This window comes from Streptomyces sp. NPDC037288 (genome assembly GCF_055603265.1).
Window position 1 is genome coordinate 214,873 of the sequence record NZ_JBVJVY010000004.1, and the last position, 109,214, is coordinate 324,086.

The 109,214-nt window shown below is 72.1% G+C and carries 101 protein-coding genes and 4 pseudogenes; 48 read left to right on the forward strand and 57 right to left on the reverse strand.

The genetic code is table 11. The features are described from left to right. Window positions 1–344: 344 nt before the first annotated feature. On the reverse strand, window positions 345–1,025 hold the full coding sequence (locus ACZ7GZ_RS06905) for a TetR/AcrR family transcriptional regulator (RefSeq protein WP_471021586.1): 681 nt from the start codon (window positions 1,023–1,025) through the stop codon (window positions 345–347). 101 nt (window positions 1,026–1,126) lie between these two features. On the opposite strand from ACZ7GZ_RS06905, the gene ACZ7GZ_RS06910 reads away from it, so the two are divergent. Continuing rightward, entirely contained in the window at window positions 1,127–1,690 is a 564-nt protein-coding gene (locus tag ACZ7GZ_RS06910) for an NAD(P)H-dependent oxidoreductase (protein WP_471021587.1), read from the forward strand. Between the two features lie 130 nt (window positions 1,691–1,820). Here ACZ7GZ_RS06910 and ACZ7GZ_RS06915 read toward each other — a convergent pair whose 3' ends face one another. After that, window positions 1,821–2,798, reverse strand: a complete 978-nt coding sequence (locus ACZ7GZ_RS06915; protein ID WP_471021589.1) for an ArsR/SmtB family transcription factor — start codon at window positions 2,796–2,798, stop codon at window positions 1,821–1,823. A 56-nt stretch (window positions 2,799–2,854) separates the two neighbouring features. Here ACZ7GZ_RS06915 and ACZ7GZ_RS06920 point away from each other — a divergent pair, with 56 nt between their 5' ends. Both ACZ7GZ_RS06920 and ACZ7GZ_RS06925 read left to right on the forward strand, forming a co-directional pair. Beyond that, the gene (locus ACZ7GZ_RS06920) at window positions 2,855–4,096 is read left to right on the forward strand and encodes an MFS transporter (RefSeq protein WP_471021591.1); all 1,242 of its coding nucleotides are present in this window, start codon (window positions 2,855–2,857) and stop codon (window positions 4,094–4,096) included. A gap of 139 nt (window positions 4,097–4,235) precedes the next feature. Beyond that, window positions 4,236–5,210: an alpha/beta hydrolase gene (locus ACZ7GZ_RS06925; RefSeq protein ID WP_471021592.1), complete on the forward strand. Its 975-nt coding sequence runs from the start codon at window positions 4,236–4,238 to the stop codon at window positions 5,208–5,210. A 37-nt stretch (window positions 5,211–5,247) separates the two neighbouring features. Here ACZ7GZ_RS06925 and ACZ7GZ_RS06930 read toward each other — a convergent pair whose 3' ends face one another. Further along, window positions 5,248–5,475, reverse strand: coding sequence for an Lrp/AsnC family transcriptional regulator (locus tag ACZ7GZ_RS06930; protein ID WP_471021593.1), 228 nt, complete (start codon window positions 5,473–5,475; stop codon window positions 5,248–5,250). Window positions 5,476–5,496: 21 nt separating this feature from the next. Here ACZ7GZ_RS06930 and ACZ7GZ_RS06935 point away from each other — a divergent pair, with 21 nt between their 5' ends. Then, complete coding sequence (locus ACZ7GZ_RS06935) at window positions 5,497–5,706, forward strand: hypothetical protein (RefSeq protein ID WP_471021594.1); 210 nt, start codon at window positions 5,497–5,499, stop codon at window positions 5,704–5,706. Between the two features lie 139 nt (window positions 5,707–5,845). Next, window positions 5,846–7,270: an amidase gene (locus ACZ7GZ_RS06940; protein WP_471021595.1), complete on the forward strand. Its 1,425-nt coding sequence runs from the start codon at window positions 5,846–5,848 to the stop codon at window positions 7,268–7,270. Window positions 7,271–7,358: 88 nt separating this feature from the next. On the opposite strand, the gene ACZ7GZ_RS06945 is transcribed toward ACZ7GZ_RS06940, so the two are convergent. Further along, window positions 7,359–7,787, reverse strand: coding sequence for a hypothetical protein (locus tag ACZ7GZ_RS06945; protein WP_471021597.1), 429 nt, complete (start codon window positions 7,785–7,787; stop codon window positions 7,359–7,361). After that, window positions 7,784–8,587 (reverse strand): helix-turn-helix transcriptional regulator, encoded by an 804-nt coding sequence (locus tag ACZ7GZ_RS06950; RefSeq protein ID WP_471021598.1) that lies wholly within the window; start codon window positions 8,585–8,587, stop codon window positions 7,784–7,786. Before ACZ7GZ_RS06950 ends, ACZ7GZ_RS06945 begins: the two co-directional genes overlap by 4 nt. 148 nt (window positions 8,588–8,735) lie before the next feature. On the opposite strand from ACZ7GZ_RS06950, the gene ACZ7GZ_RS06955 reads away from it, so the two are divergent. Continuing rightward, window positions 8,736–9,149, forward strand: coding sequence for a cupin domain-containing protein (locus tag ACZ7GZ_RS06955; RefSeq protein ID WP_471021600.1), 414 nt, complete (start codon window positions 8,736–8,738; stop codon window positions 9,147–9,149). 340 nt (window positions 9,150–9,489) lie between these two features. After that, the gene (locus ACZ7GZ_RS06960; RefSeq protein ID WP_471021601.1) at window positions 9,490–9,936 is read left to right on the forward strand and encodes a type II toxin-antitoxin system PemK/MazF family toxin; all 447 of its coding nucleotides are present in this window, start codon (window positions 9,490–9,492) and stop codon (window positions 9,934–9,936) included. A 27-nt stretch (window positions 9,937–9,963) separates the two neighbouring features. Here the strand turns inward: ACZ7GZ_RS06960 and ACZ7GZ_RS06965 are convergent, their stop codons facing one another. Further along, a complete protein-coding gene (locus ACZ7GZ_RS06965) occupies window positions 9,964–10,803 on the reverse strand; it encodes a TIGR02452 family protein (RefSeq protein ID WP_471021604.1) in 840 nt (279 codons plus the stop codon). A 289-nt stretch (window positions 10,804–11,092) separates the two neighbouring features. Here ACZ7GZ_RS06965 and egtA point away from each other — a divergent pair, with 289 nt between their 5' ends. From egtA to egtD, 4 genes are read left to right on the forward strand one after another with little or no spacing between them, the layout of a single operon-like run. Continuing rightward, complete coding sequence (gene egtA, locus ACZ7GZ_RS06970; RefSeq protein ID WP_471021605.1) at window positions 11,093–12,442, forward strand: ergothioneine biosynthesis glutamate--cysteine ligase EgtA; 1,350 nt, start codon at window positions 11,093–11,095, stop codon at window positions 12,440–12,442. Continuing rightward, window positions 12,439–13,785 carry an ergothioneine biosynthesis protein EgtB gene (gene egtB, locus ACZ7GZ_RS06975; RefSeq protein WP_471021606.1) on the forward strand — a complete coding sequence of 449 codons (1,347 nt, stop codon included), beginning with the start codon at window positions 12,439–12,441 and terminating at the stop codon, window positions 13,783–13,785. The genes egtA and egtB overlap by 4 nt, the downstream gene beginning before the upstream one ends. Continuing rightward, on the forward strand, window positions 13,785–14,564 hold the full coding sequence (gene egtC / locus ACZ7GZ_RS06980; protein WP_471021608.1) for an ergothioneine biosynthesis protein EgtC: 780 nt from the start codon (window positions 13,785–13,787) through the stop codon (window positions 14,562–14,564). Before egtB ends, egtC begins: the two co-directional genes overlap by 1 nt. Next, on the forward strand, window positions 14,561–15,520 hold the full coding sequence (egtD, locus tag ACZ7GZ_RS06985; RefSeq protein WP_471021609.1) for an L-histidine N(alpha)-methyltransferase: 960 nt from the start codon (window positions 14,561–14,563) through the stop codon (window positions 15,518–15,520). The genes egtC and egtD overlap by 4 nt, the downstream gene beginning before the upstream one ends. 1 nt (window position 15,521) lies before the next feature. Here the strand turns inward: egtD and ACZ7GZ_RS06990 are convergent, their stop codons facing one another. Further along, on the reverse strand, window positions 15,522–16,775 hold the full coding sequence (locus tag ACZ7GZ_RS06990; protein ID WP_471021611.1) for an extracellular solute-binding protein: 1,254 nt from the start codon (window positions 16,773–16,775) through the stop codon (window positions 15,522–15,524). 212 nt (window positions 16,776–16,987) lie between these two features. Here ACZ7GZ_RS06990 and ACZ7GZ_RS06995 point away from each other — a divergent pair, with 212 nt between their 5' ends. After that, a complete protein-coding gene (locus tag ACZ7GZ_RS06995; protein WP_470988597.1) occupies window positions 16,988–17,203 on the forward strand; it encodes a dodecin in 216 nt (71 codons plus the stop codon). Window positions 17,204–17,207: 4 nt separating this feature from the next. Here ACZ7GZ_RS06995 and ACZ7GZ_RS07000 read toward each other — a convergent pair whose 3' ends face one another. Next, window positions 17,208–17,699, reverse strand: coding sequence for a phosphatase domain-containing protein (locus tag ACZ7GZ_RS07000; RefSeq protein WP_471021612.1), 492 nt, complete (start codon window positions 17,697–17,699; stop codon window positions 17,208–17,210). Window positions 17,700–17,778: 79 nt separating this feature from the next. Between ACZ7GZ_RS07000 and ACZ7GZ_RS07005 the strand changes: the two genes are divergently transcribed. Genes ACZ7GZ_RS07005 through ACZ7GZ_RS07015 form a run of 3 tightly spaced genes read left to right on the forward strand, consistent with a single transcriptional unit; the run spans window position 17,779 to window position 21,440 of the window. Continuing rightward, window positions 17,779–18,828 carry an LLM class flavin-dependent oxidoreductase gene (locus tag ACZ7GZ_RS07005; protein ID WP_471021613.1) on the forward strand — a complete coding sequence of 350 codons (1,050 nt, stop codon included), beginning with the start codon at window positions 17,779–17,781 and terminating at the stop codon, window positions 18,826–18,828. 39 nt (window positions 18,829–18,867) lie between these two features. After that, entirely contained in the window at window positions 18,868–19,062 is a 195-nt protein-coding gene (locus ACZ7GZ_RS07010; RefSeq protein WP_471021615.1) for an antitoxin, read from the forward strand. A gap of 26 nt (window positions 19,063–19,088) precedes the next feature. Further along, window positions 19,089–21,440, forward strand: coding sequence for an ATP-binding cassette domain-containing protein (locus ACZ7GZ_RS07015; protein ID WP_471021617.1), 2,352 nt, complete (start codon window positions 19,089–19,091; stop codon window positions 21,438–21,440). Here ACZ7GZ_RS07015 and ACZ7GZ_RS07020 read toward each other — a convergent pair. From ACZ7GZ_RS07020 to ACZ7GZ_RS07040, 5 genes are all read right to left on the reverse strand, one after another. After that, window positions 21,416–22,342 (reverse strand): lysophospholipid acyltransferase family protein, encoded by a 927-nt coding sequence (locus ACZ7GZ_RS07020; protein WP_471021619.1) that lies wholly within the window; start codon window positions 22,340–22,342, stop codon window positions 21,416–21,418. The two genes, ACZ7GZ_RS07015 and ACZ7GZ_RS07020, sit on opposite strands and share 25 nt — an antisense overlap. Further along, window positions 22,342–23,112 (reverse strand): GNAT family N-acetyltransferase, encoded by a 771-nt coding sequence (locus ACZ7GZ_RS07025; protein ID WP_471021621.1) that lies wholly within the window; start codon window positions 23,110–23,112, stop codon window positions 22,342–22,344. Before ACZ7GZ_RS07025 ends, ACZ7GZ_RS07020 begins: the two co-directional genes overlap by 1 nt. Window positions 23,113–23,276: 164 nt before the next feature. After that, window positions 23,277–24,026, reverse strand: coding sequence for a succinate dehydrogenase/fumarate reductase iron-sulfur subunit (locus ACZ7GZ_RS07030; protein ID WP_471021622.1), 750 nt, complete (start codon window positions 24,024–24,026; stop codon window positions 23,277–23,279). Beyond that, window positions 24,023–25,972 carry a fumarate reductase/succinate dehydrogenase flavoprotein subunit gene (locus tag ACZ7GZ_RS07035; RefSeq protein WP_471021623.1) on the reverse strand — a complete coding sequence of 650 codons (1,950 nt, stop codon included), beginning with the start codon at window positions 25,970–25,972 and terminating at the stop codon, window positions 24,023–24,025. Before ACZ7GZ_RS07035 ends, ACZ7GZ_RS07030 begins: the two co-directional genes overlap by 4 nt. A 1-nt stretch (window position 25,973) precedes the next feature. Continuing rightward, window positions 25,974–26,645, reverse strand: a complete 672-nt coding sequence (locus ACZ7GZ_RS07040; protein ID WP_471021750.1) for a succinate dehydrogenase — start codon at window positions 26,643–26,645, stop codon at window positions 25,974–25,976. A gap of 120 nt (window positions 26,646–26,765) precedes the next feature. Here ACZ7GZ_RS07040 and ACZ7GZ_RS07045 point away from each other — a divergent pair, with 120 nt between their 5' ends. Continuing rightward, a complete protein-coding gene (locus ACZ7GZ_RS07045) occupies window positions 26,766–27,650 on the forward strand; it encodes a LysR family transcriptional regulator (RefSeq protein ID WP_471021626.1) in 885 nt (294 codons plus the stop codon). Between the two features lie 842 nt (window positions 27,651–28,492). Here ACZ7GZ_RS07045 and ACZ7GZ_RS07050 read toward each other — a convergent pair. The 3 genes from ACZ7GZ_RS07050 to ACZ7GZ_RS07060 all read right to left on the reverse strand — a co-directional run bounded on the left by ACZ7GZ_RS07050 (window position 28,493) and on the right by ACZ7GZ_RS07060 (window position 32,740). Next, window positions 28,493–30,637 carry a putative bifunctional diguanylate cyclase/phosphodiesterase gene (locus ACZ7GZ_RS07050; protein ID WP_471021627.1) on the reverse strand — a complete coding sequence of 715 codons (2,145 nt, stop codon included), beginning with the start codon at window positions 30,635–30,637 and terminating at the stop codon, window positions 28,493–28,495. After that, entirely contained in the window at window positions 30,634–31,446 is an 813-nt protein-coding gene (locus tag ACZ7GZ_RS07055) for an SAM-dependent methyltransferase (protein ID WP_471021628.1), read from the reverse strand. Before ACZ7GZ_RS07055 ends, ACZ7GZ_RS07050 begins: the two co-directional genes overlap by 4 nt. A gap of 331 nt (window positions 31,447–31,777) precedes the next feature. Then, entirely contained in the window at window positions 31,778–32,740 is a 963-nt protein-coding gene (locus ACZ7GZ_RS07060; protein WP_471021630.1) for an SCO0930 family lipoprotein, read from the reverse strand. A 745-nt stretch (window positions 32,741–33,485) separates the two neighbouring features. Between ACZ7GZ_RS07060 and ACZ7GZ_RS07065 the strand changes: the two genes are divergently transcribed. After that, window positions 33,486–33,614: a hypothetical protein gene (locus ACZ7GZ_RS07065; protein ID WP_399765073.1), complete on the forward strand. Its 129-nt coding sequence runs from the start codon at window positions 33,486–33,488 to the stop codon at window positions 33,612–33,614. 32 nt (window positions 33,615–33,646) lie between these two features. Continuing rightward, window positions 33,647–34,411 (forward strand): bestrophin-like domain, encoded by a 765-nt coding sequence (locus tag ACZ7GZ_RS07070; RefSeq protein ID WP_471021631.1) that lies wholly within the window; start codon window positions 33,647–33,649, stop codon window positions 34,409–34,411. Window positions 34,412–34,530: 119 nt separating this feature from the next. Here ACZ7GZ_RS07070 and ACZ7GZ_RS07075 read toward each other — a convergent pair whose 3' ends face one another. Continuing rightward, window positions 34,531–35,328, reverse strand: coding sequence for a hypothetical protein (locus ACZ7GZ_RS07075; RefSeq protein WP_471021633.1), 798 nt, complete (start codon window positions 35,326–35,328; stop codon window positions 34,531–34,533). Window positions 35,329–35,662: 334 nt separating this feature from the next. On the opposite strand from ACZ7GZ_RS07075, the gene ACZ7GZ_RS07080 reads away from it, so the two are divergent. After that, window positions 35,663–36,343 carry a class F sortase gene (locus tag ACZ7GZ_RS07080; protein WP_471021634.1) on the forward strand — a complete coding sequence of 227 codons (681 nt, stop codon included), beginning with the start codon at window positions 35,663–35,665 and terminating at the stop codon, window positions 36,341–36,343. Between the two features lie 32 nt (window positions 36,344–36,375). On the opposite strand, the gene ACZ7GZ_RS07085 is transcribed toward ACZ7GZ_RS07080, so the two are convergent. Further along, a complete protein-coding gene (locus ACZ7GZ_RS07085) occupies window positions 36,376–37,212 on the reverse strand; it encodes a polysaccharide deacetylase family protein (RefSeq protein WP_471021636.1) in 837 nt (278 codons plus the stop codon). Window positions 37,213–37,442: 230 nt separating this feature from the next. Here ACZ7GZ_RS07085 and ACZ7GZ_RS07090 point away from each other — a divergent pair, with 230 nt between their 5' ends. The 3 genes from ACZ7GZ_RS07090 to ACZ7GZ_RS07100 all read left to right on the forward strand — a co-directional run bounded on the left by ACZ7GZ_RS07090 (window position 37,443) and on the right by ACZ7GZ_RS07100 (window position 38,871). Beyond that, window positions 37,443–37,778 (forward strand): MFS transporter, encoded by a 336-nt coding sequence (locus ACZ7GZ_RS07090; RefSeq protein WP_471021637.1) that lies wholly within the window; start codon window positions 37,443–37,445, stop codon window positions 37,776–37,778. Window positions 37,779–37,921: 143 nt separating this feature from the next. Continuing rightward, window positions 37,922–38,506: a hypothetical protein gene (locus ACZ7GZ_RS07095; protein ID WP_471021638.1), complete on the forward strand. Its 585-nt coding sequence runs from the start codon at window positions 37,922–37,924 to the stop codon at window positions 38,504–38,506. Then, a complete protein-coding gene (locus ACZ7GZ_RS07100; RefSeq protein ID WP_471021641.1) occupies window positions 38,485–38,871 on the forward strand; it encodes a hypothetical protein in 387 nt (128 codons plus the stop codon). The genes ACZ7GZ_RS07095 and ACZ7GZ_RS07100 overlap by 22 nt, the downstream gene beginning before the upstream one ends. On the opposite strand, the gene lysX is transcribed toward ACZ7GZ_RS07100, so the two are convergent. Continuing rightward, entirely contained in the window at window positions 38,825–42,103 is a 3,279-nt protein-coding gene (gene lysX, locus ACZ7GZ_RS07105) for a bifunctional lysylphosphatidylglycerol synthetase/lysine--tRNA ligase LysX (RefSeq protein ID WP_471021643.1), read from the reverse strand. The genes ACZ7GZ_RS07100 and lysX overlap by 47 nt on opposite strands. Before the next feature lie 245 nt (window positions 42,104–42,348). On the opposite strand from lysX, the gene ACZ7GZ_RS07110 reads away from it, so the two are divergent. Both ACZ7GZ_RS07110 and ACZ7GZ_RS07115 read left to right on the forward strand, forming a co-directional pair. Next, window positions 42,349–42,825: a universal stress protein gene (locus tag ACZ7GZ_RS07110; protein ID WP_471021645.1), complete on the forward strand. Its 477-nt coding sequence runs from the start codon at window positions 42,349–42,351 to the stop codon at window positions 42,823–42,825. Window positions 42,826–43,460: 635 nt separating this feature from the next. Continuing rightward, window positions 43,461–44,885: an amino acid permease gene (locus ACZ7GZ_RS07115; RefSeq protein ID WP_471021751.1), complete on the forward strand. Its 1,425-nt coding sequence runs from the start codon at window positions 43,461–43,463 to the stop codon at window positions 44,883–44,885. Window positions 44,886–44,896: 11 nt separating this feature from the next. Here the strand turns inward: ACZ7GZ_RS07115 and ACZ7GZ_RS07120 are convergent, their stop codons facing one another. Continuing rightward, window positions 44,897–46,042, reverse strand: a complete 1,146-nt coding sequence (locus ACZ7GZ_RS07120) for a CapA family protein (RefSeq protein WP_471021646.1) — start codon at window positions 46,040–46,042, stop codon at window positions 44,897–44,899. A gap of 216 nt (window positions 46,043–46,258) precedes the next feature. Here ACZ7GZ_RS07120 and ACZ7GZ_RS07125 point away from each other — a divergent pair, with 216 nt between their 5' ends. From ACZ7GZ_RS07125 to ACZ7GZ_RS07135, 3 genes are all read left to right on the forward strand, one after another. Then, the gene (locus ACZ7GZ_RS07125; RefSeq protein ID WP_471021647.1) at window positions 46,259–46,828 is read left to right on the forward strand and encodes a sigma-70 family RNA polymerase sigma factor; all 570 of its coding nucleotides are present in this window, start codon (window positions 46,259–46,261) and stop codon (window positions 46,826–46,828) included. 147 nt (window positions 46,829–46,975) lie between these two features. After that, window positions 46,976–47,491 (forward strand): hypothetical protein, encoded by a 516-nt coding sequence (locus ACZ7GZ_RS07130; RefSeq protein WP_471021649.1) that lies wholly within the window; start codon window positions 46,976–46,978, stop codon window positions 47,489–47,491. Between the two features lie 188 nt (window positions 47,492–47,679). After that, window positions 47,680–48,333: a zf-HC2 domain-containing protein gene (locus ACZ7GZ_RS07135; RefSeq protein ID WP_471021651.1), complete on the forward strand. Its 654-nt coding sequence runs from the start codon at window positions 47,680–47,682 to the stop codon at window positions 48,331–48,333. Window positions 48,334–48,372: 39 nt separating this feature from the next. Here ACZ7GZ_RS07135 and ACZ7GZ_RS07140 read toward each other — a convergent pair whose 3' ends face one another. After that, window positions 48,373–49,236: an Fpg/Nei family DNA glycosylase gene (locus ACZ7GZ_RS07140; protein WP_471021652.1), complete on the reverse strand. Its 864-nt coding sequence runs from the start codon at window positions 49,234–49,236 to the stop codon at window positions 48,373–48,375. Window positions 49,237–49,271: 35 nt separating this feature from the next. Next, window positions 49,272–51,353 (reverse strand): SpoIIE family protein phosphatase, encoded by a 2,082-nt coding sequence (locus tag ACZ7GZ_RS07145; protein ID WP_471021653.1) that lies wholly within the window; start codon window positions 51,351–51,353, stop codon window positions 49,272–49,274. A gap of 669 nt (window positions 51,354–52,022) precedes the next feature. Here ACZ7GZ_RS07145 and ACZ7GZ_RS07150 point away from each other — a divergent pair. After that, window positions 52,023–53,444: a lipase maturation factor family protein gene (locus tag ACZ7GZ_RS07150; RefSeq protein ID WP_471021654.1), complete on the forward strand. Its 1,422-nt coding sequence runs from the start codon at window positions 52,023–52,025 to the stop codon at window positions 53,442–53,444. Window positions 53,445–53,447: 3 nt separating this feature from the next. Here ACZ7GZ_RS07150 and ACZ7GZ_RS07155 read toward each other — a convergent pair whose 3' ends face one another. The 9 genes from ACZ7GZ_RS07155 to ACZ7GZ_RS07195 are packed head-to-tail and all read right to left on the reverse strand — an operon-like array spanning window position 53,448 to window position 61,764. After that, the gene (locus ACZ7GZ_RS07155) at window positions 53,448–53,918 is read right to left on the reverse strand and encodes a cupin domain-containing protein (RefSeq protein ID WP_471021655.1); all 471 of its coding nucleotides are present in this window, start codon (window positions 53,916–53,918) and stop codon (window positions 53,448–53,450) included. A 15-nt stretch (window positions 53,919–53,933) separates the two neighbouring features. Further along, complete coding sequence (locus ACZ7GZ_RS07160; protein WP_471021656.1) at window positions 53,934–54,767, reverse strand: amidohydrolase family protein; 834 nt, start codon at window positions 54,765–54,767, stop codon at window positions 53,934–53,936. Then, window positions 54,764–55,078, reverse strand: coding sequence for an L-rhamnose mutarotase (locus ACZ7GZ_RS07165; RefSeq protein WP_471021657.1), 315 nt, complete (start codon window positions 55,076–55,078; stop codon window positions 54,764–54,766). Before ACZ7GZ_RS07165 ends, ACZ7GZ_RS07160 begins: the two co-directional genes overlap by 4 nt. Further along, window positions 55,075–56,046 carry an aldo/keto reductase gene (locus ACZ7GZ_RS07170; protein WP_471021658.1) on the reverse strand — a complete coding sequence of 324 codons (972 nt, stop codon included), beginning with the start codon at window positions 56,044–56,046 and terminating at the stop codon, window positions 55,075–55,077. Before ACZ7GZ_RS07170 ends, ACZ7GZ_RS07165 begins: the two co-directional genes overlap by 4 nt. Further along, entirely contained in the window at window positions 56,043–56,798 is a 756-nt protein-coding gene (locus ACZ7GZ_RS07175; protein ID WP_471021659.1) for an SDR family NAD(P)-dependent oxidoreductase, read from the reverse strand. The genes ACZ7GZ_RS07170 and ACZ7GZ_RS07175 overlap by 4 nt, the downstream gene beginning before the upstream one ends. Continuing rightward, on the reverse strand, window positions 56,795–58,135 hold the full coding sequence (locus tag ACZ7GZ_RS07180; protein ID WP_471021661.1) for an L-fuconate dehydratase: 1,341 nt from the start codon (window positions 58,133–58,135) through the stop codon (window positions 56,795–56,797). Before ACZ7GZ_RS07180 ends, ACZ7GZ_RS07175 begins: the two co-directional genes overlap by 4 nt. 35 nt (window positions 58,136–58,170) lie before the next feature. After that, entirely contained in the window at window positions 58,171–59,199 is a 1,029-nt protein-coding gene (locus ACZ7GZ_RS07185) for an ABC transporter permease (protein WP_471021662.1), read from the reverse strand. Continuing rightward, a complete protein-coding gene (locus tag ACZ7GZ_RS07190) occupies window positions 59,192–60,706 on the reverse strand; it encodes a sugar ABC transporter ATP-binding protein (protein WP_471021664.1) in 1,515 nt (504 codons plus the stop codon). The genes ACZ7GZ_RS07185 and ACZ7GZ_RS07190 overlap by 8 nt, the downstream gene beginning before the upstream one ends. Further along, on the reverse strand, window positions 60,703–61,764 hold the full coding sequence (locus ACZ7GZ_RS07195) for a sugar ABC transporter substrate-binding protein (RefSeq protein WP_471021665.1): 1,062 nt from the start codon (window positions 61,762–61,764) through the stop codon (window positions 60,703–60,705). Before ACZ7GZ_RS07195 ends, ACZ7GZ_RS07190 begins: the two co-directional genes overlap by 4 nt. A gap of 162 nt (window positions 61,765–61,926) precedes the next feature. On the opposite strand from ACZ7GZ_RS07195, the gene ACZ7GZ_RS07200 reads away from it, so the two are divergent. Next, on the forward strand, window positions 61,927–62,631 hold the full coding sequence (locus ACZ7GZ_RS07200; RefSeq protein WP_471021666.1) for a FadR/GntR family transcriptional regulator: 705 nt from the start codon (window positions 61,927–61,929) through the stop codon (window positions 62,629–62,631). Between the two features lie 12 nt (window positions 62,632–62,643). Here ACZ7GZ_RS07200 and ACZ7GZ_RS07205 read toward each other — a convergent pair whose 3' ends face one another. The 7 genes from ACZ7GZ_RS07205 to ACZ7GZ_RS07235 form a co-directional block, all read right to left on the reverse strand. After that, window positions 62,644–63,111, reverse strand: a complete 468-nt coding sequence (locus tag ACZ7GZ_RS07205) for a DUF4231 domain-containing protein (protein WP_471021668.1) — start codon at window positions 63,109–63,111, stop codon at window positions 62,644–62,646. An 88-nt stretch (window positions 63,112–63,199) separates the two neighbouring features. Further along, window positions 63,200–66,220: an alpha-mannosidase gene (locus ACZ7GZ_RS07210; protein WP_471021669.1), complete on the reverse strand. Its 3,021-nt coding sequence runs from the start codon at window positions 66,218–66,220 to the stop codon at window positions 63,200–63,202. A 29-nt stretch (window positions 66,221–66,249) separates the two neighbouring features. Then, window positions 66,250–68,274: an endo-beta-N-acetylglucosaminidase gene (locus ACZ7GZ_RS07215; protein ID WP_471021670.1), complete on the reverse strand. Its 2,025-nt coding sequence runs from the start codon at window positions 68,272–68,274 to the stop codon at window positions 66,250–66,252. Next, window positions 68,271–69,527 carry a glycoside hydrolase 5 family protein gene (locus ACZ7GZ_RS07220; RefSeq protein ID WP_471021672.1) on the reverse strand — a complete coding sequence of 419 codons (1,257 nt, stop codon included), beginning with the start codon at window positions 69,525–69,527 and terminating at the stop codon, window positions 68,271–68,273. Before ACZ7GZ_RS07220 ends, ACZ7GZ_RS07215 begins: the two co-directional genes overlap by 4 nt. A 25-nt stretch (window positions 69,528–69,552) precedes the next feature. Then, entirely contained in the window at window positions 69,553–70,458 is a 906-nt protein-coding gene (locus ACZ7GZ_RS07225; protein WP_471021673.1) for a carbohydrate ABC transporter permease, read from the reverse strand. Next, complete coding sequence (locus ACZ7GZ_RS07230; protein ID WP_471021754.1) at window positions 70,455–71,384, reverse strand: carbohydrate ABC transporter permease; 930 nt, start codon at window positions 71,382–71,384, stop codon at window positions 70,455–70,457. The genes ACZ7GZ_RS07225 and ACZ7GZ_RS07230 overlap by 4 nt, the downstream gene beginning before the upstream one ends. Next, a complete protein-coding gene (locus ACZ7GZ_RS07235) occupies window positions 71,347–72,636 on the reverse strand; it encodes an ABC transporter substrate-binding protein (protein WP_471021675.1) in 1,290 nt (429 codons plus the stop codon). Before ACZ7GZ_RS07235 ends, ACZ7GZ_RS07230 begins: the two co-directional genes overlap by 38 nt. Before the next feature lie 215 nt (window positions 72,637–72,851). Here ACZ7GZ_RS07235 and ACZ7GZ_RS07240 point away from each other — a divergent pair, with 215 nt between their 5' ends. Further along, window positions 72,852–73,898 carry a LacI family DNA-binding transcriptional regulator gene (locus tag ACZ7GZ_RS07240; protein WP_471021676.1) on the forward strand — a complete coding sequence of 349 codons (1,047 nt, stop codon included), beginning with the start codon at window positions 72,852–72,854 and terminating at the stop codon, window positions 73,896–73,898. A 691-nt stretch (window positions 73,899–74,589) separates the two neighbouring features. After that, on the forward strand, window positions 74,590–75,960 hold the full coding sequence (locus tag ACZ7GZ_RS07245; RefSeq protein WP_471021677.1) for an amidase: 1,371 nt from the start codon (window positions 74,590–74,592) through the stop codon (window positions 75,958–75,960). Here ACZ7GZ_RS07245 and ACZ7GZ_RS07250 read toward each other — a convergent pair. Together ACZ7GZ_RS07250 and ACZ7GZ_RS07255 are read right to left on the reverse strand one after the other, a co-directional pair. Then, window positions 75,949–76,434 carry a GNAT family N-acetyltransferase gene (locus tag ACZ7GZ_RS07250; RefSeq protein ID WP_471021678.1) on the reverse strand — a complete coding sequence of 162 codons (486 nt, stop codon included), beginning with the start codon at window positions 76,432–76,434 and terminating at the stop codon, window positions 75,949–75,951. The two genes, ACZ7GZ_RS07245 and ACZ7GZ_RS07250, sit on opposite strands and share 12 nt — an antisense overlap. 64 nt (window positions 76,435–76,498) lie before the next feature. Further along, on the reverse strand, window positions 76,499–76,672 hold the full coding sequence (locus tag ACZ7GZ_RS07255) for a hypothetical protein (protein WP_106980896.1): 174 nt from the start codon (window positions 76,670–76,672) through the stop codon (window positions 76,499–76,501). A 493-nt stretch (window positions 76,673–77,165) separates the two neighbouring features. On the opposite strand from ACZ7GZ_RS07255, the gene ACZ7GZ_RS07260 reads away from it, so the two are divergent. After that, entirely contained in the window at window positions 77,166–77,528 is a 363-nt protein-coding gene (locus ACZ7GZ_RS07260) for a hypothetical protein (RefSeq protein ID WP_471021679.1), read from the forward strand. A gap of 26 nt (window positions 77,529–77,554) precedes the next feature. Here the strand turns inward: ACZ7GZ_RS07260 and ACZ7GZ_RS07265 are convergent, their stop codons facing one another. From ACZ7GZ_RS07265 to ACZ7GZ_RS07290, 6 genes are all read right to left on the reverse strand, one after another. Continuing rightward, entirely contained in the window at window positions 77,555–79,057 is a 1,503-nt protein-coding gene (locus ACZ7GZ_RS07265; protein ID WP_471021680.1) for an SDR family NAD(P)-dependent oxidoreductase, read from the reverse strand. A 219-nt stretch (window positions 79,058–79,276) separates the two neighbouring features. Then, the gene (locus ACZ7GZ_RS07270; protein WP_471021681.1) at window positions 79,277–80,608 is read right to left on the reverse strand and encodes a wax ester/triacylglycerol synthase family O-acyltransferase; all 1,332 of its coding nucleotides are present in this window, start codon (window positions 80,606–80,608) and stop codon (window positions 79,277–79,279) included. 155 nt (window positions 80,609–80,763) lie between these two features. Next, window positions 80,764–83,094 carry a GH92 family glycosyl hydrolase gene (locus ACZ7GZ_RS07275; protein ID WP_471021682.1) on the reverse strand — a complete coding sequence of 777 codons (2,331 nt, stop codon included), beginning with the start codon at window positions 83,092–83,094 and terminating at the stop codon, window positions 80,764–80,766. A gap of 125 nt (window positions 83,095–83,219) precedes the next feature. Beyond that, the gene (gene glgC / locus ACZ7GZ_RS07280) at window positions 83,220–84,440 is read right to left on the reverse strand and encodes a glucose-1-phosphate adenylyltransferase (RefSeq protein WP_471021683.1); all 1,221 of its coding nucleotides are present in this window, start codon (window positions 84,438–84,440) and stop codon (window positions 83,220–83,222) included. Between the two features lie 50 nt (window positions 84,441–84,490). Beyond that, window positions 84,491–85,642, reverse strand: coding sequence for a glycogen synthase (glgA, locus tag ACZ7GZ_RS07285; RefSeq protein WP_471021684.1), 1,152 nt, complete (start codon window positions 85,640–85,642; stop codon window positions 84,491–84,493). 41 nt (window positions 85,643–85,683) lie between these two features. Then, complete coding sequence (locus tag ACZ7GZ_RS07290) at window positions 85,684–86,445, reverse strand: (2Fe-2S)-binding protein (protein ID WP_471021755.1); 762 nt, start codon at window positions 86,443–86,445, stop codon at window positions 85,684–85,686. Window positions 86,446–86,672: 227 nt separating this feature from the next. Here ACZ7GZ_RS07290 and ACZ7GZ_RS07295 point away from each other — a divergent pair, with 227 nt between their 5' ends. Then, window positions 86,673–87,848, forward strand: a complete 1,176-nt coding sequence (locus tag ACZ7GZ_RS07295; protein ID WP_471021685.1) for a DMT family transporter — start codon at window positions 86,673–86,675, stop codon at window positions 87,846–87,848. On the opposite strand, the gene ACZ7GZ_RS07300 is transcribed toward ACZ7GZ_RS07295, so the two are convergent. Beyond that, window positions 87,838–89,016 carry a transglycosylase family protein gene (locus tag ACZ7GZ_RS07300; RefSeq protein WP_471021686.1) on the reverse strand — a complete coding sequence of 393 codons (1,179 nt, stop codon included), beginning with the start codon at window positions 89,014–89,016 and terminating at the stop codon, window positions 87,838–87,840. The genes ACZ7GZ_RS07295 and ACZ7GZ_RS07300 overlap by 11 nt on opposite strands. Before the next feature lie 294 nt (window positions 89,017–89,310). Here ACZ7GZ_RS07300 and gndA point away from each other — a divergent pair, with 294 nt between their 5' ends. Then, window positions 89,311–90,750, forward strand: coding sequence for an NADP-dependent phosphogluconate dehydrogenase (gndA, locus tag ACZ7GZ_RS07305; protein WP_471021687.1), 1,440 nt, complete (start codon window positions 89,311–89,313; stop codon window positions 90,748–90,750). A gap of 446 nt (window positions 90,751–91,196) precedes the next feature. On the opposite strand, the gene ACZ7GZ_RS07310 is transcribed toward gndA, so the two are convergent. From ACZ7GZ_RS07310 to ACZ7GZ_RS07320, 3 genes are all read right to left on the reverse strand, one after another. Continuing rightward, on the reverse strand, window positions 91,197–91,541 hold the full coding sequence (locus ACZ7GZ_RS07310) for a GNAT family N-acetyltransferase (RefSeq protein WP_471021689.1): 345 nt from the start codon (window positions 91,539–91,541) through the stop codon (window positions 91,197–91,199). A gap of 42 nt (window positions 91,542–91,583) precedes the next feature. After that, entirely contained in the window at window positions 91,584–92,003 is a 420-nt protein-coding gene (gene panD / locus ACZ7GZ_RS07315) for an aspartate 1-decarboxylase (RefSeq protein ID WP_471021690.1), read from the reverse strand. A gap of 363 nt (window positions 92,004–92,366) precedes the next feature. Next, the gene (locus tag ACZ7GZ_RS07320; RefSeq protein ID WP_471021691.1) at window positions 92,367–92,597 is read right to left on the reverse strand and encodes a hypothetical protein; all 231 of its coding nucleotides are present in this window, start codon (window positions 92,595–92,597) and stop codon (window positions 92,367–92,369) included. Between the two features lie 443 nt (window positions 92,598–93,040). On the opposite strand from ACZ7GZ_RS07320, the gene ACZ7GZ_RS07325 reads away from it, so the two are divergent. Continuing rightward, entirely contained in the window at window positions 93,041–93,586 is a 546-nt protein-coding gene (locus ACZ7GZ_RS07325) for a TerD family protein (protein ID WP_471021694.1), read from the forward strand. A 272-nt stretch (window positions 93,587–93,858) separates the two neighbouring features. Next, window positions 93,859–94,185, forward strand: a complete 327-nt coding sequence (locus ACZ7GZ_RS07330) for an Rv1733c family protein (protein WP_471021695.1) — start codon at window positions 93,859–93,861, stop codon at window positions 94,183–94,185. A 33-nt stretch (window positions 94,186–94,218) separates the two neighbouring features. Here the strand turns inward: ACZ7GZ_RS07330 and ACZ7GZ_RS07335 are convergent, their stop codons facing one another. Then, window positions 94,219–95,616 carry an APC family permease gene (locus ACZ7GZ_RS07335; protein WP_471021697.1) on the reverse strand — a complete coding sequence of 466 codons (1,398 nt, stop codon included), beginning with the start codon at window positions 95,614–95,616 and terminating at the stop codon, window positions 94,219–94,221. A gap of 365 nt (window positions 95,617–95,981) precedes the next feature. On the opposite strand from ACZ7GZ_RS07335, the pseudogene ACZ7GZ_RS07340 reads away from it, so the two are divergent. After that, window positions 95,982–96,851 (forward strand): annotated as a pseudogene (locus tag ACZ7GZ_RS07340) (sensor histidine kinase); the annotation flags it as partial. 21 nt (window positions 96,852–96,872) lie between these two features. On the opposite strand, the gene ACZ7GZ_RS07345 reads toward ACZ7GZ_RS07340, so the two are convergent. After that, window positions 96,873–97,439: a universal stress protein gene (locus ACZ7GZ_RS07345; protein ID WP_471021699.1), complete on the reverse strand. Its 567-nt coding sequence runs from the start codon at window positions 97,437–97,439 to the stop codon at window positions 96,873–96,875. A 407-nt stretch (window positions 97,440–97,846) separates the two neighbouring features. Between ACZ7GZ_RS07345 and ACZ7GZ_RS07350 the strand changes: the two genes are divergently transcribed. Beyond that, the gene (locus tag ACZ7GZ_RS07350; RefSeq protein WP_471021701.1) at window positions 97,847–98,113 is read left to right on the forward strand and encodes a hypothetical protein; all 267 of its coding nucleotides are present in this window, start codon (window positions 97,847–97,849) and stop codon (window positions 98,111–98,113) included. Between the two features lie 126 nt (window positions 98,114–98,239). After that, window positions 98,240–98,497 (forward strand): hypothetical protein, encoded by a 258-nt coding sequence (locus ACZ7GZ_RS07355; protein WP_471021704.1) that lies wholly within the window; start codon window positions 98,240–98,242, stop codon window positions 98,495–98,497. Between the two features lie 11 nt (window positions 98,498–98,508). On the opposite strand, the gene ACZ7GZ_RS07360 is transcribed toward ACZ7GZ_RS07355, so the two are convergent. After that, a complete protein-coding gene (locus ACZ7GZ_RS07360) occupies window positions 98,509–98,718 on the reverse strand; it encodes a hypothetical protein (protein ID WP_471021705.1) in 210 nt (69 codons plus the stop codon). A 323-nt stretch (window positions 98,719–99,041) separates the two neighbouring features. Next, window positions 99,042–100,208 (reverse strand): FAD-dependent monooxygenase, encoded by a 1,167-nt coding sequence (locus tag ACZ7GZ_RS07365; protein ID WP_471021706.1) that lies wholly within the window; start codon window positions 100,206–100,208, stop codon window positions 99,042–99,044. A 383-nt stretch (window positions 100,209–100,591) separates the two neighbouring features. Between ACZ7GZ_RS07365 and ACZ7GZ_RS07370 the strand changes: the two genes are divergently transcribed. Next, complete coding sequence (locus ACZ7GZ_RS07370; protein WP_471021708.1) at window positions 100,592–102,271, forward strand: chloride channel protein; 1,680 nt, start codon at window positions 100,592–100,594, stop codon at window positions 102,269–102,271. Between the two features lie 220 nt (window positions 102,272–102,491). Here ACZ7GZ_RS07370 and ACZ7GZ_RS07375 read toward each other — a convergent pair whose 3' ends face one another. Beyond that, window positions 102,492–103,028: a MarR family winged helix-turn-helix transcriptional regulator gene (locus tag ACZ7GZ_RS07375; protein WP_471021710.1), complete on the reverse strand. Its 537-nt coding sequence runs from the start codon at window positions 103,026–103,028 to the stop codon at window positions 102,492–102,494. Window positions 103,029–103,082: 54 nt separating this feature from the next. Next, window positions 103,083–104,074, reverse strand: a pseudogene (locus ACZ7GZ_RS07380) (PP2C family protein-serine/threonine phosphatase). 176 nt (window positions 104,075–104,250) lie between these two features. Between ACZ7GZ_RS07380 and ACZ7GZ_RS07385 the strand changes: the two are divergent. The 5 genes from ACZ7GZ_RS07385 (at window position 104,251) to ACZ7GZ_RS07405 (ending at window position 107,577) form a co-directional block, all read left to right on the forward strand. Next, on the forward strand, window positions 104,251–104,541 hold the full coding sequence (locus ACZ7GZ_RS07385; protein ID WP_471021711.1) for a nitroreductase/quinone reductase family protein: 291 nt from the start codon (window positions 104,251–104,253) through the stop codon (window positions 104,539–104,541). Between the two features lie 729 nt (window positions 104,542–105,270). Continuing rightward, complete coding sequence (locus tag ACZ7GZ_RS07390) at window positions 105,271–105,915, forward strand: TetR/AcrR family transcriptional regulator (RefSeq protein WP_471021713.1); 645 nt, start codon at window positions 105,271–105,273, stop codon at window positions 105,913–105,915. Between the two features lie 11 nt (window positions 105,916–105,926). Next, the gene (locus ACZ7GZ_RS07395) at window positions 105,927–106,586 is read left to right on the forward strand and encodes an ABC transporter ATP-binding protein (protein ID WP_471021714.1); all 660 of its coding nucleotides are present in this window, start codon (window positions 105,927–105,929) and stop codon (window positions 106,584–106,586) included. Then, the gene (locus tag ACZ7GZ_RS07400; RefSeq protein ID WP_471021716.1) at window positions 106,573–107,367 is read left to right on the forward strand and encodes a hypothetical protein; all 795 of its coding nucleotides are present in this window, start codon (window positions 106,573–106,575) and stop codon (window positions 107,365–107,367) included. The genes ACZ7GZ_RS07395 and ACZ7GZ_RS07400 overlap by 14 nt, the downstream gene beginning before the upstream one ends. A gap of 48 nt (window positions 107,368–107,415) precedes the next feature. Further along, a complete protein-coding gene (locus ACZ7GZ_RS07405; protein ID WP_471021718.1) occupies window positions 107,416–107,577 on the forward strand; it encodes a hypothetical protein in 162 nt (53 codons plus the stop codon). Between the two features lie 540 nt (window positions 107,578–108,117). On the opposite strand, the pseudogene ACZ7GZ_RS07410 reads toward ACZ7GZ_RS07405, so the two are convergent. Continuing rightward, window positions 108,118–108,364: pseudogene (locus ACZ7GZ_RS07410) on the reverse strand (ATP-binding protein); the annotation flags it as partial. Here ACZ7GZ_RS07410 and ACZ7GZ_RS07415 point away from each other — a divergent pair. The 3 genes and pseudogenes from ACZ7GZ_RS07415 to ACZ7GZ_RS07425 all read left to right on the forward strand — a co-directional run bounded on the left by ACZ7GZ_RS07415 (window position 108,348) and on the right by ACZ7GZ_RS07425 (window position 108,904). Beyond that, window positions 108,348–108,530 carry a hypothetical protein gene (locus tag ACZ7GZ_RS07415; protein ID WP_471021756.1) on the forward strand — a complete coding sequence of 61 codons (183 nt, stop codon included), beginning with the start codon at window positions 108,348–108,350 and terminating at the stop codon, window positions 108,528–108,530. The pseudogene ACZ7GZ_RS07410 and the gene ACZ7GZ_RS07415 overlap by 17 nt on opposite strands. A gap of 106 nt (window positions 108,531–108,636) precedes the next feature. Beyond that, window positions 108,637–108,696, forward strand: a pseudogene (locus tag ACZ7GZ_RS07420) (hypothetical protein); the annotation flags it as partial. A gap of 22 nt (window positions 108,697–108,718) precedes the next feature. Beyond that, window positions 108,719–108,904, forward strand: a complete 186-nt coding sequence (locus ACZ7GZ_RS07425; RefSeq protein WP_471021759.1) for a hypothetical protein — start codon at window positions 108,719–108,721, stop codon at window positions 108,902–108,904. The last annotated feature ends 310 nt before the right edge of the window (window positions 108,905–109,214 follow it).

A 109,214-nucleotide genomic window follows, 5' to 3' on the forward strand; every position in this document is an offset into this window, starting at 1 on the left:
GGCTGATCGAGGGCCTGCTGGATCCGGTCCCGTCGGGCGGGGTGCCGCGCGCACGCGACGTGGGGCGCCGGCCTGCCGCTTCAGCCGCCACCGCGACCGCCGCCGAGCACACCGACAGGAGTCCCCGGGCGGGTGCCGGAGGCTGCTCTCCGGCACCCGGGAGGCCCGCAGGTCGTGGGCGTCCCAGACCCTGGTCGACGGCATCGGGCGCACCGCCGTGCCCGTACCCGACCGGGGCCCGGGATGTTCCGGCGCGCCGTGGCATCCGCCGCACAGGCGGCACACGGGGGCACCCAGTCGAGGGTGGCCGACCGGCGGCCGGGCCCCGGTCGACGGTCCGGCTCTCAGTGGGGTGGCCGGGTGCCGGTCACCCGGGCGACCAGGTCGATCCAGCCGGCCTCCAGCCGCTCCATGGGCAGCCCGCACTGCCTGGTGTGGTAGTGGATCAGCGCCGGGTCGAGCGAGGCCAGGAGCGTCTGGGCGAGCAGTTCGCAGTCGGCGTCCGGCACGATCTGCCGCAGCAGTATGAGGACGTGGGTGCGCAGGGCCCGGTGCGCCGGATGGGAGAACCTGCGGGTCGGCTCCGTCTGGGCGGCGAGATGCAGCTCCAGCCGCTCGTCCGAGCGGTACAGCACCGCCACGCCGAACGCCCGCAGCCGCTCCAGGGGCGGCGCCCCGGGCCCCAGCGGCGGGGGCCCGCCCAGGAAGTCGGCCTGCAACTGCTTGTCCGAGTGGTCGAGCAGGGCCATCAGCAGGCCGGTGCGGTCACCGAAGCGCCGGAACACCGTCCCCTTGCCCACCTGGGCCGCAGCGGCCACCGCCTCCATGGTGACCCCTGCCACCCCGTGCTCCGCGATCAGCCGGGCGGCGGCATCCAGCAGCCGGGCCCGGTTGCGCGCCGCGTCGGCCCGCAGGCACGGCTCCTCGGCTGACGCGCCGACCTCCAGCAACTGAGGCGCGTCGAGGGGCTCAGGAGACGGCGGGAAGGGCGGCACGGCGCTGGACATGAAGACAGCGTAAAGCATCCGGAACAAAACTGGACCGCGGTCCGTTTAAGGTGATAGAACACTTAAGCGGACCCTGGTCCGGATCGTAGACAGCGATGTTTCAGCCTTTTGGAGTTCCCATGTCTGTTCGCATCCTCGCGCTCGTCGGCAGCCTCCGCGCCGGTTCGCACAACCGCCAGCTCGCCGAGGCGGCCGTCAAGCTCGCTCCCGAGGGCGCCGAGGTCGTGCTGTACGAGGGCCTGGCCGACGTCCCCTTCTACAACGAGGACATCGACGTCGAGGGCAGCGTGCCGGCCGCCGCCGCGAAGCTGCGTGAGGCCGCGCAGGCCGCCGACGCCTTCCTGCTCTTCTCCCCCGAGTACAACGGCACCATCCCGGCCGTCCTGAAGAACGCCATCGACTGGCTGTCCCGTCCGTACGGCGCCGGCGCCTTCGGCGGCAAGCCCGTCGCCGTGATCGGCACCGCCTTCGGCCAGTACGGCGGCGTGTGGGCGCAGGACGACACCCGCAAGGCCGTGGGCATCGCCGGTGGCAAGGTGATCGAGGACATCAAGCTCTCCATCCCGGGCTCGGTGACCCGCTTCGCGGAGACCCACCCGGTCGACGACGCCGAGGTCGCCGCCCAGCTGACCGAGGTCGTCGCCCGTCTGCACGGCAACGTGGGCGAGGCCGTGGCCGCCTGAGGCACAGCACCGTGAGGGGGGCCGGTTCCGTCCGGCCCCCTTTCGCGTGTGCACTGTCCGCGGTCCGGTTTCCGCGGACTTCCCGCGGTCCGACACCGGCAGTCACACCGGCCGGGCATGAGCCGCCCCGTCAGCCCCCGGCCAACCGCTCGGCCAGCGCGCTGCGCCGGTACAGCACCCGGCGGCCGTCGCGGGCGCGGGTCACCAGGCCCGTGGCGGCCAGCACGCGCAGGTGCTGGGAGACGGCGCTCGGGGTCACGCCGAGCCTCCGGGCGAGCTCCACCGTGGGCAGGGGTTCCGCGAGCAGCCGCAGCAGGGTCGTCCGGGGTGCGCCGAGCAGGGCGGTGAGCGCGGAGGCGTCCGGCGCGGGTTCCGGTTCCCACAGGGTCGCCGCGCCCCGGCCCGGGTAGGCGAGCATCGGCGGTGCCTCGGCGCTGATCGGGGGCGCCGGCTTGTACGCGAACACCGAGGGCACCAGCCGCAACCCCCGGCCGGCGCCGTCGACGGTGTGCCGGCCGATCATCTTGTCGACGGTCAGCACGCCGTCCCGCCAGCCGAGGTTGGCGTGCAGACCGGAGAAGAGCGCCCGCGCGCCGCCGGTGGCCAGCTGTCCCGCGCGGTGCGTGATGTCGGCCTCCAGGACCAGCCGGATCCGTGGCCAGTACGGCAGCAGCGCCGTCCGCCAGTAGCGGTGCAGCAACGAACAGAGGACGTCGAGGAGTTCGAGGACGGGGTCGTCTCCGGGCGCGGTGGCCTGCCGCAGCGCGCCGGGGAGCGGGCGCGGGGCGTGCGCGGCGCGCAGGTCATGCCGTACGACCTCGGGGGGCGTGGCCCGTACGACGGTCAGCTCCTCGTCGAGTGTCGGGGCGTAGGCGGTGGGCCGGGGCGTCAGGAAGTCGGGCAGGGCGAGCGTGGGACCGACCAGGGCGGACAGCAGAGGCAGGTCGGCGGCGGCGAGGGCGGCGAGCACGGTGCGGCGCCAGCCGCGGTGCAGGGGGTGCAGCGCCGGGGCCCGCAGGACACGCAGGCTCTCCATCAGCTCGCCGAGCGGGGAGAGGGCGAACCGGGTGTCCGCGAGGTCGTCGACCCCGAGCCGGAAGCCGATCATTTAGCCCCCGCCTACATCGTTCGCCAACTTCCCCCGCGGGCGGTGGACTTCGGCACATGACCGCTCACCACACCGGGCAGCGTACTCCACGACTCGTTCCGCTGCTGGGCCTGGCCTGCGGGGTCGGGGTCGGCAACGTGTACTTTCCGCAGGCCGTCGTCCCGCTCGCGGCGGCCGGGCTCGGCGTCTCCCCCGGCTCCGCGGCCGGGGCGGTGACGGCGACCCAGTTCGGCTATGCGGCGGGCATCTTCCTGCTCGTCCCGCTCGGCGACCGGTTGCCGGCCCGGCCGCTGCTGGTCACCCTGCTGGCCGTGACCGGCCTCGGCCTGTGCGCCGCCGCCGCAGCGCCCGCGCTGCCGGCGCTGCTCGCGGCGAGCCTGCTGGTCGGCGCGGCCACGGTGATCGCTCCGCTGGCCGGCCCGCTGGCGGCGGGACTGGTCCCGCCCGAACGGCGGGGTGTGGTCGGCGGCACGCTGCTGAGCGGCGCCCTGGCGGGCATGCTGCTGTCCCGCACGGTCGGCGGCGCCCTCGGCGAGCGGCTGGGCTGGCGGGCGCCGTACGTCCTGGCGGCCCTGCTGACCCTGGCGGTCGCGCTGCTCCTGGCCCGTGCGCTCCCGGCCACGGCCCCGCCGTCCCGGCCGCGCCGGCCGCGCCGCCCGCGCCTGCTCACCGAGCCCGTCCGCCTGCTGTTCGCCGAACCGGAGCTGCGCCGCTCGTCCTTCTACCAGGCGACGGTGTTCGCCGGTTTCTCCGCCGTGTGGACCGGGGTGGCCCTGCTGCTGACAGGACCACCGTACGGGCTCGGCGTGGCAGCGGTCGGACTGCTCGCGCTGGTCAACGCGGTGACCATGCTCGTCACGCCGTTCGCGGGCCGGCTGGTGGACCGGCGGGGCCCCGACCGGGTGAACCTGGTCTGTTTCCTGCTGGTCCTCGCCGCCGTTGCGGCCCTCGCCCTCGGCGGCCTGGGCGGCACCCCCGGCCTGCTGTCCCTCGGGACGGGCACCCTGCTGCTGGACGTCGGCATGCAGTCCGGCATGGTCGCCAACCAGGTGCGCATCTACGCCCTCGCCGCGGACGTCCGCAGCCGCCTCAACACCGCCTACATGACCTGCGCCTACCTGGGCGGCAGCCTCGGCTCCTGGCTCGGCGCCCGCGCGTACGCCTGGCACGGCTGGGCCGGGGTGTGCGGCCTGGTCGCCCTGCTGACCGGGCTGGGCCTGATACGGCACCTGGGCGCACGGGCGGGCCGGCACCGGACCGCTGCCGCGGCCGGTCGGGCCGGGCCCGCCACGGGGTAGGGGTCCGACGGGCGCACCCGGCGCCCCGCGGAGCCGCACGGACGGCTGTGGCCACGCCGCACGGACGGCCACGCGCCACACCGCTCGTCCCCGGCACGCCACATCGGCCGTACGCCACCACGCCACTTCAGGAGACCTCATGCCGCAGCCGGTCCCGCCGCCCTTCGACCCGGAACTCGCCGCCGCGCTCGACCTGCTCGGGGACGCGACCGCGCCCGGATTCACCCTGGACGCGCTGGCGTCCGCCCGGGCCGCCGACAGCGAGGTGCTCGGTCTGCTGGACCTCACCCTGGACGGCGCCTTCGAGGCGGAGGACCGTGCGGTGCCGGGCCCGGAGGGCGCCCCGGACGTCTGCCTCCTGCTCTGCCGCCCTGTCCGCACCGGGTCCACGGCCCCGCTGCCGGTGCTCTACCACGTGCACGGCGGCGGCATGGTGCTCGGCACCGCCCGGGCCGGTGTGGACCAGCCCCTGGCGTGGGCGCGCGAGCTGGGCGCGGTCGTGGTCTCGGTGGAGTACCGGCTCGCGCCCGAACATCCGTACCCGGCGCCGGTGGAGGACGTGTACGCGGGCCTGCTGTGGATCGCCGGGCACGCGCGGGAGATCGGCGCCGACCCGGACCGGATCGTCGCCGTGGGCGCCAGCGCGGGCGGCGGCCTCGCCGCGGCGCTCGCCCTGCTCAGCCGGGACCGGCGGGGCCCGCGCCTGCTCGGTCAGGTGCTGCTGGCCCCGATGCTCGACGACCGCAACGACACGGTCTCCAGCCACCAGATGGCCGACGTCGGAGTCTGGGACCGCACCGCCAACGAGACCGGCTGGACGGCCCTGCTCGGCGACCGCCGTGGCGGCCCCGGCGTCCCGCCGTACGCCGCCCCCGCCCGCGCCCGCGACCTGTCCGGCCTGCCCCCGGCCTACCTCGACGCAGGTTCCGCGGAGACCTTCCGGGACGAGGTGGTCGCCTACGCGTCCCGTATCTGGCAGTGCGGCGGCGAGGCCGAACTCCACATCTGGCCGGGCGCGTTCCACGGCTTCGACACGCTCGCCCCTCAGGCCGCTCTGTCCCGCGCGGCCCGGACGGCCCGACTCGCCTGGTTGCGGCGGCTGTTGGATCGCTGAGGGGCACCGCCCTGCGGGGCGCGCCTTCTGACGGGGATCAGGAGGGAAGGCGGGCAGGGGTGGTGGTGCTGACCTGCTGGAAGATCATCGAGGTGCGGAAGCCGGTGATCTCGGCGCGCTTGCTGAGGCGGTCGACGAGGAGGGCGTGCAGCCGGTCGAGGTCCTGCACGGCGACGTGCAGCAGGAAGTCGTCGCCGCCGGAGAGCACGAAGACGTGCAGCACCTCCGGCAGCGAGCCGGCGAAGCCCTTGAAAGTGTCGATCACCGTGCCGCCGGCGCGGGCGGCGTGATCAACGCCATCAGCACCGAACCGCACCACCTTGGTGCGAACGAGGCCCGCGCCCGGGTCCTCGCCGTCGAAGAGACCGTCGGGGAACTGCTCGACACCGCCGAGCGCGAGGGTGTGACTCCGGCGCGGGCGGCCGAGGAGACGGCCCTCCGGCGCCTGAGGGCCGCCTCCGCCGAGGACCTCCCCCGGACCGGACCCGCCCCCTGACCGAGCCCGGCATCCGCCCCGGCACCGCCGCAACGCGGGCGACCGCCGTCGCAGACATCCACGCGAAAACCGTACGCCCGCCGCCTTCCGACGTTACCGTTCGGTAGACATCGTTCTGCGGAGCATCCCGGAGGTCGCCATGCCGCACGACCACCGCGCCGGTCTCGTGGAGACCCGGCGTGCGCTCGCCGAGGGAGAGGTGAGCTCCCGTGCGCTGGTGGAGCAGGCGCTGACCCGGATCGAGGCCACGCAGGGCACGTTGAACGCCTTCCGGATCGTGCGGGCCCGGGCCGCGCTCGCCGAAGCCGAGGCCGCGGACCGGGAGCTGGCCGCCGGGGCACGGCGCCCACTGCTCGGGGTGCCGGTGGCGGTGAAGGACGACATGGACGTGGCCGGTGAGCCGACCGCGTTCGGCTGCCGGGGTGCGTTCCCGCCGGTCACCGAGGACGGGGAGGCGGTACGGCGGCTGCGCGCGGCCGGTGCCGTGATCGTCGGCAAGACGAACACATGCGAGCTGGGGCAGTGGCCGTTCACCGAGGGAGCGGCGTTCGGGGAGACCCGCAATCCCTGGCACACCGGGCACACGCCCGGGGGTTCGTCCGGGGGCTCGGCCGCCGCCGTCGCCGCCGGGCTCGTCCCCGCCGCGCTCGGCTCGGACGGCGCCGGCTCGGTGCGCATCCCGGCCTCGTGGACCGGGCTGATCGGCATCAAGCCGCAGCGCGGCCGTATCTCGACCTGGCCGCGCGGCGAGTCCTTCCACGGCATCACGGTCAACGGCACCCTCGCCCGGACCGTCGCCGACGCGGCCCTGCTGCTGGACGCGGCGAGCGGCAACCACGACCGGGACCCGCACCGGCCGCCCGCGCTGACCGTGGCGGACGCGGTCGGGCGCGACCCGGGCCGGCTGCGCATCGCCCTGTCCCTCAAACCGCCGTTCACCGCCGTACCGGCCCGGCTGCACCCGGAGATCCGTGCCCGGGTCGTCGAACTCGCCGGGAAACTCGCGGCGTTGGGGCACGATGTCGAGGAGGCGGATCCGCCGTACGGACAGATCGGGCTGACCTTCGTGCCGCGCGCCACCGCCGGTATCGCCGACTGGGTCCGCGAGGCCCCCGACCCGGCGCTGCTCGACCCGCGCACCCGGGACGCGGCCCGGCTCGGCCGGCTGCTCGGCGGGGCGCCGCTGCGGGCGGCCCGGCGCGCGGAGGCGGTGCTGCACCGCCGAATCGACGGGTTCTTCGGGCGTTACGACGTGGTCCTCGCGCCGACGACGGCCGCTCCCCCGCCCCGGATCGGCGCCCTGTACCGGCTGCGGCGCGGGCTGGCCACGGACCGCGCGATGATCGCCGCCTGCCCGTACGCCTGGCCGTGGAACGTGCTGGGCTGGCCCGGCGTCAACGTGCCCGCAGGATTCGTCGGTGACGGTCTGCCGGTGGGCGCGCAGCTGCTCGGACCCGCCCACAGCGAACCGCTGCTGGTGTCCGTCGCCGCCCAGCTGGAGGCGGAGCTGCGCTGGCACGAACGGTGGCCACCGGAGCCGGCCCCGACATCACGGACCGCCTGAGGCCGGTCTCCTGGCGACCGACAGGCGTGCGCCTGCCCTGTGTCCCCCCGGTCGGTGAACTGCGGGCCCGGTCGGCGACCTCGGGCCGTCACACCGCGAGCAGGCCGGCTCCCAGGGCGATCAGGGCCACGACCTTGAGCGTTTCCAGCCCCACGTACCAGAAGTGGCTGCGGGAACGGGGCAGTTCCTCCCCGGCGAGGATCCGGTCGGACCGGCGGTTGAGGGAGGGCCGGACCACGGCCAGCTGCGCGAGGAGCAGCAGCGCGACGACCGCGGTCAGAGCCGTGATCCCGGCCGGGGCACCGCCCAGGGCGAGCGCGGTGATCACGACGACGGCCAGCGCCGCCTCCACGGCGTTCAGCGCGCGGAAGACCAGCCGGCCTATGCCGAGGCCGACGGGGATGGTCACGCCCGGTGCGCGGAACTTCAGCGGGGCCTCCAGGAAGGAGATCGCCAGCACCATGCCGAGCCAGACGAAGGTGACCGCGCTCGCGGTGGCGGCGGACGTGGCGTTCATCGGTGCGGGCCCTTCTCCGCCGGGGCCGGCGGGTGGAGTTCGGTGGGAGTGGTTCCTCGGTCGCGGGCCGGATCGGCGCTGCGGCGCACGGGCCGGCGGCCCGAGTGCGCCTGTCGACCCGGTACGGGCCGGGCGGCGGTGGTCTCGGCCAGGTGGGCCACACAGGAGCCGGGGTCCGCGAAGGGCTCCAGGCCGGTTGCCGTCAGCGGGGCGTCCAGCCGGGCCAACGCGCCCTGTATCAGCCCCAGATGGAGCGGGCACACCACCTGTCCGTGTTCCTCGGCGAGTTCCAGGAAGGGGCAGTGCCGCAGCCGGATCCGCCGGGGCGGCCCGCCGGTCCCGTCGGCGCCTTCCGGCTGCGGCGCGAAGCCCAACTCGCCCAGCAGTGCGAGAAGTGCGGCCACCGAACGCCCGGCGGTCGCCTCCTCGGACGGTGGGGGCGGGTCCACGAGGAAACCACCCCACGCCCGGCCCGTCTCCATCGCCTCCGTCCGCGCCGTCGCCGGATCGGCGGACGCCCACCGGCTGAGCAGGATGCGGGCCAGGAGCCGGTAGTCACGCGTGCCGCCGCGGTCCATACCCGGACGCGGGGTGTAGACGGTGCGGGGCCGGCCGGGTCCGGAGGACGCCTCGGCCCGGCGCTCGACCAAGCCCTCGGCCGCCAGGGCGTCCAGGTGGAAGCGCACCGTGTTGGGGTGGACGCCGATCCGCTCGGCCGTCTCCGCGACGCCGAGCGGTGAGGGGGCCGCGCGCAGTACGTCCAGCACCTCTCGGCGGCGCGGGCTTTCCCGCGTGGTCATGTCCGGACCCCTCCCACCTGCGCCTATTTTTTACGAATCCTACATGGATAAATTGTAGGGTGGGTAAGGACGAGGAGTGGGTACCGCCATCCAGGGACATCCGGGGACAGGACGTCCAGGGACACGGAAGAGCCGAGAGGATCACCAGATGACGTCGCGGTCCGCGATCGACACGGGGCCGGCCGGCCACACCGCGGCGCAAGCACGCGTGCTGTGCGACACCCGGGCGCTGGCCGAGGCTCCGCCGGTGCCGGGCGGAGTGCTGTGGAAGCTGGCCGAGAGCGGACGGCAGCTCGACGCCAACGTGGTCCGGCTCGCCCCGGGCGACCGGATCACGGCCCACACCGAGCAACAGCTGGATGTGATGGTTCTGGTCGTGTCCGGGGGCGGCGTCCTCGGCGCGGGCCCCGCCGACGAACCCGAGCCGCTCGCCGAGGGCGCCCTGGTCTGGCTGCCGCACGGCGCGCCGCGCAGCATCACCGCCGGTGAGGCGGGACTGACGTATGTGACCGTGCATCAGCGCCGCCCGGGCATGTGGATCGGCACGCGCCCCGACGCCTGACCGCCCGCACCGGCCACGCCCGCACCGCGCTAGACGGTCACGCCGCACTCGACCAGCGGCGTGCCGCCGGCCGGTGACACCGGCTCCGCTGCGGGCAGTTGACGCCTCCCCCGAGTGTCTCGAGGTTCTCGGGCAAGGCCGGGCGGCACGGGTGGGGCTGAGGGTGACCCTTGGGGCCGAGACGCCGCTCGCGCGCGGTGCCCCCGCCCCGCTCGGCACCTTCACCGCCCGCCGCGTTCCACCAGCGCAGCCGCGGTCTCCGCCGGCCCGGCCCGGTCGGCACAACGCGCGAGCGGCGGGCGCCTCCTGCGCTCCGGGTGCGGCCCACTAGGGTGCCTGCGTGACCACGTTTACCGATGAGAACGTCCCCGGCCGGTACGGCCGCCACGCGACCACCGAGGCCGACCCGCGCGGGGTCGGCCGGGTGCGCACCGAGTACTCCCCCGCCCACGACGGCGACCCGGACCCCGGTGAGATCGTGTGGACCTGGGTGCCGTTCGAGGAGAACGACGGCCGGGGCAAGGACCGCCCGGTGCTGGTCGTCGCCCGGGAGGCGGCCGGCACGTTCCTCGCCGTACAGCTGTCCAGCAAGCGGCACGACGGCGACCGGGAGTGGGTCGCGATCGGCAGCGGGCCGTGGGACCGGACCGGCCGGGATTCGTGGGTGGACGTGGACCGGGTGCTGCGGCTGCACGAGGAGGGCATGCGCCGTGAGGCGTGCGCCCTGGACCGGATGCGGTTCAACCTCGTCCGGCAGCGGCTGCACGAGCGCTACGGCTGGACCTGACCGGGGCAGGGCCCCTCGGCCCGGCCCTCAGCGGAACGCCCGGGTGAACGCCTCCCGCACCACCGCCTCCGGCGTCCGGTCCAGCACCCCGAACACCACGTGCTCGAAGGTCCGGGCGAACCGGCCGCCGGGGCCGAGCAGCGCCCGGAAAGCTCCCGCGACCTGCGCCGGGTCGTTCTGGAACACGCCGCATCCCCAGGCGCCGAGCACCAGGCGGCGATAGCCGTGGGCGGCGGCCGTCTCCAGCACCCGCTCGGCCCGTACCGCCAGGGCGCCCGGCAGTTCGGCGGCGCGCTCCGGTTGCGTACGCCGCACGACGCCCGCGTTGGGGGCGGCCGCAGTCAGAAAGCCGGCGCGGTACGGCTCGGCCAGCAGCCGGCCCCGGTCGTCACGGAAGACCGGGACGGCCGGTGAGTGGATCACCCGGTCCGTGTAGAACGGGTCGCGGTGGGCGCGGTGGTGGTCGTAGAAGGAACGGGCCGTCAACAGGCAGGTGTACAGGGCGGAGGCGCGGCACAGAGCCTCCTCCTGGGCCTGCGCGCCGTTGAGGTAACCGCCGCCCGGATTGCGGGCGGACGCGAAGTTCAGCACGGAGACCGGAGCGCCGGCCAGCCGGCGGGCGGCCTCCAGGCTGCTCTCCCCGGTGACCTCGAAAACGGTGTCGCCCCCGAGCGCCGCGGCGGTGCCGGCGCGGGTCCCGTCCGTCTCCGGTACCGGAACCGGTTCCGGACCGAAGGTCCGCGTACCGCGCCGCGCGGCCTCGATCTCCGCCGCGAGGGACACCTCCCGGCCGTCCGGCGCGCGGTACCGGCCCGCCGCCACGATTTGTTCCGTCTCCGCGGCGATCCCGCGCAGGCGCGCGCTCACGGCGCCACCCCCGTGGGCGCCGCGACCGCGTCCTGCGCGGTCTCCCCCGTCGTGCTCATGCACGCATCCTGGGTGATGCTGGTGATGCGGTGCAACGGAGTTTTCCCGCCCCCCGGAACCGCCCGGAACAGCCCGGAAACGCATACGGAAACGGAGATGACCGATCCGGAACGTCCGCCGGGGCACCCTTGTGCGAATCGGCCCGAGGGTCTTGGGTGGAATCCGTTCCTGCCCGGCCCGACGCTCGAACCGGGCCGGTGGCATGGTGGAATCTCAGGAGGATCCCGACATGTCCGATTCACAAAGTGACGGTGGCGGCTGTACGGACCACCGCACCGCCGTCACCGAAGCCGAGGTGGAGGCCCTGGTCCGGGGCATCTGCTTCAAGACCGGGCCGCCGCGTGCCCTGGGTGTGGAGCTGGAGTGGCTCATCCATGAGCTGCGGATGCCGCAGCTCCCTGTGACACCCGAACGACTGAAAGCGGTGTACGCCGCGCTGCGGGCCGTGCCCCTGCGGTCGCCGCTCACCGTGGAACCCGGCGGCCAGCTGGAGCTGAGCTCGCCGCCCGCCGCCTCCCTGATGGAGTGCGTCGGCACCGTCTCCGCCGACCTGGACATCGTCCGCGCCGTCCTCGCCGAGCACGGTCTCGGTCTGGTCGGCATCGGCCACGACCCCTGGCACACCCCCCGCAGGTTCCTGCACGAGCCGCGCTACGACGCGATGGAGACCTGCCTGGACCGCACCGGCCCGGCGGGCCGCCACATGATGTGCACCTCGGCCTCGGTCCAGGTCTGCCTGGACGCCGGCCATGAGGAGCCAGGCCCGCTCGGTCACGAACGGCGCTGGTGGCTGGCCCATACGCTGGGAGCGGTCCTGGTGGCCGCGTTCGCCAACTCCCCGCTGCTCGGCCGCGAGCCCACGGGCTGGCTGTCCACCCGGCAGCTGCTGTGGATGGAGATCGGCACCGGCCGCGCGGGCGCTCCCCCGCTGGACGGCGACCCGCGGGCCGCCTGGGCCCGGCACGTGCTGGACGCGCCGGTGATGTGTGTGCGCCGGGACAGCGGGCCGTGGGAGGTGCCCGAGGGGCTCACCTTCCGGGAGTGGACCCGTTCCCGGTCGCCCCGGCCGCCCACCCGGGCGGACCTCGACTACCACCTGACCACCCTGTTCCCGCCGGTCCGGCCGCGCGGCCATCTGGAGCTGCGGATGATCGACGCGCAGCCCGGCGACGACGGCTGGATCGTGCCGCTCGCGGTGACGACGGCGCTGTTCGACGATCCGGAGGCCGCCGAGACGGCGTACCGGAGCGTGAAACCCCTCGCGGAGCGGGCCCTGAACCTGCCCGCTCCGCACAACCCGCTGTGGACCGACGCGGCCCGGCGCGGGCTCACCGACCCGGAACTGCGCGAGGCCGCGGACCTGTGTTTCGCGGCGGCGCTGGAGGCCCTGCCCCGGCTCGGCGCCACCGCCGGGGTGACGGCAGCGGTGGCCGCGTACCGGGACCGCTATGTCGCCCGGGGCCGCTGCCCGGCCCACGACCTGCTGGACCGGCTGGACGGCGGCGACCCGCCCCCCGCCCGGTCCGTCCGCACCGGGGGCACCCCCACCGCCCGCAGGAGGAAGGACATCCGCACATGACCGCCCCCGAGACCGACACCGCGACGGCCGAGGCGGCCGAGGCGGACGCGGAGGCGCTGCGGGAGCGCGCGCTGGCCTCGCTGACCACCGCCCGCGCCCGCACCACGCTGCTGACCAGTTGCGTCGAGGACCCGGACCTCACCGCCCAGCACTCACCGCTGATGTCCCCGCTGGTGTGGGACCTCGCCCACATCGGCAACCAGGAGGAGCTGTGGCTGCTGCGGGCGGTCGGCGGCCGGGACGCCATGCGCCCCGAGATCGACAGCCTGTACGACGCCTTCGAGCACCCGCGCGCCGAGCGGCCCGCACTGCCGCTGCTGGCGCCCTCCGAGGCTCGCCACTACGCCGCCGAGGTCCGCGGCCGGGTCATGGACCTGCTGGAGAAGGCGGACTTCCACGGCACCCGGCTGACCGAGGCCGGATTCGCCTTCGGCATGATCGCCCAGCACGAACAGCAGCACGACGAGACCATGCTGATCACCCATCAGCTCAGGAAGGGCCCGCAGGCGCTGACCGCCCCGGACCCGGAGCCGGCTGCGCTGTTCACCGGTCCTGCCGAAGTCCTGGTCCCCGGCGGCCCGTTCACCATGGGCACCTCGGCCGAGCCGTGGGCGCTGGACAACGAACGCCCGGCACACGCCCGTGAGGTGGCACCGTTCTGGATCGACACCACCCCGGTGACGAACGCGGCGTACCAGGCGTTCATCGACGACGGCGGCTACGACACCGAGCGCTGGTGGGCCCCGGAGGGCTGGACCCACATCAGGCAGCACGCGATCACGGCCCCGCTGTTCTGGCGACGGGACGGCGACCGCTGGCTGCGGCGCCGTTTCGGGGTGACCGAGGCGGTCCCACCGGACGAGCCGGTCGTGCATGTGTGCTGGTACGAGGCCGACGCCTACGCCCGCTGGGCCGGGCGCCGGCTGCCCACCGAGGCGGAGTGGGAGAAGGCCGCCCGGCACGACCCGGCCACCGGCCGCTCGATGCGCTACCCGTGGGGCGACGCGGACCCGGCGCCGGAACACGCCAACCTGGGCCAGCGGCACCTCAGGCCCGCTCCCGCCGGCAGCTACCCGGCCGGCGAATCCCCACTCGGCGTTCGGCAGCTGATCGGCGACGTGTGGGAGTGGACGGCGAGCGACTTCCTGCCGTACCCGGGGTTCCGGGCCTTCCCGTACAAGGAGTACTCGGAGGTGTTCTTCGGCTCCGACCACAAGGTGCTGCGCGGCGGTTCGTTCGCCGTGGACCCGGTGGCCTGCCGGGGCACGTTCCGCAACTGGGACTATCCGGTCCGGCGGCAGATCTTCTCCGGGTTCCGCACCGCCCGCTCGGAGGCCGTCTGATGTGCCGGCACCTGGCCTATGTGGGGCCCGAGGTACCGCTCGGCCGGATCCTCGTGGAGCCCGAGCACAGCCTGCTGCGCCAGTCGTGGGCGCCCCGGCGGCAGCGCTACGGGACGGTCAACGCCGATGGTTTCGGGGTGGGTTGGTACACACCGGACGATCCGGTGCCGGCGCGCTACCGGCGTGCGGGGCCGGTCTGGGCGGACCTGTCCTTCGCCGACCTGGCGCGGGTGGTGCGCTCAGGCGCCTTCCTGGCCGCGGTAAGGGACGCGACGCTCGCGGGCGCGGACGCCGAGGCCGCCGCGGCGCCCTTCGCCTCGGGCCGGTGGCTGTTCAGCCACAACGGCGCCGTCCCGGGCTGGCCCGAATCCGCGGCCCCGCTGGTGTCCGCGCTGCCCCCGGTCGAGCTGCTGTCGCTGCAGGCCCGTACCGACTCGGCGTTCGCGTGGGCGCTCGTCCTGCACCGGCTGAGGTGCGGTGACGAGCCGGAACAGGCCCTCGGTGAAACGGTCCGCCGGCTGGCCGAGGCAGCCCCCGCCTCCCGGCTCAACCTGCTGTTGACGGACGGCGCGACGATCACCGCCACCGCCTGGGGCGACAGTCTCTGGTACCGCACGGAGCCGGGCCGGAGCACGGTCGTCGCCTCCGAACCGTACGACGACGATCCGCTGTGGCAGGAGATCCCCGACCGCACCGTGCTCACCGCGAGCCGCGCCGGCGTGCTGCTCGCACCGCTGGAGGATCCGGCGTCCGCACCAACGAAGGAGCCCTGTACGTGAGCCCCTTGCTTGTCACCCGCACCCTCCCCGAGGACGCGACGGACGCCGCGCTGCGCGCCGACGTCCTGCACGGCCTCACCGTCCAGCCGAAGTGGCTGCCGCCCAAGTGGTTCTACGACGCCCGCGGCAGCGAGCTGTTCGAGCAGATCACCGAACTGCCCGAGTACTACCCCACCCGCGCCGAGCGGGAGATCCTCGCCACCCGGTCCGCCGAGATCGCCGCGGCGAGCGGTGCCCGTACGCTGGTCGAACTCGGCTCGGGCTCCTCGGAGAAGACCCGCTACCTCCTCGAGGCGCTCGCGCCCGCGGCGTACGTCCCGGTCGATGTCAGCGAGAGCGCCCTCACCCAGGCCGGCAAGGCACTGGTCGCGGACCACCCGGACCTCGCCGTCCACGCGCTGATCGCCGACTTCACCGCCCCGCTGGCCCTGCCCGCCACCCCCGGGCCCCGGCTGCTGGCCTTCCTCGGCGGCACGATCGGCAATCTGCTGCCCGACGAGCGTGCGCGGTTCCTGGCCTCCGCGCGCGCGCTGCTCGCGCCGGGCGACGGGCTGCTGCTCGGCACGGACCTGGTCAAGGACGAACGGGTGCTGGTCCGGGCGTACGACGACGCCGCCGGGGTGACGGCCGCGTTCAACAAGAACGTGCTGGCCGTCGTCGACCGCGAACTGGGGGCCGACTTCGACCCGGACGCCTTCGACCACGTGGCGCTGTGGGACCCCGAGCGGGAGTGGATCGAGATGCGGCTGCGCTCCCGTACCGCGCAGACCGTGAAGGTGCCGGCGCTGGACCTCGCCGTGGACTTCGCGGCGGGCGAGGAGCTGCGCACGGAGGTGTCGGCCAAGTTCCGCAAGGAGGGCGTGACCGCTGAACTTGCCTCCTCGGGACTGGAGTTGACTCACTGGTGGACGGACGCGCAGGGCCGCTTCGCACTGTCGCTGAGCGTCGTGCGGTGAGTCAGAGGTCCGGGGTGAGTTCCCTGGTGATCCTGGCGGAGGCCCGGCGGGCCTCCGTCGCCGGGTCCGCGCCCTCGATCACCCGGGTCATGTACTCCTTGACCGGGTTGTCGGCCTCGACGTCGGCCCACTGAGGGGTGCTGGGGGTCGCCCGGCCGTGTGCCGCGCCCGCGGCCATGGCGGCGACCCCCTCCTCGCCGGCGACCGCGCTCGCCAGCGTGGTCTTGTTGGGCACGTACTTCATGGTGCGGGCGAGTTCGGTGTCCCACTTGGCGCCGGTGAGCGCGCCGACGACGGCCGTAGCGGCGAACTGGTCCTTGGTGTGGTCCGGGACGACCAGGTCGGAGCCGCCGGTGAAGACGGTTCCGGGGCGCGCGGCGGTCTTCCCGGGCACCGGGAAGAACCCCAGCCTGTCCTTCAGCCCCGGGTTCTGCTGCACGACCGCCCGGGCGAGCCCGGGGACCGCGACGATCTGCGCCACCTTGCCGCCGGCGAACACTCCGGCCTGGGGCGGGTGTTCCTCGTCCGCGTCCACCGGGCCCCGGCCCAGCGCCTGCAGCCGCCGGTAGAAGTCCATGCCGCGCAGCGCGGCCGGCGTGCCGAGGGTGCCCTGCCACTTGTAGTCGTGTTCCTTGGCGAGGTCGCCGCCCTCGTCCCAGATGAAGCCCGAGAGGGTGTACCAGTCCTGTCCGGCGAGGTAGATGCCCTGGTTGCCGCCGGAGTTGAGCTTCCCGGTGTCGGCGAGCCACTCCTCGCGGGTCTTCGGCGGCCGGGTGATGCCGGCCGCCCGGAACAGGTCCTTGCGGTAGACGACGACGCGGTTGGCCGCGTACCAGGGGATGCCGTACTGCTTGTTGCCGTCCTTGCCGGGCTCGGCGAGGCCGGGCAGCCAGGTGTCCTTGCCCCAGTCGCGCATCGACTCCAGTGTGAGGTCGGCGAGCCGGCCGCCGTCGGCGTACAGCGGCACCTGGGTGTTGCCGACCTCGATGACATCGGGTCCGCGGCCGGAGTCGTCCTGGAGCGCCGTGCGGACCTTGCCGACGATGCCGGTCCAGTCCTGGATGCGGATGTCCAGGCGCAGGTCCTGGTGGGTGCGCTCGAAGTCGGCGGTGAAGCGCCGGAGGAAGTCCTCGGAGGCGCTGTCCTTCATCAGCCACACGGTGACGGTCTTGCGGCCGTGTTCTCCGGGGAGCATCCCGCAGGCGCTGACGAGGGAACCGGTGGCACACACGAGGGCGAGCAGACGACGTCTCACGAGGGGTCCTGTTCTGTCTGGCGGGACGGTGCGGACAGGGGTGGGGGCCCGACGTGGGGGGACGAGCGGCAGGGCTCGTACGGGTGTGCTGGATTTTGGTATGGACCAATGCGAGGGGTCAAGGGCTACGCACCGTAGGCGTGCGACCGCCGTGCGGTCCGGGCGCGGATGCGGCACCGTGGAGTACGGCGTGACACGAGAGGAGCACCCGCATGACGAACCACACCTACCGGGTCACCGAGATCGTCGGCACCTCGCACGAGGGTGTCGACCAGGCCATCCGCAACGGCATCGCCCGCGCCGACCAGACCCTGCGCAATCTGGACTGGTTCGAGGTGACGCAGGTCCGCGGCCAGATCGAGAACGGGCGGATCGAGCACTACCAGGTGGGCCTGAAGGTGGGCTTCCGCATCGAGGACGGCGACTGAGCCGTCAGGTACGCCCTTCCCGTTCCTGCGCCTCCTGCAGTGCGGCGGACTTGGCCGCCCAGCGGGCCCGTACCACGGTGAACCCGGCGCGTTCGGCGTCGTCGCAGACCAGCTCGTCGTCGTCCACGACGACCCGCACCTCCCGGTCCCGCGCGAGCCGGCGCAGGATCTCCAGCTTGGTGAACCGGGCCGGCCGGCGGTCGGCGTCGCCGCGCATGTGCACCCGCCCCTCGGGCAGCCCGTGGTACGCGAGCCACTGCACGGTGTCCCGGCGGTACCGCTCGGGCCGGCCCGTGAGATAGACGACCTCGCACTCCCGGGTGCTCTCCACCGCCAGCGCCACCCCCTCGGCGAGCGGCGGGTCAGCGGGCGCGGCGGCGAAGAACGCGCCCCAGTCCCGCGGCCGGCTCGCCAGGAAGTGCTGCCGGTGAGCGGTGTCGGCCAGGGTGTTGTCGAGGTCGAACACGGCAAGCGGGCGCGCGTTGCTGTCGGTCACGGGGCCACCTTAGCCAGACCCGACGTACCGGCGGAGACCGCATCGGGAATCTGCCGGCCGTCAGGGTGTTGAACTCTGCGTGAGCAGCACAGTGATCGCCCGGACCCCGTTCTCCGTCCTCGACCGTTCCCGTGCCCGGCAGGGGCGCCCGCCCGCCGAGGCGCTGCGCGACACCGTCGCGCTGGCACGGGAGGCGGAGGCGCTCGGCTACCACCGCTTCTGGGTGTCCGAGCACCACGGCGTGCCCGGCGTCGCCGGCTCCGCGCCGACCGTGCTCGCCGCCGCGGTCGCCGCCGCGACCCGTACGATCCGGGTCGGCACCGGTGGCGTGATGCTGCCCAACCACCAAACCCTCGTCGTCGCCGAGCAGTTCGGCGTCCTGGAGTCCCTGTTCCCCGGCCGGATCGACATGGGGCTCGGGCGTTCCGTCGGCTTCACCGACGGGGTGCGCAGAGCGCTCGGCCGGGACAGGGAGGACGCCGGGGACTTCGCGGCACAGCTCGGCGAGCTGCTGGGCTGGTTCGAGGGCAGCTCGCCGACCGGGGTGCGGGCACGGCCCGCGGAAGGGCTGCGGGTGCCGCCGTTCGTGCTGGCCATGGGCGAGGGCGCGCGGATCGCGGCGCGCGCCGGAGTGCCGATGGTGATCGGCGATCTGCGCGGGCGCGAGAAGCTGCTGCGCGGCATCGACCAGTACCGTTCGCTGTTCCGTCCCTCCCCCTGGGCGTCCGAGCCGTACGTCGTGGTCTCCGGCACGGTCGCGGTCGCCGGCACCGAGGAGGAGGCACGGCGGCTGCTGGTCCCGGAGGCCTGGTCGATGGCGTACTCGCGCACCCACGGCGCCTTCCCGCCCCTGGCTCCGGCCGAGGAGACCGAGGCCCGCCCGATGACCGCGAAGGAGCGCGGCTTCTACGAGGCCTCCCTCGCCGGCCACATCGCCGGCACCGGCGAACAGGTCGCCCATGAGCTGGAGACGGTACTGAAGGAGACGGGGGCGGACGAGGTCCTGGTCACCACGAGTACGTACGACCGGACGGCTCTGCTGGATTCCCACCGGCGGCTCGCCGGCCTCTTCGCGCCGGGCCGCCGAGGTCCCGCGGCCCCGAGATGCGGACCCGCCCGGGGCCGGTGACCCTGGGAGGGCAAGCCGCAAGCGACGAGGAGGGCTGCCATGTCCTTCATGGACAAGATCAAGGGCATGCTCAAGGGCCATGAGGACATGGCCGACAAGGGCATCGACAAGAGCGGCGACTACATCGACCAGCGCACCGGTGACACGTACCAGTCGCAGGTCGACGCCGCGCAGGACAAGCTGAGGGACGAGTTCGGCACCCGTCCGAACCGGGACAACCCGCCGCAGTCGTAGCGAACCGGGGCGGCTAGGGTTTCCCCATGCACAGCCCCCACGACCCGCACGATCCCTACGTCCGCGTACGCGGAGCCCACGAGCACAACCTCAAGGGCGTCGACGTGGACATCCCACGGGACGTACTGGCCGTGTTCACCGGCGTGTCCGGCTCGGGGAAGTCGTCCCTGGCGTTCGGCACGATCTACGCCGAGGCTCAGCGGCGGTACTTCGAGTCGGTCGCGCCGTACGCGCGCAGACTGATCCACCAGGTCGGGGCGCCCAAGGTCGGGGAGATCACCGGGCTGCCGCCCGCGGTCTCGCTGCAGCAGCGCCGCTCGGCTCCGTCCTCCCGCTCCTCGGTGGGCACGGTCACGAATCTCTCCAACTCCCTGCGCATGCTGTTCTCGCGCGCCGGGGAGTATCCGGCGGGCGCGGGGCGGCTCGATTCGGACGCGTTCTCGCCGAACACGGCGGCCGGGGCCTGTCCGGAGTGCCACGGACTGGGCCAGGTGCACCGCACCACCGAGGAGTTGCTGGTGCCGGACCCCTCGCTGTCCGTCCGCGAGGGCGCCATCGCCGCCTGGCCCGGTGCCTGGCAGGGCAAGAACCTGCGCGACATCCTGGACGCGCTCGGCCACGACGTGGACCGGCCCTGGCGCGAACTGCCCGCGCGGGAGCGGGAATGGATCCTGTTCACGGACGAGCAGCCGGTCGTCACCGTCCACCCGGTCCGGGACGCCGACCGCATCCAACGGCCATACCAGGGCACGTACATGAGCGCCCGCCGGTATGTGCTGAAGACCTTCTCGGACACCAAGTCCGCGTCGCTGCGGGCGAAGGCCGAGCGGTTCCTGACCAGCGCGCCCTGCCCGGTGTGCGGGGGCAGCCGGCTGCGGCCCGAGGCGCTCGCGGTGACCTTCGGCGGCCGGACCGTCGCCGACCTGGCCGCGCTGCCGCTGACCGCCCTTGCCGCCCTGCTCGACCACGGCGGCAAGGGCGGCACCGAGACCGCCCGGGTCCTCATCGAGGACCTCACCTCCCGGATCGCGCCGGTGGTCGAGCTGGGGCTCGGTTATCTGAGCCTGGACCGCTCCACCCCCACCCTGTCGGCCGGCGAGCTGCAACGGCTGCGGCTGGCCGCGCAGTTGCGCTCCGGGCTGTTCGGTGTGGTGTACGTCCTGGACGAGCCGTCCGCCGGACTGCACCCGGCGGACACCGAGGCCCTGCTGACCGTGCTGGACCGGCTGAAGGCGGCCGGGAACTCGGTGTTCGTGGTGGAGCACCACCTGGAGGTGGTGCGCGGCGCCGACTGGCTGGTCGACGTGGGCCCCGGCGCGGGCGAGCACGGCGGACGCGTGCTGTACAGCGGGCCGCCGGCCGAGCTGGCATCGGTCGAGGAGTCGGCGACGGCCGCCTTCCTCTTCGACGAGTCACCGGGGCCGGCGCGCGCGGTCCGTTCGCCGCGCGGCTGGTTGAAGGTGGGGCCGGTGACCCGGCACAACCTGCGCGCGGTGACGGCCGAGTTCCCGCTCGGTGCCTTCACCGCCGTCACCGGGGTCTCCGGCTCCGGAAAGTCCACCCTGATCGGTGAGTTGACGGAGGAACTGGAGGGGGTGGACCGGCTGGTCCGGGTCGACCAGAAGCCGATCGGGCGCACCCCGCGGTCCAACCTGGCCACCTACACCGGCCTGTTCGACGTCGTACGCAAGGTGTTCGCCGAGACGGAGGAGGCGCGCACGCGCGGGTACGGCGTCGGCCGCTTCTCCTTCAACGTGGCGGGGGGACGCTGCGAGACGTGCCAGGGCGAGGGGTTCGTCAGCGTCGAGCTGCTGTTCCTGCCGAGCACGTACGCGCCCTGCCCGGACTGCGGCGGCGCCCGCTACAACCCCGGGACACTCGAAGTGTCGTACCGGGGACGGAACACCGCCGAGGTGCTGGACCTGACGGTGGAGGCCGCGGCGGAGTTCTTCGCCGACATCCCGGCCGCCGCCCGCAGCCTGGGCACGCTGCTCGACGTCGGCCTCGGTTACCTGCGGCTCGGGCAGCCGGCGACCGAGCTGTCCGGCGGCGAGGCACAGCGGATCAAGCTGGCGAGCGAACTGCAGCGTGGGCGGCGCGGACACACCCTCTATCTGCTGGACGAGCCGACGACCGGTCTGCACCCGGCCGATGTGGAGGTGCTGATGGACCGCCTCCACGGGCTGGTCGACGCCGGGCACACCGTCGTGGTGGTCGAGCACGACATGACGGTGGCCGCGGGCGCGGACTGGGTGATCGACCTGGGCCCCGGCGGGGGTGACCGGGGCGGGCGGGTCGTGGCCTCGGGGCCGCCGGAGCGGGTCGCCCGTGCGGCGGGCAGTGTCACGGCGTCCTATCTGGCTCGGGTGATGCCCTGAACGGAGAGTGCCGCGTCGTGCCGTCGGCCGGCTGTCGCGCCGTCGTGGCCGGTCGCGCGGTTCCCGGCGCTCCCTGGGGGCGCGCCTGGCCGGACGTCGGCCACCAGGGCCGCGTGGGTCCAGGCGGGCTCGGGTGTGACCGGCTGGGCCGCGCGGGCGAGGGCACGGCGGTCGGGGTGGGCGCCCGGGGGGATCACCGGTCGTATGTCCACCTCCGCGATCAGTCCCCGGGTGCGGGCCACCCGCCACAGGGAGGCGAGCAGGGTGTCCTCGCCGACGAACGCGGCGGCCGTGCTGGCCGTACCGCCCTCCTGTGTGTAGCGCAGCCGCACCGGCTGCACCGGCACGCCCGCGTCCAGTGCGGCCTGGAAGACCGCCCGGTGGAAGCGGCCGTGGGCCCGCCCGCACCAGGTGCTGCCCTCGGGGAACGCGGCCACGGCCGCGCCCGCCCGCAAGGCCTCGGCGATCCGGGCGACCGTCTCGGGCAGGGCACGCAGCCGGTCCCGCTCGATGAACAGGGCCCCGCCGCGCGCGGCCAGCGCGCCCGCCACCGGCCACTGCCGGATCTCGGTCTTGGCCAGCATCCGGGCCGGGCGTACGGCGGTGAGCAGCGGGATGTCCAGCCACGAGACATGGTTGGCGACCAGCAGCAGCCCGCCGGCCGGCGCGGCGACGCCGGTGCGGCGGACCTCGACCCCGATGGCCCGTACGATCGCCCGGCACCACCGCCTGACCCACTCGGCGGGGATCCTCCCGCCGAGCGGGGACAGCGCGGTCCCGGCCAGCAGCAGGACCACGACCGCGGCCAGCCGCAGCACGGCCCGGGGTACGGCCGCGGCGGCCGGGGCCGGCTCCACACAGGCGCCCGGGGTGCAGGGCGCGCTGGGCAGCCAGACGCTCATCAGGCCGGCACGAGGGAGAGGAAGTGCCGCAGATAGCGCGCGTTCACCCGGCGCATCGACAGCAGCACGTACAGGTCGGCGACCCCGAAGTCCGGGTCGTGCGCGGGCTCGCCGCACACCCAGGCGCCGAGGCGGAGATAGCCGCGCAGCAGGGCGGGCAGTTCGCTGTGCCCGGCCGGGGGCTCGGCGTCCGGGGTCCACGGCAGCAGCGGCCGTACGCGGAACTGCTCCGGTGCCAGGTGCCTGGCGCGCACCCGTTCCCAGGTGGCCGTCGCGAGGGCCCCGCCGTCGGCGAGCGGCACCGAGCAGCAGCCCGCCAGCCACTCGTGCCCGCGGTCGACCATGTAACGGGCTATGCCGGCCCAGATCAGGCCGATGACGGCGCCGTCACGGTGGTCGGGGTGCACACAGGAGCGGCCGACCTCGACCAGTCCGGGCCGGATCGCGTCGAGCGCGGTCAGCTCGAACTCGCCCTCCGAGTAGAGCCGGCCGGCGACCGCGGCCCGCTCCGGCGGGAGCAGCCGGTAGGTGCCGACGACCTGCCCGGTGAGGGTGTCCCGCACGAGCAGGTGGTCGCAGTAGGCGTCGAAGGGGTCGACGTCGAGTCCCGGCTGCGGCGTGGCGAGCAGGGCCCCCATCTCACCGGCGAAGACGTCGTGCCGCAGCTGCTGAGCGGCCCGCACGTCGTCCTCGTCACGGGCGAGGGTGACGGTGTAGCGGGTCGGTGCCGCGGGCTGTGGGGGGCGGTCGAGGGTGGAAACGCCGGTCATGGCTCTCTCCTGGTCATGGGCCGGTTCGGCGGCGGGGCGGCGGGGCGGTGTGTATCGGCCCGCCGCTCCTGTTCTTCCGACGCCGGTTGGCGTGCGCGTGACCTGAGCGGGGAGAGCGGATGTGGGGATGCTGAACGCCGGGGGCGCCCCGAAGGGGCGCGGGGCTACCGCCTCCCCGCCTTCCGGGTGGCCCTCAGCCACTCCTTGTTCATCGCGGTGATCGACACCAGGGGAATCCCCTTCGGGCAGGCGGTGGCGCACTCACCGGTCAGCGTGCACCCGCCGAACCCCTCCTCGTCCATCTGGGCGACCATGTCCAGCACCCGCGTCTCCCGCTCGGGCGCCCCCTGCGGCAGCACGTTCAGGTGGTTGACCTTGGCTGAGGTGAACAGCATCGCCGCACCGTTGGGACACGCGGCCACGCAAGCCCCGCACCCGATGCACTCCGCGTGCTCGAAAGCGAAGTCGGCGTCGGCCTTCGGCACCGGCGTGGCGTGCGCCTCCGGCGCGGACCCGGTCGGCGCGGTGATGTAGCCGCCGGCCTGGATGATCCGGTCGAACGCGGACCGGTCCACCACCAGGTCCTTGATCACGGGGAAGGCCGCCGCCCGCCACGGCTCGATGTCGATCGTGTCGCCGTCCTTGAAGGACCGCATGTGCAGCTGGCAGGTGGTGGTGCGCTCCGGCCCGTGTGCGTCGCCGTTGATCACGAGGGAGCACGCGCCGCAGATGCCCTCGCGGCAGTCGTGGTCGAAGGCGACCGGTTCCTCGCCGGAGAGGATGAGCTGTTCGTTGAGGACGTCCAGCATCTCCAGGAAGGACATGTCGGACGAGATGCCGTCCACCTCGTATGTGGACATCGCTCCTTCGGCGTCGGCGTTCTTCTGCCGCCAGACGCGCAGGGTGAGCTTCATGCGTAGCTCCGCTGGGTGGGGTGGACGTACTCGAAGACCAGGTCTTCCTTGTGCAGGACGGGTGCCTCACCGGTGCCGGTGAACTCCCAGGCCGCCGCGTAGGCGAACTCGTCGTCCCTGCGGGCCGCCTCCCCGTCCGGGGTCTGGGACTCCTCGCGGAAGTGGCCGCCGCAGGACTCGCCGCGGTGCAGTGCGTCGAGGCACATCAGCTCGGCGAGTTCGAGGTAGTCGACGATCCGGTTGGCCTTCTCCAGCGACTGGTTGAACTCCTCGCCGGAACCGGGAACCCTGATGCGCCGCCAGAACTCCGCGCGGATCTGCGGGATGCGCTCCAGGGCCTTGCGCAGTCCGGCTTCGGTGCGGGCCATGCCGCAGAACTCCCACATGAGTTCGCCGACTTCGCGGTGGAAGGAGTCGGGGGTGCGGTCACCGTCGACGGACAGCAGCAGGTTGAGCCGGTCCTCGGTCTCGGCCAGCACCTCCCGCACCACGGGGTGTTCGGCGGTCACCGGGGCCTGGTGCGGGTGGCGCGCCAGGTAGTCGTTGATGGTGGCCGGGAGCACGAAGTAGCCGTCGGCCAGGCCCTGCATCAGCGCGGAGGCGCCGAGCCGGTTGGCGCCGTGGTCGGAGAAGTTGGCCTCGCCGATCGCGAACAGGCCCGGGACGGTGGTCTGCAGGTCGTAGTCGACCCACAGGCCGCCCATCGTGTAGTGCACGGCCGGATAGATGCGCATCGGCACCTCGTACGGATCCTCGTCGGTGATCCGCTGGTACATGTCGAAGAGGTTGCCGTACCTGGCCTCGACCGCCTTGCGGCCCATCCGCCTGATCGCGTCGGCGAAGTCGAGGTAGACGCCCTGCCCGCCGGGCCCCACCCCCCTGCCCTCGTCGCAGACGTTCTTCGCGGCGCGGGAGGCGATGTCGCGCGGGACGAGGTTGCCGAAGGACGGGTAGATGCGTTCCAGGTAGTAGTCGCGCTCGTCCTCGGGGATCTGGTTCGGCGGGCGGGTGTCGCCCTTGGCCTTCGGCACCCAGATCCGGCCGTCGTTGCGCAGCGACTCGCTCATCAGGGTCAGCTTGGACTGGTGGTCGCCGGTGCGCGGGATGCAGGTCGGGTGGATCTGCGTGAAGCAGGGGTTGGCGAAGTACGCGCCGCGCCGGTGCGCCCGCCAGACGGCGGTCGCGTTGGAGTTCATGGCGTTGGTCGACAGGTAGAAGACGTTTCCGTACCCGCCGCTGGCGAGTACGACGGCGTCCGCGAAGTAGGTGTCGATCTTCCCGGTGACCAGGTCACGTGCCACGATGCCCCGGGCCCGCCCGTCCACGACGATCAGGTCGAGCATCTCGGTGCGCGGGTGCATCTCCACGTTGCCCGCGGCGATCTGCCTGCTGAGGGCCTGGTACGCGCCCAGCAACAGCTGCTGGCCCGTCTGGCCGCGGGCGTAGAAGGTGCGGGAGACCTGGACACCGCCGAAGGAGCGGGTGTCGAGCAGACCGCCGTACTCGCGGGCGAACGGCACGCCCTGGGCCACGCACTGGTCGATGATCTCGACGGAGATCTGCGCAAGCCGGTGGACGTTGGACTCGCGGGCGCGGAAGTCGCCGCCCTTGACGGTGTCGTAGAACAGCCGGTGGATCGAGTCGCCGTCGTTGCGGTAGTTCTTCGCCGCGTTGATGCCTCCCTGCGCGGCGATCGAGTGGGCGCGGCGCGGGGAGTCCTGGTAGCAGAACTGGACGACGTGGTAGCCCTGTTCGGCGAGGGTCGCGCCCGCGGAACCGCCGGCGAGGCCGGTGCCGACGACGATGACCGTGTGCTTGCGCCGGTTGGCGGGGTTGACCAGCCTGGCCTCGAAGCGCCGCTTGTCCCAGCGCTCGTGGACCGGGCCGGAGGGCGCCTTGGTGTCGGTGACCGGTTCACCGGTCGGGTAGTTCACGTAGTCGGTCATGTCAGCTCACCACTCCGGTCATGACGCCCACGGGTACGGCGATGAAGCCGGCCGTGAGCAGCAGCGCGAGGACGTTGGCCATGGTCTTCAGGGCGCGGTCGCGGGCGCGGCTGCCGACGCCGAGGGTCTGGGCGGCGCTCCAGAAGCCGTGCCGGATGTGCAGGCCGAGCGCGAGCATCGCGACGATGTAGATGACGTTGCCGTACCAGGTGGAGAAGGTGTCGACCACGTTCTGGTACGGGTGGCCCTCCTGGAAGCCGCCGGAGTGCACGGTGCCGGTGGTCAGGTCCAGGACGTGCCAGACGATGAACAGGCCGAGGATGATGCCGCCCCAGCGCATGGTGCGGGTGGCGTAGCTCGCCCGGGGCCTTGAGTGGACGTACTTGCTGGGCCGCGCCTTGATGTCCCGGCGGCTGAGCTGGTACGCGGACGTGGCGTGGGCGGCCACGGCGACGACGAGGACGATCCGGATGAGCCAGAGCGTCCACTCGTAGTGCATGAAGGGTTCGCCGACGGTGCGCAGCCAGTGGGCGTAGTGGTTGAACTCGCCCGCCCCGAAGTAGATCTTCAGGTTCCCGATCATGTGCGCCACCAGGTACAGCAGCATGATCAGGCCGCTGACGGCCATCACGGTCTTCTTGCCGACGGAGGAGTCCCACATCGTGCGCGCCATGGACGGCCGTCGGTCCGTCCGCGTTGCCAGAGCCATGGAACAGCACGCTAGGGGTGAGGAACCCGATCGGTCCAAGACATGGTCCAGCTTGTTTCCATAGATGGAAACTATCATCGCTGTATGCAGCTCCAGCAGCTCCAGTACTTCGTGGCCGTCGCCGAGGCCCGGCACTTCACCCGCGCCGCCGAACTGGTGCACGTCGCCCAGCCGTCGCTGTCGCAGCAGATCAAGGCGCTGGAGCGGGAGCTCGGCGCGGATCTGTTCCTGCGCGCGCGGGGCAACATCACGCTCACCGACGCCGGCGAGGCGCTGCTGCCGCTGGCCCGGCGGATCCTGGCCGACGCGGACACGGCGAGGTACGAGGTGCAGGAGCTGGTGCAACTGCGGCGGGGCCGGGTGCGGCTGGGGGCGACGCCGAGCCTGTGCACCGGCCTGCTGCCGGACGTGCTGCGCGCCTTCCACGACCGGTATCCCGGCATTCGGCTGCTGATCGAGGAGGGCGGCTCGCACGACCTGGTGCGGGAGCTGGCGCGCGGCGCCCTCGACCTCGCGTTGATCGTTCTGCCGCTGCCCACGCCGGCGCCCGCGCTGTCGACGGTGGAGCTGCTCCGAGAGGAACTGGTCGTGGTGTCCGCACCCGAGGAGCCGGCTCCCGGCCGGGGTGGACGGGCCGTGCACATCTCCGACCTGGAGGGCGAGCGGCTGGTGATGTTCCGGCACGGGTACGACCTGCGGGAGCTGACCGTGGCGGCGTGCCGCTCCGCCGGGTTCGAGCCGGAGTTCGCCGTCGAGGGCGGTGAGATGGATGCGGTGCTGGGGTTCGTGCGGGCCGGACTGGGGCTTGCCGTGGTGCCGCGGATGGTCGCCACTCGGTCCGGGCTGGGGCTCAGGGTGACGCCGCTCGCCCGTCCCGGGTTGCATCGGACCATCGCGCTGGCTCATCGCAGTGACGTGGCTCCGCCGAGGGCCGCGCGGGAGCTGCAGCGGATGCTGCTCGAGCGGTGAGGGTGTCGTACGGTGCCGTGATGCAACCGCCGCCGCCGGCCGGGGAGTTGCCTCACCGGAACGCATGACGTCGTCTTCCTGTCCCCGGCTGCAGGCGCGGGAGCTGGTCCGGCCCGCGGACGAGCCGGTCTGCGCGCTCGGGACCACCCCGGCATGAACGCGGCCACACCGCTGACCCGGCTGTGCCCGCCGGCCGCGGGCGAGCGCTGGGGCGAGGACATCCGCCGACAGGTGCCCGCATCGGGGATCCGGTCCTGGCCGGACACCCCTCGGGGGGACCGAACGGCTCTGGCCCCGCCCCGGTGACCGGCCCGAGACGTTCACCGGACGGATCCGCCGCGTCCTGACCGTCGCGCTGTTCGCACTCGCCGCGGCCACCGGGCTGCCGCCGCGCCCGGCCGAGCCCTCCACCGTCCGCACCGCCGACATCCGTCACCGGCCTGCGGCTCACCACGCCGCTGTGCGGCACCGCCCTCGCCGCACCGCATCCACCGCTGCCAGGCGAGGCGCTCCGCCGCCCGGCCACCGCACCGGCCCGCACCCCGACCACCCCGACCGCCCACGGCCCTGACCCCGCGCCTGACGGCACGGAGCGGCAGGGCCGGCCACCTCGCAGGCCTCGGGTACCGGCTCACGCTCGGATGCGGCGCGTTCCGCGTGTGCGCCCTCGTGACCCTCCCGGCGGGCCGGAACCCGCTCGCCGTCCTGCGGACCGCCCCTCGTCCGGACTCCGTCGCCGGCACCCCGGCGCTGTGCCTCCGGGCCGCCACGGCCCTCAGCGCCGGTCCCGATCCGCGGCGCACGAGGGCACGACGAGCGGGACGACCCGCCCGTCCGGGGGCTCAGCCCGTCGCGTCCACCAGAGCCAGGTCGTGCAGGCGCTCGGGTGGGCCCGGGCGGGCGTAGTACCAGCCCTGGGCCGTGTCACAGCCCAGTATCCGCAACTGCTCGGCCTGCGCACCGGTTTCCACGCCCTCGACCGTCACGGCGAGGTCGAGGCTGTGGGCGAGGGAGACGATTCCCTCGACGATCTTCAGGTCGACCGGGTTGGCGGGGAACTGCTGCATGCCCCGGGTGAAGGAGCGGTCCAGTTTGAGGATGCGCACCGGCAGACGGCGCAGGTTGGCGAGGTTGGAGTAGCCGGTGCCGAAGTCGTCCAGGGCGATGTCGACGCCCATCTCGGCGAGCCGGTGCAGGGGCTTGAGCAGATCGTCGTCGGCGCCGATGAGCGCGGACTCGGTGACCTCCAGACACAGGGCTTCCGGTGCCACCCCCGCCCGCTCCAGGATGTCGACGGTGTCCTGGACCAGGCGCGGATGACTGAGCTGGCAGGGCGAGAGGTTGACGTTGATGCGCAGGGGCCCGGCGGCCTGGTCCTCGCCGTGGCGTTCTCGCCAGGCGCGGGCCTGGCGGATGGACTCCTCCAGGACCCAGCGGCCGAGTGGAACGATCAGGCCCGTGTGCTCGGCGAGCGGGATGAAACGGTCGGGGCCGAGCACGCCGTGCTGCGGGTGCAGCCAGCGCACCAGGGCCTCGGCGCCGCGCACACTGCCGTCGCCGAGGTGGACGAGCGGCTGGTACTCGATGAAGAACTCACCGCGTTCCAGGGCCGTCGGGAGGGCCGTGGTCAGGCCGTGGCGGGTGATGGCGCGGGCGTCGGCCTCGGGGTCGGCGAGTTCGGACCGGTTGCCGCCCGCCGACTTGGCCCGGTACATCGTGATGTCCGCGCTGCGCAGCACCTCGGCGGCGGTGCGCTCGCCGGCCGGGCCCTCGACGATGCCGAGACTGCCGCGCACCATCAGGTCGCGGCCGTCGATGCTGATCGGGGTGACCAGCGCGTTCATGATGCGGTCGGCCAGCTCGTCCACCTTGCGCGCGGTGCCGGGGCCGGTGGTCAGCGCCACGAACTCGTCGCCGCCGAGCCGGGCGACCATCTCACCGGGCGCGGTCGCACAGGACTGCAGCCGGTCGGCGACCTCCACCAGCAGCCGGTCGCCGGCCGCGTGCCCGAGGCTGTCGTTGACGGTCTTGAAGCCGTCCAGGTCGAGGTAGCACAGGCCGAAGCGCTGCCCGTCGCCCGCGTTCAGCACCTTCTCCAGGCGTTCGAAGAACAGGGTGCGGTTGGGCAGGCCGGTGAGCGCGTCGTGCGTCGCCTCGTAGCGCAGCCGGAGGTTGAGCAGCCGGCGTTCGGTGGTGTCCTCCATGAGGGCGAGCTGGTACTGCGGTCTGCCGTCGGCGTCGCGCAGCAGGGAGACCGTCAGGTTGGTCCACAGGACCGTGCCGTCGGGCCGGTTGAAGGCCTTTTCGAGGTGGTAGTGCTCGCGGTCGCCGCGGACGAGTTCGTCGTAGAGCTTCCAGGTCTGCGGCGCGTCGTCGGGGTGCACCCAGTCCTGGACGCGGCGACCGCGCAGGGTGTGCTCGGAGAGCCCGAACATGCGCATCAGAGCCTGGTTGACCTGCAGGACGTTGCCGTCGAGGTCGGCGATGCCGACCCCGATGGCCGCGCCCTCGAAAACCGCGCGGAAGCGGGCCTCGCTGGCGTGCAGCGCCTGTGCGACCACGCCCTGGGCCTGCAGGGCGGCCTGGGCGATCGCTTCCTGCTCGGCGAGGGTGCGCTCGCGGAGCGCCTCGGCATAGCCGGCGGCCATCGCGTGCTGCAACCGCGAGGAGCGCAGCCGGGGTTCGTCCTGCGGGCCGTCCCCGGCGCAGTACAGCACCAGATAGGCGTCGACGCAGTCCAGGGTGCGGGCGAGCGCCTCGGGGTCGGTGCAGTGCGCGCCGACCAGCGCGGCGCCGACCGCCTTCGCACCGCAGGCGTCGAAGCCGTGCGCGCGCAGCAGCTCGCTCAACCGGCGTGCGAGCGGAAGCAGTTGTTCCTCGAACTCGGCACGGGTCAGCGACGTGGAGGTCACCGGGTACACGGCCCGGCTCCAGATCGTCGTGAACCGGCGCAGTCTGTCCTCCGGCCCGTCCGGCTCGGCGCTCACGCCGTACGCCCCACGCCGGCGAATCCGGAGAAGGCGAACGGATCCTCGTCCTCCGGTGCCGACTCCGGCCGCCAGTGCGGCATCGGCACCAGTCCCGGTTCCACCATGTCGTACCCCTCGAAGAACCGCGCGATCCGGTCGCGCGAGCGCATGATCAGCGGGTTGCGAATGTCCTTGTATACGTCCACCGCGCCCTCGGCCCGCTCTGCGGGCACCGGGATTCCCTCGTACGAGGCATGGGTGAGGATCAGCAGGCTGCCGGGCGCGAGCGCGTCGCGCAGCTCGGCCACCGCACCGTAGGGGTCGTCCGCGTCTTCCACGAAGTGCAGTATGGCAACGAGGAGGAGCGCGACTGGGCGGTTCAGGTCGATCAGCCGCTCCACCTGGGGGCTGGACAGGATCTCCCGCGGCTTGCGCAGGTCCGCGGCGACGACGTCCGCGGCGTCGTCGCCCGCCAGGACCGCCTGGCTGTGTGCGACGGCGACCGGGTCGTGGTCGACGTAGACCACGCGGGCGCCCGGTGCGGCCGCCCGGGCCACCTCGTGGACGTTGCCGAAGGTCGGGATGCCGGAGCCGACGTCGAGGTACTGGGTGATGCCCTCGCCGGCCGCGAACCGTACGGCGCGGCGCATGAACGCCCGGTTGGCCTGCATGACCTTCGGCAGGCCCGGCATGAACTCCATCGCCTTGCGGGCCGCTTCCCGGTCCACCTCGAAGTTGTGCGAACCGCCCAGGTAGTAGTCGTAGATCCGCGAGACACTCGGCACCGAGATGTCGATGCTCCGGGGGGCCCAGGCGGGGCGCTCCATGTATCACTCCAAGGCGTAGGCGACAGGGACAGGCGATCCGGTGTTCGAGCAGAGGCTACTGATCGCCCGCGAAACGGGCGACCCGAACCGGAAATTGACCGTCCGTTCCCGGTCACTGCCTGCGACGTCGCTGTCGCGTGTGCCGCGGTTTGCCCGTCTTGCGAGCGCGGCCTGCCAGGGCCGGCCGGGCCCGCGCCGCAGCCGCACACCGGCAGGGCCCCGCGCCCCTGCGGGGGCGCGCGAAAAGGTCCGCCCCCTCCGTGCGGTGCGGAGGGGGCGGACCGGCGGTGGCGCTCCGGGCCGGGCGGGCGATCGACCCTGGGGAGGTGATCTAGTTGCCCGGCGCGCCGACCGGCTTGCCGTCGGGCGAGACGGCGTACCAGGTGCCGCCCACGCCCTGACCGTTGGTGTCCCCGGGGGCCTTGTCGCCGGAGAAGGTGTAGATCGGCCAGCAGTTGACGGTCATCTGCTTCACGCCGTCGGGACGGGTGAAGCCCATCAGGCCCTTCTTCTTGACGCCCTGGGTGTCCTCGGGCTTGACGATGCCGACGGCCGGCCACTTCTCCAGGCAGGCCCCGGTGCAGTTCGATACGGACTTCGGCCAGGCCTTGTCCTTCATGAAGCGGTAGACCGTCCTGCCGTTCTTGTCCACCACGATGTCGCCGAGCTTGGGGTCCTTGCGCACGGACAGACCCGGCAGGGAGGACAGGGAGGCCTTCTTGCCGTTGGGGGCGAGCGCGAACCACTTGCCGCCCACCCCTTGGCCGTTGACGTCACCGGCGTTGACGTCCTTGGCGTAGCGGTAGGCGGGCCAGCCGCCGATGGTGAGCTGCTTGCTGCCGTCGCCACGGGTGACCTCACCGAGCAGCGCCTTGTCGATGCCGGCACCGGCGGTGGCGTCGTCGGCGGGCACCGGCGGCCAGGTGGTCGCGCAGTCGCCGGCGCAGTTCGACTTGGGCGGGTTGGCGGTGTCCTTGTCGAACCGGTACAGGGTGAGGCCGGAGCCGTCGGTCAGTACGTTGCCCAGGTCGGGGTTGGTGGCCACGGTCAGCTTGCCCGCGGGGGCGGCCTGGGTCGGGGAGCTGGAGGCCTGGTTGCCGTCGGCACCGTAACCGTTGCCCGTTCCGGTCCCGGTGCCGGCACCGGTGGTCGGGCTGCCCGCAGGTGCCGTCGCCCCGACGTTCTGGGCCGCCGACGCCGGGGTGGTGCTGTTGTCCTGACCGCACGCCGTCGTCAGCGCCAGCACCGAGGCGGCTGTGGCCACCAGTGAGGCGGTCCGCCAGGAGGTCTTCATGTCCAACTCCCCATAATCACCTGGATGTTGCAGCGCTCTGCCGAACCGCCGCACGGCCATGGGTACGCACCGAGGGGGCCGCAGCGTTCAACGGGGGGCGGAAGTTCTTCGGGAAATTCTTTCCGGGTCCCGCCGGATCGTGTGCCGCGTGCCGCCACGCAAGGCTCGTACAGGCGTGCATATCGCGCCAACTGCCCACTTAGCCGATTCAAACCATTGATCGCATCATGTCCTCCCTTCGGAGCAATCCCGGCGCACTACGGCATACGACCCGGTTCAGCACCCCATGATCTTGGTCGTGCATGGACCCGAAGCGACCCGACGCGCGCCCGCCGCACGGGTGTTGGCCCTGGTGACGCTGACCTGGACCCTGGTGGGCTGCCCGGTCGGCAGCGCGTCGGCCGACGCCTGTGCGTACGCCGCCACGGGCCCGGACGGCACCGTGGCGACGGCCTACGCCGGCGGCCACCACTGGCCCGCACCGCCGCCCTGCCCTGAGCCCACCCCGACGCCCACCCCTACCCCCACGCCGACGCCGCCACCGCCGCCCAAGCCGCCACCGCCCAAGCCGGCTCCGCGCCCGACGCCGAAACCCACCCCGAAACCGAAGCCGCCGGCGAGGCCCGCCCCGGCTCCACCGGCTCCACCGGCACCACGGCCGGCGCCGGCACCGACGCCCAGCCCCACGCCGAAGCCCGAGCCCAGGCCGAGGCCGACGCCCGCTCCGAAGCCGCTGGTGACGCGCGTGAGCTACCCGGCGTACCACCCGCACCCCACCGCGCACACCGCGCCCGGGCACACCTCGCCGGTCACCTACGTCCTGCTCATCACCGTTCCGGCGATCGTCGCCGTCGCGGCCCTGCGCCCGCGCTGACGCGCCGGCCCCCTCACTTCTGGAGGCACCTGTTGTCGGATTGGCTTGTTCTCGTCCTCGCGATGCTGGCGGCCTGCGCCGTGGTGATCGTCGTCACCGTCGTACGGCACAAGCGGGCTCCCGAGGACGAGGATCCCAATGAGACGCCGGACGTCATCGAGTACATGACGATGTGGATCGGCGTCGTGTACGCCATCGTCCTCGGGCTGGCCATCGCGGGCGTGTGGGAGGCCCGCAGCTCGGCCCAGGACTATGTGCAGTCCGAGGCCCAGGCGCTGCATGAGATCTCGGAGCGGGTCCGGGTCTATCCGCCGGAGGCCCGTGACCGGATCCGGGACGATGTCAACACGTATGTGGGCTACGTCGTGCACCACGAGTGGAAGACGATGGCCCACGACGAGCGCGTCACCGACCACGGCGCCGAACTGCTGCAGAAGGTCCGCCAGGACGTCACCGACTATCAGCCGAGGAACGACTTCGAGGCGCAGGCCTACCAGCCGCTGCTGGACCAGATCACCGCCGCCGACCAGGCGCGCAACGCCCGCGCCGACTCCACCGGGGCCACCATGCCGTCGGTGGTGTGGTGGGGCCTGCTCACCGGTGCGCTGGTCACCGTCGGCATGGTGTTCGCGCTGCAGATCCGGCGCACCAAACGCGAGTTGGTGCTGGCCGGGCTGTTCTCCGCGACCATCGCGTTCATGCTGTTCCTGATCTGGGACTTCGACGCCCCCTTCAGCCGGGGCATCGCGGTGACCGCGGAGCCGTTCGTGAACCTGTTCCCGGGCATCACCGGGTAGTCCCGGCCGGGCTGCGTGCACGAGGCCGCCGTCGCCCCGGTTCCCGCCAGGGACCGGGGCACTTGCCGTGTGACGTACACCGTGCGAAGAGACGGAGCGGCGGGCGGGAAGACGAGGGGTCAGGCCACCCTCCTCTCGTGTCGCCGGCGGAACAGGAACGTACCGCCCCCGAGGACCGCGGAGGCCACGAGTCCGCTGCCGATGGCGACATCCTCCGGCGTGGCACCGGTGGAGATGCTGCCGCCGAGACCTCCCTGGACCCCGCCGATCACGCTGAACGCGTCCGGCCGGGTCAGGCTTCTGCCGTCACAGCGGACCGTGATGGCGTACCGGCCGGGGCGGGCGTCGTGGTCGATCCAAGTGGTGCCGCGCGAGGTGTCGTCGCCGAACGGGTTGAGCTGGGTGGGAGGGAAGACGCGGGAGGTCGCCGTGCCGCCCCGGCAGCCGTCCACGCTGATGGTGAGCCGGCCGCCGCTCGGGACCACAGTGGGCACGACGCGGATGTCCCGGGGGCCTCGGAAGTCGTCACCCCGGCTGCCGTTGCCGCGGCCACCGAAGTCGTCACCCCGGCCGAAGTCGTCTCCGCGGCCCCGGTCCCGGTCCCTGTCCCGGTCCCTGTCCCTGTCCCTGTCCCTGTCGCGGTCGCGGTCGCGGCGGCCGTTGTTGCTGAAGTGACCATTGAGATTGAAGTTCCCGCTGAAGCCGGCGTCCGGGTCGAAGCCCCCGCCGGGCGCCACACCCACGCCGGGCGCCACACCCACGCCGGGCGCCACCCCCACGCCTGGGTTCACTCCCACGCCGGGGGTGGACGGGCCGCCGCCGTTGCCCATGCCGTCCGCGACGGCCACAGGGGCGGCGGCGAGCCCGAGCACGGCGACCGCGGTGCATGCCGCCGCCAGGGCACGTTGGTTTCGCATGTGATCCTCCGCGGGAGGCGCCCCGGGTCCCGTTCCCGGTGGATCGGCGAGAAAACACCTCCCGGAATGACCCTCAAGCGCCCGGAACACGCCCGCATGTCGAGAATCGTCCGTCCTGGTGAGACGACACGCCGAGGCAAAAGCACACAATCTGATATTCCTGCAGGTCACGGACCGTCAGAAAATTCCTGGGAACGGCAACTCGGATGGCGCACCACAAGGCCCCGTGGGCCACCCGTTCGCCACTTGCCCCGTCGCCCGGCGCCTGCGCGGGATTTAGCGTTTTCCCAAGCGTGCGGGACGTGGCGACGACCGCGTCGAGAGGGGATGGCGAATGTCTGCGTCCGAGCTGGCCGAGCTGGCCGAGCTTGCCGAAGCGGAGGAGCGGCGGAAGAAGCGCGCCCCGTGGGGCGTGATAGCGCTTCTTCTGCTGACCGGCCTCGCCCTCATCCGGAACGGTTCTGGTGAGTTCGACGTCGGTCCGCCGCAGCCCGCTTCGGCGGCGGCCCCGGACAGCCGGACCGGCCTGGGCACCTTCACCGCGGGTCCGGCGCCGCTCGCGTTCTCCGCCGCCGACCGGGTCCGGATCCCCGCGATCCAGGTGGACGCCCCGGTCACGCCCGTCGGCCTGGACGCGAACGGCTGGGTCGGCGCGCCGCCGCCGGAGGACCCCAACCTGGCGGGCTGGTTCACGGGCGCGGTCTCCCCCGGCGAGAACGGCACCGCCGTCGTCGTCGGGCACGTCGACAACAAACAGGGCCCCGCCGTGTTCTACGGACTCGGGGCCCTGAAAAAGGGAGACCGCGTCGAGGTCCTGCGCAAGGACGGAAAGACCGCGGTGTTCGAGACGTACGGAGTCGAGGTCTTCGCGAAGGCCAGTTTTCCCGGTGACCGGGTGTACGGCGCGAAGGGCACACCGGAATTGCGGGTCATCACCTGCGGCGGCGGTTTTTCCAAGCAGAACGGCTACGACGGAAATGTCGTCGTCTTCGCCCGCCTGGTCGCGGTGAACTGAACCACCGCGGCCGGGCGGGCCGATGGCGGTGCTCACACGCGTCTGCGCGGCACGGTGAGGTGATATCCGGAGTCGAGGAGATAGGGCAGCCATTCACGGATCGCGCGGACGGTCTGCGAGCGATCGCCTCCGGCGTCGTGGGAGAGCACCACGACGCCGGGGGCGGCGCCTTTCTCGACCCGGTCGATGATGACGCCGGTACCGGGCGTCTCCCAGTCGGTGGTGTCGACCGTCCAGGCCATCGGCTCCATGCCCATCTCGGCGCCCAGCTGGAACGCGGCCCGGTTCCAGGCGCCGTAGGGCGCGCGGAACCACTGCGGGCGCTCGCCGTAGGTGTCCTCGATGATGTCGCTCGTGCGCTCCATCTCGGACCGGATCTCCTTGCGCCTGAGCGTCGTCAGCAGCGGGTGCGTCCAGGTGTGGTTGCCGACGACATGGCCTTCCTCGGCCATCCGGGCGACCAGTTCCCGGTACTGGACGACGCACTCGCCGCACACGAAGAACATCGCCCGCACGTCGTACTTGGCGAGGGTGTCCAGGATGTGCGGGGTGTACTCCGGGTTGGGGCCGTCGTCGAAGGTCAGCATCATGTGCCGGCCGCGCCCGGAGATCCGCAGGATGGGCTCCTTACGGGTCTTCAGTTCGCGTGGCGCGGCGCGTGGCGGTCCGTCACCGGTGAGCGGCTGGAGACGGAAGGCGGACGACTTGAGCGCCTGGCGGGCCTGCGGGCCGGCAACGGGAGCGGCGGCGGTCCCGGCACTCTCCCCGGCGCCGCTCGCCAGGAAGGCTCCGGCAGTACCCGCGGCCCCCAGCGCCGCGGCGCCGGCGAGGAGCATCCGGCGCCGCGTGAAGAACTGATCATTCTGCATGACTCATCAGTCGCCCCGCCGGACTCCGGCGCACCGCAACGGCACCGGTGCGGCGGCGGGAATGCACCCGGACGGCGGACCGCGAGGGGCGGTGGTGGCCCGCCGGGCGCGCTTCTCGTCGTCAGTCACTGCGCAGCAACTGCCGGGAAAGACACGGGGGTCGAGCCGAGACGGCCGCACACGGGGCAAGGAACACGGGATCGGGCGGCATACCGCGCGGCGCTCTCGCGGTGGTGCTGCTGGCCGTCGCCCAGGTCCTGGTCGTCTTCGACACGACGGCCTTCGCGGTGAGCTGGCCGCTGCTCGCTCGCGACCGGGGGCTGACCGTCGCCGGGATGACCTGGCTGTTGTCCGCGTACGGCGTGTGCTTAGCCGCGCTGCCGGTGTTCGCCGGGGCTCTCGGCGCGGCGTTCGGACAGCGCCGGGTGCTGATGGGCGGGCTCGCGCTGTCGGGCGTCTGCGCCGCCGCGCCCGCGGTGTTCTCCGACGCCACGGTGCTGATGGCCTCGCGGGCGGTGCAGGGCACATCGCGGCGGCGGCGATCACGGCCGGCGCCCTGGCCCTGATCGATGCCACGCATGCGGAGGGCCGGGACCGGGACCGGGCGCTGAACGCGCACTTCGCGGTCGTCGCCTGTGCCACCCCGGCGGTGCTGCTGCCCGCCACCATGCTGCTGGACGCCTCCGAGACGGAGAAGACGCTCTTCTGAGTGCAGGCCGCCGCGGGGCTGCTCCTGCTGCTGGTTCCGCTGGTGCTGGCCGAGTCCGCGCCCGAGCCGGCGGCCCGGGGCCGCCGGCTGGGCAATGCCGCGCCGGCGGTCCTGCCGCTGGGCCTGCTGGCCTGGTTCGCCGACTGGCTCGGGGACCGTAGCGTGTCCGCGACCACGGTCATCGTCATCGCCGTGGCCGGTGCGCTGGTGCCGTCCGGGCTGGGCTGGTTGGGCCGGGGCGAGGGCGTGCCAGGCCTGCCGGCCCGGCTGCACCGGGAGCGGGCCGCGTTCGGCGCCTACACGGTGGTGGCGCTGCTGACGGCGGTCCTGTCCGGTGCCGTGCTCGTCCTCACCAGCGCGCTGCAGATCATCGGCGATCTCTCCCCGATGCAGATCGGCTGGACTCTGCTGCCCGCCGTCGCCGGGGTCGTACCGGGCTGCCTGGTGCTGCCCGGCCTCGCCTCCCGCGTCGGTCTCGGCGCCACGGTGGCCGCGCCTGCGGGGTGGCGGCGGCCAAGTCCGCCCTGCTCAGCCGTACGGGCGTCGGGTACCACTTCGCGGACGTGCTGCCGCCGCCGCTGCTGATCGCCTTCGGCTGCGGTGTGCTCGCACTGCCGGTGGGCTTCGCGCGGTCCGGGAGCGGTGCGCTGCCGCGGGGGCTGAACGCGTCCCGCCAGCTCGGCGCCGGGCTCGGCGCGTCGCTGTTCGTCGGCATCGTCACCATCGCCGAGCGGGGCACGACGACCGCGGCGCTCAACGGGATCACGCGGTACCGGGCGCTCCTCGCGGGCGGGGTCCGCGACCGCTTCGCGCTCGGTACGGCGCTCTGTCTGACCGCCGCGGCGGTCGCGCTGCTCACCCTGCCCCGGGGCGCCGACCGGACGACCGCCCCGGGCCCGGGCGTCAGCGGCGGCGCACCAGCGGGAACGGCAGGGTCTCCCGGATCGTGAGGCCGGTGAGGAACATCACCAGCCGGTCCACGCCGATGCCGAGGCCGCCGGTCGGGGGCATCGCGTACTCGAGGGCCTGCAGGAAGTCCTCGTCCAGCTCCATGGCCTCCGGGTCACCGCCGGCGGCCAGCAGCGACTGCTCGGTGAGCCGCCTGCGCTGTTCGACCGGGTCGGTCAACTCACTGTAGGCGGTGCCGAGTTCGGTACCGAAGGCGACCAGGTCCCAGCGCTCGGCGAGCCGCGGGTCGGTGCGGTGCTGCCGGGTCAGGGGGGAGACGCCGGTCGGGAAGTCCTTGTAGAACGTGGGCAGTCGGGTGCGCTCCTCGACGAGCCGCTCGTACATCTCCAGGACGATGTCCCCTGGCCCGTCGTCGGCGGTGTACGGCACCCCGGCACGGTCGCACAGCCGGTGCAGCCGCAGCAGTTCGCAGCCGGGGCCGATCTCCTCGCCCAGTACCTCGGAGAGGGCGCCGTAGACCGTCCTCACCGGCCATGGCCCGGAGATGTCGTACTCCTGCCCGTCCCTGCGGGCCACCGGGGAGCCGAAGGCGGCGGTCGCCGCGCCCTGGATCAGCTCGCGGGTGAGGTCCAGCATCACGTCGTAGTCGGCGTAGGCCTGGTAGGCCTCCAGCATCGTGAACTCGGGGTTGTGCTTGTAGGAGACGCCCTCGTTGCGGAAGGTGCGGCCCAGTTCGAAGACCCTCTCCAGGCCGCCGACGCACAGCCGCTTCAGATACAGCTCGGGGGCGATGCGCAGGTACAGGTCGAGGTCGTAGGCGTTGATGTGGGTGGTGAACGGGCGGGCGTTGGCGCCGCCGTGGATCTGCTGGAGCATCGGGGTCTCGACCTCCACGTAGCCGCGGTCCAGCAGGCCCTGGCGCAGCGCCTGCACGGCGGCGGAGCGGGCCCGGATCACGGTGCGGGCGGCGGGACTGGTCGCGAGGTCGAGGTAGCGGCGGCGGACCCGGGCCTCGGGGTCGGTGAGGCCGCGGCGTTTGTCGGGCAGCGGGCGCAGGCATTTGCCGGTGAGCTGCCAGGAGGTGACGAAGACGGTGGGTTCGCCCTTGTCACTGAGGCCGGCGCGGCCGGTGGCGGTGATGTGGTCGCCGATGTCGGTGCCGGCGGTGAAACGGTCGAGGGCGGTGCCGGAGGCGGTGCGGGTGAGAGCGATCTGGTGGTCGCCGGACCAGTCCCGCAGCACGGCGAACACGATGCCGCCGAAGTCCCGGACCAGCATGAGCCGTCCGGCCACGGTGACGTCCTCGCCGGGGGGCACGTCGGCGAGGGCGTGGGTGGGGGCGGGGACGCCGACCGGGTAGGGGTCGGTGCCGGCCGCGCGCAGCCGGTCGAGCTTGTGGTGCCGGACGCGGACCTGGTCGGGCAGGCCCGCGTCCGGGGCGGCGGACCCGGCCTGGTCCCCTCCGTCGAGGCCGAGCGCCGTCAGGGGCGGCAGCCCGTGGGTGGTGGCGGGCCGCTGCCCGGTCTTCGGGTGCCCCTTCCCCCAGAGTTTGCGCAACGACGGTACGGAGACGAAGCCTTCGGCGATGCCCGAGGCGACCCCGATGCGGGCGAGGGAGGCGGTCTCGCCGTAGCAGATGAACCGCGGGTACCACTCGGGGTGGTATTTGGCGTTGGAGCGGTACAGGGCCTCCAGCTGCCACCAGCGGGAGAAGAACAGCAGCAGGCGGCGCCAGAGCCTGAGGACGGGTCCGGCGCCGATACGGGCGCCCTCCTCGAAGACGGACCGGAAGACGGCGAAGTTCAGCGAGATCCGGTGCACGCCCAGCTTGGGGGCGCCGGCGCACAGTTCGGCGACCATGAACTCCATGACTCCGTTGGGCGCGGCGCGGTCACGGCGCATCAGGTCCAGGGACATGCCGTCGCGGCCCCAGGGGACGAAGGAGAGCAGGGCGAGGAGCCGGCCGTCGTCACCGAGGGCCTCCACGAGCAGGCAGGCGCCGTCGGCGGGGTCGCCGAGCCGGTCCAGGGCCATGGAGAAGCCGCGCTCGGTCTCGGTGTCACGCCAGGCGTCGGCCTTGTCGACGATCTCCTCCATCTCCCGTTCGGTGAGGGTGGCGTGGCGGCGGATGCGGCAGGTGGCGCCGGTGCGGCGGACCCGGTGCACGGCCTGCCGGGTGACCCGCATGTCACGGCCGTTCAGATCGAAGGCGGCCACCTGCACGATCGCCTCGTCACCGAGTTGGAGAGCGCCGAGTCCGGCGCGGGCGTAGGCACGGGCGCCGTCCTCGGAGGCGCCCATCACGGCGGGTGCCCAGGCGTAGCGGCGGGCCACGTCCAGCCAGGCGGCGATGGCGTGCGGCCAGGCCTCGGGATCGCCGACCGGGTCGCCGCTGGCGAGGCAGACGCCGGCCTCGACGCGGTAGGTGACGGCGGCCTTGCCGCTGGGCGAGAAGACGACGGCCTTGTCGCGGCGGGTGGCGAAGTAGCCGAGGGAGTCCCGGTCGCCGTAGGCCCTGAGCAGCGCCCGGATGCGGGCCTCCTCGTCGTCGTGCAGGGCGGCTTCCAGGCGCTGGGAGCGGAACAGCGTGGCGGCGGCGTTCAGCAGGGCGAGGGCGCCGAGCAGGCCGAGCACAAAGGTGACCTTGCGGGGCGGGCGGCCGGCGAAGGAGCTGTTCGAGACCAGTCCGCCGCACACCCGGTCGGCCGCCCAGGCCAGGTGCTGGCTCGCCGGCAGCGAGCCGGGGAACAGCAGGACCAGGCCCCAGCCGAGCAGGATCGCCACGGCGAGCCCGGCCAGCAGCACGCCGAGGGCCCGCCACAGAGCGGCGCGGCGCGAGGCGGCGTAGAACTCCCCGCGGGCCAGGACGAGCAGGAGCAGCAGCAGGGCGCACAGGACCAGGGAAGGCAGCGATTCGGCGTACATGCCGAGGGCCACGCCGAGCACGCCGGTGAGGACGAGCAGGCCGAGGTAGACGACGACCAGCCACCAGGCGACCTTCTTGCGGGCGGCGGTGGCGGCGGCCAGCAGGAACAGGAAGACGGCGTAGGCCAGGTTGGCGCTGATGGGCACCAGCAGCAGGTCGAGGGCGTGGGCGACCGGGCGGAGCAGCCGGCGCAGCGGCTCGATGAGCGCGAGCACGGCGCACAGCAGGCCGAGCACGGCGAAGAGTGTCCCGAAGGCCTCGGGCACCCAGCCGAGGCGCCCGCCGGCGGGCGGGCGTACCGGGGCCGTGGGGTCCCTTGGTGCGAGGGGCTCCGCGCTGGCGGTCATGGTTCCGACTGTAGGAAGGGGGCGCGCGGCTCGCCCGTCGAGAGGGATCCGGGGCCCGGCACCGCAGGCGTCGCGACGGGGCCGGGGAAGTGCCGCGGGGCCGCGCACGGCGCGAGGGTGCCCGGGCCGGCACCGCACAGCTGCGACACCGCGCACGAGGCGCATCCGTGCCCGGGCGGCACGGTACAGCTCCCGCAGCAGCCCCGTGGCCCAGCGGGAACCGGTCGTTCCGATAGCCTCGCAGCGTGACGGAACAGCACGAGCGGCACACACCCCCGCACCGGTTCGAGCGGGGTACCGACGGGCCGAAGGTCATCGTGGTCGGGGTGGACGGCTCCGATTCCTCGCTGCGCGCGGCGGCGTACGCGGGCGGGCTCGCACGGCGGCAGCACGCGCTGCTGGCCGTGGTGTACGTGCAGCCGGTGCTCGCGGCCGGAGCGGCGCTCGGGGCGCCGGTGGCGGAGACGACCGACGAGATCGCCGAGGACCTGATCCAGCAGATCCGGGAGGCGGCCGAGCGGGTCAGGGGGATATTCGAGGTGCGCTGGGAGTTCCACACCTTCCGCGGCGATCCCTACAGCGGGCTGGTGAAGGCGGCCGACGAGCTGAAGGCGGACGCGGTGGTCGTGGGCGCCTCGGAGCAGGCCGGCCACCGGATCATCGGCTCGGTGGCGGTGCGGCTGGTGAAGGCGGGGCGCTGGCCGGTGACGGTCGTGCCGTAGGGCGCCGCAGCAGCGGGGTGGCCGGCAGCGCGGGTGGCGTAGTTTCTTTCGGGGAAGCGGCGGAGGCCGCGTCGAAGGTCATGTGGGCCGCCGGGCGCGCAGGCCGCGGGACGCGGGCCCTGGACTCGCGCTGCTGTGCGAGTGGCCGCCGTGTGGGCTTGTGGGCCGCGGCACGCGCGCCGGCCGGCCCCGGAATCGGAATGGCGGGGCAGCTTCAGGGCGCCGAGTGGGCCGCCTGCCGCATGGCCCTCGCCGCCGGGTTCGGACCGGCCATCGGCTCGGTCGGCCCCGGCTCGCGCAGGGAGCCGCCGCTCGGCGCGGTCGCGGACTGCGCCCCGCACGCCGCCTCCGCCGCCGCCGAGCGGATCCGGCTGGTGCGGCCGGCCGGGGGTGATCCGCGGCGTATCCCGCTCGTCGACCCGACGCCGGTCTCCCCCACTCCCTGGTCCGGAGCGCGGCCGGCACACGTCCGTCGATCGCCGCCCCGCGCGCCCGTCTCGCCGCCCGGCGGCCGGCCCGGCCGCCTCCCGCATCCGGACACCGGCCCGGGCCGTGCGTGGCGTCTTCCCTGCGGGGCGTCCCTGAGCCATCATGATCCGCCGTCAGCCGTTGCCGTCGGCGAAGAGGTGAGGCACATGGCCAGGCTCCGCGCGGGTGAGGGGATTCTCCGCCGCAAACCCATCGAGCACATCGAGGAGACCGAAGTCGGCGAGGGCGCCCCGCTGGACCGGACGCTCGGGCTGTGGCAGCTCACCGCGATCGGGGTCGGCGGCATCATCGGCGCCGGCATCTTCACGCTGGCCGGCACGGTGGCCAACGGCACGGCCGGGCCCGCGGTGCTGGTGGCGTTCCTGATCGCCGGTGTGGCGAGCGCCTGTGCGGCGCTGTCGTACGCCGAGTTCGCCGGGCTGATCCCGAAGGCGGGATCGGCGTACACCTACGGCTACGCCGTGCTCGGCGAGTTCGCGGGCTGGTTCATCGGCTGGGACCTGCTGCTGGAGTACACCGCGATCGTGGCGGTGGTGGCGATCGGCATCTCGGGCTACTTCAGCTTCCTCATCAGTGACATGGGCGCCCATCTCCCGGCGTGGATGCTGGGCGCGCCCGGGACCGGCGCGGGGCACCGGTTCGATCTGTTCGCGGCCGTGCTGTGCCTGTTCATCGCGTGGCTGCTCAACCTGGGCATCCGCAGCGCGGCCCGCGTCGACACATTCGTGGTGGCGATCAAGGTCCTGGTCGTGCTGGTGGTGATCGCGGTCGGCTTCTTCCACATCACCACCGCGAACTACCACCCGTTCTTCCCCTACGGGATCGGCGGGGCGTTCACCGGTGCGGCCACGGTGTTCTTCGCGGTCTTCGGCTACGACGCCATGTCGACGGCCGCCGAGGAGTCCAAGGACGCCCAGCGCCACATGCCCAAGGCGATCATCTACTCGCTGGCGGTCTCCATGGTGCTGTACGTGCTGGCCTGTCTGGTGCTGACCGGCATGCAGAACTACAAGCACATCGACAAGAGGAGCGGCTTCTCGACCGCGTTCAAGTCGGTGGGCCTGAGCTCGCTCGCGGACGTGATCGCGGTCGGCGCGATCATCGGCATCCTCACCGTGATGTTCACGTTCATGCTCGGTGTGACCCGGGTGTGGTTCTCGATGTCCCGCGACGGGCTGCTGCCGCGGTGGTTCGCGAAGACGCACCCCACGCGGCACGTGCCGACGCGCGTGACGTGGATCGTCGGGGTGGCGTCGGCCCTCATCGCCGGGTTCACGCCGATCGCGGAGGCCGCCGAGCTGACCAACATCGGCATCCTGCTGGCGTTCGTGGTGGTGTGCACGGCGGTGATCGTGCTGCGCTACCGGCAGCCGGAGCTGCCGCGCGCCTTCCGTACGCCCGGGATGCCGGTGGTGCCCGCGCTGGGCGTGGTGTTCTCGGTCTGGCTGATCACGTTCCTGCAGTGGCAGACCTGGGTGCGGTTCGCGGTGTGGTTCGTGATCGGCTGCGTGGTCTACTTCGGCTACTCCTACCGGCGTTCGGCGCTGGCCCCGCACCAGCCCGCCGGGTGAGCACCGGCTGATCACTCCCCCATGACCAGGCCGTCCTTGGCGGCTCCGCGGCTGAGCACCACGTCCCGGATGCGGTCGCGCACCCCGGCCGGCTCGGTGCCGTCGGCGACGGCCCGGTTGAGGTCCAGTACGCGGCCGGTGGTGAGGTCGTACAGCTGCGGGATGAACTCGGCCTTGGTGACCTGCCAGCGGGTGCCCTCTCGGGCGGGCGGGGCGAAGGTGAACCGGCCGATCGTGGACTCGTTGCCGCGCGGGTCCCGGGCGCCCTTGCCGTTGTACATCTCGCCGGCGATCTGCTGGCCCATGCCGTAGATCACCCAGGTGCCGTTGACCTTCTCGTACGCCTGCGGGACGTGGGCGTGGGTGCCGAGGATCAGGTCGATGTCCGGCCGGCCGCCGGTGGTGGAGGCGGTGAGCCGGCGGGCGAGCGCGAGCTGCAGCCGGTCCGGTGCGTCCTGCCATTCCGTGCCCCAGTGCACGGAGAGGACGACCACGTCGGCGCCGGCCTGCCGGGCGGCGCGGGCGTCGGCGATCATCCGCTGCTCGTCGATGAGGTTCACGGCCCAGGACCGGCCGGCGGGCAGCGGGATGCCGTTGGTGCCGAAGGTGTACGCCAGGTGGGCGACCTTGGCCGGCCCGGCCTTGAGGAGCGTGACCGAGCGGGCCTCGTCCTCGGAGCGGGCGGTGCCGGCGTGCCGGAGGCCGGCCTCGTCCATGGCGTCCAGGGTGCGGCGGATACCGTCGGCGCCGTCGTCCAGGGAGTGGTTGGAGGCGGTGGAACAGCCGTCGTAGCCGGTGGCGGCGAGGCCCTGGGCGATCTGCGGCGGTGTCCTGAAGGCGGGGTAGCCGGAGTACTCGCCCTCGGCGCCGTAGACGGTCTCCATGTGACACAGCGCCAGGTCGGCGCGGGAGACGACCGGTTCGACGCCCGAGAGCATGGGCCGGAAGTCGAAGCCGTCGTCGCCGGAGTCGTGGGCCGCCCGGTCCAGGACCGACGTGTGCGGCAGGACGTCACCGGAGGCGACGAGGGTGAAGCCGGCGGCGGCCCCGGACGGGCCCGCGCCCGCGGCCTCCTGCCGGTCATGGTTCTGGCAGGCGGCCGCGACCGCCAGGACGGCGGTGATCGCCAGGGCCACCTGTTGTCTGCGTCCGAACATCAGCTCACCCCTGGAATGTCGTATTTACCGACAATGCCGTGTCGGGCATATGGGTACGAATCTGGCTCGCCGGATAAACGACCCAAGCGCTGTCATTAGCCCGTTCGGTGCTGTGCCGGACCGTTCGTCCGACCGTTCGCCGACGCGATCGACCGTCCGTCGCAGAGCCGTGCGCGCACCCTGTCCCCGGGCCGTGTCCTGTGCTGCCATACGGCCATGACGGCCGGAACCTCACTCATCCGCGGGACGGCGGCACCGACCCCCAGGGCGACGACCGCCGAGCACGAACTGGCCGCGCTGAAGCGCGAGCACGGCGGCCCGCTCTTCGCCCTGCTGCTCAGGCTGTGCGACGGCGACCGGCAGCGGGCCGAGGATCTCGCCCAGGAGACCCTGGTGCGCGCCTGGCAGCACCCGGAGGCGCTGCACGCCGCGGACTTCGACTCCGTACGGCCCTGGCTGCTGACGGTCGCCCGGCGGCTCGCGATCGACGCCCGGCGGGCCCGGCAGGCGCGGCCCCCGGAGACCGGCGCCGAGGTCCCGGAGAACGCACGGGTGACCGCCGATCCCGCCGAGCGGGCCGCCGCGACGCTCGATGTCCGCCGGGCTGTGAAGACACTCACGCCGGAACACCGTGACGTACTGGTACTCGTGTACTTCCTCGGGGCCAGTGTGGCGGAAGCGGCGCAGACCCTGGGCGTCCCACCCGGTACCGTGAAGTCGCGCGCGTACTACGCGCTGCGCGCGCTGCGCCGGGTCCTTCCGGATTATGCGGCCGACCTGCACTGAAACCGGCAACAGAGCAAAGCTCTCGTAAAGCGCCTTGCTGTGGCCCCCGTTCGGGCAATGGGCTGTCCTCATCCGCGTTTCCGGGCGGCGGGCTGCGGCCCGACGGGCTCCGGCGACGCGCACGCACCGGAGGAAGGGCGGGAAGGGATGCTGCACAGAGGGCACGAGAGCACCGACGGCACCGACGGCGGTGAACTGGCCGTCCCCATGGCCTGGTTGTACGCCGAGTACATCGCCGACGAACTGCTGCGCACCGGCGACCTGATGCCGCCGACGTCCTTCGAGTTCCGGGCCGGCCGGGACGCGCTGGCGCTCACCGTCTTCCTGTCCGACACCGACGGGGAGCTGTCCGGCATCCGGGTGATCTCCCAGCTGGAGAACTGGCTCTCACTGACCGCCTACGACCAGCCGTGGCAGGACTGGGTGCGCGAGCGCATGGCCGAGCTGACCGAGCGGGCCGAGCGCGCCGGCACCCGGTCTCCCGACCTGGCCCTCGCGGCGGACGCCTGGCGCTGGCTGGAGGAGACCGAGCTGCTCGCGCCGGACCTCGACGCGGTGCCGGGCGGCGGGGCGGTGGCCGACGAGGACGACGGGCCGAAGGTGTGGACACCGGCCTGGCGGCTCGGGCTGCCCCTCGGGCACCTCGCGATCCATCTGTTCTGACCCCCCTGTTGCGATCATCCGGTCCGGGCCGCCGCGAAGTTTTCCGCGATCGGACCAATCCGCGGGCCGCGCGGCTCCGAATCTCCTGTCCGGGATTCTGCGGATGGCTTGAGTGATTCGACTGTCGGCTGCGTACGGATGGGTGCACGGAGTAACCCCACCCCCACCCATCGGCACGAGGATTCGGCATGAGGTCCCTGGAAAGGCATCGCGACGTCGGCGCGTACGCGCTCGGCGTGCTGAACGAGGCGGAGGCATTCCGCTTCGAGGACCACCTCATGGAGTGCCCTCAGTGCGCGGCACAGATGACCGAATTCGGTCCGGCCACACGGCAGTTGATGCTCTACCGCCGGGCCACGCCGCGCTTTGTGCACCCCATGACACAGCCCGGTCCCCGGCTGCTCGACCGGCTGCTCGGCGAGGTCGCCCACCGGCGGCGGGCGCACCGCCGGCGCTTTCTGTACGGCCTGGCCGCCTCCGTGGTGCTGGCGGTGGCCGGTTCGGGGATCACGGCCTTCGCCGGGCACGAGGCGCCGGCCGCCCACGTCACCGCGGCGACCGATCCGAGAACCGGGGTGTGGGCCGAGGTCACGGCCGACGACGGGGACACGGGCAGCCGGCTGCTGCTGCGGGTGAAGGACGGCACCGGCCCCCATGCCTGCCGGCTCGTCGTCGTGGGCCGCGACGGCACCGAGCAGGTCGCCGGCACCTGGATGGAGCCCGGCCACGACACCGGCACCTTCACCGCGCTCGGGGCCTCCACGATGCACCCCGACCAGATCGCCCGCTACGACGTGCGCACCGAGGACGGACAGCCTCTGGTGTCCGTCCAGGCACCGTAGTCACGTTCGTCACGGTCGCCTCGGGGACACCCGCGGCACTCATTTCAGGAGCCGGGACAGTCTGCGGTCCGCCAGGGGCTTGCCGCCCGTCTGGCAGGTGGGGCAGTACTGCAGCGAGGAGTCGCTGAAGGAGACGTCACGGATGGTGTCACCGCACACCGGGCACGCCTCGCCGGTGCGGCCGTGGACGCGCAGTCCGCTCTTCTTCTCGGCCTTCAGCCGTCCGGCGGCCATGCCCCGGGAGCGCTCGACCGCCTCGGTGAGCGTGCCGCGCAGCGCCTCGTAGAGGCGTCGGGTCTCCTCGGGGGTCAGGGAGGCCGCCAGCTTGAACGGGGACATCTTCGCCGCGTGCAGGATCTCGTCGCTGTAGGCGTTGCCGACGCCCGCGATCAGGGACTGGTCGCGCAGGGCGCCCTTCAGCTGACGTCTCTCGTCCGCCAGCAGAGCGGCGAAGCGGTCCTCGTCGAAGTCGGCGGCCAGCGGATCGGGGCCGAGCCGGGCGATGCCCTCGACCTGCTGCGGATCACGGACGACGTACACCGCGAGGCGTTTCTGGGTGCCGGCCTCGGTGAGGTCGAATCCCTCGCCGGTCTCCAGCGCCACGCGCAGCGCGAGGGGGCCCTTGCCCGGCCTGGGCGGGCCGTCCGGCAGCCGGTCCTTCCACTGCAGCCAGCCGGCCCGGGCCAGGTGGGTCACCAGGTGCAGGCCGCTGTCCGCGGCCAGGTCCAGGAACTTGCCGTACCGGCGCACGGCCGTCACCTCACCACCCTCGAGTGCGGTGACCGGAGGGTCGTACGTCTTCAGGACGCTGACGGCGACCGGCAGCACCCGCGCCACCCGGCGGCCGACCAGGTGCTCGGTGAGGAAGTCCCTGAGCGCTTCTACCTCGGGCAGTTCCGGCATACGTCCAGAGTGCCATCCGGTACGGACAACGCCGCTCAGGCACTGCGCCGGAACTCGCACCACACCGCCTTGCCGCCGCCGCGTGCCTCCACGCCCCACTCGTCGGCGAGGCTTTCCACGAGGAGCAGGCCCCGGCCGGAGACGCCCTCCTCCCCCGCCTCACGGCGGCGCGGCAGGGCACTGGAGGAGTCCTCGACCTCGATGCGCAGCCTGCGGACCCCGTCGCCGAGTGCCCGCAGCGTCACGATCGCGGAGCCCTCGGTGTGCATCAGCGCGTTGGTGATCAGTTCGTCGGCGACCAGCTCGATCTCGTCGGCGCGGTCACGGTGTCCCCAGGAGCGGACCGCGGCCCGGATCAGATGCCGGGCCTGGGTCAGCGCCTCCGGATCGCCGGGGGCCACATGCTGCTGGAGCCGGCCGCCCGCCCGCGGGGCCTCCGGGACACGCCGGCGCAGCAGGAGCAGCGCCACGTCGTCGTCGCCGCCGCGCTCCTCGGCCAGCTGGATCAGCCGGTCGGCGAGCGCCCGCACGTCCTCGGGGCCGTCCGCGACCAGTGCCGTCAGGCGGCGCATGCCGTCGTCGAGGTCGGCGCCGGGCTGTTCGACGAGCCCGTCGGTACACAGCAGCAGGGTGTGGCCGGGGTCGAGTTCGAGGGTGGAGACGGGGTACTCGAGGCGGCCGAACTCGGCGGACAGACCGAGCGGCAGCCCGCCCTCGACCGGGACCCGGCGGCAGGTCCCGTCGAGCTGCCGGATCAGCGGGTCGATGTGCCCGGCGCGGACCGCCTGCATGACGCCGGTGGACAGGTCGGCCTCGGCGTACAGGCAGGTGGCGAAGCGGTCGGTGTCGAGTTCGTGGAGGAAGACCGAGGCACGGGCCATCACGGTGGCCGGCGGGTGTCCCTCGGCGGCGTAGGCGCGCAGCACGATCCGCAGCTGGCCCATGACGGCCGCGGCGTGCGTGTCGTGGCCCTGTACGTCGCCGATGACCGCCCCGACCCGGCCGCCGGGCAGCGGGATCAGGTCGTACCAGTCCCCGCCGATGTCCCGGCCGAGGGTGCCCGCGGCGGTGCCGGCGCGGTAGCGGACGGCTATGTCGGCGCCGCGGACGCTGGGGATGGTGCGGGGCAGCATGGCCTGCTGGAGGCCCTCGGCGACGTCCTTCTCCTGCTCGTAGAGCATGGCCCGCTGCAGGCTCTGCGCGATGCTGGAGCCGAGCGCGACCAGGACGGCGCGTTCCTCGGTGGAGAAGCCGCGCCGGTCGCTGTAGAGCAGCCCCATCGCGCCGATCGGGCGGGCCTGGGCGATCAGCGGCAGATAGGCGGCCGAGGTGACGTGCAGGTCGGTGAGGTGCGGCCACAGGATCGGGTAGCCCTGGGCGAACTCCTCCGGGGACTCGATGAACCGCGGCAGGAGCGTGCGGACGACCTCGCTCATCGGGTACGGCTCGTCGATCCGGGTGATCTGGGTGCCGGGGACGGAGGCACCGGCGGGCCCCTCGGCGACGAGCAGGATGCGCCCGGCTTCCACCAGCCCCATCACCAGGCTGGCCGCGCCGAGGTGACGGATGCCGTGGGTGCTCTTGAGGGCGTCGATGACGTCGTGGACGCTGCGGGCGTGGGCGAGGGCGGCCGAGACGGCCTGGACGACGTTCGTCTGCTGGCGGAACGCCTCGTCCTGGGCGGCCCGCAGACTGCGCTCCGCGCTCTCGGCGAGTTCCTCGGTGGCGTCGCGGACGATGCCGACGACCCGGCGCGGGCGGCCGGTGTCGTCGCGGCGGATGTAGCCCTGGGTGTGGGTCCAGCGCGGGGTGCCGTCACGGCGGCGGATGCGGAAGTAGGCCCCGTAGTTCTCGCTGCCCTCCTTGATGGCCCGCGCCACCGCCGCGTCCAGCCGGGCCGCCTCGGGCGGCGGCACCCGGACGGCCAGCGACTCGGGGCGCCCGTCGTACTCCTCGGGCAGCAGGTCGAACACCTCGTACGCCTGGGCGTCCATGTGGAACAGACCCGTGACCAGGTCCCAGTCGAACGTGCCCATGCGGTTGAGGGCCAGGATCGGATCCGGGTGGGCGGGCCAGTCCTCGGACAGTGACACGGCACTCGCTCCCCGCTCTGCCATGGGGCCACCTTGCCAGGATTCGTGCGATTCTTCGACCTGATCGTCCGCTGGGTTCCGGGGGGCGCGACGGGTGCGGGCGGGCTCGGCCGTCGGGGGAGGTCCGCGGGGGTGCCGGGCAGGTCGGAGAAGCCCGGCGGGCCGGCATCGTCGAGCGGGCCGGTATCGAACAGCGGGCCGGGGAGGGCGTCGGACGGGACGGTCGTACCGGGGGCGAGTTGGTCCCCCCGGCGAACGGGTCCGGTGCCGTCGGGGGAGGGCTGCCGGCGGACTGGCGGTCGCGGCCGGCGAGGATCCCGGCCCGCTCCCCCGGCGGACGGGGCAGGCGCCGTACGGCGGTACGGTGCCCGCGGTGTGATCCGGTGGCGGACTGGGCGCTGTCACGGGCGCCGGAGCGCAGCGGGGCAGGCCGCTCGCGGGGGGGACTCCGGGCCGGGCCCGCCTTCAGGTACCGGGCTGCCGCCCGGCGCCACGGCCGGCGACGCCCGCGGTGCCGCCGTACTGGCCCGGTGCGGTGGCGACGAACCCGGGGGCATCCGCACCGTAGACTCCGCATCACTGTGGGTGACTTCCGCCCCTCGTGTGCATCGCGCCCGCTTGGCTGGCAACTCGGGGAAGGTCATGATGAGGGCGACACCGGCGGTGTAGCCGCGACGAAGGGTGCGCACGGTCGTGAACTGGTTCACCGCTGACGGCTACTGGCTGAGCCGGCTGGTCTTCCAGCGGGCCCTGGCCGCCGTGTACCTGGTCGCGTTCCTGACCGCCGCGCTGCAGTTCCGCGCCCTGCTGGGCGAACGCGGCATGCTGCCGATCCCCCGCTTCGTGGCCCGGATCCCCTTCAAACGGGCCCCGAGCCTGTTCCACCTGCACTACTCCGACGGCTTCTTCGCGGGCTGCGCCTGGAGCGGCGCCGCGGTGTCGGCGGCCCTGCTCACCGGCGCGGACTCGCTGCTGCCGCTGTGGGCCGGGATCCTGCTGTGGCTGGTGCCGTGGGCGCTGTATCTGTCGATCGTCAACGTGGGCCAGACCTGGTACGCGTTCGGCTGGGAGTCACTGCTGCTGGAGACGGGGTTCCTGGCCGCGTTCCTGGGCAACGGCGAGGTGGCGCCCCCGGTCGTGGTGCTGTTCCTGCTGCGCTGGATCCTGTTCCGGGTGGAGTTCGGCGCCGGGCTGATCAAGATGCGGGGCGACGCGTGCTGGCGGAAGCTGACCTGCCTGGACTACCACCACGAGACCCAGCCGATGCCGGGCCCGCTGAGCTGGTTCTTCCACCACCTGCCGAAGCGGGTGCACCGGGTGGAGGTGGCCGCGAACCACGTCACCCAACTGGGCGTGCCGGTGCTGCTGTTCACCCCGCAGCCGATCGCCTCGGCCGCCGCCGCCCTGATGATCGTCACCCAGCTGTGGCTGGTGCTGTCCGGCAACTTCTCCTGGCTGAACTGGATCACCATCGTGCTGGCCCTGTCCGCGCTGCGGATTCCCGGGTCCGCCCCCTCCGTGCCGTCGGCGCCGCTGTGGTACGAGGTGCTGGTGCTCGCGGTCGCCGCGCTGCTGCTCTTCCTGAGCTATCACCCGGTGGTCAACATGATCTCCCGCCGCCAGGTCATGAACCGCTCCTTCGACCCGCTGCACCTGGTGAACACCTACGGCGCGTTCGGCAGTGTCGGCCGGGTCCGCTACGAGGTGGTGGTCGAGGGCACGCTGGACGCCGTACCGCGCGAGGACTCGGACTGGCGGGAGTACGAGTTCCGGGGCAAGCCCGGGGACACCCGGCACTGGCCGCGCCAGTTCGCCCCGTACCATCTGCGCCTGGACTGGCTGATGTGGTTCGCGGCGCTGTCCCCGGGCTATGCCGGCGACTGGTTCGGCGCTCTGGTGGAACGCCTGCTGGAGAACGACCGCGACACCCTGCGCCTGCTGCGCCGCTCCCCCTTCCCGCCGGACACCCCGCCCCGCTACGTCCGGGCCCGCCTCTTCCGCTACCGCTACACCACCTGGCGCGAGCTGCGGGAGTCGGGCGCGTGCTGGGAGCGGACGTATGTGCGCGAGTACCTGCCACCGACGCGGCTGGCGGCGGTGGCCCGGCAGTCGTGAGCGTCAGTGTGACCGGGTGCGATAGCGGCTGCGGAACTCGGCCAGCAGTTCGTCGGTCGCCTCGGCCCCGGCGCTCACGGCGGCGTGCACGTCGCGGAAGTAGTTCTCGTAGCCGGCCGGGGTGTAGAGACACAGTGCGCGTGCCGGGACCGGGCCGGCGTTGCGGAAACCGTGCGGGGTGCCACGGGTGGCGGCGAGCAGGTGTCCGGGGCCGGCCGTCACCTCGCCGTCGCCGGTGTGGAGCGTCAACTCGCCCTCCAGGACGTAGAAGTACTCGTCGTGCCCGTCGTGCACGTGTGGCCTGGCGCCGATGGTGCCGGGGGCGAGGCTGAACTCCTCGAAGGCGAAGTGCCCGCCCGTGTGTTCGCCGGTGAGCCGGAAGAAGTGCGCGACACCGGCGACGTCGATGAGTTCCCCGTCCTCGGGACGGCGCAGCAACGGACGGAGGGACGTGTGAGCCTGATGATCGGTCATGTGGCCATTGTGACCTCACAGACCATAGACGGCGGTGGCGGTGCCCTCGAAGAGAGCGTGGCGTTCCGTCTCGCCGAGGCCGGCGGTCGACTCGGCTGCGGCGGCATGCACTTCGCTGTAGGTGGCCGTCAGTGTGCACACCGGCCAGTCGGAGCCGTACATCAGGCGGTCGGGGCCGAAGGCCTCCAGGGCCGTGTCCGTGTACGGCCGCAGGTCGGCGAGGGTCCAGGCGGCGGGGTCGGCCTCCGTGACCAGGCCGGAGAGTTTGGCGACGGTGTTGGGGAGGGCGGCGAGTGCGCGCAGGCCGGACGCCCAGGGTTCGTGTTCCCGCGAGGCGATCGGCGGCTTGCCCAAGTGGTCCAGGGCAAAGGTCAGTTGAGGAAGAGACGCGGCGGCCTCGGCGCAGGCCGGGAGCTGGTGGGGCAGGACGACCAGGTCGTAGACCAGTCCCGCCGCCGCCACGGCCGCGAGCCCTCGCCGTACGTCCTTCCGCAGCAGCCACTGCGGGTCCGGCTCGCTCTGGACCTGGTGCCGGATGCCCTTCAGGAAGGCTCCGCCGGGGAGTTCGCATAGCCGGGCCAGTTCGTCGGCCACGTCCGGGCGGGTGAGGTCGGTCCAGCCCACGACGCCCGCGACCAGGTCGTGCCCGGCCGCCAGGGCCAGGAACTCCGGGGTCTCCTCCGGGACGGTGACCGTCTGGACGAGGACCGTACGGTCCACTCCGGCCGCGCGGGCCTGCGGTTCGAGGTCTTCGAGGGTGAAGTCGCGTCTGAGCGGGCTGTGTGCGGGGATCCAGTACTGGTCCCGTACCGAGAGGTCCCAGACGTGGTGGTGGGCGTCGACGGTCACGGCAGCTCCCAGACGACGGGCAGCCCGGCGTCGGTGCCGCCTCCGGAGTAGTCGTGCACCACGTCGAGCAGTTCGGCCATGCGGGCCTGCCAGGCCACGTTGACCGGCAGCTGCTCCAGTTCGGCGAGGAGGCGGGCGTAGTCCTCGCATTCGAGGAGGTGGAACAGCTCGGTGCCGCTGCGCCAGATGGTCCATGAAGTGGCGCCGGCGGCGCGGATGGCCTCGGTGAGTTCCTTCGGGACCTCGCGGTGGGCCGCGTCGTACGCGGCGATCCGGTCGGCGCGGACCTTGGTGTGCAGGGCGATTCTCATACGGGGCCCTCCTGTCGGGGCAGCAGTCCGGACTCCCGCAGCGCCTGCCAGAACTGCGGCGGAACCGGGGCCGCGAACTGCTCTGCGCAGTCGTGGACTTCGGCAGCGGAACGGGGCCCGGGCAGGACGCAGGCGACAGCCGGGTGGGCGGCGGAGAAGGCCAGTGCGGCGGCGCGCAGGGTGATGCCGTGCCGTTCGGCGACCGCCTTCATGCGCAGGGCGCGGTTCAGCACCTCCTGTGGCGCCCGGGTGTAGTCGTACGCCGACCCGGGGCCCGGGTCCGCCAGCAGGCCCGAGTTGAAGACACCGCCGACGACCACCGACACCCCGTGCCCGGCGGCCGTGGGCAGCAGTTCGGTCCCGGCGCTCTGGTCGAGCAGGGTGTGGCGGCCCGCGCACAGGACCACGTCCACGTCGGTGTCGCGGACGAACCGGCTGAGCATCCCGGTCTGGTTCATGCCGGCGCCGATCGCGCCGACGACGCCTTCGGCGCGCAGTTTCTCCAGGGCCGGGTAGCCCTCGCGGAACGCCTGCTCGGCGTGGTCGTCGGGATCGTGCAGGTACACGACGTCGACCCGGTCCAGGCCGAGGCGCTCCAGGCTCGCCTCCAGGGTGCGGCGGACACCGTCGGCGGTGAAGTCCCAGACGCGGCGGTGGGTGGCGGGTACGGCGAAACCGTGGGCGAGGTCGTCGCCCGTGCCGTCGGCGGGTTCGAGGCGGCGGCCGACCTTGGTGGACACCGTGTAGTGGGCGCGGTCGTAGGCCCGCAGGGCCGCGCCGAGCCGGCGTTCGGACAGGCCGAGGCCGTAGTGCGGGGCCGTGTCGAAGTACCGGATGCCGCGCTGCCAGGCGGCGCTCACGGCGTCGTGGGCCTGCTCGTCGTCCAGCGGGGTGTAGAGGTTGCCGAGGGCGGCGGCGCCGAAGCCGAGCGGGGTGACCTCGACGCCGCTGCGGCCGAGCCTCCTCACCGGCCCACCGGCCTGAGCCTCAGACCCTGCATGCCGCCGTCGACGGCGAGGGCGGTACCGGTGGTGGCGCCGGACAGGGGGCTGGCCAGGTAGGCGATGGCGCCCGCCACTTCGGCGGCGGAGACCAGGCGTCCGGTGGGCTGGCGGGCCGCCAGGGCGGCGCGTTCGGCGGCCGGGTCGGGAGCCGCGTCCAGCAGCCGGCCGATCCACGGGGTGTCCACCGTACCGGGGTTCACGCAGTTGACGCGGATGCCCTCGCGGACGTGGTCGGCGGCCATGGCGAGGGTCAGGGAGTACACGGCGCCCTTGGTGGCGCTGTACAGGGCGCGCTGGGGCAGGCCGGCGGTGGCGGCGATGGAGCAGGTGTTGACGATCACGGCGTGGTCCGAGCGGCGCAGGTGCGGGAGGGCGGCGCGGGCTGTGCGGACCATGCCGAGGACGTTGACGTCGAAGACGTGCCGCCACTCGGTGTCGTCGTTGTCCTCGACGGTGCCCTGGGCGCCGGTCCCGGCGTTGTTGACCAGCACGTCCAGGCCGCCCAGGTCCCCGGCGGCGCGCTCGACGGCCGCGCGGACCGAGGCGTCGTCGGTGACGTCGGCGCGGTGGGCGAGGAGCGGCCTGTCGACGCCCGTGGTGTCCCGGTCGAGGACGGCGACCCGGGCGCCGCGGTGGGCCAGGAGGTCGGCGGTGGCCCGGCCGATGCCGGACGCGCCGCCGGTGACCAGGGCCCTGAGGCCCTCGAAGTCGCTCATGCGGCCTGTCCCTTCCGGGTGGCGGGGTCGGCGGCCCAGTAGGTGCCGCCGGGGAAGGTGTACCGCGCGAGGGCCTCCGGGTGCAGGGCGGCGGAGAAGCCGGGCGCGGTGGGCGCGGTGTAGTGGCCGTCGCGGATGACGACCGGGGTGACGAAGTGCTCGTGGAGGTGGTCGACGTACTCGATGACCCGGTCCTCGGTGGTGCCGGAGACCGCCAGGTAGTCGAACATCGACAGATGCTGGACGAGTTCGCACAGGCCGACCCCGCCCGCGTGCGGGCAGACCGGGACGCCGAACCTGGCGGCGAGCAGCAGGATGGCGAGGTTCTCGTTGACACCGGCGACGCGGGCCGCGTCGATCTGGACGATGTCGAGGGCGTCCGCCTGGAGCAGCTGCTTGAACACGATCCGGTTGTGCACGTGTTCGCCGGTGGCGACCTTCACCGGAGCGACGGCGCGGCGGATCGTGGCATGGCCGAGGACGTCGTCGGGGCTGGTGGGCTCCTCGATCCAGTACGGGCCGAACTCGGTGAGGGCCTTGGTCCAGCGGATCGCCTCGTCCACGTTCCAGCGCTGGTTGGCGTCGACGGCGAGCCGGACGTCCGGTCCGAGGACCGCGCGGGCGACCCGGCAGCGCCGGATGTCGTCGTCGAGGTCGGCGCCGACCTTCAGCTTGATCTGCGTGAAGCCGTCGGCGACGGCCTGCGCGGCGAGCCGGCCGAGCTTGTCGTCGTCGTAGCCGAGCCAGCCCGGGGAGGTGGTGTAGGCGGGGTAGCCACGCTCCAGCAGCCGCGCGCGGCGCTCCCCGGCGCCTGCTCTCCCGTGCCTGAGCAGGTCCAGGGCCTCTTCCGGGGTGAGCGCGTCCGCGATGTACCGGAAGTCGATCTGCCCGACCAGCCACTCGGGTTCGGCGTCGGCGAGCAGCTGCCACAGCGGTTTGCCGGCCCGTCGGGCGGCGAGGTCCCAGACGGCGTTGACGACGGCTCCGACCGCCATGTGCATCACGCCCTTCTCGGGACCGAGCCAGCGCAGCTGGCTGTCGCCGATCAGGTCCCGCAACAGCGAGCCGGGATCGGCACACAGCTGCGCCACGTCACGGCCGAGCACATGGTCCCGCAGCGCGTCGATCGCGGCGACCTGGACGTCGTTGCCCCGCCCGATGGTGAAGGCGAACCCGTGTCCCTCGTGCCCGTCGGCGGCGTCGGTGCGCAGCACGACGTAGGCCGCCGAGTAGTCGGGGTCCGGGTTCATCGCGTCGGAGCCGTCCAGCTCGCGCGAGGTGGGGAAGCGGATGTCGTGGGTGTCGACCGCGGTGACGCGGGCGGGGGCCTGGGGCACAGAAGTCCTTTCGGCGACGGTGAATTGAGTGGGCGTCAGTCCTGGGCGCGGCCCGTCGTCACGCGCGCGATCACGAGGGCGACGAGGATGATCCCGCCGTAGATGGCCTGGATCCAGAACGAGGGGACCTGGGCGAGGGTGAGCAGGTTCTGTACGACGCCCAGGAGGAGGACCCCGGTCAGGGCGCCGGACATGGTGCCCTTGCCGCCGTCCAGGCTGATGCCGCCGATCACCGCGGCCGCGAACACGGTGAAGATCATGTTCTGGCCCTGGTTGGCGCTGATCGCGCCGACGTAGCCGGTCTGCAGCAGGCCGCCGACGGAGGCGAGCACGCCCGCGACGACGTACACGCCGAGCATGACCCGGTCCACGCGGACGCCGGCCGCGCGGGCGGCGTCCGCGTTGCCGCCGATCGCGTACAGGGCGCGGCCGGTGCGGTGGTACTTCAGCACGAATCCGGCGACCGCGAAGGCGACCGCGGCGAGCCACACCGACAGCGGGACGTTCAGGAAGGTGGTGGTGGCCAGGGAGTAGAAGCTGTCGGGCATGCCGAACAGCGTCTTTCCCTTGGTGGCGCCGACCAGCAGGCCGCGCAGGACGATGAGCATCGCGAGGGTGACGATGAAGGCGTTGAGCCGGAACTTCACGACGAGGACGCCGTTGAAGGCGCCGATGGCCGCGCCGGCCGCGGGGATCGCGAGCAGGGCGAGCGCGGCCGGGAAGCCGGTGCCCCACCCGGACTGGCTCGCGGGCAGCACCAGCAGGGCGCCGATCGCGGGTGCGATGCCGACCACCGACTCCAGGGACAGGTCGAACCTGCCGGTGATCAGCACGAGGGACTCGGCGAGGACGACCAGCGCGAGCGCGGCGGAGGCGCCGAGGATCGAGATCAGGTTCCGCTCGGTGAGGAACGAGTCGTTGACCGCCGCGCCGAGCACCATGAGCAGCAACAGTGCGGGTACCAGGGCGAGTTCGCGGGCCCGGCGCAGCAATACGGTCCTGGCCGACTGGGTGTCCGGGGTCTTCGTGGGCGCGAGCGGCGTGGCGGCCCGGGTGTCAGCCATGGTCAACTCCCTCGATGGAGGCGATCAGCTCGTGGTCGCGCCAGCCGGCCGGGTGCTCGGCGACGACACGGCCGTGGAAGAGGACGAGGACGCGGTCGCAGCGGCGCAGGTCGTCGAGTTCGTCGGAGACGACGAGGACGGCGGTGCCGTCGTCGCGGGCGCTGTCCATGCGCGCGAGCAGTGACTCCTTGGACTTCACATCGACGCCGGCCGTGGGGTTGATCAGCACCAGCAGGCGCGGGTCGGTGGCGAGGGCGCGGGCCATGACCACCTTCTGGGCGTTGCCGCCGGACAGGTCGGACACGGCCTGGTCGGGGCCCTCGGTGTGGATGCCGAGGCGGTCGATCAGTTCGGCGGCGAAGCGGCGCCTTGTCCCGGTGGCGACGAAACCGGCCCGGCCGAGCCGGTCCAGGGCGCTCAGCGTGGCGTTGTCGCCGATGCTCATGCCGGACACCAGTCCCTGCTCGTGCCGGTCGCGCGGCACACAGCCGACACCGGCCCGCAGGGCGCCCCGTACGTCACCGAACGGCAGCCGCTCACCGTCCAGACGGGCGGTGCCCGCGGTCGGTGTGTGCAGTCCGGCGAAGGACTCGGCCAGCTCGGTCTTGCCGCTGCCGCTGGAGCCGGCGAGTCCGACGACCTCGCCACGGCGGACGGCGAGGTCGACGTTCTCGTACGCCGGTGAGGTGAGCCCGTGTGCCTCCAGCAGCACGGGCGCGCCGGTGCCGGCTCCCCTGCCGTGTGCGGCCTGCTCGGCGACGGACTCCCCTGCCATGGCCTCCACCAGCGCCGCCTTCGGCAGGTCGGTGACGGGCGCGGTGGTGATCCAGCGGGCGTCGCGCAGCACGGTGACCGTCTGGCAGACCTCGTACACCTCCTGGAGGTGGTGGGAGATGAACAGGAAGGTGACGCCGGAGTCCTGCAGGGAGCGCATGCGGGTGAACAGCCGCTCGATCTCCCGGTTGTCGAGCTGGGCCGTGGGTTCGTCCAGCACGATGAACCGCGCGCCGAAGCTCAAGGCCCGTGCGATCTCGACCATCTGGCGGTCCTCGACCCTCAGGTCGGCGGTGCGCGCCTCGGGGTCGACGCGCACGTCCCAGGTGGCGAGGAGTTCGGTGGCCTCGCGGCGCAGCCGGCGCCAGCTGATGACGCCGCGGCCGGTCGGCTGCCGGTTGAGGAACAGGTTCTCGGCGACCGTCAGCTCCGGCACGACCGTCGGTTTCTGGTAGACGCAGGCGACCTTGCGGCGCCAGGCGTCCCGGTCGGCGAGCGGCGGCGCGGGCTCGCCGTCGAAGCGGACGGTGCCCGCGTCCGGTGCCTGGAGCCCGGTGAGCACGTGGACCAGGGTGGACTTGCCGGCGCCGTTGCGGCCGACCAGGGCGTGCGACTCGCCGGGCAGGACGGTGAGCCGGCCGTCGGCGAGGGCGAGGGTGGGGCCGTACCGCTTGACGATGCCTTCGGCTTCGACCAGTGGGATGCCGAGGCGGCTGACCTGGGGCGTGGTCATTTGACGGCGTTACCCCACAGCTTGGGATCGTCGACGTTGGCCTGGGTGACCAGCGGCGCGGCCAACTGGTCCTCGAGGATCCCGCTGGGCAGCCGGACGATCGTGGAGCCGTGGTCGGTCGGGCCGGGCCTGAACGTCTTCCCGGCCATCACCGCCTTGATGTAGTACAGGCCGTACTTGGCGTAGGCGTCGGCGGGCTGGGAGACCGTGGCGTCGATCTGGCCCTTGCGGATGGCGTCGAACTCCTGCGGGATGCCGTCGTTGGAGACGATGGCGATGTGCCCCTGGTGTCCGGCCGGTTTCAGCATGTTCTTGGACTTCAGGGTCTGCAGGGTGGGTGCGAGATAGACGCCGCCGGCCTGCAGGTAGATGCCCTTGATGTCGGGGTTGGCGTTGAGGAGTGTGTCCAGCTTGGCGGCGGCGGTGTCGGACTCCCACTTGGCGGGGATCTCCAGCACCTCCAGCTTCGGGTACTTCTTCCTCACGCAGGAGCGGAAGGCCTCGGAGCGGTCGCGGCCGTTGACCGAGGCCAGGTCGCCCATGATCTGCACGACCTTGCCGCTGCCGAGGTGCTGTCCGAGGTAGTCGCAGGCCTTCTCGCCGTAGGCCACGTTGTCGGCGCGCACCACCATGGCGACCTTGCCCTTGTCGGGTGCGACGTCCACGGCGACCACGGGGACGCCCTTGCGTTCGGCCTGGTCCAGTCCGGCCTGGACGGCGGCGCTGTCCAGCGGGGCGACGACCAACCCCTTGACTCCCTGGTTGAGTTCGTTGTCGATGTCGGTGATCTGCTGCGACGGGTCGCTGTTGGAGTTGACCGTCTTCAGCACCTCGACGCCCTCGGACCCCGCCATCTTGGGCACGTAGTCGTTGTACGACTGCCAGAACGGCGAGGTCAGCAGCGGCAGGATCACACCGACCCTGCCGGTGCCGCCGCCCGTGCCCGCGGTGTCCTTGGTGCTGCCGCACGCGGCGAGCAGGAGCGAGGCGCCGGCGGCCAGAGCCGCCGCGCCGATGATCCGGGACCTGCTGCGCTTCCTGACAGTGCTGGCGGGCATCTCGCGGCTCCTCGTCGAGGGTGTTCGAGCAGACGCCGCATACTTATCAGACCAATAAGCCGCGTCGACACCCTCGTGCACGGAAATTGCGGGGCTCAGGGTGTAGTGGTCGGACCACTTGGCTGGTTAGACTGCGGCGCACCCGGGGAGCGGAGGAGTGGCGTGGGCGAGGAGGAAGTGCCGCAGAAGGGCACGGTGACCCAGCGCGCCATCGAGGAGATCAAGGCGATGATCGCCGAGGGCCGGCTGGATCCGGGCCAGCGACTGCCCACCGAGCGGGATCTCGCCGCGCGGCTGGGCATCTCGCGCAGCTCGATGCGGGAGGCGATCCGCGCGCTGACCGTGATGGGCGTCCTGGAGGCCCGGCACGGCTCGGGGATCTACGTCACCGCACTGGAGGCCGGCGATCTGCTGGAGACCTTCGGGGTGGTCGCGGACCTGTCCCGGGGCCCGCGTCTGGTGGAGCTCCTGGAGGTGCGGCGCGTCCTGGAGTCGACGGCGACCGCACTGGCCGCGGCCCGCATCACCGAGGGCCAGCTGGCCGCCGTTGGGAAGCACCTGGCGGCGATGAACGCCACCGACGACCCCGAGGAGATCCTCGCGCACGACCTCGCCTTCCACCGCGAGATCGCCGCCGCGGCGGGCAACGAGACCATGGCCGCGATCCTGGAGGGCCTGTCCTCGCGCACCTTCCGCGCCCGCGTGTGGCGCGGCTACCAGGAGGAGGGCGCCTTCACCCGCACCCGCCGTGAACACGCCGCCATCCACCGCGCCCTCACCGCCCGCGACCCGGAGGCGGCACGGGCGGCGGCAGCGGCCCATGTGGGCGAGGTGGAGGAGTGGCTCAGGACGCAGCTGGGGCCCTGACCGCCCCCTCGGTCAGGCTCCCACCGAGGGCACGGGCGGTTCCGGGCGCCCGCTCTGCGCCTCGGACCAGGCGCGCAGCTCGTTCGCGCCGACCTCCTCGACCACCGTCTGCAGCGCCCGCCGGGCCGCTGCGTCACGTTCGGCCTCGGGCAGGAGCAGATAGCGGTCGAGTGCCCGGCGCAACGACTCCCGCGCCTGCGCGGCCAGTACCCAGCGCGCGCCGGCGCCGTACAGCTGACGCAGGCCGGTGAAGAGGACGGCGCCGCCCGCGATCAGCGCGGTCAGCCAGGCGGGAGCGTGCAGGCCGGCCGCCACGACCGTCACCGACGTGGTGAGGAGAGCGCCGAGCTCGGTGACGTGGTGCAGCCGCCTGGCCCGGTCAGAGGCCCTCGTGTAGAACGCCACGTCCCTTCGGACGAGGGCCAGCAGGGGATCCGGCTCTGCGGCCCAGGAACTGTCGGGGACCCTTCTTCGCCTCATCGGCACATCATCGCGGCCGTGCCCGCGCCGGGGAAAGCCCCGAGGTGGGCAAGGACGGCCGCGCCGGGGGCCCTTGCCCACCTCGGGTTCACGCCCTGCGCAGCCTCAGGGTCACCAGTTCGAACGGCCGCAGCCGTACGGTGACGCGGTCGCCGTCCCGCGCCGGCGGCGCGGTGTCGCCGCCCGGTCGCTCCAGCAGGTCCGTCACCGTGACGTCCGTGAACTCGAAGCCGGCCGTGAGGGTGGCGCGGGCGCGGCCGCCGTGGGCCTCGTGGAAGCGGACCACCACGTCACCGCTGCCGTCGTCGGCGAGTTTGACCGCCGTGATCACGACGGCGTCGTTGTCGACGGTGACCAGCGGGGTGACCTCGTGGGAGCCGGTCAGGTGCCGTTCGGGCAGGTTGATGCGCCAGCCCTCGCGGACCGCGTCGGCGATCGAGGCACCGGGGACCAGGGCGTGCCGGAAGCGGTGGACGCCCTGGTCGGTCTCGGGGTCGGGGAAGCGCGGGGCCCGCAGGAGGGAGACACGGAGCGTGGTCGTCGTACCGCGGTCGCCTCCGGTGCGCACCGTGCGGGTCACGTCGTGGCCGTACGTCGAGTCGTTGACGACCGCCACGCCCCAGCCGGGCTCCTCCAGGTGGACGAATCGGTGGTTGCACGCCTCGAACTTGGCCGCCTCCCAGGAGGTGTTGGTGTGCGTCGGCCGGAAGGCGTGCCCGAACTGGGTCTCGGACGCGTACCGTTCGGCGTGCAGGTCGAGGGGGAAGGCCAGCTTCAGGAACTTCTCCGTCTCGTGCCAGTCGACCTCCGTGTCCAGCACCAGGCGCCGCTCCCCCGGCGGCAGGGACAGCACCTGGGTGACGCGGGAGTCGCCGAAGGAGCGGACGATCCGCACCGAGATCCCGTCCTCCCCGGCGCTCACCTCGTCCGCGTCCGTGAGGTCCGTGACCGTGTTCCGGTAGAACTCGTCCACGTCCCAGGCGTCCCACATGTTCGGGAAGTCGGGGTGCAGCTGGAGGAGGTTCGCGGCGCCGCCGGGGGCGATCGTCTCGCGGTCGGCCCCGATGTCGTGGGCGGAGACGACCAGGCCCCGGGCGTCGATCTCGACCCGCAGCAGGCCGTTGTCCAGAACGTGTGCGCCGTCCGGGCGCGGCACGAGCGTCGTCGCACCGTCCGGGTACGGCGTTCCCGCGCCTGCGGCGGGCACGCCGGTGCGGGGGTGCGGGGCCGCGTTGAAGACGAGAGGGGTCGTGCCCTCGCCCGCCAGGGCGCGCTGGGCGGCTTCGATGATCCCGTTCAGCTCGCCGGCGATCCGCTCGTACGTCGCCCGGGCCTCCCGGTGCACCCAGGCGATCGAGGAGCCGGGCAGGATGTCGTGGAACTGGTGCAGCAGGACCGTCTTCCAGATGCGGTCCAACTCCTCGTAGGGGTAGGGGGATCCGGTGCGTACGGCGGCGGTGGCCGCCCACAGTTCCGCCTCGCGGAGCAGGTGTTCGCTGCGCCGGTTGCCCTGCTTGGTCTTCGCCTGGCTGGTGAGGGTGGCGCGGTGCAGTTCGAGGTACAGCTCGCCCGCCCAGACCGGCGGTTCGGGGTACTCGGCCTCGGCCTTCTCGAAGAAGGCGCGGGGCGTTTCCCAGGCGACGGTCGCCGAGCCCTCCAGGTCGCGCAGCCGGGCCGCCTTGGCGACCATCTCGCGGGTCGTGCCGCCGCCTCCGTCGCCCCAGCCGGTGGGTGCGAGCGAGTGCCGGGCCCGGCCCTTGTCCTTGAAGTTCCGTGCCGCGTGGGCGATTTCGCTGCCCTTCATGGAGCAGTTGTAGGTGTCGACGGGCGGGAAGTGGGTGAAGATCCGGGTGCCGTCGATGCCCTCCCACCAGAAGGTGTGGTGCGGGAACGCGTTCGTCCGCGACCAGGAGATCTTCTGCGTCAGCAGCCACTTCGAGCCGGCGGCTTTGATGATCTGCGGCAGGCCCGCGGCGAAGCCGAAGGTGTCGGGCAGCCACGCCTCCTCGTTGTCGATGCCGAACTCGTCGAGGAAGAACCGCTTGCCGTGCACGAACTGCCGGGCCATCGCCTCCGAGCCCGGCATGTTGGTGTCCGACTCCACCCACATCCCGCCGGCCGGCACGAACCGCCCCTCGGCGACGGCCTTCTTCACCCGCGCCCACACCTCGGGCCGGTGGTCCTTCACCCACGCCCACTGCTGCGCCTGGGACATGGCGAAGACGAACTCCGGCTCGTCCTCGATCAGCGCGGTCATGTTGGAGGTCGTGCGGGCCACCTTGCGCACCGTCTCGCGCAGCGGCCACAGCCACGCCGAGTCGATGTGCGCGTGCCCTACGGCGCTGATCCGGTGCGCGGACGGTACGGCGGGGGCCGACAGCACACCGGTGAGCCGCTCCCGGGCCCGGTCCGCCGTGCCGTTCACGTCCTGCAGGTCGACGGCGTCCAGGGCCCGCTCGACGGCGCGCAGGACGTCGTACCGGCGCGCGGAGTCCACGGGCAGCTCGGCCATCAGCTCACCGAGCACCTCCAGGTCCATGACCAGCTGCCACACCGACTCGTCGAAGACGGCCAGGTCCATGCGGGTCAGGGTGTACTGCGGTTCGCTGCCGGCCGTCTCCCGGTCGCCGAGCTGCGTGGGCAGGAAGGGGTGGTAGTCGAGGATGACCGGGTTGGAGGCGGCCTCGATGTGCAGGCGCACCTCCTCGCCGCCCTCGGCGGGCGCGCCGATGCGCACCCACTGGTTGCGCGGGTTCAGGCCCTTCACCGGGGTGCCGTCGGGCCGGTAGACCAGGCCCTCGCACTGGAAGCCGGGCATGTTCTCGTCGAAGCCCAGGTCGAGCAGGGCCTCGACGGTCTTCCCGGCCCATGCCCCGGGCACGGTCCCGGTCACCCGGAACCAGCTCGTGCCCCAGGGAGCACCCCAGCGGGCGCCGGCCCCGATCGGTTCCGGCTCGGCGGCGAGCCCCTCCGCGACCGGCACCGGCTCGCCGGGCGCATGCCACACCGCGACCTGGAGCGGCACGGACTCGGGGTACACGGCGGGGCGGATGCGTTCGTCGAGGACGCGCCTGAGGCGGGCTTCCACCAGAGTGCGGTCGTCATGCATACGGGGTGCTCCCTGCGGGTTCCGGGTGATTACCAGGTGTGGGTGACGGTCACGGGGGCCGAGGCGTTGTAGAGCTCCCCCACCGTGCGCAGTTCGAACCGTGCGGCGGATTCTCCCTGTTCGGGCCGCAGGCCGGTGAGGTGGTAGGCGCGCTGGCAGGTGCCGCCGAGGAAGCGGCGGGTGCCGTCGGGCAGGAGGCGGTGCAGCTCGTAGTGGCGGACGGCGCCCGGGGCGGCGTTCCAGGCGAGGCGGAGGTCGCCGCCGCTCGCCGCGGTGACGCGGGCGCCCTTGGGGGCGGCGGGGGCGGTGACGGCGTCCCGGACGGCGAGGCCGCCCAGGCGCCAGCGCACCGGGCCCTCGGTGGCGGTGAGCCGGACACCGAGGGCGTGCACGGTGCCGGTCAGCCCGGTGAGCGGGACGGTCACGGTCTGCCAGCCGTTGACCGAATGCACGGTGCCATGCCTGTGGACCGGGTTCACAGCCAGAGTGGTGTACGGCGGAGTCGCCCCTGGCGCGCCGGGCTCGGCCGTCGCCACCGCCAGTTCGGCGTTCACAGCGCCGGCATCGGTCCGGAACGTCAGCTCGACAACGGTGTTCACACCGATCGGCAACCGTGTCGCGTACAGGTCCAGCACGGCGGGTCGATCCAGTTCACCGTCCACCAGCACACTGCTCCCGCCCCGCCAGGCATCGGCGAAGTCGAAGGAGACCGCCGGCCGCTCCCCCGCCGTGCGCACCACCCACCGCCGCGCCGGCAGCCGGTCCTGGAGCCCGAGGTGGTTCCAGGCCGCGTCCGAGGTGACCGCCCCGTCCTCGTACCAGCGCAGTCCGTGCCCGGTGTTGAACACGGTGGCGAACGGCAGCGAGGTCACCGTCGAGCGGTCGGCGACCGACGCCGCGGGCGCCCGCCACGGATCGCCCGGATCCGGACGGGACGGGTCCAGCGACCGCCCGGTCCAGAACCGGTCGTCGGCGGCGTGGAAGTCCCCGGGGGCGCGCTGGCCTGCGGGCAGGTGGTTGCGGGTCCACTCCGGGCGGTAGAAGCCGATCGAGGTGACGTGCGGGGTGCCGGCCGGGACGATCGCGTCCCAGTCCACGGACGTACCGGACCCGTTCGACTCCACGTCGACGCCCGCCCACAACTCGTACCGGCTGCGGCCGAGCCGGCCTGCCTTCGTGCCGGAGGCCGCCAGCGTGGCCGCGCTCCACCGGAAGTCGACGAACATGTCGTCGGCGGCCTGGAAGAGCGCCTGGTTCTGGCTGTCCAGCGCGCCCTGCCAGCCGACCGTGCCGTTCACGGTCATCGCGTCGTACCAGGTCACCCGCTGTCCCTTGGCCGTCGCGCGCGCCTTCAGCTCCTTGACGAAGCCGAGCATGGCCTGCCCCAGCGCGGTGTTCCCGCCGTCGGTCTCGGCGTTCAGGAACCAGCCGTCGAAGCCGTAGGCCGCCGCGACCGCGACGAGCTGCGCGGCGAGCGGGTGATGTCCCGCGGCGTCCTTCTGCACCAGGTCCCGGGTCCACCGCAGCTGCCCGCCGTACGCCACCGGGGGCAGGAAGACGGTGCCCAGCACCGGGACGCCGTGCCGGTGGGCCGCGTCCACGACCGGCGCGTTGGGCGCGAGGATCAGGCCCTCGCCGGCCGAGCCGCCCCAGAAGACCAGCTCGTCCAGATATGCCCAGTGGGTGAGGGCGTAGAAGTCGGCGGTGGCCGAGCCCTGGGAGGGATTGCTCGACGTCGGTGCGAAGGAGACCAGGGCCTGGATGCGGGCCTGGCCCGAGCGGGCGGTGGGGTTCGCCGGGGGCGGGGTGAAGCGGGCGGCGAGCGGCATGGACGCGGCGTTGAAGGCGAGGTCGGGGTCGTCGGCCGCGCGCCAGCTCTTCAGGCTGCGCCAGGTGATGCCGCTGCCCGGACTGCCGGAGGGGAGGGAGTCCGGGTACCAGTAGGAGGCGTACGGCGCAGCGGCGGCCGTCGGCCCGGGGGCGGCCGTCGAGGGCGTGGGCAGCAGGGCCGCGGCGGCACCGGCGATCAGGACCGTGCGTCTGGTGGGGTTCACGGGCGGGTGCCTCCGGGTGGGGTGGGGAGTACCTGGTCGGGAGTGACGACTTCGGTGATGCCGCGCGCGGCGAGGTGGTCCTTGTCGTCCGTGCGCGTGTCCAGGACGGTGGTGGGGCGGGCGCCGTCGGCGACGAGCCGGAAGAAGGCGTCGAAGACGGCTCCGCCGGGGGCGCAGCGGGAGCGGCGGCCGGGATCGTCGGGGACGACGAGGGCCGTCGTGCGCACGGCGGGGGCCGGGTGCGGTCGGCGAGCCGCACCGGCCAGGACGCGCGCGATGTCCTTGGGCCGCCGGCCGTCGGTGAACAGACCGAGCCCGTATTCGAGTTCGGGGAAGTCGGCGAGGTCGCGCGAGACGTCGTGGGAGCACCACCAGGTGACGCCCCACAGGTCGGGGCAGTCGAGGGCGTGGGCGACGGTCGCCTCGGCGAAGGCGGCGGCGTGCTCGGCGGGCACGAGCGGCGCGGGTGCGCCGACCTCCTGGAGCCACACCGGCCGGTGGGGTGTGTCCGCCCAGGCCTTGCTCAGTTCGGCCAGGTAGGCGGCGTGGTGTTCGGCCGGCACGGAGGTACGGCCGTGCCGCTGGGCGGTGCCGTTGAACACCCAGGAGTGCACGGCGGTGACGTCACCGAGGCGGGCGGAGTGGCCGGGGGTGAAGGGCTGGTCGTCCTGGTACCAGGCGGCGTCGTAGGAGGCGTGCAGATGGAGCCGGCCCGGGGCGCCCTCGGTGCAGGCGGCCAGCATCCGTACGAGCCACCGCTCGGCCTCCTCGGCGGTGATGCGGTCGGGGTCGGGGTGGGGTCTCGCGGCGAACTGGTTGACCTCGTTGCCGACGGTCATGCCGATGAAGTGGGGCCGGTCGGCGAGGGCGGCGGCGAGGGTGCGCAGGTAGGCGGCCTGGCCGTCGACGACGTCCGGGTCGGTGAAGAGGTTGCGCCGGTGCCAGGTGCGCGTCCACGCGGGCAGGAAGTCGAAGCTGCTCAGGTGGCCCTGCAGCCCGTCCACGTTGACGTCGAGACCGCGTTCGGCGGCAGCGTCGGCGAGGGCCACCAGCTGCTCGACGGCGCGCGGACGGATCAGCGTGCGGTTGGGCTGGAAGTAGGGCCACAGCGGGAAGACACGGATGTGGTCGAGGCCGAGTGCGGCGATCGCGTCGAGGTCGGCGCGCACGGAGTCGAGGTCGAAGTCGAGCCAGTGGTGGAACCACCCTTCACTCGGGGTGTAGTTGACGCCGAAGCGCACGGCAGGAGGCATGGGTGTCCTTGTGGCGTACGGATGGTCAGCCCTTGACGGCGCCCTCGCCGACCCCGCGGAAGAAGTACCGCTGGAGGCAGGCGAACAGCGTGATCAGCGGGGCCACGGCGATCACGGTGCCTGCGGCGACCAGGCGTTCGTCGTTGGCGAAGGTGCCGTGCAGGTAGTTGAGGCCGATGGTCAGGGTGAACTTGGACGGGTCGCTGAGCACGATCAGCGGCCACAGGAAGTCGTCCCACGCGCCCATGAAGGCGAAGATCGCAACGACGGCCAGCGTCCCCTTCACCGAGGGCAGGGCGACACGCAGAAACCGCTGCCAGACGTTCGCGCCGTCGACGTAGGCCGCCTCCTCGATCTCGTACGGCAGGTTGCGGAACGCGTTGCGCATCAGCAGCACGTTCATCGCGCCGATGGCGCCGGGCAGGACGACGCCGACGAGGGTGTTGTTCAGGCCGAGTTCACGCATGGTGGTGAACTGGGCGATGACGATGCCCTCGACGGGCACGAGCATCGCCAGCACGAACACCAGCGTGGTCACGCGCCGGCCGTAGAAGCGCAGCCGGGCCAGGGCGTACCCGGCGAGTGCCGAGCCGACGCAGTTGGTGACGACGTTGGCGGTGGCGACCTTCAGGGAGTTCAGGGCGTAGTCCCAGACGGGGATGGTGTCGGCGACGCGCGTGTAGTTGTGCAGGGTCGGGTGGGCCGGCAGGAAGCTCGGCGGTGAGCTGTAGATGTCCTCCGTCGGACCCTTCAGGGAGGTGGCCAGCTGCCACAGGAACGGGCCGACGGTCAGCGCGAGGACGGCGAGGAGCAGCAGGTAGCGCCAGACCAGCTCGCCGGTGCGGACGCGGCGGCCGTGCTGGTCGGTGACGCGCGGCTCCCGCTCGGGGGCGACGGCCCGCTCGGGCCGTACCTTCTCCAGGACGCTCACAGCTCCTCCCTTCGGTCGGCGCGCAGCACGAGCAGCATCAGCGCGACGGTGACGACGAACACGACGACCGAGAGCGCGGAGGCGTAGCCGACGCGGCCGGTCAGGCCGGTGCCGGTGCGCTGGACGAGCATGACGAGCGTGGTGTCCTCGCCGGCCGGGCCTCCGCTCGGGCCGGCCATCAGGTAGACCTCGGAGAACACCTTGAAGGCGGCGACCGAGGAGAGCGCGGCGACCAGCACCATGGTGGAGCGCACGGCGGGCACGGTGACCGAGAAGAAGCGGCGCACCGGTCCGGCGCCGTCCACGGCGGCGGCCTCGTGCAGCTCGCGCGGCACGTTCGCGAGCGCGGCCAGATAGATGATCATGTAGTAGCCGAGGCCTTTCCACACCGTGACGGCCATCGCGCTCAGCAGGAGCAGCCACTGGTCGCTGAGGAAGCCGACCCGGCCGATCCCGACGGTCTGCAGCAGCGAGTCGACCAGGCCGCGTTCGTCCAGCAGCCACACCCAGATCAGCCCCACCACCACGATCGAGGCGACGACCGGGGTGTAGAAGGCGGAGCGGAAGAAGGTGATGCCGGGGATGTTCTTCTGCACCAGCAGGGCCAGCAGCAGCGGCAGGACGACCAGGGCGGGTACGACTCCGACGATGTACAGCGTGCTGTTGCGCAGACCGGTCCAGAACATGTCGTCGTGGAGGAGCTCGCGGAAGTTGGCGAGGCCCACGAAGTGGCCGGGCAGCAGGGTGCGGCGGTCGGTGAAGGAGTTCACCAGCGTGGAGACGAACGGGTAGAGCACGAACGCGCCGGTGATCAGCAGTCCTGGTGCGGCCAACAGCCAGGGGCTGAAGGGCAGTTGGCGTCTGATGCGGAGGGGCCCGGCCACGCGGTCAGCCCTGTGCCAGGAGGCGGTTGGCGGCGTTGACAGCGTTGTCGAGGGCCTGCCGGGGGCTCTCCTTGCCCTGCAGCGCCTTGGCGACCTCGTTGCGCAGTGCGGTCTTCATCTGGTCGCTGAACAGCACGGGCGTGTAGTTGACCGCGGTCTTCAGGGACTTGGCCGCGGCGATGCGCACCCGGGTCTCGTCGGTGCCGTCCTCCTTGGTGAAGTACGGGTCGTTCAGGGAGCCTGCGGTGCTCGGGAAGATGGCGACCTTCTTGGCGAACGACATCTGGTTGCGCGCGTCGGTGACGAAGTGGGCGAAGGCGACGGCGGCCGGGGTGTGGTGGGTGCGGGAGTTGACCATCACTCCCATCACGTACATGTTGACGTGCCCGGTGCTGGTGATCTGGTCGGTGATGCCGATGTTCTTGTAGAGACCGGGCGCGTTCTTCTTGAAGTTGTCGAGGTCGAGGGCGCTGCCGGGGTTCATGGCGACGGCCTGGGTGAGGAACTTCTTGCCGGAGGACTCCGGGGTCGCGGTGAGCGCCTGCGGATCGAGGGCCTTGGCGTCGTACAACTGCTTGTACCTGGTGAGGAGTTCGACTCCCCTGGCGTCGTTGAAGGCGAAGGCGGTGCCCTGCTTGTTCATCAGGGTCACGCCGTAGCGCCCGAAGTCCTCGATGGTGGGCACGTTGGCGAGGGTGGCGACCTTGCCGCCGCTCTTCTTCGCCATCTGCAGGGCGTCGGCGAAGAGTTCACCGTACGTCTTCGGCGGTTGGTCGGGGTTCAGCCCGGCCTGGGTGAACAGTGCCTTGTTGTAGAAGAGCGGGCCGGTGTTCAGGTACCAGGGGAAGGCGTACGTGCCGCTCAGGCCGGGCACCTGGTGGCCGGCCCAGGCGCCGTCCAGGTACTCGGACCTGTACGTGGCCGCGGCCTTGTCCAGGTCGAGGGCCAGCCCGGCCCTGGCCAGCGGGGCGACCAGGTCCGGGGAGACGTTGACGACGTCGGGCAGGGTGCCGCCGCCCGCGTCGGCGCTCAGCTTGTCGGGGTAGCCCTCGGCGGGCTGGTCGACCCACTTCACATGAGTGCCGGGGTACTTCTTCTCGAAGTCGGCTATGAGGCCCTCGAAGTACGGCTTGAAGTTCGCGCGCAGGTTCCAGGTCTGGAAGGTGATGTCGCCCTCGACCTTGCCCGAGGCGTCGGTCGAGCCGCCGTCGTCACCGCCCGAGCCGCAGGCGCTCAGCGGCAGGGCGAGGGCGAGGAAGGCGGCGGCGGCGAGGGCTCTGCGGGATGTGGGCACGGTGACACGGCTCCCTTGCGGTGTCGGCGGCTGTGATGGCAGCGACCCTGCCCGGGCCGTTCGGAGAAAGTCAATGCGCGGTTCCCAGCTAAAGAAATCCGCTCTTCATTAGTCCAGGTCACCGCCAGGCAGAACGAGATCTTGCCCCTGTCACTAATGCGCTTTAGGGTCATCGCACTCAAGCGCATTAGCTCTTCGGTGAGACGAGGGATGACATGGCGTCGAAGCGATCACCCGCGCGCCGGCCGACGATGAAGGACATCGCGCGCCGCGCCGGAGTCTCCGAGAGCGCGGTCTCCTTCGCCCTCAACGGCCGCCCCGGCGTCTCCGAGAGCACCCGTGCCCGGGTCCGCCGGGTCGCGGAGCAGCTGGGCTGGCGGCCCAGCGCGGCGGCCCGCGCCCTGTCCGGCGAGGGTGCGGCCACGGTCGGCTTCGTGCTGGCCCGACCGGCGGACACACTGGGCGTCGACTCCTTCTTCCTCCAGCTCGTCTCCGGCATCCAGGAGGTGCTGGCCGAGCGCCACCTGGGCCTGCTGTTCCAGGTGGTGGAGGACGTGGCCGACGAGTGCGCGGTGTACCGGCGCTGGTGGGCCGAGCACCGGGTGGACGGCGTCCTGGTCGTCGACCCGCGCGCCGACGACCCGCGCCCCGGCCTGCTGGACGAACTCGGGCTGCCCGCCGTGGTGATCGGCGGCGCACCCGACGAACGCCACCCCGGGCTGTCCAGCGTCTGGGCGGACGACGCGGGCGCCATGGCTTCCGTGGTCGACGAGCTGACGGCACTCGGCCACCGCCGGATCGTCCACATCGCCGGGCTGCCCGGCCTCGCGCACACCCAGCGCCGCATCCGGACCCTGCGCGCCGAGGCCGACCGGCGCGGACTGACCGAGGTCCGCTCGGTCACCACCGACTACTCCGACGCGGAGGGCGCGGCCGTGACCCGCTGCGTACTGCGCACCGCCCCTGCCCCGACGGCCTTGATCTACGACAACGACGTGATGGCGGTGGCCGGCGTCGCGGCAGCGGCCGAACTCGGCTACGCGGTACCGGATAACGTCTCCGTCGTCTCCTGGGAGGACTCAGCCCTGTGCCGCATGGTCAAACCGTGGCTCTCCGCCCTCTCCCGCGACAGCGCGGAGTTCGGGCGCACGGCGGCACGGGAGCTGACGACCCTGCTGGACGGGGGTTCGGCGCGGGCCGTACGCGTACCGGTACCGCGCCTGACGGTACGGGGCAGCACGGCGGCGGCCCGGAAGGTGTGAGGGCCCGCCGGTCCCCCGTTTGCCGTCCCGGAGACGTCCGGCACAGGTAACATCGGGCGCCTGCTGGAGCACGTTCGGTCATGCGGCATGCAGGAGAGGTGGGGCGTGAAGTCGGACATCGCCCGTATGTACAGGAAGGATCTGTACCGGTTGCGTTCCAGCCGCTGCCAGGCGATCTGCCTGGCGGTGGGCCGCACTCGGGAGGCCTTGCGCACCAGGTCGGCCTCGGTGTCGTCCTTGCTGACCGGAATGCGGTTGCCAGGGGCTTCGGCCGCCGCGGCCGGGGCTGGCGCGCGGACGCCGGTGACGGCGAGCGCGGTGGCCGAAGCGGCCCGCGCCGGACGGCGGTTGTGTGCCGGTCCGGCGGGTCCGGGACGAGCCGGCCGTCGTCCGTTACGGTGAGGGGCAGGGCGGCCGCGGCGGTGGCGCCCGCTGCCGCGCCCAGTATCAGACGTCTGGGGCACGTGCTCATGAGCGGCTCCCATTAACTCCGATTCATCGGGTGTCTGATGATTGTGTGAGGGCTGCGAGACTGTCAACGGGCCTGCACGGGGCTGGATTTCACTCATTGATCGGATGACCGGAGCGCAGGTGAGAACGGCCTCTCGACGTGGGTGGTCCGGACGTGCACAGTTCTCCCTGCGCCTTGATTCGTACCAGCGAGTAGCCGACGACCGACGAAGGAGTGCCCGTGGGTGACTGGGCCGGGCGGACCGCCGCCGAGATAGCCGCCGCCGTGCGCGAGAAGCGCGTGACGCCCCGCGAGGTGGTGGCCGAGCACCTCGCGCGGATCGAGCGGCTCGACCGACGGATCGGGGCCTTCCGGAGGGTGCGGGCCGAGGCGGCGCTCGCCGAGGCCGACGAGGTGGCCTCCCGCGCCGATCTGGCCGAACTGCCGCTCGCGGGCGTGCCGGTGGCCGTCAAGGACAACCTCGCGGTGCGCGGTGAGTCCCTCCGCCACGGCTCCGCCGCCACCCCCGACACCCCGGCCGTCGAGGACCATGTCACGGTGGCCCGGGTGCGGGCGGCAGGCGCCGTGGTCGTGGGCCTGACGAACGTGCCCGAGCTGTGCGTCTTCGGCACGACGGAGGGGCCGTACGGCACCGCCCGCAATCCGTGGGACAGCTCCCGTACGGCGGGCGGCTCCTCCGGCGGCAGCGCGGCCGCCGTGGCCGCGGGGCTCGTCCCCCTCGCGCTCGGCAATGACGGGATGGGCTCGCTGCGCATCCCGGCCGCGAACTGCGGTCTGGTCACACTGAAGCCGGGGCACGGAGTGGTGCCGGCCGGGATCGGCAGCGTCGACTGGTTCGGTATGGCGGAGAACGGTCCGCTCGCCACCACGGTCGAGGACCTGCGGCTGATGCTGGAGGTCCTGGCGGACACCGGGATTGCCCGCGCGGAGGAGCCCGGGCCCCGGCGGATCGCCGTGGCCCTGCGCAGCCCGCTCGCCGGAGTCGGCGTGAGCAGGCCGTACGTGACCGCGGTCCGGGAGGCGGCCGGGGTGCTGCTGCGGGCCGGGCACTACGTGCGGCGGGCCGAGCCGCCCTACCCCCTGTCGCTGGGCGTGACCGCGCTGCGGCACTGGACGGCCGGCACCGCCGCGGACGCCGAGGGCCTGGACCGGACGCGGCTGGCCCGGCGGACCCGGGTGCACGCGGCGGTGGGCCGGCGGTTCGTCCGCTCGGTGCGCACGGGAGACAGCCGGGAGCGGCTGCGCGCCCGGCTGACGCCCTTCTTCACCGAGTACGACGTCCTGCTCACCCCGGCCCTGGCCCGCCACTCCCCCGCGGCCGGCCCGTGGCACGAACGCGGCTGGCTGCACAACGTCCTGGCCAACACCGCGTACTCCCCGTTCACCCCGCCCTGGAACCTGACCGGCTGGCCCGCGATGTCGGTCCCGTCCGGCGCCCTTCCCTCGGGCGCCCCCTGCGCCGTACAGCTCGTGGGCCGCCCGGGTTCGGAGGCCGTCCTGCTGGAGGTGGCCGGGGAACTGGAGCGGCTGCGCCCCTGGCGGCGGACGGCACCGGTGGCGGATCAGCGGAACGCGACCCTATGCGAGTGACCGGTACATGATGTGCAGGCCCACTCTGCCGTGACGGGGGTGGTCGAAGGCGTCCGGGACCGTGCCGAGGACGGTGAAGCCGAGGGAGGTCCACAGGACGACGGCGGGGTTCGTCTCGACCACGGCGTTGAAGACCATCGCGCGGTAGCCGTGGGCCCTGGCCTCGGCCAGGACGTGTTCGGCGAGGGCGCGGCCGACGCCCTCGCCGGTGCGGTCCGGGTCGACCATGAAGCCGGCGTTGGCGACGCGGGCGGCGGGTCCGCCGTAGTTGGGGGTGAGATAGGCCGATCCGACCACGGTTCCGGCCGCGTCCTCGGCGACGTAGACGCGCTTGGCCGGGTTCATCCAGAGGGCGCGGGCGTCCTCCTCGGAGGTCTCCGGGTCCCAGGCGTAGGTTTCGGCGGCGGCGACGATCCGGTGCCAGAAAGGCCAGATCCGCGGCCAGTCCCCGGCCACGGCTTCTCTGATCAGCATGGGCGTGAGTCTGCCAGGTCACGCCCATGCGGGCGGCGATCGCGAAGGTCCGGCCCCGGGGGGGTCAGTCCACGCTGGGCAGGATGTGGGGTTCGGCGAGGTCGTCCTCGTAGCCCGCGAGGCGGATCGGGGCCGAACGGGCCCACACGTCGAGGCTGCCGAGCTCTCCGGGCCGCCTGCCCGCGCGCTCCGTGCGTTCCTTGGGGCGCTGTTCGCGATTCGTCTTCTCCGGTGTCACCGCGCACTCCTTATGTGTCGGTCACCCTCGAGGGCCTGCCGGACAACCTGTGCCTCGGCACTCGACGCCCGCTCGGGTCTGGATGGAAGGCCAGTTCGGACGCGGTGGCGCCGGTACTTCGTGCAGAGCAGGCCGTTGTCAACCGGCTCACCCCGGGACGGACGATGGGTGTGGGTGGGACCCCGTACTGCTGTCCGTCCCCTCCAGACTAACCAAATGAGCGGCCTGCCGCTCGATAGGGAGTGCAAACAAGGTGTAACTATCGGGCGCCGATTACCCCCTCAATGACCCCCAATATGCAGCTATTTGGCACTAGGCGCATCACACGACCAGCATGACGAATCACCCACTCGGCCCACAGGTGCGAACACCCCTTCGAGCCGGCCCGGCTTGCGGTCCGGGCGCGGTGCAGTTCAAGTGCCGTTGGCCGGGCCGCAAGCTCGCCATGATCTGCTGATGAGCGGCAACGGCTGTCTTGCGGAAGGACTGACGCATGGAGCTGCGCAGCGTCGAGGAGCTGATGGATCTGCTGTACGCCGGCCGGCACCAGCACGCGCTGCGAACCGCCGCGCTGCTGCGCCGCAGCCGCCCCGCCGACAAGGAGCTCCAGGTGGCGGGGCTGGTCCGGGACATCGGCGCGGCCGAGGCGGTGCGCTCGCTGCTCGGGGAGCGGGTGTTCCGGCTGGTACACCGGGACCGCGACCCCACCGCACCCGCCGACGACGATCTGCTGCGGCTGCGCCAGGCCCGCGAGGAGAGCCGCACGTCGGGCTTCGACGCGGGCGTCCTGGAGGACTGGCGCACGGTGCTGGAGCTGGTGGCGGCCAGGAACTCCAGGCTCGGCGTCGTCGACTGACCCCCGAGGCCGCCGCCTTCACCGGCTCACCACTTGCCGGGCAGGTAGTCCTTCAGGAAGACGCCGTACAGGTCCTCGCCCGCCTCGCCGCGGACGATCGGGTCGTAGACGCGGGCGGCGCCGTCGACCAGGTCGAGGGGGGCGTGGAAGCCGGCCTCGGCGAGGCGCAGCTTGTCGTAGTGCGGACGCTCGTCGGTGATCCAGCCGGTGTCGACGGAGGTCATGAGGATGCCGTCCGTGTCGAACATCTCCTGGGCGCTGGTCCGCGTGACCATGTTCATGGCCGCCTTCGCGGCGTTGGTGTTCGGGTGCCCGGCGCCCTTGTAGCCGCGGCTGAAGACGCCCTCCATCGCGGAGACGTTGACGACGTACGCACGGCCGCTGGAGGCCTTCTTCGCGGCGTCCGCCATCGCCGGGCGCAGGGCGCTGATCAGGATGAACGGGGACGTGTAGTTGCACAGCTGGGTCTCGAGCAGCTCGACCGGCGAGATCTGGTCGATGGTCTGCACCCAGGTGTTGGTGTCGACGACGTCGGGCACGAGGCCCCCGGCGTCGATGGCGGTCCCGTCGAGGTGCCGGGCGACGCTGGCGTTGCCCGCGACGAGGGCGAGCTCGGCGACCTTCTGGGCGTCCAGGCCGCTGGTGCCGCCGGGCAGCGCGGCGATGCCGTCGACGGCGCCGGAGTTGAAGGCGCCGATGACGTGGTGGGCGGGGAGTTCACCGGCGGGCAGCGGGGCGGTCTCGCCCTCCACCAGGGCCGCGTACGCGGAGGGCAGGCGGCGTACGGTCTGCGTGGCGTTGTTGATCAGGATGTCGAGCGGGCCCGCCTCGGCGACCTGCTCGGCCAGGGCCACGGCCTGCGCCGGGTCGCGCAGGTCGATACCGACGACCTCGAGCCGGTGCAGCCAGTCCGCCGAGTCCTCCATCGCCTTGAAGCGCCGGATGGCGTCCTTGGGAAAGCGCGTGGTGATGGTGGTGTGCGCGCCGTCGCGCAGCAGCCGCAGCGCGATGTACATGCCGATCTTGGCACGGCCGCCGGTGAGCAGGGCCCGCTTGCCGGTGAGGTCGGCGCGGGCGTCCCGCTTGGCGCGGTTCTCGGCGGCGCACTTCTGGCAGAGCTGGTGGTAGAAGTAGTCGACCTCGACGTAGCGCTGCTTGCAGGTGTAGCAGGAGCGGGGGCGCTGGAGTATGCCCGCGATCTTGCCGGACTCGACCTTGGAGGAGGGCAGGATGCCCTCGGTCTCGTCGTCGATGCGCTCGGCGGAACCGGTGGCCGTGGCCTCGGTGACGGCACGGTCGTGCGCGGTCTTGGCGGCGCGGCGCTCCTGGCGGCGGCGCTGCTTGACCGTGCGGTAGATATGCGAGGTGGCCCGGCGGACCTTGATCGCGTCCGGGTGGTCGACGTCGAGCTGGTCGAGTTCCTCGAGCACGCTCAGGCAGACGGCCAGCCGCTCGGGGGCGATACCCGGCCCGTAGACCACCTCGTCCACGGCCTCCATGGCCACGGAGCCGTCCTCTGTCACCGTCATCGCGCTGCCGCTTCCCTGATCACCCGCGCAGCGCTCCGACTCGCGCCCGCTTTCGAACGGGGAATTTTACGGAGCACCCGGTCCCGTCGCCAAACCCGTCTCGCCGGAGCCACGGGCCGGCGTCCGCCGACGGCGGATGCGCCCCCCCCACGGGGGCCATCCGCACCCGGCGACGAAGGCGGTACGCGTGGTGCCGGTGGGAGGCCGGCCGGAGACCGGTCAGACCTCGCACACCGACAGCAAGGTCGACACCTCGGCCGACACCGCGTGAGCGAACCGGTCCAGGTCCGGCACGGCCTTCGCATCGGCCACCAGCCCGTAGTGCACACGCCCGCGGTACGTCGAGATGGCCACCGCCAGCGCCTGGCCCGGGGCGAGCGGGGCCAGCGGATAGACCTCGGCCAGGTCGTGCCCGCCGAGCCGCAGCCCCACCCCCGGCAGCGGCACGCTGGTGACGAGGATGTCGAACCACAGCCGGGCCGCCTGCCCGACGAGCGGTCCGCCGAGCCGGTGGCCGAGGGCCGGGACGTGGTCGGCGAGCAGCGCCACGGCGCCGGCGCCCCGGTCGGGCCCCGCGTCCTTGTTGCGGAGCATCGCGGTGCGCACGGTGTCGAGCCGCCTGAGCGGGTCGGGCTCGTGCACGGGCAGCCGTATCAGATAGCCGGAGAGCCGGTTGCCCTGCGGATGGGCGGTGCGCGGACGGCGCCGCGAGACGGGGATGAGCGCACGGGGCGCCACCCCCTTGCTGCCGTCGCCGCGCTCGTCCAGCCAGCGGCGCAGCGCCCCGGCGACGACGGCGATGAGCACGTCGTTCACGGTGCCGCCGGCGGCCTTGCGCACCCGGTGCACGTCGTCGATGTCGACGACGACCCCGGCGGTGCGGCGGGTACCACTGGGGGCCGAGATCAGCGCGGAGACGGGCCGCATACCCAGGGTGGACCGGGCGAGCGAGGCCCCGATGTCCAGCGCCCGTCCGACGTCGGACAGCGCGCCCCTGACCAGCCCGGGGACGAGCCCGGGAAGCTTGCGGACGTCGGGGAGCAGGCCGCGCGGCGGCTCGATGGCGCGGGGCGCCCGCTCGGGCATGTCCACCGGGTCGAGGACGCCGGCGGCGAGTTTCAGCGCGCGCAGCCCGTCGGCGAGGGCGTGGTGGAACTTGAAGAGGACGGCGAAGGAGACACCGTCCTCGCCGGGCAGGACGTGCGCCTCCCACGGCGGCCGGCCGCGCTCCAGGGGGCGCTCCATGAGCCGGCCGGCGACCGCGTGGAAGTCGGCGGTCGGGGCGTGCAGCCGTACATGGTTCAGCGGGTCGAAGTCCGGGTCGGGTTCCCGGGTGGCACCGCCGAAGGCGAGCGGCTGCCACACGTCGCGGATGCGCAGGCGCAGCCCGGGTACGGCGGCGGCGCGGGCGGCGAGCAGGTCTGCGGCATGGGCACCGGCGGTGGGAGAGTGGCAGCCGAAGACGCCGAGCGCGCCGAGGTGCATCGGGTGCCGGTCGGACTCGATGTTCCAGAACGCCAGGTCGAGGGGAGCGAGCAGGTCGGAAGTCAAGGGCTTGCCTCACGCGTCGACGACGGGTGGATCTACAGTGCTTCGCAGTCAATCCCCGCCAGACGATTACGGTCAAGTACGATCAGGCTACGCTCAGTTAACAGCAGATTAAGTCCCGCCCCGGCAAAGGGGGCGGGACCAAGGGATACGTGAGGTCACTTCAGGACGGGCTGCGCCGCCTCGGGTGACGTACCCCACTCAGACGGGCGCGGGCCGACCGTGAACGCGAGCGAGCGCAGGGAGCGCAGCGCACCCGTCGTCAGATACGTCCGCTCGTGCGGTGTTCCGTCGGCGCGGACGGTCTGGATGTAGCGGTCGGTGGCGGAGGTGCCGGGCGCGGCGATCGTCAGCCCGCCGCTCGGCCAGTACCGGCGGTCCAGGGTGAGGTCGACGCGGTCGAAGACCGGGGTCGACAGGCCCCAGGTGCTGTAGCCGGGCTGGATCGGGAACAGCCCGATGGACGACAGCACGTCCCAGGCGGACATCGTGCCCAGGTCGTCGTTGCCGGTCATGCCGGTGGGCCCGTCGGTGAAGAGGGTCAGGGCGGCGTGCACCACGTCGGTGGTCTTCCACGGCTGTCCGGTGGCGAGGTAGGTGTAGGGCGCGATCAGGTCGGGCTCGTTCATCGGGTTGTACTTGTCGGCGTTGTAGTACGCGTACGCATTGCCGTGCACCCACACCTCGCGGGCGGTCTTCGCGGGGTCGGCCAGCAGCCGGTCGTAGGCGAAGAAGGAGTCCAGGCGCTCGTTGGCGGCGCGCTCGCCGCCGATGAGCCGGACCATGCCGGGCACGTCCTGCGGCACGAGCCACTGGTACTGCCAGGCGGTGCCCTCGTGGAAGCCGGTGCCGAGCGCCGGGTCGGCCGAGCCGGTGAAGGCGCCGGAGTCGTCGCGGGCACGGAAGAAGCCGGTCGACGGGTCGAAGATGGTCCGGTAGTTCCGGGCGCGGGCCGCGTACCGGTCGGCGTCCGCCTCATGGCCGAGTCCGCGGGCCATCTGGGCCAGCATGGCGTCGGCGAGCGCGTACTCCAGGGTGACGGAGGCGCCGTGGTGGTAGTCGGAGTCGCCCAGCTTGGCCAGCGGGCGGTCCTTGATGAACGGGGCGAAGCCGTGCGCGAGGTACTCGGCGTTGGCCTCCCGGCCGATGCCCGGGTAGTCGGCGGGCGGGACGCCGTCGGCGTTCTTCTTCAGCGCCCGGTAGGCCCGCTCCTCGAACCCCTTGAGCAGCCCCGTCTGATACGCCGTGGTCAGGAACGGGGTGACCGGATCGCCGCTCATGACGTTCGTCTCGACCGGGCCGTAGCCCCACTTGGGCAGCCAGCCGCCGTCCTCGGCGATCGCGACGACCGAGCGGGCCATGTCCCGTGCCTCGTGCGGCGCGAGCAGCGCGAGGAGCTGGGCCTGGGTGCGATAGGTGTCCCACAGCGACCAGTTCTGGTAGTACGTGAACCCGTCGGCGCGGTGGGTACGGCGGTCCCAGCCGAGGTAGCGGCCGTCAGCGTCGCTGCCGATGTTCGGCGCGAGGAACGACCGGTACAGCGAGGAGTAGAAGGTCCGGCGCAGGGTGTTCGTGCCGCCCCGCACCCGGACGGCGGCGAGCCTCTTCTCCCACTCCTCGCGGGCCCGCTCGCGCACGGCGTCGAAGGACCGCTCGCCCTCGGCGCGCAGGTTGCCGGCCGCGCCGCCCGCGTCGACGTACGACAGGGCGGTGGTCGCCTCGACGGTACGGTTCCCGGTGGTGTCGAAGCGGACGTAGGCGCCGCCGTGCCCGCTGCGGGAGCCGGGGGTGACGGTCTTTCCGTCCCAGGTGCCGTAGGCGGTGAAGGGCCGGCTGAAGCGGGTGATCGTGTAGACCGTGTAGGGGCCGGTGTCCCGGCAGAAGCCACGGCCGGTGATCGTGGTGCGCACGGTGCGGTCGTCGAGGATCTCGACAGTGCTGGAGACCGCCTTGTGCAGCGACTGGGCCGCGTTCAGCAGGACGTTCGCCTTGCCGGTGGCGGGGAAGGTGTAGCGCTGCACACCGGTGCGCTCGGTCGCGGTCAGCTCGGCGCGGATACCGGAGGACAGGCCGACGCGGTAGTAGCCGGGGCTCGCCGCCTCGTCCTGGTGCGAGAAGCCGGCCGCGTACTGGGTGTAGTCCGTCTGCGTGACGTCACCGGTGGTGGGCAGCACGGGCAGGTCGCCGCCGATGCGGCAGCCGACGCCCGAGAGATGGACCAGGGAGAAGCCGCGAACACGGTTCTGCGTGTAGTCGTAGCCGGTGTTGTGCCCGGTGTCCGGGGAGAGCTGCACCATGCCGAAGGGCACGGCCGCACCGGGGAAGGTGTTGCCCTCGTCCTGGCTCCCGATGAACGGGTTGACCAGGTCGGTGAGGTGGCCGTCGGTCCGCTCGGCAGCCCGTGCGGCGGGGGTGGCGGGGGTGGCGATCAACGCGGACGCTGCCATCACCCCGGCCAGGCACAGCCGCGTGCGCCGGGTCCCTCTCATGTCGGATGACCTCCGGAAGTTCGAGTCGTTGCCTGCATCCTGAAGGGCGAACGACCCAAACCCGGGCAACCAGAGGGAATCACACCGGACGCGTCGCGGACACAGGGCGCCTGACGCAGGATCCGTCAGGCCACCCGCTGCCCCTTCCCCAGGGCGATCACGCCGCCCTTGGAGACGGTGTACAGCTCCGCGTCCCGCTCCGGGTTGACGCCGATGGTCGCGCCGGGCGGAACCTCGACGTTCTTGTCCAGGACCGCGCCGCGGACCACCGCGCCCCGGCCGATGCGCACGTTGTCGTGCAGCACCGAGCCCTGGACCACCGCGCCCGGGTCGACCCGTACGCCCGGGGACAGGACCGACCGGGTGACCTGACCGCGGATCAGGCAGCCCGCGCTGATGATGGACTCGCCCGCGATGCCGCCCGCGCTGAAGCGGGCCGGGGAGAGCTGGCCCGAGTGGGTGTAGACGGGCCACTGGCGGTTGTAGAGGTTGAACGCCGGGCGCTCGGCGATGAGGTCCATGTGCGCCCCGTAGTAGGCGTCGAGGGTGCCCACGTCCCGCCAGTAGCCCTGGTCGCCGGTGGTCTCGCCGGGTACGTGGTTCTCGCTGAAGTCGTACAGCCGCGCCTCGCCGCGGGCGGTGAGCTGGGGCAGGATCGAGCCGCCCATGTCGTGCGCCGACTGCCCGTCCTCGGCGTCCCGTTGCAGCGCCTCCACGAGGGCCTTGGTGGTGAAGAGGTAGTTGCCCATCGAGGCGAAGACCGTCTCCGGATCGTCCGGCAGGCCCGGTGGATCGGCGGGCTTCTCCAGGAAGCGTTCGACCGCGCGGCCGTCCGCACCCGGCGTGATCACCCCGAAGGACGAGGACTCCGCGCGCGGCACCCGGATCCCGGCCACCGTCACGCCCGCGCCGCTCTCGATGTGCTGCCGCAGCATCTGCCGCGGATCCATCCGGTAGACGTGGTCGGCACCGAACACCGCGACGTACTCGGGCTGTTCGTCGTGGATCAGGTTGAGCGACTGCAGGATGGCGTCGGCGCTGCCCAGGTACCAGCGCGGGCCCAGACGCTGCTGGGCCGGGACCGGGGTGACGTAGTTGCCGAGCAGGCTGGACATTCGCCAGGTGGTGGTGATGTGCCGGTCCAGCGAGTGCGACTTGTACTGGGTCAGCACGCAGATGCGCAGGATGTCGGCGTTGACCAGGTTGGACAGGACGAAGTCGACCAGGCGGTAGGTGCCGCCGAAGGTGACGGCTGGTTTGGCGCGGTCGGCGGTCAGCGGCATCAGACGCTTTCCCTCGCCGCCCGCCAGTACGATCCCGAGTACGGAAGGCCCTCCACGACGCATGGCCGCTCCCCTCACCCTGGTTGAACCATGGCTGCCCCGAGCAAACGGGGCTAAGCCTGCTTGAGGATCTCCTCGTACAGCGCGGCCGTGCGCCGGGCCACGGCGTCCCAGCCGAACTCCCCGGCCGCGCGCTCCCGTCCGGCCTCGCCCATCCGGCGGGCGGCGGCCGGGTCACCGAGGACGGTGTCCAGGGCACACGCCAGACGCGTCTCGAACTCCTCGTCCACGTCGACCAGCACACCGGTGCGGCCGTCGTCCACGACCTCCGGGATGCCACCGACCCGGGAGGCCACGACCGGCGTGCCGCAGGCCATCGCCTCCAGGTTGACGATGCCGAGGGGTTCGTACACCGAGGGGCAGACGAACACCGCGGCGTGCGTGAGGAGTTGGACCACCTCCGGGCGCGGCAGCATCCGCGGGATCCAGAACACACCCGTGCGGGCCCGGCTCAGCTCCTCGAACAGCTGCCGGAACTCCCGGTCGACCTCCGGGGTGTCGGGCGCCCCCGCGCAGAGCACGACCTGGGCGCCCGGGTCGATGTCCCGTACCGCCCGCAGCAGACGGGGCACGCCCTTCTGGCGGGTGATCCGGCCGACGAACAGGACGTACGGGCGGCCGGGGTCGATGCCGTGCCGGGTGAGGGCGTCGGTGCCGGGGTCGGGGCGGTAGAGGCGGGTGTCGATGCCGTTGTGCACCACGTGCACGGCGGCCGGGTCGAGCGCCGGGTAGCAGGCGAGGATGTCCTCGCGCATGGCTCCGGACACGGCGATCACCGCGTCGGCGGCCTCGACCGCGGTGCGTTCGGCCCAGCTCGACAGCGCGTAACCGCCGCCCAGTTGCTCCGCCTTCCAGGGGCGCAGCGGCTCCAGGGAGTGCGCGGTGAGCACGTGCGGGACACCGTACAGGAGCTTGGCGAAGTGGCCGGCGAGGTTCGCGTACCAGGTGTGGGAGTGGACGAGTTCGCGGCCCTGCAGGGCGGCGGCGACGGACAGGTCCACGGAGAAGGTGCGCAGCGCGTCGTTGGCGCCGTCCAGCGCGGACCAGGGCCGGTGGCGTACGACCCCCACCCCGCGGCCCTCGCCCCAGCAGTGCACCTCCAGGTCGACCAGGGAGGTCAACTCCCGGGCCAGGAACTCCACATGGACACCGGCGCCGCCGTACACGTCCGGGGGGTACTCCCGGGTCAGCAGTCCCACTCGCACCCGACAACCCCCTGGTCTCGGCGGCAGGTTCCTTTTCATGGTCACCCAGACGCGGCCCGTGGGGAAGAGCGCGGAGGCCGGGTGAAGCAGCAGTCGCCGCAGACCCCGCCGCCGGGCACCCGGTAGTACAGGCAGCAGCTGCGGCGGCGGAAGGCCGTGCCGGTGCGGGTGCCGGTGGTGCGCAGCAGGGGGTGGGTGAAGAGTTCGTCCGTCAGGGCGCGGGCCCGGCCGGCCACATCGGTATGGCCGTGCGCGCGGGCCCAGCGGTCCAGCTCCCGGGCCGCTCCGGCGAGCGCGGAGCCGGCGTTGCCCCACAGCAGTCCGGGCGCGCTGCCGTACCGGGCGCGCAGGGCCGCCCCCAGCGGCTCCAGGTGGCCGTGCAGCACGGTGGCGGCGAGGGTGGCGGCGTCGCCGGGCCGCGGGCGCAGGTCGGTCAGGTACAGGTCGTCGGGGGCCGCGGCCGACGGATCCCAGCGCAGCAGGCGCGGGTCCAGGTCGGGCAACTGCCCGTACAGCACGGCGCTGCCGAGGGCCGCGGACCACAGCCGGGCGGCCAGCCCCTGCTGGGCGACGGAGGCGGCGACGCGCGGCTCGCGCGTGCGCAGCCGGTCCGCGACCGTGGCCACGCGCTCCGTCAGGGCATCACGGTGATCGTCCCGGGTCACTCGTTCGTAGGTCTCCGCGAGTGTCGGCAGCCGCCCGGGATCCGGTCCGCCGGCGGCCTCGGCCGGGCCCGGGGCCGTATGCAGGACGAAGAAGCCGCCGAGCGGGCGGAGGGCGGCGAGAGCGGGGTCGAGGTCCACGACAAGCAGTGGTACCAGGCGCGTTCCCGGCCCGGAGCCCCAGGTCTCCACCTTGCGCACCCGTCCCGAGGATGATCGCGCGGCCGGTGTACTCCATCGGCAGTAGGACGCATGGCGTGCTCAGGGACGACGACGGGAAGAGCGCGGGCGGGCAGAGTGTTGGCCATGCGATCCGACCGTCCGCCACGCCGGGCTCTGGGCCCCCGCCCCCCGCAGAGGAGACGCCGATGAGCGCCCTCGCGTTGTCCGTGCTGCTGTCGTTCGTGTCCGCCCTCGCCTACGCGGCCGGCGCGATCGTGCAGGAGCAGGTGGCGATGTCCTCACCCGCCCCCGCGTACCTGCCGCTGCGCCGGCCGGGCTGGTGGGGGGCGCTGGCGCTCAACGGTCTCGGCGGCGTGCTGCACGTGGTGGCGCTGGCCTGCGGCCCGCTGAGCCTCGTGCAGCCGCTGGGCGCGCTGACCATCGTCTTCGCGCTGCCCATGGCGGCGCTGTTCGCCGGCCGCAGGGCCGGGCCGACCGCCTGGCGCGGTGCGGTCATGGCCACGGTGGGTCTCGCCGGTCTGCTGTCCCTGGTCGGTTCCTCTGACGCCCACTCCCTCGACGGGGCCCAGCGGGTGGCGGTCTCGCTGGTCACCGGCGGCGCCGTCGTGGCGCTGATGTGCGCGGGTCTGGCCGCGCACCGGCACCCGGCGGTGCGCAGTGTGCTGTTCGCCACCGCCTCCGGCGTCGCGTTCGGCATGTCGTCGGTGTTCACCAAGACCGTCGCCGTCGACTGGTCCCACGGCGTCGGCCTGTCCGAGCTGCCCTCCCTGGCGGTGATCGGCCTGTTCGCCGTCGCCGGCGTCCTGCTGTCCCAGGCCTCCTACCGGGGCGGCGGTCTGGCCGCCCCGCTGGCCACGCTGACCGTGGTCAACCCGGTGCTGGCGGCTGCCGCCGGCATCCTGATGTTCGGCGAGACGTTCCGCTGGGGCGGCACGGGCGCCGCGCTCGCCGTGAGCTGCGGGGTGGTGGCGGCGGGCGGCCTGATCATGCTGACCACCGAGCGGATCGAGCGCAGCGGGGTGCCCGCCCTTGCGGATTCCCTTGCCGATTCCCTTGCGGAATCCCTGGCCGATTCCCTTGCGGCTGCCGCCGTGGCGGACGCCCGCCCCGGCGTGCCGCAGCAGCGGGTGGCGGCACCGCCGGCCGAGCCGGAGCGGGCCGGGCCCCCGGAGGCCGCCGGGGTGCTCGGCGCGCCGGTGCTGCGGGACCTGCTGGCGCCGCAACCGGGCGGCGGGGAGAACGCCGGCGGCTCCGAGCCGCCGGCCGACCCTGTGCTCCCCGCGTCGTACACCGCGCCGCACGCGCACGTCCCTGTGCCGCGGCCCGCCTCGGACCCGCCCCGTACCTGCGTCAGATCCTGACGCCGCGGGCCCGCAGATAGGCGAGCGGGTCGATGTCCGTGCCGAAGCCGGGTCCGGTGCGCACCTCGAAGTGCAGGTGCGGGCCGGTCACGTTTCCGGTGGCTCCGGATCGGCCGATCCGCTGCCCCGCGCCGACCGTCTGCCCGGTCCGCACCGAGATCGCCGACAGATGGCCGTACTGGGTGTAGCGGCCGTCGGCGTGCCGGAGCACCACCTGGTAGCCGTACGAGCCGCCCCAGCCCGCGGCCACCACGTGCCCGGCCTCCGCGGCCTGCACCGCGGTGCCGGTCGGCACGAGGAAGTCGACCCCGGTGTGGTAGCCCTTCGACCAGTGCGCGCCGGCCACGCGGTAGCCGGTGCCGATGGGCGCGTGGACGGGGGCGACGAGCGTGCGGCTGGCGGACCCGGTGTGGTGCGGTGCGCTCCTGTGTTCCGAGGGGGCCTTCCTCTTAGGGGAGTTGGTATCCCGCTTCGGGGAGTTGGTGTCCCGCGCCGGGGACGTGGTGGAGCCGGCGGCCGTGCCGCGCAGGCTGAGCCGCTGGCCCGGCAGTATCAGGTCGGGGTCGGAACCGATCGTCGCGCGGTTGCCGGCGTAGAGCCCGCGCCAGCCGCCGCGGACGTGGTGCTCGCCGGCGATGCCGGAGAGCGTGTCGCCGTGCACCACCGTGTACATCTCGGCCCGGCCGGCCCGCGACTGCGGGGTGGTCTGCGGCCGTACGTCCGGTACCGGAGTCTTCTTCCCGGCGCTCACGGGCCGGGTCGCGGCGCTGTCCGTGTGCGGGCCGGCGTCGCCCCGGCTCAGCCCGGCCCGCACCGAGCACACCGGCCAGGCGCCCGGCCCCTGCCCGGCGAGGACCCGCTCGGCCACGGCGATCTGCTGGTCCCGGGGCGCGAGGTCGGCGCGCGGGGCATACCGGGTGCCGCCGTACGCCGCCCAGGTGGACTGGGTGAACTGCAGCCCGCCGTAGTAGCCGTTGCCCGTGTTGATGCTCCAGTCACCGCTGGACTCGCAGGCGGCGACCTTGTTCCAGGTGGAGGCGTCGGCCGCGTCGGCCGTGCCGACGGCGACCAGCGGGATCGCGAGGCCGGCGCCGCCCGCCGTGACGGTGAGTGAGGCGCGGTTGATCCTGTTCGGCTGGTACCGGCGATGCCGGCCGCGTACGGCCATGTCCGAATTCCCCTCGGCATGCGTCAGGAGGGGCAAAAGTAAGCGCCGCGAACAGGCCATGACAAGACGGAAAACCGGCCTCCCGTGCCGCCCAAGTGGCCGGGAAAGGCCCTGTCTTGACCCGAAGCACCGTAAGCCCGCGGACCGAGCCGCCGGAGACTGAGGCCGAAGGCGCCGTCGCCCCGTACACAAGCGTGGCGGGCCGGATGTGCGTTCGCCGGAGCGGCACGTCAGGATGGGCGAGGACCCGTACTGACGGAGCCGTAGTAACGAGGCAACCAGGGAGCAGGCGGTATGAGCACTTCAGCGCAGATCGGCGTCACGGGCCTCGCGGTCATGGGCCGCAACCTCGCCCGGAACTTCGCCCGCAACGGCTACTCGGTCGCCGTGCACAACCGTACGGTCTCGCGGACCAAGGCGCTGGTGGAGGAGTTCGGACACGAGGGCGACTTCGTCGCGGCCGAGACCGCCGAGGACTTCGTGGCGGCCCTGGAGCGCCCGCGCCGCCTGGTGATCATGGTGAAGGCGGGCGAGCCGACGGACGCGGTGATCCAGGAGTTCGCGCCGCTCCTCGAAGCCGGAGACATGATCATCGACGGCGGCAACGCGCACTTCGCGGACACCCGGCGCCGGGAGCGGGAGCTGCGCGAGCGGGGCATCCACTTCGTCGGCACGGGCATCTCCGGCGGCGAGGAGGGAGCGCTGCACGGGCCGAGCATCATGCCGGGCGGTTCGAAGGAGTCGTACGCCTCGCTCGGCCCGATGCTGGAGAAGATCTCCGCGAAGGCGGCGGACGGCGCGCCCTGTGTGACGCACGTGGGTCCGGACGGCGCCGGGCACTTCGTGAAGATGGTCCACAACGGCATCGAGTACGCGGACATGCAGCTGATCGGCGAGGCGTACCAGCTGCTGCGCGACGTCGCCGGGTACACGCCGGCGCAGATCGCGGACATCTTCCGCACCTGGAACACCGGCCGGCTGGACTCCTACCTGATCGAGATCACCGCCGAGGTGCTGTCCCACGTGGACACGGCGACCGGCAGGCCGTTCGTGGACGTCGTCGTCGACCAGGCCGAGCAGAAGGGCACCGGCCGCTGGACGGTGCAGATCGCCCTGGACCTGGGCGTGCCGGTGTCCGGCATCGCCGAGGCGGTGTTCGCGCGGTCGCTGTCCGGGCACGCGGCGCTGCGGGCCGCTTCGCGCGATCTGGCGGGGCCGAAGCCGGCCGCGCTCGGCGAGTCGGAGGCGGCGGCGTTCGCCGACCGGGTCGAGCAGGCGCTGTACGCGTCGAAGATCGTGTCGTACACGCAGGGCTTCCACGAGATCGCCGCGGGCAGCGAGGAGTACGGCTGGGACATCGACCTCGGTGCGGTGTCCTCGATCTGGCGGGGCGGCTGCATCATCCGGGCCGCGTTCCTGGACCGCATCCGGGCCGCGTACGACGCCCGCGCCGATCTGCCGAGCCTGCTGTCGGACGAGACGTTCGCGCGCGAGATCGCGGACGCGCAGGACGACTGGCGGGAGGTGCTGATCGCCGCGACGCGGCTGGGGGTGCCGACGCCGGGGTTCGCGGCGGCGCTGGCGTACTACGACGCGCTGCGGGCGAGTCGCCTGCCGGCGGCTCTGACACAGGGGCAGCGGGACTTCTTCGGGGCGCACACGTACCGGCGGGTGGACCGGGAGGGTGCGTTCCACACGTTGTGGGGCGGGGACCGGTCCGAGGTCTCCGCCTGAGGGCAGTGGGGATTCGCGGTCGGCGTGGGCGGGTGCGTCGTGGCTGGGCGCACCCGCGCGGCGACATGGTGATCCAGCCCCGCGCCCCTCGGGCCGTTGCCCTGGGCCGGCCTTCAGGTGAGCGGTGGACCTGGCTCCGGGTTCGGTACCGGCTCCGGGCCCGGTGGGATCGGGGACGGGGACGGATCCGGCGGGACCGGGGGTGGGGTCGGGCTGGGGCCCGGCGGGGGTGGTGTGGGCTGGGGGACCGGCTCGGGCGGTGGGACGGGGCTCGGGTAGGGGTCCGGCGGGGTGGGTCCTGGGCCCGGCGCCGGCCCCGGCGGGACCGGGTCGGGATGCGGGTTCGTCATGGTGTCCTCCGGGCAGTCGCTGGACGTCGCCTCTGGACTACTCCCCCGCCTACCCGACGGGCCCCCGGTCACTCACCCGACAGGGCGAGCCGCCGTTCAGAACCGGCCGGGGTGGGCCCGGAGCCAGTCCTTGGCGACCGCCGTCAGCCGCGGACCGGCCGGCGCGGCGGCCTCCGGGTGCCGCTCCGCCCACTTGAGGACGTACGGGCACAGCGGCACCACCGGGACGCCCTCGCGCTCGGCGAGGGCGTACAGCTCGCGGGCGAGGGAACCGGCGATGCCCCTGCCCTCGTGGGCGGGCTCGACGATCGTGTGGACCGGGACCAGGGCGCGGGCGGGTGACTCCAGGACGAAGTACTCGATGTGGCCGACCACTTCGCCCTCACCGACGGCCTCCAGGCGACCCGCCGCCCGGTCGTCGCGGATCTCGGTCTCGCTCATGGGCTCGGCACGCTCCTGGTCCGGTCCGGCGCGGGCCCCCGGTCAGGCCCGGACGGCCTGCGGGCTGCGCTGCTGGTCCGAGCCGGGCACCGGCTCGGAGGGGTCGGCACCGAGGGACACGATCCGGTTGTCGCCGTCGACGTGCACGATCCGCGGCTCCAGCTCCCGCGCCTCGGCGTCGGTGACCTGAGCGTAGCTGATGATGATCACCAGGTCTCCGGGATGCACGAGATGGGCGGCCGCCCCGTTGATCCCGATCACTCCTGACCCGCGCTGGCCCTCGATGACGTACGTCTCCAGCCGGGCGCCGTTGGTGATGTCGACGATGTGCACCAGCTCACCGGGCAGCAGGTCGGCGGCGTCGAGGAGGTCGGCGTCGATGGTCACCGATCCCACGTAGTGCAGGTCGGCCTGGGTGACGGTGGCGCGGTGGATCTTGGACTTGAACAGAGTACGCAGCACTTTGGACTCCCGGAAGACGGCTCCCTGCCTGCTTTGTACAGGTCAAGGGCGTTGTTCACTGTACACCGGCAGGCATCGGAGTCGATGATTGTGAGGAACATCGCTCCACTCTGCGAGCAGGCTCCCTGCCTGGGCTTCCGTGCGAACCAGGCTGTTGCGACATCGCCGACCATGCACCTACTCGGACACTCGTCGCGGAATGCGCCAGGACCGATGCTGACGAAACGCTGACTTATCTGACGGCAGAACAGGGGCATGGGAGCCGTAGGCCGGTCACTTCCCAGGAGCATCTGACGAGTCAATGCGTGATAGCCACTCACAGCCTGCATGAAGCGCGCCTGCGGACTGCGCCCTGATGGCGGCTCATGCCAAGAGGGGTGTCTGCGGCGGAGTCTTGCCATCATGCAGAGAACCCTTCACCCCAGGGGCCGCGCCTATGAACGCCGGTCCGGCCGGCCCCAGGGTGAACTGATACTGCTGACCTTCCACGCCGGGCCGCTCGTCGCCGTTGCGGTAGTGGGGGGCGAAGACCACGTCGTTCACCGGCTGTCCGGAGTCGGCGTCGAAGGCGCAGTGAGCCGCAGTGATCAGCATGTTCCGGCCCGGACTTTCACCACGCTCGCCGTGCAGAAGTGGGCGCCCTGGTCACACTTCTCGAAGACCGCGCCGATCCGGGCATTCTCCTCGGTCCTGCGGGAGGGTGTACGCGTTGCCCTCCTTAGCCGGGACCGTCTCGGAGAGGGCCTGCCTTCGGGGCCTGGCCCGGTTCTCCAGACTTACCGAAACCGCTGCGCCCGCTGCTTCTGGCCATATGTGTTACCGCCGTGGCGTCGCCACCACTGCGCCTGCCGTGTCCGGGGCGGATCATGCACGGTCGGCGCGTCGGGCAACAGGCTTGTGGAGGGGCGACGAGTTCGCAGCATCCACGACCGGCAGATCGACCTTGGGTTTGTGTCGGATGCCGTACGCCAGGAAGGCATCAATGTGCCGTTGGGAACACATACTTGATGGCGCGAGAGAGTCTCGCGGTGAACCTGATGGGGAGCAGCAAGTTGAGTGGTCGGGGCGAAGGGCTGGGCAAGGTCGAGGTACGGCTCAAGTGGGACCCGAGCCCCCTGGGGGAAACGCCCCGGCACCTCGACATCATCGCCGCGACCTACGCGGTGGACACCCCCTACGGACGGCCGGTGTACGTCGTGCACCACGACAGCCGCTCACCGGACGGCACCATCAACATGAGCCGACACAGTCAGACCGGCATGGGATTCGGGTTCGTCGAGGTGATGGTCCTGGAATTCGACCGGATGTCGGACGCGTACGGGCGGGTGGTGGTCGGTGTCGCCATCCACCAAAACGGTGGCCTCCGGACGTTCGGGAACATCTCCAACGCCGGGGCGGTCGTCGCAGAGGGATACCAGCAGCTGCTGGCGGACAACTTCGCGCAGGTCGCCGACTCCACGGCGGCGACGGTCGCGGAGTTCAAGAGGAACCCCTACGGAGCGTGGGAGATGCGCGAGATGATTCGGGGCTTCGACACCGACCCTGTGCTCTTCACCGCGGAGATGGGCAGCCGGCAGCACTGACCGCTGCGATGAGACCCGTTCAGCGGTGAACCGCTCCGCGCGAGGTCCTGGCGATTCAGGCACAGTCCGCTTCGAAGAGTGAGCGATGTCGTCGAGGCGTGGCTGCCGCTCATCGCGTGGGTCCTGGGAGTGCTGGGGGGGGGCGCGACCGCGGGCGTGTTGGCCACGATGGTGGCGAACCGGGGCCTCGATGAGGAGCGTTCCGGTCGCCGGCAGGTCGTGGTGGTCCCCCTGGAGAGAACGCCAGGGACGCGGTGCCCAGCCACGCTGACGTGAGCAAGGCCAGCGCGACGGTCCGGTGGACGACGCCCGATGGCGGCACGCGCACAGGCCGGACCACAGTGGCTGCACGCACCCGTGCGGGGACACATGTGCCGGTAGGGACGAATGCGCAGGGCGAACTGGTCTCTCAGCCCCCGGCGGAGTCCGATGGGCTCGTGAGGTCCTCCGTCGCCGGCGTGGGCGCGGCCGCGGCTACCGGAGGCGTGGCTTGGGTCTCTGTGCGAGCCGTACGTGCCCTGCTGGACCGGCGCCGGTTGAGGCAGTGGGCGCTGGAGTGGGGGCGCGCCGACACCCGACGGGGTGGCAGGACCGCTTGACCGTCACTACTCGGGCTGTCATAGCTCCTGGGTTCAGCCAGCTTCTGCCTGGGCCTCGACGTCCTCAATGCCGGTGGGCCGGCCGGCCCGGTTCCAGCGGACGTACAAGCCTGTGGCGATGAGGAGCGTGGCCACCAACGACAGCACCGGCCAGCCGCGCAGCAGGTTCACCACCAGGGTGAACGCCACAGCCGCCGCGGCGATCCCGTTCAGCCAGGCCAGTGCGGGCTTGCCCTCGGTTCGGGCGAAGCGGGTCATGGCCAGCAGGCCCACCAGGAAGCTGACGAAGACCGCGACCGCGTAGAACAGGACCAGTTCCTGCTCCTGGCCGGCCGCCGCGACGATGATCATCGCGGCCGCGGCCAGGTAGACCACCACCGACCAGTACGGGGTGTGGTGGCGGTTGGTCCGGCCGAGCACCGGCGGGAGCACGCCGGGCTGCTCGGGGGTGCCGGACAGGGCCTTGAGCAGGCCGGGGCCGGCCTGGAAGGAGGAGCTGGCGGCGGCGAGCAACAACAGTGAGCTGGTCAACTGGAAGGCGTCGTACAGCCAGCCCGGTCCTGCGGCGGCGTGGGCGATGTCGGCGATCTGGGTGGAGTCGGCGCCGGGGATGCCGATGTGCAGCTGCACCGCGAGCGCGGTCAGGGCCAGGGTGAGGCCGCCGACGATCACCACCAACAGTGCGAGGGTGCCGCGGCCGAAGCGGCGGCGGTGGGTGTCGTCGAGCTGGCCGAGCTGGGCGATCGCGGTCGAGGGGGCTTCGATGCCGGTGGCCAGGGCCATCGCCACCGGGAACGCCAGCACCACCGCGAGCGTTGCCGAGTGGCCGGGGTTGTGCGTGGTAGCTGCGTGCCCGGTGGTGTGGGGTGCGGCGAATCCGAGGATCAGCACGGCCACGGAGACCACGACGAACGCCACAGTCATGAACGCGAACAGCAGCCTGCCGCCATGCCCGAACCAGGTCAGCCCGGCCACCACGACCAGCAACACCAGGGCGAGCGGGATACGGACGGGGGCGAGCCCCGGGAACAGGGCTATCACCGCGCTGGCCGCAGCCGCGATCGAGATGCCGATGGTCAGTACGAAGTCGACCACCAGCGCCCCGATGGGCAGAAACGTCCAACGCGGCCCGAACGCCCGAGCGGCGGCCGCGGCGGCACCGCCGCCCTTGGGGAAGCGGCGCACCAGCTGCCAGTAGTTGGCGGTGACCACGACGACCAGCCCGATCACCAGACTCATCGTAGGCAGCAGCAGGGCCAGGTCCCCGTGCAGGGCGCGCAGCGCCGCCTCGATCGCGTAGGCGACAGAGGACACCGGGTCGGCGATGACCGCGAAGGCGAACGCGAAGAAGAGGATGGATCGGCGCGGGGTACGTCCGCGCAGGGCAACAGGAGCCGCCGGTGTGACGGCGGCCTGACTGGTGGCAGGCACGCGAAAACCTCTCGTAGGAATGAAAGAGACTTCGCCGACCAGACTTCCCGGCACACCGCCGACAACAGTACGTCAGGAAGTCGACAGAACACCATCAGGGGGCCGTCAAGGATGCGTTAAAGCCACGGGTGAGCTTCTATTTCCGGGCTCTGTCTGCTGACCATTTCCCTGTCGTGGCATGCGAGGACGCATCCCAGGCATGTGGTCGGCTGCATCTGGTGCTGCGGCGGCCGCAGACGAGACCGTCGCCGACGAGCGGTGGATCGGTGACATGAGGTCGTGCTGCTGCTGCACGGCAATGAGCCTGGGAACGCTGTTCGCCATCGACACCTGGGCGGGAACACTCGATCCGGCCCGAGCCCTACGTCCCGGTCGGTGACCACCTGACTCTGGCCCTCTCCGGCCGTGTCCTGCCCGCCGAGGACCGCCGGGTGCTGGCCGCTTTCGCGGCCCGGGCCGGCGTCGTGCTTGATCGTCAGCGCCTGCAGCAGAAGGCAGACGAGGCAAAGGCCCTGGCCGAGGGCAACCGCATCCGCACCGCCCTGCTCGCCGCCGTCAGCCACGACCTGCGCACCCCGCTCGACGGGATCAAGGCCGCCGTCACGTCGCTGCGTTCGGACGACGTGGAATGGTCCGAGGCCGATCAGGCGGAGTTCCTGGCGGCCATCGAGGAGGGTGCCGACCGCCTGGACCAGCTGGTCGGCAACCTGCTCGACACGTCCCGCCTCCAGACCGGCACGGTCACGCCGATCATCCGCGAGACCGACCTGGACGAGGTGATCCCCATGGCGCTCGGCGGCGTCCCCGAGGACAGCGTCGACCTCGACATCCCGGAGACGCTGCCCATGGTCGACGTGGACCGCGGCCTGCTGGAACGCTCGGTCGCCAATGTCGTGGAGAACGCGGTCAAGTACAGCCCGCAGGGGGAGCGGGTCCTGGTCTCGGCCAGCGCGATCGCCGACCGGGTCGAGGTCCGGGTCGTGGACCGCGGGCCCGGCGTCCCGGACGAGGGCAAGTCCCGCATCTTCGAACCGTTCCAGCGCTACGGCGACTCACCGCGCGGCGCCGGCGTCGGCCTCGGCCTCGCGGTCGCCCGTGGCTTCGCGGAGGCCATCGGCGGCACCCTCAACGCCGAGGACACCCCCGGTGGCGGGCTCACCATGGTCCTCACGCTGCCGACGGCACCCCAACGCCGCCCGGAGGAACCCGGGCGCACATCCGCCGTCACCACATAAGCGGCCGGGCCGCCCGGAGCCTCAGGCTCCGGGCGGAACCGTCTGGAACTCCTTCAGCATTCGCCGCGTATCCAGTCTCAGCCCCAGGACGTTACGGCGGTGCACGGCCCTGAGCCCGGCCTCCAGCGGCGAGGGCGGCACCGCAAGGACCGGGCAGGTGGCGTGGGCGAGGCAGTAGCGGCTCACCGAAGGCCGCAGCACCCGGCGCAGCCGCCCGCGCTGCCCGGCACCGACGACCAAGACGTCCTGCTCGCCCTCAGCGATCTGCACGAGCGCACGTCCAGGAGCGCCCCGGGCGACAAGAGCCTGCAGGGGAAGATCCAGCCCGTCGGCACCGAACACCTCCGTGAGCGCGGTGATCAGCTTCTCCCGCGCCCGGCGCTGCCACTCGTCGAGCATGAAGGACGTGTACGGGGACCGGCGTGCCGGAAGGTCCCCCTCGGGCGGCTCCCAGGCCAGGATCGCCCACAGCTCCGCTCCCCGCAGCCGGGCGTCCTCGGCGGCCCGGCGCAGGGCGGTGAGGCTCCCCGGCGAACCGCTGACTCCCACCACGACACGTGGGGCCGGGACCGCGCCGGACTCGGACATCACATTCACCGTTTCGCACACACGGCGAACGGAGGGTTCCCGCCGCCGTTCACCAGGAACTCTCTCCACCCCACTCCTGCTCGCAGATGTTGAACAGCCTGTATGCGGCTTTTTGGCGCCCTTCTGACGGCCCGCTGTCTCTTCCTCTTCCGACAGCTCTACGAGTCAGTCACTGAACAAGCTGTCCAGCACCCTAGGGGATGAGGCGGACTGGCCTTCGGAGTGGGGCAGTTGGTTCACGCAGTCGGCTCTTTGACCGGTGACCGCCAGCCGCTCGGCCTCATCCCCGCCTTCTGTTTTGCAGCACTCAGCATGGCTGGCTACATTCTGCTGGTGCGTGACCGGGACATGCTCCGGAACGGCCACAGCGGCTGGAAGCGCCGGAAGCCCCGACAGCAGGAGACTCCTTGACCAGACCGTCCCCGCGCTCCGCAACGGCCCTGTATGCGGCATCCGCGACCTCCGCAGCGATAGGCGCTCTGCTGTGGATCCGCGACCGGACCAGCGCGCCTCCCAGGGTTTACGCGGACTTCCTGGCGGCCGACAGCTACACCCCATCGGCCTGGCCGGTGTGGTCACAGGCAGTGCCCGAAGAACGTCTTGGCCTCTACCTCATCGCGGCCGGGCTGGTGCTGGCTGTGGCGGCGCGGCTGATCTCTGTCCGGCGGGGCTGAGCGGTGCGAGGAGGCCGTGGTCCTGCGACTGACTCCGCTCCCAGAGACCCCGTGTGATCCACAGGACCTACTCAGGAACTGGCGCGAGACGCCGGGCAGACGACGCGGATGTTCCTGGCAGCGTCCGTGTCCACGGCGGCCATCAGCCTGACCCCAGCATGCGAACGGTACGGCCGGTACCGCCGTTCGAGCCAGGCGGCTACCGGCACCGTCAATGACGGCGCGCTCACCATCACCTTGCGCAGTGACGACGACGCCCCTGTACGGTCCACGGCGGGGATCCTGTTGTCGACCGGCCGCATCGGGCAGCACACACTGCTGGTGAGTCTCCGGTTCGAAGTGGCCGGACTGGTCCGCCTCGAGGTACGCGTCGCTTCTTCCTGAACGCCGTGTATTCAGAGTTCGATCGGAATGCCGGTGTAGGCAGCCTGCAGCGCCTTTGAGCGATCGGTGTAGCCGGTGATACTCATGATCAGTCCCGCCTTGACCTCGCAGACCTGATACACAGTGGCCTCTCCGGCTGCCGTGGAGACCGCGCCTTGAAGACGCAGGCCGAGCACAACGGCCGACGGATAGGTGAAGGACTCCTCGATCCGCACACGCACCCCGAGACCGTCGAGACGAGCGCATCGGCTCAGGACATCGGAGTGGCCACGGCAGTCGGTACCGGCCCCATCGGGTCGAGACCACCGCACACTGGGGTGCAGAACCTCGGTCAGAGACGGCCAGTCGGCAGTATCCAGGACTCTGCGCAGGTGAGCGGCGACGGCGCCAGGGCCGAGCGGGGGACTTGGCTGCATGTCGATTCCCTCCGGATTGCCGGGCTCCCCAGCCCGGCACGAACTGTTCATGGCCTGTGGGAACTTGCGCTGCGGCGCGCGACGTCCACGACTGGCGCCGCGCTCACTCAGGCCGGAACCACCGCGGACTACCCCAAGGAGAGTTGTCGCCTACCAGCAAGCGCGGTACCGACGAGACGCCACAGGCCAGGAAGTCCCGCGAGCAGCAAGGCAGCCCGGCGGGCGCGCACCTGCCGCGATGATTCGGGGACGAACCAGCGCGCGGCTCTGCGGGCGACGCGCTGCCTGTTCTTGATGACGGGCCGCCACAGCCGCTCGTACGCGCGCAGAGCGTCCTCGATCCGGGAAGCTCGGGAAAGCTGGTCGGCCAGCACATACGCACCGCCCATCGCCAGAGAGGCGCCCTGCCCCGCGAGCAGGGACACAGCCTGGCAGGCGTCACCGACCAGCACGACCCGCCCGTGGCTCCAGCTGGGCAGATCGATCTGCGCGACCTGGTCGTAGTAGACCTGTTCGGACGGAGGACACTGGGCCAGGGCCCGGGGCACGAGCCAGCCGAGCGAGCCGTACTCGCGGCGCAGGGCGTCCCGCGCGTCGCCGGGGCGGGAGGGATCGGCGGCCCGGTGCACGGTGAAGGCGGCGACCTCGTCGTCGCGCAGCGCGTACAGGCCCATCTGCCTGCCCACGGTGTCGGTCAGGCAGAACCGGTCACCGAGTTGCTCGTGCACCTGAGGGTCGTGGAAGGCGAATGCGGCCGTGTGGTAGCCGAGGTATCGCACGTACTGGTGTTTCTCGCCGAAGACCAGGGTGCGCAGCGTGGAGTGGAGGCCGTCGGCTCCGACAAGGAGATCGGCGTCGATGCCACTGCCGTCGGTGAGGGTGACGTGGATTCCATCCGGCCGTGCGTCCACACTGGCCGGGCCGACGCCGAAGCGCAGGCGGACGGCGAACGACAGGCGTTCTCGCAGGACGAGTTCGAGGTCGGGCCGCATAATGCTCAGCAGCCGGCCACGCACGGCACGGGCGAACCGGCCGTACGGGAGCCGGGCACGGCACCGCCCGTCCCCGTCCAGGAAAGCAGCCTCCGAGACCGGGTAGCTGAGCTCCTCCAGCCATGGCAGCATCCCCATGGCCTCCGCCGCGTCGTATCCGGGCCCGAAGAAGTCGATCATGTAGCCCTCGGTGCGGGGCTGTGGCGCCTTCTCCAGGACCACGACCTCCCAGCCGAGCACGTTGTGCAGGCGGCCGGCCAGGGCGAGCCCCGCGATACCGGCCCCACAGATGACGACCCTCATCGGCGCACACCGCCTTCATGCTTGGGCACGGTCAGCGAGCCACCGACCGCCATCCATTTTGCACTATGCAAAGCTTACCGCGTCAAGACGGCCAGCGAGCCTGTTCGGAAGAGCCTGCGCGGGCTGGCAGTGATCGCCGACCTGACCCGCTCCCCGGCCCCCCGCCGTCGCGAGGCTGTAACCGCCTGCGGCCCTTCGGTCCCGATGGGTGGACAGTTGAAGCGCCCCCTTGACTGGTTTTGCATAATGCAAATGTAGGAAGGGGTAAATGTATGGGTGCCATACCGGCAACGAGGGACAGCACACGAGGGCCCATCACGGCAGCCAGCGGGGCCGAACCCGCGCAACGGCTCGCGGGGCTACGGAACGCCTCGTGGGGTGTCATGGCCTTGGCCGTGGTGGTCGGTGCTGGTGCGGGCGTCGGCTCGGTCGTGTTCCGCTGGTGCATCAAGACCTTCACCCGCGTGCTGTCGGGGCACGACGACTACTCCGCCTCCCCTGGCCAGAGCAATCCGCACATGCCGTGGCTGGGCCCGTACTTCGTGCTGCTCGTCCCGGTGATCGGCGGTCTGCTGTACGGCCCGCTGGTCAACCGGTTCGCCAAGGAGGCCCGCGGGCACGGCGTGCCCGAGGTCATGCTGGCCGTCGCCCAGCGCGGCGGGAAGATCAGCCCGAAGGTGGCCGTCGTCAAGACGCTCGCCTCCGCCCTGTGCATCGGATCCGGCGGCTCGGTCGGACGTGAGGGCCCGATCGTGCAGATCGGCTCCGCGCTCGGTTCCACCCTCGGCCGCGTGACGAAGGCGGCCGAGGGCCGCACGAAGCTGCTGGTCGCCTGTGGCGCGGCGGGCGGCATCGCGGCCACCTTCAACGCTCCCCTGGCCGGCGTCTTCTTCGCCATGGAACTGATCCTCGGCACCTTCTCGGCGGAGGCGTTCGGCGCGACGGTGCTGGCCAGCGTCACCGCGAGCATCATCGGCCGCGCCTCCTTCGGCGACGTCGCCTTCCTGACCCTGCCCGCCTTCCACGTCGACCACCTCGCCCAGTACGGTTTCTTCGCCCTGCTCGGCATCGTCGCCGCCCTCGTCGGCATGGGCTTCACCCGCTTCCTCTACCTGATCGAGGACGCCTGCGACTGGCTCTGGCACGGCCCGGAATGGCTGCGCCCCGCGGTCGGCGGTGTCCTGCTCGGCCTGGTGCTGCTGGCGCTCCCGGAGATGTACGGCGTCGGCTACCCGGTCCTGGAGAAGGCGACCGACGGCGGCTATGCGGTCGGCTTCCTGCTCCTGCTGCTGGCCGGCAAGATGCTGGCGACCAGCCTCACCATCGGCATCGGCGGCTCGGGCGGCGTCTTCGCGCCCAGCCTGTTCATCGGCGCCATGCTCGGATCGGCCTACGGCATCGGCGTCCACCACCTGCTGCCCGGCATCGCCGGCGCGGTGGGCGCGTACGCCCTGATCGGCATGGGCGCCACCTTCGCCGGCGCGGCCCGGGCGCCGATCACCGCCGTGGTCATCCTCTTCGAGCTGACCGGCGAGTACTCGATCATCCTGCCCCTGATGCTGGCCATCGTGCTGGCCACCGCCACCAGCCACCTGCTCTCCCGGGACACCATCTACACCCTGAAGCTGCGCCGCCGCGGCATCGACCTCGAAGGACCCGCACCCGGAGCGGCCATCGGCACCCAGCACGTCGGCGCCGTCATGGAGCCACTGCCCTCCCCCCTGCCCGCGACCACAGCTCTCGCCGACGCCGCTGACCTCCTGAGCCTCTCCGGCCATGGCGCGCTCCCGGTCGTCGCCGACACAGGGGAGTATGTCGGCGTCGTCACGGCACAGGCAGTGGCCGAGGCCCTCGCGGAACAACCGGACGCCGCGCCGCGGACGGTCGAACAACTCGCCGCGCCGCCGACGACCGTCACGACGGAGCAGCCCCTCGCCCAGGCCCTGCACGCCCTGCTGTCGGCCGCCGGAACGGGGGTACCCGTCCTGGATTCCGAGCGGGGCAAGCCGGTCGGGTGGCTCAGTCACCAGAGCGCACTTCGCGCGGTACACGCGACCACCTGAACTCGCACCCCAGGTGTTGCGGTCCACACCCCCGAGATCTTTTTTTGCATTATGCAAAAACGAGGACCGACGCCTTCGGGCACAGCGTGCCGCACCCCGCATTCTTGTCCCTGTCTATCAGCGACCGCCGACGCTCCTCCAATTCGCTTGCATTATGCGAAAGGTGAAGGTGGCAGAGACAGGGAGCCCCAGAAAGCAGTTCACGGCCGACCGTGCCCCGTCAGGCGTCGTGCGCCAGCGTTCCGTCCACGATCCAGCCGAGCGGGTGTGGCTCCGGATCGTCCGCCCCGGGTGCCGGAGGCTCGCCTCCCGCCTCGTTGAAGGCGTTGAGCGCCTCGACGAGCGCCAGCCGTTCCATCGGGCGAAGTCGTTCGACGATGGCGGCGATCTCGGCGCGCCGCCGGGCGGTGACTTCCTCGACGGTGCGCCGGCCCTCTTCGGTCAGCCGCAGCAGGGTCTCGCGACGGTTGACGGGATTGGCCTGCCGGTCGGCGAGCCCGGCGACGATGAGCCGGTCGACCATGCGCATGGCGGTGGAAGGTGCCACCTGGAGCAGCTCGGCGAGCTCGACCAGCTTGGTCGTCCCCCTGGTGGACAGCACCACCAGCATCCGGAACTGGGCGACGGTCACCCGCTCCTCCACCGCCGCCAACGAGCGGGCGGAGACCGCCACCAACAGACGCGACGCGGTCAGCACCGCTCTGGTGACCGCATCTACGTCGTCCAAGGCACCCTTGGGGGCCTGCTGCTCCGCCATACATCCTTTTTACCGTGCCGAAGCCGCCCGCTCGAACTTCATACGAACAGACATTCATCCCGCATGGTCGTGATAGCGGAGCAAAAGCATCGCAGCATCCTCATGGAGCGGCCCGGCGACATGCCGGACCAAGTCCTCAGGCAGCGCCTCCAGGGCACGATCCGCATCCGGTTCCTTCAGCAGGCCCGCCCGGTCACCGAGCGGATAGAAGGAGCCGCCCGGGGCCCGGGCTTCGGTGACACCGTCCGTGTACAACAGCAACTGATCACCGGGCGCGAAGCCCACCCGATAGGGCCGCGGCCCCTCACTGCCATGCGCGCCCAGACCCAGCGACAGGGCGAAGGACGGCGGCTGTGGAAAATCGACGCTGCCACTTTCACGGACAACCAACGGGGCCGGATGCCCGTAGTTGAGGAAGACCGCCTCGTACTCCGGTCCGAACTCGGCGAGGACCGCGGTCACGAACTTCGCTCCCTCCAGCTCACGCCCCACGCTCCGCTCCAGCCGCTCACGCAGCCTGACCAGGTTCGGCTCGTCGTGGGCTGCCTCCCGGAAAGCGCCGAGCACGACGCGGCCGTCTCCACCGCGGCCAGCCCCTTGCCCTGCACATCCCCCACGATCGCGCGGACCCCGTGCGGCGAGGCCACCACCTCGCACAGGTCCCCTCCGATACGCGCCTCCGCCACGGCCGATGTGTACGACACCGCCGCCTGGAGCGGGCCCGCTGTCCGCGGCACCGGCCGCAGGAGCACCCGCTGAGCCACCTCCGCGATCGACCGGACGCTGGCCAGCTCGGCCTCCCGACGCAAGCGCATCACGGCCGCCCCGATGCCCGCCGCGGTGACCCCGGCGACCGACGCCATCGCCGTGAACCCTCGGCGCTCCTCGAACAGCCCGTCGTACAGACCGAGCCCCACGCACACCAACAGGGCCACCGCACCGATCAGCGCAGTACGACGCCACCCGCCGACCAGCCCGGAGAAAGCCGGCCCGAGCGAGACCAACGGCAAGAAGGCGAAGATGCTCCGCCGAAAGACCGCTCCCAACCGGCCTCAACCCGCCTTCAGCTGGCGGCGCTTCGGCGCACGGCTGCCGATCGCCGTCTTCCGCGCGGGACTGGGATGGATCTCCGGCAGGCGCCTTCTGCTGCTGCAGCACGCGGGGCCGCGCCACCGGCCAGACCGATGGGTGGTCCTGGCGAGCATGAGCCGACGGGCTGCAGTTGGACCGTCGCCTCCGGCTTCGGCCAACGGCAGCCTGGTACCGCAACCTGCACGCTCAGCCGAAGACGGTCGTCCGGGTCGGCAACCAACCCCACGCCGTTACGGCACACTTGCTCACGCCGAACGAAGGCGCCGACATCATGCTGCACCGCACCCCCGGCATTCCCGAACCACGCGCAGCCTGTGCGCTCCTGGGAGTTGTCGCCGGACGGCGGCGAGGTCGGGTCCAGGCAGGCCGGACAAGTCAGACCCTTCGTTCGACTGGGACACCGGCACCGGTTCCCCGCTGACATGACGGGCACGGCAAACCCGCATCGCCGCCTTACGCGCCCCAACGCCGAGACACTGGCGCCACTTTTTGCATCATGCAAGACTTGCATAGGGGGCCTAGTCGGCCGTCGGAGGTTGCACGGCGCCATGGAGTGAAGCGTCATCACGATGGAGCGACACCGGCCGCCGACAGGTCCCCGCCAGGCACGCACTCGACAAAGCGGGATCGATCACGGCGAGCAGGGAGCTTCCGTCCATGCCAGACGCGCGTGACGGCAATTCCTCGATGCAATCGAGGACGCCATCCGGGCTTCCGCTTTCCGAGAGCCTTACGCACATGAGCACGCAGCCCACCGCGACCCGCCCGAGTGGCGTGTGACGTCTCAGTCGGTGACGCACGCGCACGGGAAGTCCCGGACGAACCCAAACGAGACCTGACCGCAGTGGTCGGCGAGCTATGAGAGCTGGAAGACCGCTGGACGGGTCCTGGCTGGCAGGACATGGACAGCCAGGCCAGGCACCGACGCGTGGGCCGCATTTTCAGTACCGTCGCCGCGGCCGTCACGGCAGTGCTTCATAGCGGAGTGAGAAGGCATCGCCTGCGCGAGGCATCGAGGAGACCGCCTCACTGCCCGGTCACCCCGCTGAGCCATGCGCGCGTCGCCCGCCACCGGCTCGGTATGAGGCAGTTCCGTGCCATCAGGCCGCAACGATAGACAAGGGTTGAACGCTTGTTTAGCATGCTGTACATGCGTTCAATCCCCGACGATCGGACCACGCGAGCGGTGATCCGGGACGAGGCCCTGCGCCTGCTCGCTGCACACGGGCCGGAGACGGTCACCGTGCGGCAGATCGCCGCTGCCGCAGGTGTGTCGCCGGGTCTGGTCGTGCACCATTTCGGGTCGAAAGAGGGACTGCGTCAGGAAGTCGACCAGTACGTGCTGGACGTCTTCGAGGCGATGCTCGGTGAGCTCACGGGTGAGGATGGAGCCAAGCTGCTGGACCCCGCCGCCGGCGCGAGTTCGCTGAGCGAGGCGTTCGCCCGGCACCTTCCCGACGACTCTCCCCTGCCGGCGTATCTGCGTCGGCTGCTGTTGTCCGAGACGGATGCCGGACGGCTGCTCTTCCGGCGTCTGTACGACCTGAGCAGGACCGCGCTGGACGGACTGGCCGCGGCTGGGCTGGCTGCTGCGGGAAGTGATCCGGCTGTGCGTGCCGCCTTGCTCCTCGCCAACGACCTGGCGCTGTTCCTGTTGCGCGACCGTCTCGCCGAAGTCCTCGAGATAGACCCTCTGTCGGCCGAGGGTATGACCCGGTGGGCGCCGGAGATGCTCAGCATCTACGCGGGCGGACTGAACGCGGCACCACCCCCACCACAAGGAGACACCCCATAGGGAGGCCGCGCATGGCGCCCGGCTCAACACCCGCTCCAGCGCCCGTCCTTCGGGCCACAGATGTCCACAAGTCCTATGGCAAGCACCCTGTCCTGCACGGAGCCGAACTCACGGTAGGGCCCGGGCAACTCGTCGCCGTCGTCGGCGAGAACGGCGCCGGCAAATCGACCCTGCTGAAGATCCTGGCCGGCGTTCTGCCCCTGGACCGCGGCGAAATCACGGTGCCCGGCACCCTCGGCTACTGCCCCCAGGAACCGGTCCTGAACACGGCACTCACCGTCGAGCAGCACCTGCGTTACTTCGCCGCCGCTCACCGCCTACCCGATCTGGACCGCGGTCAAGAACTCGTCCGCCTCCTCGGCTACGAGCGATACGCACGGTCGACCGCCGGACAACTGTCCGGCGGCACCCGGCAGAAACTCAACCTCACCCTCGCCCTGCTGCACGACCCGGACGTCCTCCTCCTGGACGAGCCGTACCAGGGCTTCGACTGGGAGACCTACCTGCGGTTCTGGGACCTGGTCGAGGACCTGCGCGCCCGGGGCAAGGCCGTCGTGATCATCACGCACCTCGTCTTCGAGCAGGACCGGTTCGACATACTTGCCGACCTCAACGACGGCCGCCTCACCCCGCGCGCATCCTCCCGGGAGAACAACCATGTCGGCGCCTGAGACATCACCGACCCGATCCGTCTACAGCCCGTTCCCCACAGCGCTGCGCTTCTCCGTACGCGACCAGACGCGCAACCGGCTCGCGGCCCTTCTACTCCTGATCTTCGTGCCCGTCTGGTACCTGGTGATGAACGCCATGGCCTCGGGCCAGGCACTCGACTTCAAGCTGTACGCGACCGGACAGGTCCTGCGCATCGACGGCGGCCACCTCACCCTGATCTCAGCGGGCCTCAACTCCGTCACGATGATCACTGGATTCGTCGTCTTCGACGCCGTGCGCAAGGCCCTCGCCTTCGACCGGCGGCTCGTATTCGCCGGTTACCGGCAGTCCACCCTCATCGGCGCCAAGACCCTCGCCATCACAGCGGTCGCCACCGCGATCGCCCTCTACACCGCACTCGCCATCCTGTTCTTCTGGCGGCCCGCGGGGCCCGGCTGGTTCGCCGTACTCGCAGGATTCGCGATCATCGCCCTCACCTACGGAGCCTTCGGCCTGCTCCTCGGCGTCCTGGTCAAACGAGACCTGGAAGGCTTCTTCCTCATCATCATGGGTGGGCTGATGGACACTTTCCTGCAGAACCCACTTGGCAACCCGCTCGCCAACAAGCCCGTCCTGCAATGGTTTCCGTCCTTCGGCCCCATGCAGTTCGCCGTCGGTGGGGCATTCGGCCACACGACCCTGTGGGGACACCTCGCGCTGGGACTCGGGTGGGCCGCTGCGTTCAGCACGGCAGGGCTCGTCATCTTCCGCACCCGGACCCGCAAGCGCACAGGCAGGTGACAACACACTCGACCAGGGCGATGCTCATGGCCCGGACGTGAGCGCTCCGTGCCCGGCATCCTGCTCACTCTCCTGGCCGGTGAGGTAGGGCTGCACCTGCAGTTCTTCCTGAGACAGGGCACGACGACCGGTGCTCCGGCCGATCGCTCGAGCCGGATGGCGGCACTGGCCGGCCATCTCCTGTACGGCGCGCCGGGTCAGTACGTCTGACTCCTACGACAGGCACACATCGATCCCGGACGAGCCCTCCCCGTCGACCACGCCGCACAGTCCATGGCATCGCTGCCACATGCGCCGTTTTCGGGGAATTTACGTAATCCCTTGACCCGAGCTTTGCGCAGTGCAAAGAATGGAGAACACGGACACCTGCCGGCCGAGCCCCTGATGCGTTGTCCTGGCTGGAGCACCAGCGACCATCCGGTCCCGGATGCGGCACTCTTGGACGAGTGTGGGCGGTCCCGCGCCGAGGTCGGCTGGGAGACACCGTTCCCACACCACTGCGGCTGAGCACAGTGCCATGTTCAGAAGGTCAGCCATGGACGCGGAGCACGCCCGTTGCATCCCTTGCTCATTTCTCTGCCTCGACTGCAGACATGGCTGGGACGGCACGTACGACATCGACATGATCGTGGACGAGCATGACAGGATCGCTCCCGTCTACCACCTTGACGGCAGGCAGTCGCCCCGCTGCCCCGCCTGCCAGAGCCATCAGATCCACGTTGCGCGGCGATGGCGGATCCGCCCGCCGGGCTAGCCGATCGCGTCAGCCGCAATGACCTGCTCCGTCCAGATGATCTTGCCGGTCTTCGTGTAACGCGTGCCCCAGCGGCGGGCCATGTGGGCAACGATCAGCAGGCCCCGTCCCCCCTCGTCGGTGGTCCGCGCGTGACACAGGCGGGACGAGGTGCTGCTGGCGTCGGAGACCTCGCAGATCAGGCAGTGGTCCCGGCGCAGGCAGACCGGCCGCATGGCGGATCGCGTTGGTCACCAGTTCGGAGGACCGCCATCGCGGCAATCAGTCACGGAAGTCCTCTCCCTTCGGCTTCGACACCGCCGACGTGGTGATCTGCGTCGGCTACGAGATTCAGGAATTCGATCCCGCCAAGATCAACCCCGACGGCGCCAAGCGCATCGTGCACGTGCACCGCTTATTACGGGCGTGACAACGACGCGTTCCCGCTGGTGCCCCAGCGTGTGGTGAGCGATGTCCGGACCGCCCTGGACCGTCACGACATCGTGCTCGCCGACACCGGCGCCGGGAAGATGTGGATGTCCCGCCTCTACCCCACCCAGGAACCGGACACCTGCCTGGTCTCCAACGGTCTGTCCACCATGGGCCTCGCACTGCCGGGTGCCATCTCCGCCAAACTGGCCCGGCCCGACCGGCGCTACCGGGTTCGAGTCCGCCGACCAGCTGCTGCCCGTGCTGCGCCGCGCCCTCGACGACGAAGGAGTCTCCGTGATCGCCTGCCCCGTCGACTACACCGAGAACCTGCGCCTGACCGACCGGCTCGGCAGCCTCAGCGGACCGTTCTGACCCGCTGGCCCAGGTTCTCGACACCACAAGCCGTCCGATTGCTGGGAGTACGAGAGGCCGCCGCAGGTCAGTAACAACGGCTAACGCCTGGAGCCGCTGCCTCAGCGTGACCGGCGCTTACGCTACTCGAACACGATGACGTACCCCTCGACCCGACCCAAGGTCCGGTGCAGATCCATTCCACCATTGGCCCGGTCAGCCACGCTTCAAATGGGCCACATGCCCGGGCCACTGGCTGCATAGGCTCGACACCAATGCGGCTGAGACCACGAGCGACCTCTGCAGGGGGTCCCGGGGTCGACACTGGTGC

Excerpts from the sequence above, each read along its gene's own strand:
- ACZ7GZ_RS07310 (WP_471021689.1), bottom strand. The coding sequence starts at position 91,541 with ATGAGCGAGACCGAGATCCGCGACGACCGGGCGGCGGGTCGCCTGGAG.
- ACZ7GZ_RS07140 (WP_471021652.1), bottom strand. The coding sequence starts at position 49,236 with ATGCCGGAACTGCCCGAGGTAGAAGCGCTCAGGGACTTCCTCACCGAG.
- ACZ7GZ_RS07010 (WP_471021615.1), top strand. The coding sequence starts at position 18,868 with ATGTCCTTCATGGACAAGATCAAGGGCATGCTCAAGGGCCATGAGGAC.
- ACZ7GZ_RS06945 (WP_471021597.1), bottom strand. The coding sequence starts at position 7,787 with ATGAACGCCACGTCCGCCGCCACCGCGAGCGCGGTCACCTTCGTCTGG.
- ACZ7GZ_RS07060 (WP_471021630.1), bottom strand. The coding sequence starts at position 32,740 with ATGAAGACCTCCTGGCGGACCGCCTCACTGGTGGCCACAGCCGCCTCG.
- ACZ7GZ_RS06915 (WP_471021589.1), bottom strand. The coding sequence starts at position 2,798 with ATGATCGGCTTCCGGCTCGGGGTCGACGACCTCGCGGACACCCGGTTC.
- ACZ7GZ_RS07025 (WP_471021621.1), bottom strand. The coding sequence starts at position 23,112 with ATGACCGGCGTTTCCACCCTCGACCGCCCCCCACAGCCCGCGGCACCG.
- gndA (WP_471021687.1), top strand. The coding sequence starts at position 89,311 with ATGAGCACTTCAGCGCAGATCGGCGTCACGGGCCTCGCGGTCATGGGC.
- ACZ7GZ_RS06955 (WP_471021600.1), top strand. The coding sequence starts at position 8,736 with ATGACGTCGCGGTCCGCGATCGACACGGGGCCGGCCGGCCACACCGCG.
- ACZ7GZ_RS07260 (WP_471021679.1), top strand. The coding sequence starts at position 77,166 with ATGGAGCTGCGCAGCGTCGAGGAGCTGATGGATCTGCTGTACGCCGGC.
- ACZ7GZ_RS07035 (WP_471021623.1), bottom strand. The coding sequence starts at position 25,972 with ATGACCGACTACGTGAACTACCCGACCGGTGAACCGGTCACCGACACC.
- ACZ7GZ_RS07130 (WP_471021649.1), top strand. The coding sequence starts at position 46,976 with ATGCTGCACAGAGGGCACGAGAGCACCGACGGCACCGACGGCGGTGAA.
- ACZ7GZ_RS07220 (WP_471021672.1), bottom strand. The coding sequence starts at position 69,527 with ATGCCTCCTGCCGTGCGCTTCGGCGTCAACTACACCCCGAGTGAAGGG.
- ACZ7GZ_RS07325 (WP_471021694.1), top strand. The coding sequence starts at position 93,041 with ATGGGGAGCAGCAAGTTGAGTGGTCGGGGCGAAGGGCTGGGCAAGGTC.
- ACZ7GZ_RS06950 (WP_471021598.1), bottom strand. The coding sequence starts at position 8,587 with ATGACCACGCGGGAAAGCCCGCGCCGCCGAGAGGTGCTGGACGTACTG.
- egtB (WP_471021606.1), top strand. The coding sequence starts at position 12,439 with ATGACCGCCCCCGAGACCGACACCGCGACGGCCGAGGCGGCCGAGGCG.
- ACZ7GZ_RS07250 (WP_471021678.1), bottom strand. The coding sequence starts at position 76,434 with ATGCTGATCAGAGAAGCCGTGGCCGGGGACTGGCCGCGGATCTGGCCT.
- ACZ7GZ_RS07345 (WP_471021699.1), bottom strand. The coding sequence starts at position 97,439 with ATGTCCGAGTCCGGCGCGGTCCCGGCCCCACGTGTCGTGGTGGGAGTC.
- ACZ7GZ_RS07300 (WP_471021686.1), bottom strand. The coding sequence starts at position 89,016 with ATGGCCGTACGCGGCCGGCATCGCCGGTACCAGCCGAACAGGATCAAC.
- ACZ7GZ_RS07320 (WP_471021691.1), bottom strand. The coding sequence starts at position 92,597 with ATGCTGATCACTGCGGCTCACTGCGCCTTCGACGCCGACTCCGGACAG.
- ACZ7GZ_RS07375 (WP_471021710.1), bottom strand. The coding sequence starts at position 103,028 with ATGGCGGAGCAGCAGGCCCCCAAGGGTGCCTTGGACGACGTAGATGCG.
- ACZ7GZ_RS07190 (WP_471021664.1), bottom strand. The coding sequence starts at position 60,706 with ATGACCACGCCCCAGGTCAGCCGCCTCGGCATCCCACTGGTCGAAGCC.
- ACZ7GZ_RS06910 (WP_471021587.1), top strand. The coding sequence starts at position 1,127 with ATGTCTGTTCGCATCCTCGCGCTCGTCGGCAGCCTCCGCGCCGGTTCG.
- ACZ7GZ_RS07295 (WP_471021685.1), top strand. The coding sequence starts at position 86,673 with ATGAGCGCCCTCGCGTTGTCCGTGCTGCTGTCGTTCGTGTCCGCCCTC.
- egtA (WP_471021605.1), top strand. The coding sequence starts at position 11,093 with ATGTCCGATTCACAAAGTGACGGTGGCGGCTGTACGGACCACCGCACC.
- ACZ7GZ_RS07175 (WP_471021659.1), bottom strand. The coding sequence starts at position 56,798 with ATGAGCGACTTCGAGGGCCTCAGGGCCCTGGTCACCGGCGGCGCGTCC.
- ACZ7GZ_RS07395 (WP_471021714.1), top strand. The coding sequence starts at position 105,927 with ATGGCGCCCGGCTCAACACCCGCTCCAGCGCCCGTCCTTCGGGCCACA.
- ACZ7GZ_RS07275 (WP_471021682.1), bottom strand. The coding sequence starts at position 83,094 with ATGAGAGGGACCCGGCGCACGCGGCTGTGCCTGGCCGGGGTGATGGCA.
- ACZ7GZ_RS07055 (WP_471021628.1), bottom strand. The coding sequence starts at position 31,446 with ATGGAGCGCCCCGCCTGGGCCCCCCGGAGCATCGACATCTCGGTGCCG.
- ACZ7GZ_RS07185 (WP_471021662.1), bottom strand. The coding sequence starts at position 59,199 with ATGGCTGACACCCGGGCCGCCACGCCGCTCGCGCCCACGAAGACCCCG.
- ACZ7GZ_RS07125 (WP_471021647.1), top strand. The coding sequence starts at position 46,259 with ATGACGGCCGGAACCTCACTCATCCGCGGGACGGCGGCACCGACCCCC.
- ACZ7GZ_RS07195 (WP_471021665.1), bottom strand. The coding sequence starts at position 61,764 with ATGCCCGCCAGCACTGTCAGGAAGCGCAGCAGGTCCCGGATCATCGGC.
- ACZ7GZ_RS06940 (WP_471021595.1), top strand. The coding sequence starts at position 5,846 with ATGCCGCACGACCACCGCGCCGGTCTCGTGGAGACCCGGCGTGCGCTC.
- ACZ7GZ_RS07240 (WP_471021676.1), top strand. The coding sequence starts at position 72,852 with ATGGCGTCGAAGCGATCACCCGCGCGCCGGCCGACGATGAAGGACATC.
- ACZ7GZ_RS06920 (WP_471021591.1), top strand. The coding sequence starts at position 2,855 with ATGACCGCTCACCACACCGGGCAGCGTACTCCACGACTCGTTCCGCTG.
- egtC (WP_471021608.1), top strand. The coding sequence starts at position 13,785 with ATGTGCCGGCACCTGGCCTATGTGGGGCCCGAGGTACCGCTCGGCCGG.
- ACZ7GZ_RS07205 (WP_471021668.1), bottom strand. The coding sequence starts at position 63,111 with ATGAGGCGAAGAAGGGTCCCCGACAGTTCCTGGGCCGCAGAGCCGGAT.
- ACZ7GZ_RS06925 (WP_471021592.1), top strand. The coding sequence starts at position 4,236 with ATGCCGCAGCCGGTCCCGCCGCCCTTCGACCCGGAACTCGCCGCCGCG.
- lysX (WP_471021643.1), bottom strand. The coding sequence starts at position 42,103 with ATGACCGCCAGCGCGGAGCCCCTCGCACCAAGGGACCCCACGGCCCCG.
- ACZ7GZ_RS07210 (WP_471021669.1), bottom strand. The coding sequence starts at position 66,220 with ATGCATGACGACCGCACTCTGGTGGAAGCCCGCCTCAGGCGCGTCCTC.
- ACZ7GZ_RS07155 (WP_471021655.1), bottom strand. The coding sequence starts at position 53,918 with ATGACCGATCATCAGGCTCACACGTCCCTCCGTCCGTTGCTGCGCCGT.
- ACZ7GZ_RS07120 (WP_471021646.1), bottom strand. The coding sequence starts at position 46,042 with ATGTTCGGACGCAGACAACAGGTGGCCCTGGCGATCACCGCCGTCCTG.
- ACZ7GZ_RS07145 (WP_471021653.1), bottom strand. The coding sequence starts at position 51,353 with ATGGCAGAGCGGGGAGCGAGTGCCGTGTCACTGTCCGAGGACTGGCCC.
- ACZ7GZ_RS07040 (WP_471021750.1), bottom strand. The coding sequence starts at position 26,645 with ATGGCGCGCACGATGTGGGACTCCTCCGTCGGCAAGAAGACCGTGATG.
- ACZ7GZ_RS07365 (WP_471021706.1), bottom strand. The coding sequence starts at position 100,208 with ATGAGGGTCGTCATCTGTGGGGCCGGTATCGCGGGGCTCGCCCTGGCC.
- ACZ7GZ_RS07135 (WP_471021651.1), top strand. The coding sequence starts at position 47,680 with ATGAGGTCCCTGGAAAGGCATCGCGACGTCGGCGCGTACGCGCTCGGC.
- ACZ7GZ_RS07085 (WP_471021636.1), bottom strand. The coding sequence starts at position 37,212 with ATGCAGAATGATCAGTTCTTCACGCGGCGCCGGATGCTCCTCGCCGGC.
- ACZ7GZ_RS07390 (WP_471021713.1), top strand. The coding sequence starts at position 105,271 with ATGCGTTCAATCCCCGACGATCGGACCACGCGAGCGGTGATCCGGGAC.
- ACZ7GZ_RS07115 (WP_471021751.1), top strand. The coding sequence starts at position 43,461 with ATGGCCAGGCTCCGCGCGGGTGAGGGGATTCTCCGCCGCAAACCCATC.
- ACZ7GZ_RS07400 (WP_471021716.1), top strand. The coding sequence starts at position 106,573 with ATGTCGGCGCCTGAGACATCACCGACCCGATCCGTCTACAGCCCGTTC.
- ACZ7GZ_RS06905 (WP_471021586.1), bottom strand. The coding sequence starts at position 1,025 with ATGCTTTACGCTGTCTTCATGTCCAGCGCCGTGCCGCCCTTCCCGCCG.
- ACZ7GZ_RS07020 (WP_471021619.1), bottom strand. The coding sequence starts at position 22,342 with ATGAGCGTCTGGCTGCCCAGCGCGCCCTGCACCCCGGGCGCCTGTGTG.
- ACZ7GZ_RS07015 (WP_471021617.1), top strand. The coding sequence starts at position 19,089 with ATGCACAGCCCCCACGACCCGCACGATCCCTACGTCCGCGTACGCGGA.
- glgC (WP_471021683.1), bottom strand. The coding sequence starts at position 84,440 with ATGCGTCGTGGAGGGCCTTCCGTACTCGGGATCGTACTGGCGGGCGGC.
- ACZ7GZ_RS07075 (WP_471021633.1), bottom strand. The coding sequence starts at position 35,328 with ATGCGAAACCAACGTGCCCTGGCGGCGGCATGCACCGCGGTCGCCGTG.
- ACZ7GZ_RS07370 (WP_471021708.1), top strand. The coding sequence starts at position 100,592 with ATGGCCTTGGCCGTGGTGGTCGGTGCTGGTGCGGGCGTCGGCTCGGTC.
- ACZ7GZ_RS07165 (WP_471021657.1), bottom strand. The coding sequence starts at position 55,078 with ATGAGAATCGCCCTGCACACCAAGGTCCGCGCCGACCGGATCGCCGCG.
- ACZ7GZ_RS07080 (WP_471021634.1), top strand. The coding sequence starts at position 35,663 with ATGTCTGCGTCCGAGCTGGCCGAGCTGGCCGAGCTTGCCGAAGCGGAG.
- ACZ7GZ_RS07045 (WP_471021626.1), top strand. The coding sequence starts at position 26,766 with ATGCAGCTCCAGCAGCTCCAGTACTTCGTGGCCGTCGCCGAGGCCCGG.
- ACZ7GZ_RS06995 (WP_470988597.1), top strand. The coding sequence starts at position 16,988 with ATGACGAACCACACCTACCGGGTCACCGAGATCGTCGGCACCTCGCAC.
- ACZ7GZ_RS07265 (WP_471021680.1), bottom strand. The coding sequence starts at position 79,057 with ATGACGGTGACAGAGGACGGCTCCGTGGCCATGGAGGCCGTGGACGAG.
- ACZ7GZ_RS07030 (WP_471021622.1), bottom strand. The coding sequence starts at position 24,026 with ATGAAGCTCACCCTGCGCGTCTGGCGGCAGAAGAACGCCGACGCCGAA.